Genomic DNA, 115,343 nt, shown 5'->3' with positions numbered 1-115,343 from the left:
GCGGATGGACAGCGGACTGAAATACTTTGTGAACGCTGTGATGCTCATCTTGGGCATGTATTTACTGGCGAACATTTCACGCATAAAAATCTTCGTCATTGCGTGAATTCGGCATCGATTGATTTTGTAGAAAGCGATGCGGTGCTTGATACAGAAGAAGCTGTTGTAGCAGGCGGGTGTTTCTGGGGGGTGGATCATTTTCTCAAGTTACTTCCCGGCGTGCTCAAGGTTGAGGTAGGCTATACCGGAGGTCATGTGGCAAATCCCGGCTATGAGCAGGTCTGTCACGGCAATACCGGGCATTATGAGGCGGCAAGAGTCATTTATGATCGGAATCAAATTGATTATTACTCGGTTATCAAGCGCTTTTTTGAAATTCACGATCCCACCCAGCGCAGCGGCCAAGGTCCGGATATTGGGCCGCAATATCAAAGTGCTGTTTTTTATTATGATGATGAACAGCTAGAAACCGTGCAAAAGCTGATTCAATTATTACAGGCTAGAGGCTACCAGATCGCTACAAAAGTATTGGAAGCGCAGGTTTTTTGGCCAGCAGAAGACTATCATCAGGATTATTATCAGAAGCACCATAAGGCGCCTTATTGTCATCGCCCGGTATCAAGGTTTGATTAATTCGCCAGCTTCAATTGACGTCGGCTTATTTCCAGCAGCAATAGGCAGATCATTCTTTCTCACGCTGATATACCGAATCGGCTTCTTTTGCCTTGCGTTCATTTTCTTTTAATTGCTGCTCGTTCATTTGCTGTTGCCAAAATTGAGACGCCTGATCCCGAAAGCGATTGAATTGGCGAAACAGCTTTCCAAGGTGTTCCGCTAACATAGGCAATTTTCCAGGGCCAAACACAATGACCGCGACAATGGCAATGACCAGTAGCTCCGCGCTGTTCATTAGTTCCTGCCGTCTTTGTCATCTGGTTTGTCGTCATCATTCATGGCTTTACGAAAGCTTTTGATAGCGCTGCCCAGGTCACTGCCTATATTTTTTAGTTTGTTGGTGCCAAACAAGGCAAGAATGATGAATAAAATGAGTAGTAATGACAAAGGACTGACGCCGCTTAAGCCCATATTAGCTCCTGTTTGTTCGATAAAATAAAGTAATTAAAGCTCCTCCGCAGGCAACCAGAAAGCTTGATAGCCCCAATTGTCGTGCATCCAGTAAACTAAAATAACTTAAAATGCCAATGGCTGCCAGACTTATAAAAATACCTGTTCCCAATCCCCTGAACCAGAAACTCCTTTTTTGTGGCTGGGATAAATGACTGATCTGATATAGGGAGCGCATTTTTTCTTCTTTACTAAGCATTAACACTTCGTGCATGAGACGAGGCAGCTGCGGAAGTTGTTCCGCATAGAAAGGAAGATTGTCTCTTAGTTGCTGCAGGAAGGCCCGAGGACCCATTTGCTGCTTGATCCACTTTTCCAGAAAAGGCTTGGCTGTTGCCCAAAGATCCAGTTCAGGATAGAGCTGGCGCCCTAATCCCTCAATGGCCAGTAATGTTTTTTGTAATAATACCAGTTGCGGCTGAACTTCCATTTGAAAACGACGGGCCACCTGAAACAAACGAAGAACGACCTGGGCAAAGGAGATATCCTTAAGCGGTTTTTCAAAAATAGGCTCGCAAACAGTACGCACGGCACTTTCAAACTCCTCGACCCGTGTATCTCTGGCCACCCATCCCGACTCCACATGCAACTGCGCAACCCGGCGATAGTCGCGATTAAAAAAGGCGACCAGATTTTCGGCCAGATAGCGTTTGTCATTTTCATTCAAAGTGCCGATAATGCCAAAATCAATGCAGATGTACTGTGGATCATGCGGATGCTCATAGGAAACAAAAATATTGCCTGGATGCATATCGGCATGGAAGAAGCAATCTCTGAATACCTGGGTAAAGAAAATTTCAACCCCGCGCTCGGCCAGTTTCTTTATATCCACCTCGTTGGCCTGCAGAGTGGCGATATCAGCTACCGGGATACCATGAATCCGCTCCATCACCATGATATTTTCACGGGTGTAATCCCAGAATACTTCCGGAATATAGAGCAAGGGCGAGTTATGAAAATTGCGCCGAAGCTGGCCGGCATTGGCGGCTTCGCGCTGCAGATCGAGCTCATCTATAAGATTGTGTTCAAATTCCTGAACAATTTCTCGCGGTTTCAAGCGCTTGCTATCTGCCCAGTAACGCTCGGCCAGATTGGCGATGGTGTACATGATGCTCAAATCCTGCTGAATAATTTTCAGCATGTTGGGTCTTAGGATTTTAACAACGACTTCTTCGCCGGTTTTTAAACGGGCGGCATGGACTTGCGCCATTGAGGCTGATGCCAACACATTGGTATCGAATTCGGCAAATATTTCAAAAGCGGAGCGTCCATAGGCGGCCTCAATGATCGATAATGCGGTTTTGCTGTCAAAAGGCGGCACATTGTCCTGCAGCTTGCAAAGCTCCAGCGCGATATCCGCGGGTAAAATATCCGGGCGAGTTGAAAGCGCCTGACCAAATTTAATAAATATTGGCCCTAACTCCTCAAGGGTTTTGCGAATAGCCTCTCCACGGCTCAGTTTTTCCCTGCGAAACCAGTTCCAGGGGTTTAAATATACAATAAAGCGGAATGGAGAAAAGAGACGAATGGAGACAATCACGCTGTCTAAACCATTGCGCGCCAGAATCGTATTGATATACAGAAGTCTAATCAGTTGCTTAACGGGTTTCATACGCTTTTTTTAATAAATTGAGTTTGGCTTGCAGCCGTTCGACATCCAGATTTAACTGATCAATATCGTGAAAAAAATCATCGATTTCTTCCCGAGGCGGAAACAGACGGGCTTCCTCATGGAGATAATCATTCAAGTTGCTGCGTAAAGAATCCTCTACCCGATTTTTCAGGTCCATTCCCTGACGAAGAAAAGATCCTAACTGGTAAGCAATCACATCCCCGGTAAAGCGGGCCAAATGCCCCTCCCAATCAATATCCAGCTCATCAAACAGTTTTTTTACCTTCTCGCCCAGTTCAATGTCGCCTGAAATGTGAATTTTGTCATTGAAAAGCGAGCGTGCTTTTGAGGCAGGAAGAAGGCTTAAACGAATCAGGCCCAGGGGTGAGCTATGGATTAAAGTATCCGGCTTTTCATCACAATGGTCCAATAGCTTGATGCCCCCCTCCTTAAATTCTATAAAAAATTTAATTCCCAGAGTATCGATGAAAATTTCAATGATCTTGCCATCGAGTTCAGCTATTTTACCCGGCATGGTATCATCAAGAGACAGAGCAAGGTTGATGGCTTTTTGTAACACTTTTAATGAATATTTCTTAATCATAAAATGCTCTCAATATTTATGGGCAATGTGCAAAGCAACAATACCTCCGCTCAAATTATGATAATGACAGTCTTCGAAGCCGGCTTTTTCAATCTGCGTTTTCAGTTCTTCCTGGTTGGGGTGCATGCGGATTGACTCCGCAAGATAGCGGTAACTGCTGCTATCTTTAGCAAATAACTGGCCCAATTGCGGTAGAACATTAAAAGAATACCAATCATAAATGGGTTTTAATCCGGGTAACACAGGAGTTGAAAATTCCAAAACCATTAACTTGCCTCCCGGTTTGCAAACTCGAAACATCGATCGCAATGCCTCATCTTTATCGGTTACGTTTCTCAAGCCAAAGCCAATACAAATACAGTGAAAACTGTTATCAACAAAGGGAAGCAACTGTGCATTGGCCTGTGCGTACTGTACGTTATGCAGCAATCCCTCATTAATTAAACGTTTACGGCCTACTTCAAGCATAGCTGAATTAATATCAGCCAGTATGACCAAACCTTTTTCACCTACCTTTTGGCTTAGTAATCGGGTCAAATCGCCGCTTCCGCCTGCCAGATCCAATACCATTTGTCCCGGCCGGACCTGACTGAGCTCAACAGTAAACCGTTTCCACAAGTGATGAATACCAAAAGACATAAGATTGTTCATAAGATCGTAATTTTCAGCGACTGACTGAAAAACTTCCCTGACTTTTTTTTCTTTGTCCTCCCAGGCAACGGATTCAAAGCCGAAATGCGTTTTTTGATGCTTGCTCATGGTTTGTTCGATAAAAAAGAATGCACTATGTTAACCGATTCCGTATATAAATGAGTAGCTTTTTCGCTTCCGCCAAAACTTTAAAAATACGCTCTGGAAATAAGAATTTAATTCAATGGAGGGTTAGCTGCACAAGGCCAATAGGGGAGATTATCTGGCGCGATAGAAGAAAAAGTTCGTTTTTTAGTGTAATCTTTTGACTGAAAATCTAAATCTCTTTTTGTATCTTTATTTATCTATGGAAAATTTTAATACGGTCAATGCGGTATATATTGGCAAGGCGGAGCGCTTGGCAGAGTTAAATAATGAGCTTGGCGGCGAAACCAGAATCATTGAAAATGTCATGCTATCACCTCGCACAATTAAGGCTTGTTTCGCTCTCGATACCTGGTTCAAACCGCAAATTCATCAGTTCACCTCCATCAGCGAGGCGGTCAAATTATTAAAAAAGGCAGGCAAATACTGGTACCTGCAACCTGCAAGCCATATCCGGCGCTCTCACTTGATTGCCGACCAATTGCGAAAGCTCCCTCCTTTGCTGCGCTCCTTCCCTCTACAGGAGGAGATTCCGCCAATCGGAGGTTTTTGCCTGCTCGATCAAAATACGCTTCTCTACAGCGTGGATCGTTTAAAACCCTGGCCTGGGGGTTACTGTTATTTCCTGGAAGATAAGGTCAATCCTCCAAATCGTGCCTATTTGAAACTATGGGAAGCGTTAAGCCTTTTAGACCGATATCCAAAATCAGGAGAGAGTGCTCTTGACCTGGGGGCATCACCTGGAGGCTGGACTTATGTCATGCAATCGCTGGGAACACAAGTGACGGCTGTAGATAAAGCCTCACTTGAACCGCGAATTGCTGCGCTGCCAGGTGTCAGCTGCCTGAAGCAGAGTGCGTTTGCGCTTGAGCCTTCAAAACTGGAGAAACCATACGACTGGGTATTGTCGGATATTGCCTGTTATCCAGACAGAGCATTGACGCTTATCAGAAAGTGGCTTGAGTCTGGTAAAGCGGGTCAAATGATTTTCACGATCAAATTACAGGGTGAAACGGACTGGGCCACGCTTAAAGAGTTACATCAGATTGAAGGCGCCTCGCTGATTAATTTATTTTACAACAAACATGAGGTGACTTTTTTCTATCCGGGGTTTAATGGATGAGGCTCTGGTGAAAAACCTAACCAGCTAAGTACCGCGGCATGTATCTGCGGTATCCACATTCTCTCAGATTATTGCAGGTTAGGCCAAGGCCCAACCGACAGGTAATAATACATGTAATGTAAGGCCAGCAAGCTACTTTTTTAGGCGTTTAAGCGCAAGCAAATAATGATCTTCAATATCCTGTGGGGGCATGCCGCGCTGGGCCTGCCACAATGTTTCTGCCAGGCATTCCATCATCAGGTGCTCTACCTGCAGCTCATCCTGATGGCTGGCCATCAGCTGCTGATATATAGCTAGAATTCCAGCTGGACGGTTAGTGGTAATTTGATCACGAATCGCCAGATGCAGACCTAAATGCAGAAAGGGATTGCTTTGCCCCATTTCCGGGGTGTATGTCTTGGCCAGATTGCCAAGAGAGTCATCAAGAATGGCATGATATTCAGGATGGGCAAGGATGACATTCACTACCTGCTGCTCTAGAGCAGTCAATGCCTCTTGCTGACGGTATTTTCTCCAGCACTCAAAAAAAACTTGTCGCGTATCCTGAACATTATCCCCATAGAACATGGCATGCCTGCTTTAAGTCAAAATCGCGAGTCTACTGCACAATAGCAATCGGGTCTACGAATAGTGTAAATTACTGTACAGAAATGTTGACAATAGCACATTTGCTGTGAGATATTTCGTTTGCGAGGTTGGACTTGCTATGTGTCATTCCACTGGGTCAATTGGCGACACACTGATTGGCCCTTTCTAATTCAAAATCTTCTCTTAAATAAACAAATTTTTGATTATCTGTTGTAATTTTCCGCAATTTGAAATAAAAAAGAAGCTCGACTTGTTTTTCAATGGATGGAGATTTATATGTCCGGCTATTCTTATATCAGCTCTTTTTTTTCTCAGCCAGCACCACAGGCAACCTCCGATAAAGGGAAGCCCGCTGCGAGCAACTCTGAAATGCTTCCTGGCCGCTTCATAAAGCCGGAACACGCGTTCTCAGCTTCTTCAGAAGCAGATCGCAAAATATTAACTGAGCTCACTGACAAATTTAAGAAGAGGCTCGAGGAATATCACTCAGCCAATGTCCTGGGAGTTACTTTGCTCTCGGCAACCGTTGGGCTTTACATTTTTTCGTATCTATTCATTCCTGTATTTCTTTCCCTGTTTGCGGGCATTGGTGCCACTTATGAGTTTAAATCAATAGGAGAAAGAGAGATACTGTATAAACAGGCTCGTGCCGACCTCATTGAGGCTTACGAATGGGCAATGGGTAAAGATACAGGTGATCATTGCAATAAGATGAATTGTGATGAAGTAAGAAATCTCATTTTTACGTTGGGTAATTATGTCCCATCAGCAACCATTATCACCTGGAAGAATGCGGAGCCTCGTGGAACAGGCTTAGGCGCAATAGCAGCGGCTGTTTCAGCAGTTACCTCGATATTTACCACTACGGCTGAGTCTGATGAACAGCAGAAAAAGCTACAGAACTTTTTGGTCTATCTTGCACAGGACTGCCATGTGAATACCTTGCCCTACCAGTTTTATGGCGTGAATCCGAAGGGGGTTGTCAAACACGCCTGGGAAGCGATACAACCGGAACTTCAACGAAGAAAGGATAGCGCTGTCAGTTATGCCACGTCGGTATTTACGCCTAGTTAATTATATGTTAAGGAATTATTGCAGGTTTGGCCCTTCTCGCGCAAAGGGGTTGAAACCACATCAGAAATCTCAATGTTGGGCCAAGGGCCCAACCTATATGTTGCAGTCTGCTTGGCCCAAATCTACGAAGTGACTAACTTCAAACCAATAACGATCATTAAAATCCCGCTGCCAAATTCAATCCGCCGCCATACTTTGGCGCGTGACAATACTTCAGAAAAATAAAAGGTTGTAAAGGTTAATGAGCTGAACCAGATAAAGCTGGCGCTAAGAACCCCGCAAAGGAATAGCAGCTTATGCTCAGGGAATTGGGCACTGCCGCCACCGATAATGACTAGACTGTCGATTATGGCATGCGGATTCAGCAGGCTGAAACCTAATGCGAGCAGTAAAATCTGCAGGCGGTTGCTGACCTGGCTAACCTCCTGCCTGGCCGCAGGAGTGGTCTTAAGCGCTTTTCTTACTGAAGTCAGTCCATAGTAAAACAGAAACAGAGCGCCAAACCAGGTCACCCATATTCTTAAAGTGGGGTGGAGTTCAAGCGCATGATTCAAGCCGGCAATACTGGCACAAATCAGAATAACGTCACAGAAGAAGCAGATGGTTGCCGACAGGACCGCGTGATGGCGCATGGCGCCCTGACGGATTAAAAAAATATTCTGCGGGCCAAGGGCGGTAATCAGTGATAAGCCTAATAATAATCCATTGAGATAAATGGGCATAATATTGGTTAGAAAGTAAGGAGGGTTAATTATCGCTAATTTTGCACTATTATTAAACTGTTTTTTTGTATTTTTATTCGCTGCATCGTTCGCGAAGTTTTCCTGAAAATTTCAGTTGGCCGAACCGGTTTCTACATAATTTAATCAACTTGATCAATCATTATTTAATGGACGGCAGGCTTTGCTCAGATATCGCATTTTAGTGGCATATTTGCTGCGAAACACGATTGCAAGTTATAGTAGGAGAAGTATAAAATGCAAAACTAATTTTCCTGCCTGAATGAACCCCGGTTAAGTGATTTAAGGAGGGAGCGTGCGCTCTTTGTTGAAGAATAATGCAAAAATAATAAGCTTTATAGTGACCGCTGCAGTTTACAGCCCATGGGTTAATGCCGCTGACATGCAAGCGGCAGCACAGGTGGCCATTCAGGCTGACAAACCCGCTGCTCAACAAACCAGTTCAGTACCGCAGGAATCTCAACACAAGCAGATTCCTGAGATTTTTATTGAAGGCTATTATCCGGAATATCCTCAAACCAAGGCAGCTGAAGGAATACAGGCTGAACTAATCAAGCGTGGCGAATATCTTGCCAAAATGGGCGATTGCATCGCCTGTCATACCGATGTTAAAGGCAAAACCCCTGCTTTTGCCGGTGGTTTGGAAATTGATACGCCCTTCGGTAAGTTTTACAGCCCTAATATTACGCCGGATAAAGAGACCGGAATTGGAAACTGGACTGAAGCCGATTTTATTCGAGCTCTAAAGGATGGCCGCGATCCACAAGGGCGCAATTACTTCCCGGTGTTTCCCTATATCTATTTCTCAAAGATTACCGATGACGATGCCAGGGCCCTTTATGCCTATTTCATGAGCATTCCGGCGGTCAATCAGAAAAATAAATCACTGCCATTCCCCTTTAACGTACCGGGTGCACGCTTCAGTCTCTGGGGCTGGAACCTGTTATTTTTCTTCCCTGAAGAAAATGAAATTCCCTACGATCCTGAAAAATCGCCTGCCTGGAATCGCGGACGTTATATTGTTGACGGTCTGGGGCATTGCAGCATGTGCCATACGCCGCTTAATGTCCTTGGCGCACCTAAAAACCGCTATTATCTTACCGGCGGATTTGTCGATGGTTATTGGGCGCCTAATATCACCCGGCTTGGCCTGCGTTCAGCAAGTCATTATGAAGTGGCCGATGTCTTTAAGTCTGGCGAACTGATTAACAAGGCTGGACCTGTGGCAGGTCCTATGGCTGAGGTTAACCATAATAGTCTTGGTTATCTGAGCGAAGACGATACTCTGGCTATTGCGACCTATCTGAAGACGGTTGAAAGTGCTGAAACGTTGGGAGTAGCCCCCTCTGATGCACAGCCGTCTCTGAAACGAGGCAAACAGGTGTATATAAACTCCTGTATCGTTTGCCATCAGGAAGGCAAGATGGGTGCGCCTCTTAATGGCGATGGTAATAACTGGTATCAGCGCCTCAAAAGCAGCGGACTAACCGGACTATATCGCCATGCTATTCATGGCTACAATAGCATGCCGGTGAAAGGCGCCTGCGTAACTTGCTCTGATAATGATATTATCTCAGCGACTGATTATATCCTCAATCAATCACTTTCCCGTTCACAATGGCAGGATTTAACCAACAGCGGCGGTGCCAAATATCCTTCCAACGGCAAAGATGTATACAATGAGAACTGCAGCGTATGCCATAAAGACGGTATTCAGGGCGCTCCAAAAATTGGGGACAAAGCCCTTTGGAAACCCATCATTCAAAAGAATATGGATGTGTTAATTGCGGAAGTCCTCCATGGGGATGCGCATCCGAAGAATGGCGGCTGCAAACAATGTACTACTGATGAGATTATTGAGGCGATTAAGTACATGGTTAGTCAATCCAAAACAGAGGGTAACTACTCGCTCTGGTAGAGATGAGAGAATTTCAGCGGTGAAGCCTATAATCTTCACCGATCCAATTTTATGAATCGTCCATGACCCGGTGTCATGGCTATTAGCTGATGTGAGGAAAGGGGATGCAAAACAGGTTTCTGAATGTGAAACAAATCATTGCTCTGGCTGCAGGTTTGGGAATTGGCAGTAATGCCCTGGCCGCTGCGGATACCTGGCAGCTGAATATGTATAAGGGGGTGACTCCATTAAGCAAGGACATGTACTACCTGCATACCATTGCGATGGTGGTCTGTGCAATTATCGGTGTGGTCGTGTTCGGAGCGATGATTTATTCGCTGGTGCATCACCGTAAATCAAAGGGATATACCCCGGCTTCGTTTCATGACAATACCCGTCTGGAAATTCTATGGTCGATCATTCCCTTTCTAATTCTTGTCGGCCTGGCTATTCCAGCGACAAAAATTCTGATTGATCTGGAAGACTCCAGTGATTCGGATGTCACCATTAAAGTCGTCGGCTATCAGTGGAAATGGCAATATCAGTATCTGGATCAGGGCATCAGCTATTTCAGCAACATTGCCACGCCCTACCAGCAAATCCAGAATCAGGAAAAGAAAGGACAATGGTATTTGCTGGAAGTAGACAAGCCGCTGGTTATTCCAGTCCACAAAAAAGTTCGCTTCCTGGTAACAGCCAATGACGTAATTCATTCCTGGTGGGTTCCTGAGTTGGGAATCAAGCGCGACGCCATCCCTGGTTTTATGCATGAAGCCTGGGCACGGGTCGAAAAGCCTGGTATCTATCGCGGTCAATGTACGGAGCTTTGTGGAATTAACCATGCCTACATGCCAATCGTAGTTAAGGCAGTCAGCGATGAAGAGTTTGCCAAATGGGTACAAGAGCAACCCAAGGTTGTTGATGAATATGCCGAAGGAGCAGGTGCTGCTGTCGAGCAAAAACCAATGACCCGCAAGGAATTAATGGATCTTGGAAAAACCAAATATGAACAAATTTGTGCGGCTTGCCACAAGTCTGACGGTAAAGGTATTCCACCCATGTTCCCACCCCTGAAGGGTAGTTCCGTTGCGGTTGGAAAACCTATTTCACGGCATATCGGAATAGTGTTGAACGGTGTACCTGGTACTGCAATGCAGGCTTATAAAGACCAGTTAAGCGATGCCGAAATCGCTGCTGTGGTTACTTATGAGCGTAATTCCTGGGAAAATAATACGGATGACGATGTTCAGCCTGCTGATGTAAACAAGGTTCGACATGGCGAAGATCAGGAACCGACCAAGGTCAATAAAGCTCAAGCTGGAGGTTTACAATGAGTGAAATAACAACACATCAGACTACACATGATGCTCATCTCCATGATCATGAGCATGATCATGGCCCCGAACAGGGTAAGGGCGTTATGGGGTTTATCAAGCGCTGGGTATTTACTACCAACCATAAAGACATTGGAACGCTTTACCTGTTTCTGGCATTGATTAGTTTCTTTGTTGCTGGCGGCATGGCTTTAGTGATTCGGGCGGAACTTTTTCAACCTGGTCATCGTTTTGTTGATCCCAATTTCTTCAACCAAATGACTACCCTGCATGGGTTAATCATGCTTTTTGGGGTGGTAATGCCTGCGTTTACCGGTATGGCCAACTGGCAAATTCCGATGATGATTGGGGCGCCGGATATGGCTTTACCCCGTTTGAACAACTGGAGTTTCTGGATATTGCCGTTCGCCTTCGCATTATTGGGTTCCACCATGTTTCATGCAGGCGGAGGTCCTAACTTTGGCTGGACAATGTATGCTCCATTATCTACGAAATTTGCTCCACCAAGCACGGATTTCATGATTTTCGCAATTCATATGATGGGGCTTTCCTCTATTATGGGCTCAATTAACATCATTGCGACCATCTTCAACATGCGTGCTCCTGGCATGACTCTGATGAAAATGCCTATGTTCGTATGGACCTGGTTGATTACCGCTTTTCTTCTGATTGCAATTATGCCGGTACTGGCAGGTGCAGTCACCATGATGCTGGCGGACCGCCATTTTGGTACCAGCTTTTTTGAAGCGGCTGGCGGCGGCGATCCGATTCTGTTCCAGCATGTTTTCTGGTTCTTTGGTCATCCGGAAGTGTATGTATTGATTCTTCCTGCCTTTGGGGTTATTTCGGAAATCATTCCCACATTTAGCCGCAAGCCATTGTTTGGTTATCATTTTATGGTTTATGCAACGGTGAGCATTGCACTCTTGTCATTCATCGTTTGGGTACATCACATGTTCACTACCGGAGTTCCTCTGGGTGCTGAGCTGTTTTTCATGTATACCACGATGCTTATTTCCGTTCCCACGGGAATTAAAGTGTTCAACTGGGTGAGTACTATGTTCAAAGGAGCCATGACCTTTGAAACGCCGATGCTTTTTGCCATTGCCTTCGTATTTTTATTCACGATTGGCGGCTTTACCGGGTTAATGTTGTCTCTGGTTCCTGCGGATTATCAATACCAGGATACTTATTTCGTGGTAGGCCACTTCCATTATGTTCTGGTTCCAGGCGCCATCTTCTCATTAATGGCGGCGACTTATTACTGGATTCCCAAGTGGACAGGCCACATGTACAACGAAACTTTGGGCAAATGGCATTTCTGGCTCTCGGCTATTTCAGTGAATATTGCCTTTTTCCCCATGCATTTCCTGGGCTTGGCTGGTATGCCGCGCCGAATTCCTGACTATGCCTTGCAGTTCACCAATTTTAATATGATTTCAACGATTGGGGCCTTTATTTTTGGCTTCTCGCAGTTGCTATTCTTATACAATGTGATCGCGACCGTCAGAGGCGGTAAAAAAGTGGATGCCAAAGTATGGGAGGGGGCTCATGGTCTGGAGTGGACCTTGCCTTCACCGCCGCCCTATCACAGCTTTTCTGTTCCGCCAACTATTAGCTAAGCGAATCAGCTGCAGAAGCAGCTGATAAGCCGAACGACAACCATGAGGTATTAAATTTGGTTAAAAGTCATTTCAGGCTGGTGATACTGTTAACAGCGGTTGTTTTGTCCATGTTTGCATTCGGTTTTGCCTTGGTACCAATCTATAACAGCTTATGTAAAACTTTGGGAATTAACGGAAAAATCACCGGGCCTTCGGCCCGTGTTGAACCTTCTGAGCTACAAGTTTCCAGGGAAAGAACAATAACTGTGGAATTTGTAGCCACGAATAACGGCAACTTGCGTTGGAAATTTTATCCGAAAACTACAAAAATCAAGATTCATCCGGGAGAAATTGCAAAGCTGGCGTTCTATGCTGAAAACCAGACTAATCATCGAATGACTGTACAGGCAATACCCAGTATAACACCAGGAATAGCAGCTAAATACCTTAAAAAAACGGAATGTTTTTGTTTTGCTCAACAAACCCTGAATGGACATGAGGCGATGGATATGCCCCTTTTATTCCATCTGGATCCGGAGCTGCCGGAGAACGTCAAAACAATCACCTTGGCTTATACATTGTTTGATGTATCAAACCGGGTTATAAATTAGAAAAAGAATTACGTAGAAATTACTAACAGGAGATAAAGAAATATGGGAGCGCACGGCACCTATTACGTCCCCCAACCAAGCCACTGGCCGCTTGTGGGTTCGATTGGCTTAACGACTACACTGGTGGGCGCTGCATCCTGGCTTCATCATGACTGGTATGGCCCTTATTTATTTACTCTCGGCCTGATTATCATGATCACCATGATGGTTGGCTGGTTTGGTCAGGTCATCTACGAAAACCAGAAAGGATTATACGATCTGCAAGTGGATCGTTCGTTTCGCTGGGGAATGTGCTGGTTTATTTTTTCTGAGGTTTGCTTTTTCGGGGCATTTTTCGGAGCGTTGTTTTTTACCCGCTTCTGGTCTGTTCCACTGCTTGGCGGTGAAATACATCCGATAACTCATTACACTTTGTGGGCAGATTTCAAAGCGACTTGGCCCTTGCTGCAAAACCCTAATAATCAGATCTTCGCGGGTGCTCATGAAGCTATGGGAGCCTGGGGTTTGGCTGCGCTCAATACCCTTATCCTCTTAACTTCCGGAGTAACCATTACCTGGGCGCATTGGGCTTTAAAACTAAATAAGCGTCGTCAGCTGGTTATCGGTATGGCATTGACTGTTGCCTTGGGCGTGCTCTTCCTCATGCTGCAGGGCTATGAGTATTATGAAGCATACACAGAAAAGGGTTTAACCCTTGATGCAGGTATCTACGGCACCACCTTTTTCATGCTAACCGGCTTCCACGGTCTGCATGTCACTATTGGAACCATCATGTTGATTATCATCATGATCCGTTGCATTTATGGACATTTCACTCCCGAACGTCATTTTGCTTTCGAAGCTGTGGCCTGGTATTGGCACTTTGTGGATGTCGTCTGGTTATTCCTGTTTATCTTTGTCTATTGGCTGTAAATGCATCTACCACCTCTCTCTCAGAGGGGTGGGCTTTCTTGGAGCAGTTTGATAGATAATTGCCCGCATGTTATAATGTAAACACCCTTCTTCCTGCTAATTCTCAATTATGGGTATCAAAGATCTGCTTAGTCCCAGACACTATCCTCGTATAACCCATAAAAGCTATGCTATGTACAGAGATCTGATAAGACGTGTACTCGCGCTCATACCCGATGATCAGACAGAACTTGATTGGAGTGGGGAAGATTTATCATCGCTTTCATTAAGCTCGTACGATTTACTGGTTGAATATCTACCCGCCCGTATTAACTCGCTTGATCTAAGAGACGTTAACTTAAATCGATTACACCTGTTTAACATCCAGGAACTGAGTAAAATTATAAGCCTTAAGCGAAAAACTGGCGGCCGCTTTGAAGAATTAAAATTTTCAATGGAGGATCTGCAGCGTTTTTTTGCAGATTACAGTTGGGAAGGCAGACAAAAAATTGGCAGTTTGAGTGCAGCAATGGCTGAGGTCAATACAATTCACGTGATATCGGCTTCTACTGCTAAGGTATTTCAATCTGCAGAGGAACTGATCGATTTTCTAAAAACTCAACCGCAACTACCCTCAGAAGAATTGCCTCGTCTAGAACATCCACATGAAAACTTGCTCAAATTTATTATTGAAGTCAGAGCAAAAATAGACAGACTCAAACAGGCCAGATATTCGCTTTTCAACAGCGGCAAATTGCATAAGGCAGAAATGATTGAGGCGGCCCTGGAGCGGGCAATAGAAAGCGAGATGGTTGATCTTGATCTGTTTGTCCGTGGAAAACATCAGGGTAGTGCTTATAGCCTCTTCGATGCGCTTAATTACAACCGGCTTTGGATTCAACGAGAGCATACCACCACTCTTCGGGAACTGCATACAAGCCATCCACTGTTTAACTTAATTCCATCAGTCGGATAGTTTCTGCAAAGATCACAATTGGGTGTTCACCAGCAAGCCCGGTTGAAAATTAATATTTCCGATCTCTAAAGCATAGGTAAACCGGTAGTGATCATAGGATATTGTTTTAATGGATGCTTCGCCGCGGAAATATCTGGATTTAAACAGAACGAGACTATCTTTATCCAGAAATTCGGTGCTGGTTACACTGAGGCTATGTTCTGTCAGTTCAAGAAGATAGCTAGTCACTTTCATTTGACCGCAGCTAAGCAGAACCACCAGCGGCTCTACAGGTTGGATCTGCATAGGCCCCCCCTACCATCATTTGCAGGTTGATGGCAATTTCAAACAGCATATAATGAGTATGGTTGAGGGGCATGCAAAAATAAAATTTACTTCTCAATTATTTGACGGATTACACAGTCGAGGTCATGCAAGGTGTCATAATGAATAACCAGGCTGCCTTTGCCATTTTTTCCGGGTTTTAATTTGATTCTTGACTTCAGATGCTGGGAAAGCGTTTGAATTTGCATTTGAGTATGAGCCGGGATTTCCCGATCTTCGGCTTGAGGCGCTTTACCTTCTTTGAGCCGGTTAACCAGTTTCTCAGTTTCGCGCACAGAAAGGGATTTCGCAATCACCAGTTTGGCAACCTGAATCTGTTGCTCAGCGTTTAGCATAAGCAGCGCTCGGGCATGGCCCATGTCCAGATCATCATGCTCTACCATACGCATTACTTCTTCAGCCAGACTTAGCAGGCGCAGGTAATTGCTGACTGCAGTCCGTGATTTTGATAATAACTCCGCAATCTGCTGATGCGTCAATTCAAACTCATGATGCAGCCTGCCCATTGCTCTGGCCTGATCCATTGGATTAAGGTCTTCACGCTGCAGATTCTCAACCAAGGCCATAGCCATCGCTGTTTCATCATCAACTTCTTTAATAATTACCGGCGCTTCACTTAAGCCGGCTAACTGACAAGCGCGCCAGCGGCGTTCTCCGGCGATAATTTCGTATTTTTGATTCTCTAATGGCCTTATGACAATTGGCTGCAGCAAACCTTGCTGCCTGATTGATCCTGCTAACTCCTCAAGTGAGGCCTCATCTATCGCTTTTCTGGGCTGATATTTACCTGGCTGTAGTAAATCCAGTTTTAATTTACTGGATTCAGACGGTTTGGCAACAGGAATTGCAGTAGCAGGGCTGGTTCCTAATAATGCGGACAGGTTTTTACCCAGGCTGCCTCGTTTAACTGACATATATTGACCTCTAACTGGTTACAGTTTGTTTGCTGATGACTTCGGCGGCCAGTACCATGTACGCAGCGGCTCCGGGTGATGTTCTGTCGTATTGTAATGCAGGCATACCATGGCTGGGCGCTTCGGCCAGTCTGACGTTACGCGGAACGACGGTGCGATAAACCTTGTTGCCGAAATGATCAAGCAATTGGCGCGACACTTCAGAGCAAAGTCGATTACGGGAGTCATACATGGTTCTTAAAACCCCCTCAAGCTGCAGGCGGGTGTTGACTGAACTTCTGATTTGTTCGACGGTGTTTAAAAGTGCCGCAAGCCCTTCCAGAGCATAATATTCACACTGCATGGGAATTAATACAGAGTCAGAAGCTACCAGAGCATTGATGGTGAGCGTATTTAATGCCGGCGGGCAATCAATTAATATAAAATCATAATTGTTCTGTATGGGTTGCAGGGCTTTGAAAAGAAAGGTTTCACGGTGATTTCTCTCCATAAGACTGACTTCTGCAACGGTTAAATCGCCATTGGAGGGAATGATATCGTAACCACAGGCGGTAACCAGGCAGGCTTGTTCAGCCAGGCAATCTCGTAAAATAACTTCATTGCAGGTATGTACCAGTGCGTTCTTATCCACACCAGAACCCATCGTGGCATTACCCTGAGGATCCAAATCAATTAAAAGTACATTCTGGCGGTGTGCAGCTATAGAGGCAGCCAGGTTTATTGCGGTGGTGGTTTTGCCAACGCCGCCTTTCTGATTGGTAATAGCAATAACTTTGGCCATCGTTATTCCTTACTAGTATTAGCAATAATGATACAGCAACGTTCACCATCGAGACCTGGTACGCTGTAAGGAATAACCTTATAACCTTGGTCGATAGTGCTTAATTCAATTTCAGGGTAGCGTCCTTTCATTGCCAGCCAGATGCCGCCGCTGGCAAGCAAGTGTTTCGTCCAGCTTATCATCTGCGACAGATCACTGAAAGCCCGACTTATCACTGTATCAAAACCTGTCGCCGGTTTATAGTTTTCAACGCGTGATTCGATAATTTCAATATTGCTCAGGTCAAGCTGGCGTTTAACTTCCTGCAGAAAGCGAATTTTCTTTCCATTACTGTCCAGTAAACTGACTTGCAAATGCGGGTGAGCAATAGCGAGCGGAATGCCTGGCAAGCCGGCGCCGGTGCCCACATCAATGAGCCGCGGGCCTTGCAGCCAAGGTGAAATGGCAAGGCTGTCCAAAAGGTGTTTGCTTAGCATTGCGGGCAAATCACGAATAGCGGTCAGATTGTAAGCCTTGTTCCATTTCTGCAAAAGCATTAAATAATTAAGTAAGGGCTCAGGCGATACGGATAATCCTAATTGCTGCAAGCCCTTTTCCAATTCTTTCTCAATAGTCTGCATTATGCGGGCATCCGATGTTTTTTCAAATGAACCAGCAATAAGGATAATGCGGCCGGAGTAACGCCGGAAATGCGGCCCGCCTGGGCCAGAGTGGTGGGCCTGATTTTAGCAAGCTTTTGCACCACTTCATTGGAAAGTCCTGTGACCTGAGCATAATCCAGAGAGTCTGGCAACTGTGTCGTTTCATGCTTTCGTAAGCGTTCAATTTCTAACTGCTGACGTTCAATATATCCTGCATATTTGCTTTGAATATCGAGTTGTTCCGCCACTTCATCACTTAATTCTGGCAGTTCCAGGCTATCTAAAGCCTGTAATTGCTGATAGCTGATTTCAGGGCGTTTCAACAGGTCAATGGCTTTGCAATCTTGCTGCAGAGGTTTCTCCAGCAACTTTTCGAACACTTCCTGATTATCAGCGCGAATGGCGGTGTTTTGCAGCAGGGTTCTACTGCTCTCAATGGCTTCGCGTTTTTCAGAGAAATGCTGCCAGCGCTTTTCTGTCACAACTCCAAGCTCACGTCCTTTTGCGGTCAAGCGTAAATCGGCATTGTCTTCACGCAAAAGCAGCCTGTATTCGGCGCGGGAGGTAAACATGCGGTAAGGTTCCTGAGTTCCCAGGGTTATCAAATCATCAATCAGTACGCCTATGTAGGCTTCATCCCGGCGCGGGCACCATAACGCCTGTTCTTTAACCAATAAGGCGGCGTTCATTCCGGCGATAATTCCTTGTGCTGCAGCCTCTTCGTAACCTGTTGTGCCATTGATTTGGCCAGCAAAAAACAGATTACTGATGGCTTTGGTCTGCAGAAAGGAGGTTAATCCGCGGGGATCAAAATAATCATATTCAATCGCATAGCCTGGACGGGTGATGTGGGCGTTTTCAAAGCCTTTAATGGAGCGGACAAATTGCACCTGAACCTCAAAGGGCAAGCTGGTTGAAATCCCATTCGGATAAATTTCATCACTGGTCAGCCCCTCCGGCTCCACAAAGATCTGATGCGAGGATTTATCAGCAAAGCGCACCACTTTATCTTCAATGGAAGGGCAATAGCGCGGGCCAACGCCTTCAATAACCCCGGCATACATTGGGGATTGATGAAGATTAGCCATTATAATTTCATGAGTCTGACTGGTGGTATGGGTAATGTAGCAGGGCAGCTGCTGCGGATGCATAGCAAGATTACCCAAATAGGAAAATACCGGAACCGGCGTGTCCCCGGGTTGAATCGTCATTTGCGAATAATCCAGCGAACGGCTGTCAATCCGTGGCGGGGTTCCCGTTTTTAGTCGGCCAACTGGCAGATTCAGTTCACGGAGTTTATTAGCCAGGGCAATGGCTGGCGGATCCCCCGCCCGACCGCCGGCGTATTGGGCCATGCCGACATGAATTTTGCCGCCGAGAAAAGTGCCGACGGTCAGTACCACGGCGCGAGCGCGCAGTTTTAATCCCATTTGCGTGATAACACCGGCAATCTGTCCATTTTCAATTATGAGATCATCAACAGACTGCTGAAACAGGCTTAAATAAGGTTGATTCTGCAGAAATTGTCTAATCGCCTGACGATAAAGAACCCGGTCCGCCTGAGCGCGGGTAGCGCGTACAGCCGGGCCTTTGGAGGCATTAAGAATGCGAAACTGAATTCCTGCCTGGTCAGCAGCAAGCGCCATCACCCCATCCAGTGCGTCAATTTCTTTAACCAGGTGCCCTTTACCAATACCCCCAATTGCCGGATTGCAGGACATTTGACCAAGGAAGTCCATGTTATGGGTTAACAGTAAAGTTTCAGCGCCAAGGCGGGCTGAGGCGAGAGCTGCTTCGGTACCGGCATGGCCGCCACCGACTACAATGACATCGTAATGCTTTTCCAGATTCATGATTGTAAGAAGTTGGACAACAAAAACAAAGGATTATACACATTTTTGCCTATTCACCCAAGTTCTATGCGCATTTGTATTCCCCTGTTTAACCAATATTCATTGATTAATTCCAGTAAATATCGTTTCAGGATTGTAAAAATGAAAAAACTAAGCTTGTGTGATAAATACCTGCTATGTTATAAAAAAGAACAGCTTGTGCCTTTTTAAAAAATCACCAGCCCCATATAAACAAATGAGGTGATATCATGTCAGACCGAACAATTCAGAATTCAGAGATGCTTAATCAAATGCTCGGATTTGAATTCGTTCGCCGCTTTGATGATGCAGAGGCGCCTTATGATATAAAAGAGCTGGCTGCTAACCGCGACTGGCTGTCGGTATTTTTAAATTATCATCGAAGTAAACTTAGTCTGACCAAGGGTGCAGAATATCAATTTCTAAATCCTGTGCAGCTTGAAAGCGAGAAAAAGAAGCTTAAATTCATCCAGGAACTATTAAGATATCAGACCTATCTGAATTTTCATGAGAACAGGTTCCATCCTTTAAATGATTTGAATGCTGATTATCTGAAATGTGAGCAGTTGCTGCTTAAAATCGAGCAGATTCAAGCCCCGGAAGATGAGCCGGCCAAAAAAGCGCAGCTTGATGAAGCGATTGAAGAGAGCCCTGACAAACCTGCCAAATATCTCGGCTTCACTGTTGGGAAATTCATTGCCGATAAAATGGCTGAAATTGCTGATGCCAAGACCGGTACTCTGATCGGCTGGATGAGTGATGTCAATGAGCGAAGGCTATACTGGGTATGGGGCGGCGGCATGCTCAGCTCGGTTATTGAAATGCTGCCTGATGATTTCTACCGCAAGGCGCAGGCGCAAAAAGGAATTGCTGCCCCTGCTCCGATTACCGGTTATATGAGCTGGGTGCTTTACTATACTCGTTTCGCCATCAATTTAAGCTTGCTGTTGAAACACACTATCGCCGGTCCCTGGATGAGCGCTGAAGAGCAGAAAATCCCGGCCTGGGAGCGGTTTAAAACCCAATGGAATCAGAGGAAATTCAGCCTGCTGAATGATTCCATCTGGGGCTTGGCCAATATGGCCTGTTTTTTCTGGCTCAAAGGACCTGGTGCGATGGGCATGGCCGGTAATTTCGCAACTATGGGCTTATTGTTAATGGATTTAAGCTTTTCTATCTGGCGTTTTTATGAGGAAAGTACTGCCTACAATAAAAAAATAACCGCTCTGTATGAAGCCTTTGCGCATTTGGAAGAGCAATTGCTTAATGCCAGGAAAGCCGCAACTCCTGATCCGGCTCACATCTCAGAACTAGAGAAGCAAGTGCGCGAAGCCAGGAATTTACTCATGCGCACTGAGCTTGACTGGAAATATAAAAAGCTCGGCATGATTAACGACATGGTCTATGCCGGTGGCCTACTGGCAGCCTTTTGTGTGGCCTGCTGCTTTTTCTTTCCGCCGGCGATGCTTGCTCCGGCTACCTTCATGATGATCGGCTTAATCGGCGCCAGCCTGTGTTTTGTATTGAATGCCGCCTACGCCGGTATTGCCGGGGCTTTGGATGTTTCCAAGTCCAAAGCGCTGAGTAAGCAGGATCATTTGGAAGCCCGGGAGTTACTGCAGTTGTTTAATGCTTCAACGGATGAAAACGAACGCAAGGCATTGTTTCTGGAGATGAAAGGTCTGATGATTGATTCCGATTATCAGGAAAAAATGGTGCGTTTCCAGAAGATCAAACTGGTTCGGGCGATTTTAATTGACGCTCTCATCCCGGCGGTAATCTTTGCGTCCTTAGTTTTTATGCCTTTGGGGGCTGGTATTGGCATAATGGCGGCAGGTTTTGCGATAGCCGCTTTATCGCATATCATTCTCAAGCAATTTGAGCCTGCAAGAGATGAACTCCCTGATTTTGATGAGCCGCTGTCTTTGGAATATGATGAATTTTCTGCTAACCCGGCTCGCAAGGTAGAGGATTTAAGCCCGCTGAAAATTAAGAAATCGCCTGTTTTATTTATATCGGGCAAAGGTTCTACGGTAGTGAAGGAAGCAGAGAAGTCTGAAGCCGAGCACTTGCTGTCGTCAAAAAATGATTTGAGCACTCTATAAACTGAACCCATTTTTATCGAAGGCTGGCTGGTACAGTCTTCGAGGCGAAAGTTTCACTTTTCCCAAGTTGCGCGCAAAGACGGTTTTTTGTGCACCTATCTGCATTTACGCTACAACGCCGCGTAGAAATGACAAAGCTGGTGTGGTTTGTGGGATCCGTTAAAACCGAAGATTCATCTTAAAATGAAAGCTCTCTGTTTGTATAATATGTATTTATAATATACAATCCCTCGCTCACGGGAATTTAAGGCATGGCCGCGTATACATTTTAACAGAGGCCTGGCATTCATGAGTAAGTCCATTCAGGAACTTGAAAGCAGCATTAAACAAATTGAAGATGAACAGCAGCAAATCCTCGGATCAAGAAAATTAAGCGAACTAATCGATAGAAAGCAGATAATTTATTATCAGAAGAATAGAGATCTGGCCGCTCTTTATTATCAGGCTTATCAATTACTTTCCAATGACGAAATGTATTTCCATAAAGCGGTCAGTTATCTGACGCGCTGCTCCCATATTCATTTACAACAAGCAGAAGATGATTTGCGTACGATGAGGGAAGCAGAGGGCATACAAAATATTGACATCGAGGCATATCGCCATCTCACAGCAGACGAATTATATGCTAACGCCATGTATTTTCTTCTGGGTCTTGGACAACAAAATACCGGGAATGCTTTTGCCCTGGCTGTTCTGGCTGCTGAAAAAGGATCTTCACTCGCCCAGAACTTTCTGGGATTGCTGTATAAAGACGGAGTGCATGTGGCCAAAGATGCCAAAGAAGCCCATCGATGGTTTCAGATGGCTGCAGCACAGGGAAATTTACAAGCCTGTAGTAATCTGGGCGCGCTGTATTTCAATGGTGAAGGAGTTGAGCAGGATAGTAGAGAGGCGTATCGCTGGTTTCATTTTGCGGCTGTTCAGGGCTTTGCGATTGCTCAATTCAATTTGGGAACCTTGTATTCTAAGGGTGCCGGTGTCGAGACACACCCTGCCGAAGCCTGTAAATGGTTTCGCTTTGCTGCTGAGCAGGGATTGCCGATAGCCCAATCGTTTCTGGCACTAAGATACCTTTATGGCAATGGAGTCACGCAAGACAACCAACAAGCGTTTATATGGTTTACACGTGCAGCTGAGCAGGGTGATGCAAGTGCTCAAAACAATCTTGGCGTTATGTACAAAGAGGGTAACTTTGTTATCCAGAGTCGTTCTAAGGCCTATGAATGGTTCCTTAAAGCCGTTGAAAAAGGCGATGTAAGTGCCCAGTACAATCTGGGAATGATGTATTATGAGGATGCTCTTTATGAGGAAGCCTACAGATGGATCAGCCTGGCGGCTCAGCAAAAACTACCCAGTGCTCAGCATAGCCTGGGCTGCCTTTATTCGCATGGGGAGGGCGTTGAGCGCAACGTCTCTGTGGCCTGTAAGTGGTTTCGTCGGGCAGCGGAACAAAAGGTTCAGGAGTCTATAGAGGCATTGAGAGGTCTTAAAACTGAATATTCTATAGCCGCCTATCATGTTGCGATGCTGGAAAGAAATTATAAGGAAGTTAAGCAATTACTTCACAAAACCCCTTCGCTCTTTGAAGAGTTCCAAATGGATGTTAATGATTGCAACAACCTGGATACTCTGCTTAAAATTTTTGAAGAAACAGGTAGCGTGTCTGCGCCTTTGCTGATAAAGCGTGTGAAATTATTGACCGAGAGCGAAGTTATTAATTTACAGACAGCTGAACTATTCCTAAAGGCACTGGATGTTTCAAGTCTGAGCAAGGAAGATTGTCAGGTTATGCTCACAACACTGGTCGATATCTGGTATAACAGCAAGGAAAACTATACAGAAGGTGAGCAGCTTAATTTTACCAGGAGCGCTGCGCGAATACTGGAGCTCAGTTTCTATCGTCTTGCTTCGATGAGCGCTCCCATAACCGATACCCATTATCTGCGTCAGTGTGCACTGATTTTAATCAGGACAATTTATGGTGCTCAGTATGAGGTAAGCATGACCTGCTGCCCGGATTTTAATCAAATACTATCGTTTCTATCCATTCACAAATTGCCAGGGATGACTTATCAAAAGCTAAATCAGGTGCTGGGTATTGATATGATCAAATTCCGCTCCAGGGCTACCGAAATTCTTGATCAATTAATGAATTATTTAAATATTGAAGTGCCCGCTGAGCAGCCAGAAGCGCTTCAAAGGCTAAAACAAGATTTAATTGAGCAGTGGCAGTCCCTTGTGCAACCGACAGAACAAAAGGCAAGAGAAGTTCTCAATAATCTCGGCGAGTCACTAAAAGAAAAATTAAAAGATAACGCGAATGCCTGTAAAATCGATAGGCGCTCCAGGGTTATTTTTACCTGGATAGCTGAGAAAAAAGAAGAAAAGCTGATCAATGCATTGCATTCGGTTATGCCGGGTACATTCAGCACGGCAATGGAGCTTTTGAATCAGCTGATGGCTTATCTGGATAATAAAGACCTGACAAAAGGATCTTTAATATTAAACCAATTGCAGCAGAAAATAGCTGTTTACTGGAAAACGGTCTCAGAGCCTTCGCAGGAAATAGCGAAGTTAGTGCTGGATAATCTGAGCGAGGACTCGAAAAAAGCCCTGGCTCAAAACAAAAGAGTTGCCAATAAACTGTTCACTCATCCAGATAAACAGACTCACAAGCTCTTGAGTTTGCTGGCTAATGAACAATATAAGGAATTACAGCATGAGCTGAGTGAACTGGGCTGCTTGAATATCGACACAATTAATGAGTACGAAGAAGATCGCATCGGCTTTCATCCAGTCGATTACATTATCCCATAACCAGGCTACAATCGGCCTGAATTTAGCGTTTGAGACTTACTATGAGAAAAGCAGTGGTATTATTATCGGGGGGGCTTGATTCAACCACTTGTCTGGCAGTTGCCAAGGCAGCAGGATATCAATGTTTCGCCTTAAGTTTTTCCTATGGCCAGCGTCATAATTCTGAAATTGAGGCGGCAAAGCGCGTAGCAACCTGGTTCGAGGTTGCTGAACATCGGATTGTGAATCTGGATATTAATCAATTCGGGGGCTCAGCCTTAACAGATGAGACGATAAACGTACCGGATTATCAGCCCACAGAGGGTATTCCGCTGACCTATGTGCCTGCAAGAAATACTATTTTTCTGGCCATCGCTTTAGGCTATGCGGAAGTGATCGGTGCAAATGATCTGTTTATTGGAATCAGTTCAGTTGATTATTCGAACTATCCAGACTGCCGGCCGGAATACATGGAGGCTTTTAAAAAAATGGCAGGCCTGGCAACCCGGGCGGGGGTTGAGGGAAATCCTCTGGAAATTCATACCCCGCTTATTAAGCTCAGTAAAGCCGAAACGGTTCGATTGGGCGCCGCTTTGGGGGTTGATTACGCCTTGACCGTATCCTGTTATCAGGCGGATGAGAAGGGAAGAGCCTGTGGGCGATGTGATAGCTGCACTTTTCGGCAAAAAGGGTTTGTTGAGGCTGGTATTGCTGATCCCACCCTGTATAAACATAATTAGCCAATCTACTCTGCTACGTACCCCCGGCGCGTCCGGGGCATCCATAAATCATCATGAATTGGTTGTATTTTAGTTCACTTGTGCAATTAATATTGCTATTATGATCTGCGTTTATGCTAGTCGACACTGCACAGGTTGGGGCTGGGTGAATATCATCCCTGAGTTTAAGTCAGGTTTAATTTAAGGGGCTAATAATGGGTAAATGGTTGCGCAGACATTGGAAATTGCTGACTGCTGTTTTATTGGCTCTGATAGCAGGAGCGGCCGTGGGATGCCTGGTGGTTTTTTTCCCGCCTGCCCTGCCTGCAATTGCAAGTTTCGCGCTGTTTAGCGGCTGGCAGCCTTTTCTGTTCCTTTTCTCTTTGAATATGGTGCCTGCCGCATTCGCCTGCGCAGCTATCGCCTCTGCCTCTGTGTTACTTTTCTCAGCTGCCGCCAATTTTTTACATTGGGTTATTCAGAGTCTGGATCAATTGATTAATCCGCCTGATCTGGATGAAGTGCCCGATCTGACTGAGAGCGATTACGAGGATTTTTACGGTAAAACGAAGCCTGATGCTTATCTTCAGATATTGAAAGACCTTGACTTTGAGCCGGGTTCCAATCCGGAAACGGCTCCTGGTAAAAGTTGCTTTAGCCGCGGTAAAGATAACCTTTGGCAAAGCCAGCCTGCCACCAGAGAGCAGGAGCTGCTGCGCAGGCCTTTAATTCCCTCATAAGGCAGAGTGCAAAACTGTTAATTAATTCATGTCATTTCTATAGCACAATAGATTATACTTGATAATTTTTTATGATGAGTAAAACGATGACAAAAGTGCGGAAACTTTTGGTAACCAGCGCGTTGCCCTATGCTAACGGGCATTTACATCTGGGGCATTTGGTAGAGCATATTCAAACGGATATCTGGGTGCGAGCTCAAAAAATGCTGGGACACCAGTGTATCAGCGTCTGCGGCGATGATGCGCATGGCACACCGATCATGCTAAAGGCAGAGCAACTGGGAATCACTCCGGTGGAATTAACAAGCATGATTCGTGAAAGCCATGAGCTGGACTTTAAAGCCTTTGCCATTGATTACGACTGTTATCACACCACACACTCGGATGAGAATCAGGCACTTGCCAACAGCATCTATGAACGTTTGCAGGCGAATGGCGATATCGTTAAAAAAACAATTCGTCAGTCCTATGATCCAGTGAAAGGAATGTTTCTGCCGGATCGCTACGTCAAGGGAACTTGTCCTAAATGCAAGACTCCCGATCAATACGGAGATAACTGCGAAGCCTGCGGTGCTACCTATTCGCCAACCGAATTGCTTGATGCGGTTTCAGCTATTTCTGGGGTTAAGCCAATTGAGAAGGATTCAGAGCATTATTTCTTTGATTTGCCTCGTTATGAGACTTTGCTAAAGGAATGGACTCGAAAAGGTCATCTGCAGGCGGAAGTGGCTAATAAGCTGGATGAATGGTTTGCTGCGGGTCTTAAGCAATGGGACATTTCCCGCGATGCGCCCTATTTCGGTTTCCCAATTCCTGGCGCACCGGACAAGTTTTTCTATGTCTGGCTGGATGCGCCAGTCGGTTATATGGCCAGCTTCAAAAAATACTGTAATGAAAGCGGGCTGTCCTTTGAAGAATTCTGGAATAAAGACTCGACAACCGAACTTTATCATTTTGTAGGTAAAGATATTGTCTATTTTCATGCCTTATTTTGGCCGGCGATGCTTGCAGGCAGCCAGCACCGCTTACCGACAGCGGTTTATACGCATGGATTCCTGACCGTAAACGGACAGAAAATGTCGAAATCACGGGGTACTTTTATTGAGGCGCGTAATTACCTCAAGCATTTGCACCCTGAGTATCTGCGCTATTATTTTGCAGCCAAGTTAAACGGCCGTGTAGATGATTTGGATTTGAATTTTGATGATTTCATTAATCGCGTCAATGCGGATCTGGTGGGCAAGATAGTGAATATTGCCAGCCGTTGCGCCGGCTTCATCAATAAACGCTTTGACAATCGTCTGGCAGATAATCTAAGCGATCCTGTTTTATACCAGGAATTATTAAGCATTAAACCAGCGATCATTGAAGCCTATGTTCAAAGGGATTATGCCAAAGCAATACGCCAGATTATGGAGTGTGCCGATAAAGTCAATCAATATATTGATAACAATAAACCCTGGGTGTTAGCCAAAGATCCCGAGCAAAATGCTGCGGTTCAGGCAATTTGTACAATGGGCTTGAATTTGTTCCGTGTGTTGATAACTTATCTGAAACCGGTGTTGCCGATGATGGCAAAAGAGGCCGAGCAGTTTTTAAATAGTTCTGCCAAGCACTGGGATGCAATTGATACTCCCTTGACTGGACACGATATCCAGCTGTTTAAACCCTTAATGACACGGGTAGAAAAAGAAAAAATCGATGCCTTGCTGGAAGAAGGCAAGCAGGAAACACCTGCAGCAGCCAAACCGGTAAAGGAAAATGAAGCAGCGCGAATTTCTATCGATGATTTCAGTAAAATTGACTTGCGGGTCGCACGTATTATTGCTGCGGAAGCAGTAGAAGGTGCTGATAAATTATTGAAACTGAAACTGGATTTGGGTACGGAAGAACGGCAGGTTTTTGCCGGAATTAAATCGGCTTATCAGCCAGATGATCTGATTGGCCGCCTGACGGTAATGGTCGCCAATCTGGAGCCTCGCACCATGCGTTTTGGGGTTTCTGAAGGGATGGTGCTGGCGGCCGGTGATGGAAAAGGGATTTATTTGCTTAACCCTGATGAAGGCGCGATGCCTGGTATGAAAGTAAAATGAAATCCCTTGTAGACGCTATTGATGGTATTTTGCCGCAGACTCAATGCGGGGAATGCGGCTTTGCGGGTTGTATGCCTTATGCAGAAGCGCTTGCGCAAGGCGGAGCTGCGATTAATTTATGCCCTCCGGGCGGTGTAGAAACGGTGAAGGCTCTTGGCAGTCTGCTGAATCAGGACGCCGCTCCCTACCTCGAAGGCGCGCTTAACAATACCCGGCGGCCGGCTATCGCTGCCATTCGCGAGCCGGAATGTATTGGCTGTACCAAATGCATTCAGGCATGCCCTGTGGATGCTATTGTTGGGGCGGCAAAATTGATGCACAGCGTCATTCAAGCGGAATGCACTGGCTGTGGATTGTGCGTGGAGCCCTGCCCGGTTGACTGTATTGAAATGACCCCCATACCGGCAGCGGACTTTGATCGGCAGTTATCAAAGCAGCGTTTTAATGCGCGCAAAGTCCGTTTGCTGCGTCAGGAACATGAGCAACAGCAAGCCTACCGCCAGAAAAAACAATTGGCCGCTGCGGCAAAGAATAACCAGGCTGATGTTATCGCCAAGCAGGATTACATTCTGCAGGCTTTGGCTCGGGTTAAAGAGAAGAAGAGCGAACAGAGGTAGCCGATTGATTAGTGTAGGTTGGCCCTTGGCCTAATGTCATATTCGCAGGAATTGTAAGAGACCAGGAATCACAAAAGAGATAAAGGTATTCTTGCTGCGGTTCTAGGTTCCAATGTGGTCGCCCTATTAGATGCTTCAGGCTTCTTAATTCGAGTTAAGCTTGCACACCGCATCTAGGTTCTGGCTCCATAAGTAGGCTGTTAGCCGAGCAAGAATACCTTTGTTATATTCAGAATATGCTTTGAAAGGGATTAATGCAAATTTGCTTTTGTTAATTATTTGCAAAGTTCACATTTAAACCAGTTCATTTCCAAAGGGGTCGATGCGCATAATTTTTCTGGCCATGCGAATCATGGCTGCATTGTAAACAATGTTAATGCCGATATAACAGATAATAGCGCCGTCGAGGCCCAGCCAATTAATTAATATCAGGCAGCAAAACAGCTGGAAAACCAATAAATCAATGGTCAGTTTTGCTCCCACTTCACTGCCTTCATGGGAATATTGAATCATCTTGGACAAGGGCATTGAAATCGCGTAAGTGACTACATTGATTAGACAAAAGTAGGTGTAGGGAAGCGCATCGATAAAATCAGATTTATACCATAAAAGAATTTGCCGGGCAGAAAGGCCTAAGATGGCCACAACGACCAAAGAAATAGCAAAACAAATCCACAGATATTTACGCATCACTTTTTTCAAATGCTCACGGCTTTGCGCAAAGGCCGCGGAAATATCAGGGCCAATGAGAATTCCAATCGGTGCAATGGCAATAAATCCCAGAGAGACAATGGAGCTTACCGCAGAAAATAATCCCACTGAGCGTTCATGCTGTCCCAGCCATTCAATGATCATCAAAGGAATTGCGGTAAAAATATATTTATTTAGATTCTGAACGGTATAACCGTAAATTTTTCCTTTCCATTCCTGCCGAAGCTCTGCTGATTTTTTGTAGCGTTTGAGTGCGCTGCGATTTTGAATAGCAATTGACAGCAGCACAATGACCAAGTAACTGGCAATAAAACCAATCAGCATGATATGCGGAAAATAGCGGCGTTCATGCTGGAAAAAATAAGGATAGATGTAAAAATAAATCAGCAGGCTGAAAATAAAATAACACAGGGTCTGCAATAAACTCATGATGACTGCTGTGCGCATATAATCGATGGCGCGGAAAAACTGCAGATAAATGTTGTATAAGGACAGCGCGACCGTTCCCCATATAAATAAAAACAGTGGATGACTAATATCAAAAAGCGTCAGGCTGCTGATCACCTGACTTAATACGGTCAAGGTCAGAGCCATCAAAAGACCAATCACCAGAACCGTTATATATATCGGTTTTAAAAACCCCTTCATAGAGAAAGTTAAGGTTTGAATTTCACTGTATTTTCGATGAATGAATAGTTTGGGTACGTAATAGGCAATGATGGAGTCTATACCCAAAGTAATTAAAGTGGCCAGTAGCAGCAAAGCATTGGTAGCGACTGTAAAATCGCCGAATAACTCTTCTCCGGCATGGCGGGCAACCAGCATGTTAACAACAAACAGCATGAACTGGTCAGCAATGATGATGAATAAATTTAAGCCAAATCCCATAAGCCGAGAGAATGATTTACCAGTACGTACTCTACTGGCCAAGGCCGGTAAATTCAAGTCATCTGCGTCGTCAAAAAATGATAAATCAATTGGGCCATACAATAATACGATAAAAGACGAGATCATATTAAAAATAAGGGAGTTACAAAGCTCCCTTATCTAAAGACGGCAATTATTTAAAAGGGTTCATATTAGTAAGTGATGACCACAAGTCTGAAACGTTGCCTACGGCACTCTCAATTAAACTGGTTGGCAATTTATATTCTCTACGATTAATGTAACCCTTAAGAATGTCAAATGAATCGTCAAATATTATAGATGCCGATTCAAATTCCACCGCTGTTTTAGCTACAATACCAACAGTACGTTTTTCCTCTTTAAAATCGATATTATGCAGCGTTTGTGTGCCTTTAAGTTTAACTTCAAAAACGACTTGTCTTAATACGGACGATGTAGGATCGTCATCTGAAGAATGAGCTGCTAACTCTGCTTCTTTCCGGGTACGAAATAGCTTAACCTGAGTGTTTGGTTTAGGTGTAGCCTTGATTATTTCATTCAGGGTTACCTCTCGTGGAGTCGAATAATAGATGCTGGTAAGCTTGCGCCTGGTAATCTCAACACATCCGCCAAGGACGAAATAGGTATTATCGGAAGAAATAGCTTTTAAATCACGATTCCCCTTTTCAATATCAACCAGGGCCTTGGTTCTCTTATCCAGAGTGGAGGCCTTCAGCAAATCTTTATTGCCAAGAAAAGATAGAATTCGCAATTGCGCATCGTTTGGTATATCCGCATAGCTTGTCTTGTTAACGCTGGCTTCTGTGGAGGTCTCTGAAGATTCTACTGTAGCCTCAGTCACTGGATTAAAATTTTTCATGTCATTATCCTCTGATTAAATTCAAAACCAATGATATCTGGGCAAAATTAACTCAAAGTTATTGTCTTATGAAAAATTGGAATCCTGGCTTTTTTAACATGGACTAGGCTATTGTTTGACAATATAAGGATTAGTTATTACGATGAAAAGCGTACTCCATTACCAATAGACTTGCTGGCTCATTTTTAAGAACTACCTTACGATAAGGCACTGGGATAAAGATGAATAGTAATGAATTGAAATCATTCCTGATGGTCTATGAGTACCGTTCCTATTCCTTAGCGGCCAAACGGCTATTTGTAACTCAATCGACCATCAGCAAACGAATTAATAATCTTGAAAATGAATTCAAGACAAAGCTTTTTGAAATAAAATCGAATATGGTGATGCCTACCATAGAAGGAAAATTATTAATTCCCTATGCGCGTCTCATTTTGCATACCATGCTGGATGCTGCTGCTAATCTAAATGAGCCTGATTTTAATTCCGTTCCTATTTATATTGGTGTTTCTATTTATCCTGCACTTCATTTCCTGCCTAATTTTATTGAGTTTTTAAAAACAAAAGAAAATCATTATCCCCAGTTTCATATTAAGCAGATGGCAAAACAAGAATTAATTCCAGCATTACAAAATGGAATTATTGATTTGGTGATAACAACCGAAGACTTGTCGATAGATCATTCGATTAAAAGTACCCGCCTTCAGGAGGAGCCTATTGTTATTGTTGCCGCGTCTGATCATCCATTGGCGAGAAAAAAGAAAATTAATCTTCAAACGCTGTCAAGGCATGGTTGCATACTCACAGAGTCTGGTTTTTCCATTCGAGATAAATTAGAACGTCTTTTTGCACAGCATGGGATATCCTTGTTAATCGACCACGAACTATTTTCAATTGATTCAATACAAAAACTGGTAAAAACAGGAATTGCATGGACTGCTCTTCCTGACTCTTATTGCGACCATGATTTAATCAAACTGGATCTTGACGATTTTTCGGAAAATATTACAACCTGTTGGTATTGCCCCAGAAGTCGCGGCGATTCAAAGATAATTCAATATATTGCGAAATTGTTCAGGGAATCACTTTCTTCTGACAAGATGAATCCAAGACCTGGATAAAATTTATTTAAAGCTGCTATGTCAAGACGATATGACTCGCTTCGCTATAGGAGAGCAATCGAGTCATTATCTGTTTCTTGACTCAGAATGTGTTTAAATTCAATCAATGAGCTACAATTTAAGTCAAGAATTAACAAAAATGAGTTTAATCATGAGTTATAAGGATACGAAATATCATCGTCTTGATAGTAAAATTCTAATTCTTGGGTTTGGCAGTGTCGGGCAGGCCATTGTGCCGCTCCTACTGCATCATTTGGAGATGTCGCCTTCACAAATTATTGTTTTAACACAGGATACCATCGGGGAGGCCATTGCCAAAGAGCAGGGGCTAAGCTTCGTAAGAGAACTGATTACCCGAAATAATTACCTTAATGTGCTCAATGAATTAATGAACCCTGGTGATTTTCTGATTAATCTGTCCACTGGGATTTCAAGTCATGATCTAATCAAATATTGCCAGCAAAAACATATTCTTTATCTCGATGCCTGCACCGAACCGTGGCTGGATGTTAAGCCTAAGCAACATTCTTTTCATACCCGTTATGATTTGCGTCAGGGCGTACTCAAGTTGAAAGAAGAGCAAGGGGCTACCGCAATCCTTACTCATGGAGCCAACCCTGGCCTGGTATCGCATTTCATAAGACAAGCTTTGTGGAATATGGCACAGGATAACGAGCTATCCTGTTCTCTACCCGCCACTCAGGCTGAATGGGCAAAACTGGCTCATACGCTGGGTATCAAGGTGATTCATATTGCGGAACGGGATACGCAAGTGAGTAATCGTTTCAGAGTGCCGGGGGAGTTTGTCAATACCTGGTCGGCTGAGGGTCTGATTGCGGAGGCCAGCCAGCCCGCCGAATTGAGTTGGGGAACACACGAGCGTCATTGGCCTGAGGATGCAATTCATCACACCTTTACCAATGATGGGGCAATTTATCTTAAACGTACGGGAGCAAGCACTAAAGTCCGAACCTGGACTCCGACGCATGGTCCTTTTTATGGTTTTTTAATTACGCATGCGGAATCCTTAACCATTGCAGATTTTCTAACCATTAAAAATGATAGGGAAGTCAGTTATCGGCCTACGGTTCATTACGCATATTATCCTTGTCCGGATGCGACCTTGTCGCTCCAGGAATACGAGGCAAGCAATTGGACGCTAGAGCATCGCAACCGCTTAATCATCCAGGATGTGGTGGAAGGTACTGATGAGCTGGGTGTATTGCTTATGGGGAATAAAAAAGGAGCTTACTGGTATGGTTCGCAATTATCGATCCATGAAGCCAGAAAACTGGTCCCCTATAACAATGCCACCAGTTTGCAAGTGGCAGCCGGCGTATTGGCAGGAGTTATCTGGGCGTTGAAAAATCCAAATCGAAGCATTGTAGAACCTGAAGACATCGATTTTCAGTTCGCCTTGCAGATTGCCTGGCCCTATCTGGGTAAAGTGGCAGGTTACTATACCCGATGGACTCCGCTTGAAAACCGGCAGCGCTTATTTTCCGAGAAATTGGATATGAGCGATCCCTGGCAATTTCTAAATATCCGGGTGGAATGAGATCTTTTTTGCCAGATACTTGCTTTTTTCTGCACTCAGTTTAAAGTTGCTGCATAACCAGTAGGGGAGCAGCAATGATTAAACTGAAACAGGCGCTAAGCCAGCTGATTTTTATGGGACGCTGGCTTCAGGCGCCCTTATATTTGGGTCTGTTATGTATTTTGGGGGCCTATGTTTATCGATATATTATCGAGTTATTTCATCTGATTTCACATATCAATGGACTTGATGACACCGAAATTATGTTAGGGGTGCTTGATCTGATTGATGTGGTGATGATTGCCAATTTATTAATCATGGTGATTATGGGAGGCTATGAGACCTTTGTGTCTCATTTACAGCTTCATGCCCATCCCGATCAACCGGAATGGCTGGGTGAGCTGGACGCGGGCGCAATGAAAATTAAACTGGCCTTGTCACTGGTGGGAATTTCATCCATCCATTTATTGCGCACATTTATTGATCCGACCAAACATGGAAACGATACCATCATGTGGCAGGTTGTTATTCATCTGACCTTGCTGGTGTCGGTTCTGGGAATTGCCTTTACCAATCGTCTGCTGTTTAAAAGCAGGTGACCCAAAATCCTCTCTCCCTCAGGGAGAGAGTTAGAGAGAGGGATTTAATGGGAGAGGGAATCTTCTCTTAAAAATGATTAGACAATCGCTACATCTTGACGGAAGGGATCGGCAATCACCGTGTTGGTGTCGACTTGTTCCAGGGCATGGCAATAATTCTGGCGTTTAACGGGATCCTGTTCTTTGGCACAACGTTCCTGGTAAACAGTGATCATGGCATCCTCTTTGGGTGTAGCAAAAGAAATTACAGGAAGTAAGCATAAGATTAATGCGATCTTTTTCATAAAGAATACCCTTTGGCTGGTTGCTAAAACCCGTCTATGATAACAGGTTAAATTCATTCCCGATAGATGTAATTTAATAAAGGCTGTAAGATATTCTTACAATCTATTGCGAATTCATATTGTTGTGAATGCAATGAAGCACTTCCTGAATGTCACTGTCCAAAGGAATGACATGTGCTGAATTTTTTAGCCAGTGAATCTGAATATGGGGTTGCCCGGCAAATCGAGCGGCCACTTTATGAGAGGAAATCACTTTATCATGGCAGCCAAGAAAAACATCCGTCGGGCAGCATGGCAGGCTAAAATTGAAGTTGCGGATGAGGCTTAGAATTTCAACAATCGTATTAAGCGGCAACTGGCGATAGGCAATTTCACAGCTCGAAGGGTTCAATATATTGCCAGCAGCGCTTCGCAGGCGAATAAACCCCATCTTGCGTAAGACTCTGGCAAGATGAAGGGTTTTCGACAAGGTATAGGGTAAATCAAGTGCTGGCGCCAATAAATAAAGATGGTGGAGTTTGAATTCAAACCCCAGATGACAAGCCAGCAATCCGCCGAGAGAAAGTCCTAACACATCAACCTGCTCGTATTCATCTATCAGTTTTGCACAAACGTCCTTGACGTACTCCAGCCAATCGGTTGCCTTTATGCCGCCAAATTCGGCAAGATTGCTGGCATGACCAGGGAGAATGGGGATTACTATGGCATCATAGCCTTCAAAACCGGCTAACAATTCCCTGAATACGGCCGGAGAAGAAGAAAAGCCATGTAGAACCAGCAAGGCTTTCCGTTTGTGCCCATTTCGTCGATCAACGGCCTTTAATAATGAGGCTTGCTCTGGTTTCAATACCGATAACTGCACCCCCTGCCGCATACAACGAAAATCATCGAGATTCATAATGGACCTTGCTCAAAAATTGAAAAGAAAATGTAAACACTGTTCTTTACTGATTTTTTTAATGAATAGTTTGGTATAGTGAATCATACAAGTTTTACCCGCTTTCTCAAAGCGGTGCAAGCTTGGGTAGCTGCTCCTTATGGCAGTTTATGCTATCTTTAAGAAACAAACGGTTTTTATTATAGGTGTTGATATGCCCGATATGACTCCTTCGGATAGTGCATCCTCTTCCATGAATCAGCTTGATGGAATGATGGATCAAATGTCACCCAGTGATGACAAAAATAAAGAAAAAAAAGAACCCTGGCAGCAAATGATGGATGACATGAATGATATGGTTCAACAGTTTAACGGTATGCTCACTGATACGGTGACAGGCGGGCTAAGCAGTCTGACAGGCGGCAATAGCTTTGACCAGGTTGCCTCTTTATTTAATCAAAGCCAGTCTAATGGCTCTTCATTCGGTAATACCGCGACAGCGGATGCCTCAATGGAATCCACCGCGGGTATGGCTGCAGGCATGCTTTGACAAGTAATTCTTCCTTCGCAGACGGGCTTTAGCGTCTGATGACACTGTCCTAAGATGTTATCTACGTCCCATGGCTTGTTCCATAGGTATCTTGGACATCTCTGAAAAGAGAGTTTGCTTCTCGCTTCCACGTCCCTCGGCTTGACCGAGGGAAGTAGGAATAAGGGTTAAAGCTTAAGTAAGTGCCATTGGGCTTAGCGCCCGTCTCGGAAAAACATTAATCCGTTTGTGGGTCTAATTCAGGATTGCCATTGACGACCTGATTAATTCGGGTTTCCAGCGAATTAATAAACTGCGTGACCTGATGACGCTGTTGCTCCTGCTGACGCTGGCAAGTGATCAGCTCATGGCTAATGTGAATGGCGGCGAGCAGCAGATTTTGAAATTCATCCAATTGTCTGAACTTTTTCTTGTTCGCAAGCAACTGCTCATTTAATTTCTGGCCGGCACGCTGTAAATTATCCACTTCGTGATCAGGACATTTTATTTCATAAGTCTTATTTAACAATCGAATTGAACAGGCTTTTGATGTAGTCATAGCAGATGCCTTGGCAATATTTCAGCGACATTCGGACAGTTTAACAATTTTGGTTTGTTCCAGCAAATCAGTTATTATAATCAGAATAAGAAGTAGAATAGAATTCAATCTTTTTTAATATTTATCTTCAGAGTTTAATTATGTCCAATGAATTTACCCACTTACGCCTCCCTGCCTACCAGACTTTTGACGAAAAAGTGTCCGTACTGAATTTACCGATTTCCAGCAGTGAGTTACATGGCGTTTTATGCGGTTATTTATGCGCTGGAGCAATTAGTGAAGGAGAAACCTACGTTCGGGCCTTAATGATCGATTACCGGAAAAACGAGGAAACCAAGCTTGCGGCGATGGCAATGTTTGATGTTTACTCAGTCAGTCATCATCAAATCAACAATATGGATTTTGATTTTCAGTTGCTGCTTCCCGATGAACATATTCCGCTAATCGATAGAGCGAAAGCGTTTAGCGAATGGTGTGAGGGATTTACCCAGGGTTTGACTATGGCGGGCATTGGATTAATGGAGCTAAAAGAAGAGGAGTCACAGGAAGCTTTGCAGCATCTTCAGGAATTTGCCGAACTGGATTATCAGTCGCTGGAAGTGGATGAAGATGATGAAAAGGCCTTAATGGAAGTCAGTGAATATGCCAGAATGGCTGTGCTTCGTCTTCATGGCGATTTAAATAAAAATCAATCGAATCGAGGAACCTCGACTAGTACGCATTAAGGATAGAGACGCATGATAAGCCAACAAGAATATCAGCAAAGACGATGTCGCCTCGCGCAGGCATTACCAGCCAATAGCCTGGCTATCATCCCGGCAGCCGATGAATTATTGCGCAATGGGGATAGCCACTACCGTTTTCGGCAGGACAGTCATTTTTATTATCTGACCGGCTTTCAGGAGCCACAAGCCCTTCTGGTCATTATGGCAGGCAATGAAGGCGATACGCTGTTATTCAACCGCCCGCGCAACGCCGCTATGGAGCAATGGACCGGCAAGCGCCTGGGGCAGGAAGAAGCTGGCAGGGTCTTAGGGGTGAAACAGGCATTTGCTATTGAGGATTTAGAGCAGCGTCTGCCGGAGTTACTGCTGGGCCGAACGGCGGTCTATTATACGCTTGGGCGAAAACGGCATTATGATGAAGTAATTCTGGGGGTGATTGATCGTCTGAAGAAACAGATAAGACGCGGGGTTGCTGCACCTGAGGCGATTGTTGATGTGGACTCGCTCATCAGTGAACTCCGCTTGTTCAAAAGCGAGGCTGAAATCGGTCTGATGCGGCGAGCGGCTGACATTTCGGTTGCGGCTCACAAAAAAGCCATGCAAAAATGCCGGCAGTTTGCATATGAGTATGAGCTGGAAGCGGAGTTGATGCATGAATTTATTAGCCAGGGATGCCGCAGTGTCGCCTACGATCCTATCGTAGGCTGCGGTGAAAATACTTGTATCCTTCATTATAACGATAACAATCAACCGCTTAAGCATGGTGAGCTGGTTTTAATTGATGCCGGCGGCGAATACCAGAATTATGCGGCTGATATCACAAGAACATTCCCTGTCAGCGGTCATTTTTCCCCTGAGCAGCGAGCGGTTTACGAGCTGGTGTTAAACGCACAGAAAGCTGGCGTGGCTTGCATTCGACCAGGATTGCCCTGGGTGGAAGTTCAGCAGATTATGATTAGAATTTTAACGGCCGGTCTGATTGAATTGGGATTGCTGGCCGGCGATGTCGATGTACTGATTAAAACTGAAGCCTACAAGCCTTTCTATATGCATAACTCCGGACATTGGCTAGGCCTTGACGTTCATGACTGCGGTGCATACAAAATCAATAATGATTGGCGTTTGCTGGAACCAGGCATGGTTTTAACGGTTGAGCCTGGAATTTACATAAGCGCAGGAATGCCCGGTGTGGATGAGAAATGGTGGAATATCGGCGTAAGGATTGAGGACGACATTCTAGTGACAGCCACAGGCCATGAAAATCTGACGGCCGCATTACCGGTTGAGGTAGACGATATTGAACGCCTCATGCAAAGCTGAACAAGAGACTGACATTCTAATCGTTGGCGGCGGCCTGGCCGGCGCCGCCCTATTGCTGGCTTTAGCCGATTCGGGATACCGTTGTCTTCTTATTGAAGCCCAGTGCTTTTCTGACAGAATTAGCCCCGAGTTTGATGCGCGAACGCTGGCCTTATCGCCAGCCAGCATCCGCATTCTGCAAATGCTGCAGGTCTGGCCGCGCTTGCAGGAGCATGCCACCGCGATAGAGGCTATTTATGTCTCCGAGCAGTCGCGTTTTGGCGGGACACGGCTTTTTAAAAACAATGAGGAGTCGCTTGGTTCTGTAATTGAAATGCAGCACATTAATCAGGCATTACACGCCATGCTCGACAAGCAAAGCATTCTTGCACCTGCCAGGCTCATTAACTGGGATAAGGAAAAGCAGATAGCTCGAATTCAGCAGGGCGAGCAAACTCGAGTGATTAAAACCAGCTTGCTGGTAGCAGCCGATGGAATTAATTCGTCTGTAAGGCGGCTTTTAAATCTGCCAGCCGAGGTCAAAGACTATCATCAGGTGGCCGTGGCCGCGAATATTGGTCTGGCGCGATCGCATGCCCATTGCGCCTATGAGCGGTTTACTGCAACCGGCCCCATGGCCATGCTGCCGATGAGCGGGCAGCGCTCCTCCCTGATCTGGGCTATGCCGCCAGCCGCAGGGCAAGAGCTAATGGCGCTCGATGACAAGGCATTTCTTCAGCGTCTGCAAAAAACATTTGGTTATAAGCTCGGCCGTTTCATCAAGGCGGGCAAACGTCATTTATTCCCGCTGCAGCAGGCCATTATGCCGGTACAAATTCAGTGGCCGGTAGTTTTTGTGGGCAATGCGGCGCATACCTTGCATCCTGTTGCAGGCCAGGGCTTTAATCTGGGATTGAGGGATGTGGCGGCTTTAGCACAGTTAATAATCGAAAAGGGGCTTAATCCTCCCATGCTTACCGCTTATCAATCGATGCGCCGTTACGATCAGAATGCGATAAGCTGGTTCACAGACGGCCTGGTTGAGTTGTTCACCAGCCGGTTGCCAGGAGTGGGTCTGGCCCGACGCATCGGTTTGCTGGCAATGGATAACTCCCCCATCCTGCAAAAATTACTCACCTATCATGCGCGAGGCTTTTCAGGTCAGGTTCCTGATTTGGCCTGTGGAATTGGTTTAAATCACGAGAAAAATAATGACAGAATCGGTTGATGTATTGGTTGCCGGAGGCGGCGTTGTCGGATTGACTGCCGCCTTGGCTATGGCCAGGCGCCAATATCGAGTTGCTTTGCTCGACGCCAGGGAGTTAAAGCCCTCTGAGGCGCCTGATCTGAGGGTCTACGCGGTTAATCAGGCATCTGAGCAGTTATTCAAGGCGCTGGGTGTCTGGAACAACATTCAGCAATCCCGGCACTCGCCTTACGAGGCAATGCTTGTCTGGGAAGCTAAAGGGGCGGCCATTGATTTCAACTCGCGGCTGGTGGGTGCCGATAAGTTAGGAACTATCATCGAAGAGGCGGTAATTAAAAATGCGCTGCTTAAGGCATTGCAACAATTACCCAACGTGCAATGCGACCCAGTTACAGAAATCATCGCCCTTGAGCCTTTACCAGATAAGATCTTAATTCAAAGTAAAGCGAAAAGCTGGGAAAGCCAATTGCTAATCGTCGCCGATGGCGCTGAATCACCCTGCCGCAAACTCTTAAAAGTCGACATTCACAATTGGCCCTATCATCAGCATGCATTGGTTGCCAGTGTACAAACCGAGCTGGCGCATCAGAAAACCGCCTATCAGATTTTTAATGGCGACGGCCCTCTGGCGTTTTTGCCGCTCAATACGCCACAGCAGTGTTCTATTGTCTGGTCAACGACTCCTGCAAGAGCCCGGCAGTTGAAAGAGTTGCCTGAAGCTGAATTTAATCAGCAGTTAACGGCTGCCTTTCAGAACAAACTCGGGCAAGTGGAAGTCATCAGTCCTCGATTTCAATTTCCCTTGCATATGCGCCACGTTAAACAATACGCAGGAGCGCATTGGATGCTGACCGGTGATGCGGCACACACGATTCATCCATTGGCAGGACTTGGTTTAAATGTGGGTTTGCAGGATATCGCTGAATGGATAGCCATTGTAGATCGAAGCGGGAAAAAGGCATTCAGTAAAACCATGCTTGCCGAATATCAGCGCGCCCGCAAAGCCAGCGTTTGGCAGACTATTTTGCTGATGCAGGCGCTAAAAAGCGGTTTTGCCAATCCGCTGCCGCCACTTCGTTTATTACGGGAATTTGGCCTGAAGTTTTGCAATCAGCTTACTCCATTAAAACGCTTGTTTATCGAACATGCCAACGGCAAGTAATTCAGCTCTTTTTGCTGTATTGCTAGTAAATCATTCGGGAATATGGTTTAATTTTAAACATGAATCAGCCCAAGAGGATCAATGTTGAAGGTTTGGCGAGTATTATCTGTCAGGTTATTACTGGCCCTTTTGCCCTGGAGCCCTTGCCACGCAGAAGCTACCCCGCCTCAACGCCCAAATGGTGACGTCTCATTATATCGCTGGACAGCCAATCCCAATCAGGAGGCCTTGCAGGTGGATGAGGCGAAAGCAAGGCTTGAGCAGGCGATTAATAATCCGGAATACATGCTCGATCACTGGATTGAGTTGCCCCTTTCTCCCGATGCCAAAAACAAAAAAGTACAGCATCTCAGTTTACGAGAGGCTATTTTGCTGGCTCTTCGCTACAATCCCAATATCCAGAGTGCGGAGCTGGATCGAATCATTCAGCGCTATCAATTACGTCTGGCGCATAATGAGTTTGAATTACAATATGCCCTTGCCGGCACCGCATCGATTGAAAAAAGCCGCTATGAAAGCGTGGGCACGGCAGTTAATAAAAACCTCATGGCATCGCCGGAGCTCGATTTAAAAACTAAACTGGGCACGCAATTATCCCTGGGCATTGATAATAATGTTTCCAATTACAATAGTTACAGCCCTGTTTTGAATTTTTCAGTCACCCAGCCTTTATTGCAGGGCTTTGGCAAGTCTGTGAATGAAGCGGGCTTGCTGGATGCCGTTGATGCCGAGCAGCTCAATAAAATAAACCTTCGACAATCCGTTATCGAGCAAATTACTCAGGTGATTACCGCATACCGCAGTCTGATTGTCAGCGGGAATAATCTTGAAAATCAGCGCTATCAATTGGAAGAAGCGCGCAAAACCTTTGAAATGAATGAAAAGAAAATTAAAGCCGGGCAATTGGAACCAACGGCCAATATTCAGCAGTCGTATCAGATAGAGTCTTTGAATTTAATGGTTGAGCAGGCTACTAATGAGTTTGAAAACGCCAGCCAGGATTTGCTACAGGCGATTGGTCTTGATCCGGCTATGCGTTTAGCAGTTCCCAATGATATTAAAGTGGATAAAATTATTGTGCCTGACTTACAGGAATCTATTCGTCTGGCTTTGGAAAACAACAGCAATTATATTGCCCAACAAATGCAGGTCAGGGCGGATGAGCGTGCTTACAAGGTGGCGCAAAATCAGCAGTTATGGCAGCTGGATGTGGGCGCCAATGTTCAGTCGGGCATGGTGACCGATGTGGATGGCAATAATGGTTTGCGCGGCATTTATAACGGGCGCAACATTAATCAATCAGCGCGGGTGAGTTTAACGGTTCCTTTAAACGACATCAGCCGCCGCAGCCAGCTGGTTAATGCCAAAGTGAAGCTGGAGAAAGACCGTTTGAACCTGGTAGCGAGCAGACGGGCTTTGATTACCACCATAACCAATACCATAACCACCATCCAAAGTCTGGCAAAACGCTATAAGCTGGCTGAAAAGCAAGTGAAGCTGGCCGCGCAATCCTATGCTTTGGAAAAAAAGAAATTGCAGGCGGGCATTGCCAGCGCTCTGGACGTTAGTAATACTCAAAATCAACTTATCCTGGCTCAATCCGGTTTAATTAGTGCTAAAATTGCCTACTTGAATCAATTGTCTACTTTGCAGCGTTTATTGGGTACGACATTAACGGAATGGAATATTCAACTCAGGTTTGGCGAATGAGATTTTTTAAATTAATAGTTTGTTGTTTTTTTCTGTCCTTGCTCAGTGGATGCAAAGAGGATTCCTCCACGCTCCAGCACGTGCAAAAGTTTGTAGTGAAATCCGAGCCATTAAACAAAACTCTGGCATTTACCGGTACTATTCAGCCTTTGAAAGAAAATACTCTGAGCAGTTCTATGGATGCCATTATCGAAACCATGAATTTTCATTACGGCCAATTGGTTCACAAAGGAGATGTCGTTATTGTTTTAAATTCCAGCGAGCTGCAAAAGCAATACAATGACATCCTGACCGACTATCTGAAAGCCAAAGATAGTTATAATGTCGCAAAAGCCAAATTCACCGGAACACAGGAGCTTTGGGATGCGGGATTGCTGTCAAAAAATAATTACCTTAGTGAAAAATCCAGTCTCGATACGGCACGTATCACATTAATGCAGTCAACACGAAAATTAAGTGAAATGCTCGAAAAAATGGATGACGGGGCGGATTTGTCCAGTTTAAGCCTCGCCGAATTTGACAAGGTCAGGCAGGCATTAAGCACCAATCATAATTTAATTCGCATAAAAGCGCCGGCCACCGGTATCCTGCTCTATCCTCCGAAAAGCGGTGATGATAAAAGCGGGCGTTTGTCGGTAGGATCTGCTGTCAAATCGGGTCAGGCTATCGGCTTGATTGGTGATATGAGCGGCATCAGCGTGGAAATTGATGTACCGGAAGTCGATATTGATAAAATACATCCCGGCATGAAAGCCAGTGTTTCAGGCGTGGCTTTAGGGCAGGAAGTGCTGCATGGCGAATTGGTTGCTGTCAATGCGCAGGCCACGGCAAATGGCGGCGCCCTTCCTTCCTTTTCTGCGATTGTGGAAGTAAAACATTTAAGCAAAAAACAACAGGCATTAATCAAGGTCGGAATGAGCGCTTCCATTGAGCTTGTTGTGGATGAAGAAAAACAATTGCTGATTCCGATTGCCGCGGTATCCAGGGAGAATGGCCGAAGCGTGGTTCAATTGCATAAACCGGATGGGGTAATCAGCAAGCAGCCGATAGCAACCGGGGCGACCCAAATGGATAAAGTGAGCGTGATTGCTGGTTTAAAGGAAGGGGATGTGATCGTCTATGACTAGCCCTGTTCTGATGCGTATGGACAATCTAAGTAAGCAATATACCATTGGCGGGATTAGCAGCCGCGTGCTGAAATCAATCTCGCTCACGGTAAAGCGAGGTGAGTTGCTGGCGGTGGTAGGTGCCTCAGGTTCTGGTAAATCCACGCTAATGAATATCATGGGCTTGCTGGATAAAGCCGACGAGGGAGACTATTATCTCAACCAGCAATCAGTCGCACAATTATCAGAAAACGATTTGGCCATTCATCGCAATCGTAATATAGGGTTTGTCTTCCAGCAGTTTAATTTATTGCCTCGTTTCACTGCCCGGCAGAATGTCGCGCTACCGCTAAGCTATCGTGCAGTTGCAGCGGCTGAATCAGAGAAACTGGTGACGGCGGCCTTAGCGCGCGTCAGTATGGAGAAGTTTGCCCATCATAAGCCAAGCCAGTTGTCCGGAGGACAACAGCAGCGCGTCGCCATTGCCAGGGCTTTGGTTACGGAACCAGAGGTTATTTTAGCGGATGAGCCGACCGGCGCACTGGATTCCAAAACAGGCACCGAAGTGATGAATTTGTTCCTAGCGCTTCATGCAGAAGGCAGAACGATTATCATGGTGACCCATGATGAGCAAATTGCCGCGCAATGCCAGCGGCGGATTGTACTTTCCGATGGTGAGATTGTCGGATGAACTGGCTTAATCATTTTCAACAAGCCCTGGTGAATCTGACTGCCTCCAAGATGCGATCCTTTTTGGCTGTATTGGGGGTTCTCGTGGGTACGGCCGCGATTGTCGCATTGATCAGCTGCGGGCAGCTGGCCACTGAGAAGGCATTGGAGCAGTTTAAGGCACTAGGCACTGATTTGCTCGCGGCTACTGTATTTCAGAAAGAGCGGGGTCAATCCACTATTCAGTCTGAGCTGCCCTTGTCATTCTGGCGCAGCTTGCCATCTACTGTGCCGTCCATTCTGAAAATTGCACCTTATGCCACGGCCTATCAACCGGTCAGTTTTAATGGACGACCCTTGCAGAGTGCGATAATTGGTGCCGATGACAGCCTGGCTGATATTATTCATATCAAACTGGAGCGCGGTTATTTCGTCTCGTTTCTCAGTACCTTCGAGCACTTCTGTGTCATCGGTGATGATCTGGCCCGCCAGATCCGTGAGATCACATTAGATGATCCTATTGGCAAAAAAATTCGTATTGGCAATTCGCTGTATACGATTATTGGAGTGGTGCAGCGATGGCAGGAAAATGGTTTTTTCAATGAAGATGTCAATCATTCGGTGATTGTACCCGTGGCAGGTATTTCCTTAATCAGCAAAGATAGTAAAGTGAATAACGCGGTGATGTTATTAAAGCCGGAGAGTGATATTGATCTGGTCATCAACCAGATCAAACAGCAGGTGGAATCGCAGGCACCACGTCTGACTTTATTCACGCGCAGCGCCAAACAGATTATTGCCAGCATGGAAAGTCAGGGGCAGATTTTTACCTTACTCTTGGCGGTCATTGGTGGTATTTCTCTATTGGTGGGCGGAATCGGCGTGATGAATGTAATGCTGGTTTCAGTCAGTGAGCGTAAAAAAGAAATCGGGATACGCAAGGCAGTCGGTGCGAAAAACAGTGAAATACAGAATTTATTTCTGGTTGAATCGGTTCTGCTTTCATTCCTTGGCGGCGGCTTGGGTGTAATACTGGGGCTCGTATTTACGCGTATTGTCGCCTATTTTAGCGACTGGACTTTTATTCTGCACAGCCTGCCGCCATTGGCGGGTTTTGCTGTCTCAGTCGCTACAGGCATCTTCTTTGGCTTCTATCCGGCAAGGCGCGCATCAAAACTTGAACCCATCATGTCCTTGCGCAGCGAATAACCATTAGCGTTCCAGTGCAAGCGCAATACCCTGACCTCCCCCAATACATAAGGTGACCAAGCCTTTTTTCAGATGATCCCTGGCCATTGAATAAAGCAAGCGCGTAGTCAGGATAGCGCCTGTTGCACCAATTGGATGTCCATGCGCAATGGCGCCGCCATCGACATTGACAATGGATTCGTCCAAACCCAACTCGCTCATCACCGCCACGCTGATAGCGGCAAAGGCTTCATTAATTTCTACCCGTTCCACGTCGGCTAATTTCCAGCGCGAACGTTCCAATGCCTGTTTGACAGCAGGTACAGGGCCAATGCCAAATTCACCTGGCTCAACGGCAGCAATGCCATAGGCAACGATTCTTGCCATAGGCTCTAACTGATAGCGTTCGACAGTTTTTGCATTAGCGATGATCATGGCCGCCGCACCTGAATTCAAACCGGGTGCGTTACCCGCTGTGATTGTGCCTTCAGGACGAAACGCCGGCTTTAATTTGGCAAGAATTTCCAAAGTGGTGTCTGCGCGGTTATGTTCATCCTGTTGAAATAATTCGATTCCCTTGCGAGAACCAATTTCAACCGGCACGATTTCCTTGCTGAAGTCACCCGCTTGCTGTGCCTTGGAAAAGCGTTGTTGGGAGCGCAGGGCCCAGGCATCCTGCTGTTCACGGGATATTTGATATTTGCTGGCTAAATCTTCAGTATGCCATCCTGAGTGCTGACCTGAGAAAATGTCGTGCAGGCCATCCAGCAGGACGCTGTCTCGAACTTTTCCATCACCGAGCCGGTAACCCCAGCGGGCTGACGGTAATAAGTAGGGGCCGAGATCCATATTTTCCATGCCGCCGGCCACCGCACAGTCAATATTACCGCTAATGATTTCAAGATAGGCGGAAACGATAGCCTGTGCGCCAGAGCCACAGACACGATTGACCGTAAAAGCCGGAACCTGAACAGGCAAGCCGCCTTTAATACTCGCCTGTCGCGCCGGATTCATGCCGGCACCGGCCTGCACCACCTGCCCCATAACCACGGTCTGGATTGTATCGGAATCTAATGCGGCACGCCGCAGGCTTTCCCGAATAACAACCGCTCCCAGATCGGGAGCGGGTGTATTCTTCAGGCTGCCATTAAATGTGCCAATTGCTGTGCGCACCGGGGCACAGATAAACACGTCGCTGGACATAATGTTCTCTCTTAGTGTACTTTGGTTTTCACCGGGCTTTTACCCAGCAGCCAATGTGGATTGACTTCCAATTCAGCAGCGACGATATCGACTAGTTTAATATCGAACAGGCTGCCGTTGAGTAGTTCTTGAGCGGTGAATGAGGGCAATTTAAAAATCTTCGCTACAGCTTTGACGCGTTCTTTGTACATACAGGGAACGCCAATAGCATCCAGCTCTCGATTCAATCGTTCCGAAAATTGTTTGTTAGACATGTTTCACCTCCATCATTTCAAGTTAAATCCTGTTAACAGGTAATACTTGGATATAAAGCACCATGACTACAAACTGCATTGCAGAATGGCCGGAGCGGCCTTTCTACACGACTAAACTTCTTTTCGTATTCTTCCTTGAGTATTAGTGAATCAATTTGTACTTAGTTATTATAGACTATAAATTTTTTTAATTGTCCAGATTAGTTTCAGACAAAAACTGCTGCAAGCTCTCGCGGGTGGTTCAAAAGAAAATGGGGCTGATGGCGCTTCAATGCTTCCTCGTTGTTAACTCCCCAGCTAACGGCACAGCTTCGTATGCCAGCGGCCAAGGCGGCCTCAATATCGCGAATTTCATCGCCGATATAAATAACATCTGAATGAGGCATGTTTTTATTTTTCACCAAAGCTTTCAAACCGGATGCTTTATTAAAGACTGTGTATAAGCTGGAAATGGATTCAAAATAGTGGCTAATTTGATGATGCTTTAAAAATTGCCGGATATTTCTAGCAGAATTGGAGGAGACAATATGTAAATGATGACCTTGTACGCATAAATCCTTTAATGCTTCTCCCATCTGATCCACGAGTCCTATGGAATGCAGATTTCGCTTGAAATCTCTGCGGATGGAATAGATCAAATACAGAAACTGCAGTTTACCGACGTCCATGCGGATGAGTATGTCTTTGAAGGACATCCCTCTGAGCGTTTCCAGTTCTATTGGATAAGGAACCGTCTGCCGAAGCTTTTCCAGCAGCATCGGGGCTGAATTGGCAATGGTGCCATCGAAATCTATGATCAGATGCATAAAGAGATTCTTTCAATCGGAATAATGAACTATTACACCCTTCTTAAAAATTTATAGCAAGCGCTATCCCACACTGGGCTTATAATTCGATTCAAACTCCTTAACACGCTCATCAGCTGATTCAAACATCGCCTTCATTTCTTTTTGCGAAGAGGTTTCAAGCTTTCTGATGCTGCTCATAAGACCCTGAGAACTCTCAATAATTTTTTTGTCGTCCGATTGATCATATGCCTTGCGCAAGTCCTCGAGCTCTTCTTTAGTACCACAGGCGGCGATTTTTTCCTTGTAAGCATCGAGAATGCCGCGTTTTAAAGCATCCCCGCGTAAACCTTGTAACTCGGCTTTAACCAGATTCATCCCTTCAGCAACGGCTGCCTTATTATATAAGTGAAGTCTGCCACTATTAGCCCCATGTGCATAACTATGGCTGATATTGGCTAATGCTTTCTGATCAACAAATGCAGCCTCCTTTACAATATTCGGGAGTGTATGAACGGCTTCTCCTGGATTGGTTTTGGCTCTGATGCTGTTTTCATTTGCCAGAATATACTGTGCTACAAAAGGCCAGTCCGCTTTAGCATAATGTTGGCTGAGAAAAGGCTTTCCCGGTGTGTGATGCTGAATATTCTTTAATAAGCCTTGTTCAAAATTACTGCTTACCTCATGACTTTTAACCAGCGCCTTACCATTGTATACATGGAGACGATCAGCAATCGATTGCTTGAGATTGTTCTCGGTAAACGCGGCATCCCAGGTTGCAAACCCTTCGGGTTGGAAAGCCTTCTCACGCTCATTACCAGGAACGGTTTTGTAGCGTCCTTCAATCCCTGATATAATGGCAAGAGCATCGGTAGCCGCGATACAGCCTTCATCGGTGAGACGAGATCCTTTCACCCAGTCATTGCCTTCATAGGAAAATGGATCCCAGGCAAATATTTTGCAGCGGCCATACTCTTTGAATTGTTCCTGCTCCGCTGCAGACTCGGCAAATTCTTCAGCCTTGGATAATTGCCCCAGATCGGAAAAAGGTTGCCCGCTATACAATGTCTTGTCGCCATTTTCTCCGCCAGAGTTACGAACACGAAGCAGTGTATTGCCGACATTCACATCGGCTACCACATCACTTTTCCACCCGTCCAGCCAGACACAGCCAATATGTTCCCATTCCGGATGGGCTTTTAAAGTGGCGGTAATTGCTTCCTGAAGATTGGGTATGGTTTTTCCTTGAAAAGCACCTGCAAATACCCCATTGCCGATGCCTGGGAGGGTCACTAACTGTTTGCGGCCTTCCTGTTTTCCTAATTCATTAGCCTGGGCAAACATGAGTTCCAAACGTTCCATGTAGACTTCATTGTACTTGTCCTGATTAATGACTTTGCTTCCATCTTCCTTGGTATCGACAATCCTTGGTGCATCGACTGGGTTGGTCCTCTCGTCCAGGATGGCGCCAGGCACACAGAGTAAATGCACTTTGTGCGGATTATCTGCGTATCGGGCATCCCCCTGGGTTTTTGGATTTGAATGGCGGCCATTATCGTAAACGGTGGCATTTTCAATGACCGATCCCACTGTGCTCAAAATTTTAAACTCAGCGGCATTCCAGGCCTGGTTGTCACCAATTTTTACCCGTTCGGCAAAAATCCAGTTTTTTCTGGTATTCATGATCACTTGGGCAAAGTCTTCAATTTTTAGTGCGCCAATTTTTTTCAAATCTTCGGGGGAAAACGCCTTGCCAGGATTGTACTCCTCTTGGCCTTCAGCTAAAAAATAGTTAATAGCCGCTCTCATATGAATACCAGGCTCTGCTTTGCCCTGGGCTAATTGCTGTTGATATTCCTGGATGGCATCGAATGATTTTTTGCTAATCAAATAGCGTTGCCGCCCGTTATTAGGCATAAATTTTTGTGGCTGTCGGGTTGGCATAGGTTGTTTTAAATGATTAATGGATAATTTTTATTGTAGTGCAAATATGAGCGAGAGGTTTGCTTTCGCTACGGAATGTTTAAATTGTGCTCAAGTGGACCTGGATAGTGCGGGAGGGTTGATTTTTGGTGGACTGAATTGACCTCGCTGCCCTGATTATTCACAATATGGCGGATACCAGTATTCTCATGACCCCCAAGCCAAAAAGTGAGCATATATTGCAGGTCGAGCGGCCGAGTAGGCGGTGCTTCAATGGCATTCTCGAGATAAATATTGTCAGACTCGGTAAAATGACTGTAAATTCCAATACCAAAGGCCTGATGCGATAAAACCAAGTTATCAATCTTGTAGGATGCAAAACCATCGCTTAATCCATTGCGCCATTCTTCCTGATTGGGGGGATCATTGGGAAGTTCGGATTGATAATGAATGACCTTACCGTTATCACCTTTCCAGATAGTTTGGTATTTCTGAAAATGTTCGACCTGTAAATTATACATGGTCACATTATTGCCATCGACAATAATGCCAGTATCGGCCTTATTAACAAACCAGCCGGCATTGGGGCCGTGATCGGCACGCCAAAGCCAGAGATTGTCGGCTATCACATCATCGCTATTGACCTCAATACAGGTTTCGCTCTGACCGGGCGTTGCAATACCGCCGATGCGGCAAAAGATGTCATAAAGAAAGATCGGGTTGTCAGCATGCGACAAACCGCTTGTTTCTGCGCCTATCTGTAATAAAGTGGTCGAGAATAATGGTCCTGCCTCCAGTAAGATTCCAGCCAGTTGCACACCGTCGACATCCGCGACCGCGAGGATAGGTTTACCGGTATCATTAACCAGAGAGGGAAATCCCAGACCAAAAATAATCGTATTAGCCTGAGTAACGTGTACCGTATCTTCCAGATGATAAATACCTGGTGTGAGTATAAGACATTCATGACTAAGTAATGCCGCATTTAATTGCACCGCGGTGGCGCCTGGAAATGCAATGAAGCATTGACGCACGGGAATTATTTTCCCCTCCGATTCCCAATCGGTTCCAGATGAATTTTTTTGCAGACTTCGTAAATTAATTGCAAATTCATTGCTGTCGGTCTTGTAAAACAAATACGGTTTTTCTTTAATCACCGGTGATTTTTCAACAACCACATATGCTGGATCAGGCCATTCCCCGCCGGGAATCAGCCCCGTGACGCCTGAAAAAACCATATTCAAAAGGCCGCCCTCCCAGTTGCTAAAACTGGAGTTTCGCGTCAGCCATTGTTTCTGAGTTCCGGCATAGACGGTCTTGTCAATCAGGGAGTCAGCGATAAATCCCCCACTGGAGTAACCCAAATCAAAAAGGCGCAGCGAGCCCTGGACTATATGAATTCGCCGTAGAAAAGTCGCTTGTGCTGCTGCCCAGACATTTTGGTCACGGGGAACGGTTTCAGGATAACTTAAGGAGCCTAAGGTAGGCAGGATTGCCATATTTTCAGCACCGCGCCAGAAATTAGTCAAGGCGCCAGGGCCTTGCTCTGGATGGTTCTCATCTACTGGGGATTTATCCTGACTGCGCACTGCGCCGATGAGAAGCACTTGATCTGGTGATTTGCCGAGCCCCAGTACATGAGTATAATAGCCCACGCGCACATCAATATGTTCATCGCCCCCATAAATCCCGGGCATAAACAAGAAAGCATAGCGCTCAATGCCAAACTCATTAAAGCGTTGTTCCTCATAAATTAATTGAATCAGGCTATTAATCTCACTGGACTTCATGGATGTATCAAATATATAGACATTGGGTCCGAAAGGGTTTGAAGGGGTGTTCGCGTTAGCGGGTCCCAAGGACATAGCAAAAACAAGAGGGATGAGTATCCGCCACATAATTTCTCCTCCTTGTTTTCGGGATCACTTGTTTAGTATAGACTGTTCCGGTGTTCTCTCAGTGATTAACAATCATTCCCGTAGCAATCTGTGTTCCTCTGTTGTGTAAATGGTAAGGAGAAAATGTGTTTAAGGATTACATGGTAGTTATTGGCTGCTCAGCGGGCGGCTTGACTGCGTTAAAAGGTGTTATTTCCCGCCTGCCGGCAGATTTTCCTGCAGCCGTTATTGTTGTAAAACATATTCAGCCTGGCAGTAATATGTTACCTGGATTAATCTCCCGTTTCAGCAAGCTGCCAGTGATTACCCCTCGTCCGAACCAGACACTTGAATCGGGTCATATTTTCGTTGCGCCTTCCGATTGCCATATAACGATTGTTGACGGCAAAATTCATCTGGACTCAGGTCCCAAAATTAACCACGCCCGTCCTGCGATTGACCCTTTATTTTGCTCAGCCGCTTTATATAACGGGCCCGCCACGATTGGAGTGGTGCTGAGTGGGATGCTCGATGACGGAAGTACTGGGCTTGCAGTTATTAAGGAAAAGAATGGCATTGCCATTGCTCAGGATCTTTCGGAGGCGGAGTACCCTGACATGCCTAAGAATGCAATACAAAATGTCGCTATGGATTATTGTTTGCCAGTGAATGAAATAGCCCTGGTTTTGGAAAAACTGGTACAAAAGCCCTTGGAAAAGTTACCTAATAATACAAACGACATCCTGATTACGAAAGAGTGCAGATTAAACAAGGTTAATCGCCGTGATAAGGCCGCGGATTTGAGAAAAATAGCACAACCATCTCCTTACGGCTGTCCTGATTGCGGAGGCGTATTGTGGAAAATTGATGATTCGCCTGAGCGATACCGTTGCCGGGTTGGCCATGCCTATGGAATTGATAGCCTATTAAATGGAATGGAGGAAAGCATTGAGGAGGCCTTGTGGGCGGCTCTTTGCGCCCTTGAGGAAAAGGAGCAGCTAGCGATGAATATTGCTGATAAGGCTGCACGCGAGAATTCAGGGAACACCAGCTATTTTAAAAATAAAGCTGAGCAAGTACAACGGCATGTAAAAGTCATAAAAACAATTCTGAATGAAAAAATTAACTAATTAGTGATTATGGTATTTATCAAGAAGTAAAATATGAGCCAGCATAATAACAAAAATGATATTCAGGAGAGCAATGGTTTAGTGCCCGCTGCAGAAAATCAAAGTATTTCAATAGAATCACCCCTTTTTATCGTTGCGATTGGTGCATCGGCTGGTGGTCTGGAGGCATTAAAATGCTTTTTTTCGACAGTTCTGCCTCGCAATGATGTGGCCTATGTTTTAATCACGCATCTTAGCCCTGATAGTTTAAGCATTCTTCCCGAGCTGCTACAGGTCAGCACTATACTCAAAGTGAAGAATATTAAAAAGTCTGAGCCAGTTAAAGCAAATCATGTTTATGTACTCCCGCCTGGATATTATGCAACTATCAAAGATAAAACTCTGGATCTGATTGAAGTAAAGGATCATGAAATCAGACTACCCATCGATTTTTTCCTTCGGGCTTTGGCGAACGATCAGGGTAGATATGCTATTTGCTTGATTTTATCGGGTACCGGAACGGATGGTACTATAGGAATTCGAGCGTTAAAAGAGCGTGAGGGATTGGTTATAGTACAGACAATCAAATCTGCTCTTTATGACGGAATGCCTAAAAGTGCAATAAATACCGGTCTGGTAAATTATGTTCTTAGCCCAGAGCTTATGTTTTCTTCTATTGCCCAATATATAGCTCATTTTCATGATAATGCCTTGCCTTTGGCGGATAGCGTATCAGATGAGCTCAGACAAATTCTGGTGTTATTAAATACGCATACAGGGCATGATTTTTCGCTTTACAAGCCTAATACCATTTTCAGACGAATACAAAAGCGCCTCACTTTATTACAAATTGATAATTTGTGTTTTTATATTCATTATCTTCAGCAGCATCCCGGCGAGCTGGAAATTCTCTTAAAAGAATTGCTAATCAATGTAACCCATTTTTTTCGTGATCCGGAAGCCTTTGAAGCCCTGCGCAAGGAAATCATACAGTTGCTAACAGAAAAGTCGGCTGATTACTGGATTCGGGTGTGGGTGCCGGGCTGTTCAACCGGTGAAGAGGTATACTCCATTGCTATTCTTCTCCAGGAATGCATGGGGCATTTAAAAAAACATTTTAATGTTCAGATTTTTGGTACTGATATTGATGAGGATGCAATTGAAATCGCCAGAGCCGGTATCTTTTCAGAACACTTGATGGCCGGATTAAGTGAGGAGCAAAAAGATCGTTTCTTTGTGAGAGAAGGCAATCAATATAAAATTAGTATCGACATTCGCAAAATGATCATTTTTGCCACCCAAAATCTGGTGAAGGATCCACCATTTACCAAGCTGGATTTGCTTAGTTGCAGAAATTTGCTGATCTATCTGAGTGCTCAACTGCAGAAAAAAATTCTGCCCTTGTTCCATTACAGTTTAAAGCCTCAAGGCTTATTATTTCTAGGTACTTCTGAAACGATAGGCAGTTCAGCTGATTTATTTACCATTGTGGACCGGCGATGGAAAATTTTTGCACGAAAAGGAGGTACTTCCTCTTTTTACTCGATGTTAAATTTACCCTCAGGTGCATCCGATCCTGAAATCCATGATACAAAGACAACGGAAAAAACTATGCAAGAGATTGAGCTAAATTTATCCAGCTTGGTGCAACAAACATTATTAAAAAATTGTACACCAGCTTGTGTTATTATCGATGACAGAGGGAACATTGTGTACACCTATGGGCGTGCCAGCAAATTCCTGGAGTTTGCATCAGGAGAGGCTCGGTTGCAGGTTTTAGAGATGGTACGCCCTGAGTTGAGGCAAAAGGTTTCCCTGGCAATTCGCAAGTCAAGCACCCATCACAAGGAAGTTGTTTTCAATGGATTGCAGTATAAAGACGGTGACGGTTTTAAATATATTAATCTAAAGGTACGTCCCCTGGTTGAAGCGGAAGTATTCAAGCGAAGCCTGTTCTTAATTATTTTTGACGAAATAGAAGTATTTGCTGATACGGAATTGAATGGTAAAGCACTCAAGAAAGCTGAGGTGGATAAAAAGATTACTCAGCTGGAAGAGGAGCTCAAGTACACCAAGGAAAGTTTGCAAACAACGATAGAGGAGCTTGAAACCTCCAACGAGGAGCTTAAATCAAGTAATGAGGAACTGCAGTCTACCAATGAAGAACTTCAAAGCACCAACGAAGAAATCGAAACTTCCAAGGAAGAGCTACAGTCGCTAAATGAGGAATTAACTACAGTCAATGCTGAACTGGAAAGCCGCATTGAGCAGTTATCCAGTGCAAATGATGATATTCGCAATTTGCTTGATAATACTGAAATTGCCACAGTATTTCTGGATAAGGATTTGTGTATTAAACGTTTCACACCCAAAGCAACAGAAATAATTAATTTAATTACTTCTGATGTAGGAAGACCATTAAGTCATATTGTTTCCAATTTGAATTATGAGAATTTAATCGATGACTCATGGCTGGTATTGAGAACTCTGGAGTCCAAAATAATAGAAGTAGTTGATAAAAATGATAATTGGTATGTGGTCAGAATTATACCTTATCGAACCGTTAATAACATTGTTGATGGAGTAGTAATAACGTTTCTGAATATTCATGCCCAAAAACAGGCTGAGGATAAGCTAAATGAGCTTAAGGAAGAATTTAACAATCTTTCCCAGGTGAATCGAGTGTTATTGCAGTCCCTGAATAAACCGGTCATGATAATAAATCAAATGGACAAGTTTGAATTTATTAATACAGCATTTGAGCAGGTGTTCCAGTTAAGCTCGGATGAGCTGACAGGTAATACTCTGCAAAATTTAAAGGGATTATGGGATCTGCAAAAACTTAGCGGTCTTTGTGAAAAAATCAGAGCCGAATACACATCTCAGCTTGAGCTGCCTCTCGAGAACTTCTGTAATCAAACGGGAACGCTATCGGCTTTTATTTATAGAGATAATGAGGTTTTATTGCTAATAAACATTCACAGCAAATCTGCCTGTTGAATGTATTCATTTGTGCCGTGGAATAACATTAGAAGTTTAACAGGGAGCGCATATGCTGGATGTTTCTCCAGTTAGAGATCTTGACAGCCGCCTGAAAGAATTGGAGCGTGAGTTGCAATTTAAAGAAAAAAGAATCATAGAGCAGGCGGAACATATTGCCGAACTTCATTTACTGCTAAGCTCGGTGCAAAACGACTATAAGGAGTTGTATAATTTTAATACATCGATCAATCTATTGGTCGATAACAATTTTTCAATTAAAAAATTCAATTTTAAAGCATCACACCTTCTTAATTGTGATCCGCTGATCTTGCAAAACCGCTCATTTCTTAGTTTTGTCAGTGAAGATACCAAGTGTTATTTACAAAGAAGTGTTGAACAATTGGATATCATGAAAACAAAACAAAGCTGTGAAATAGTGCTGTTAAACGCGAATGCTGATCGTAAATATGTGCAGGTAGAGCTTACTCTCGCAAAAGATAATTTAATCAATATTACACTGATTGATGTGACCCGTTTACGGGGACTGGAAACCGAGTTCTATGAGCTCAATCGCTCGTATAACCTGATCAATAGCCTGTTTCAAACGGCCAATGAGGCAATAGCCGCAGTGGATTGTGATTTCAACTTTATCGCCATTAATAAGTCATTTATAAACACCTTTTCTCAGGTTTTTGCGGCCAAAATTGCTATTGGAATGAGTCTGCCTCATCTCCTGGGGCGTCGCTCGTCCTTAAAAAGCAGAATTATGAGCGCTTGCAGCAAGGCTATCTCCGGAAATCCCAGCGTTATAGTTATCGAGAACTCCAATCTCGATGAAGCAGTGTTTCACTATGAGCTTTATATCGCCTTGATTGAACCTGTCTACTCACAAAGAAAAAAACTCTATCTGCATATTAAAAATCTGACTTCCTTCAAATTGCAGGAAAGAGAGGTACACAAACGGCAAACTGAGTTAGAGCGAGTGGCGCGCAGTAATATCATGGGTGAACTCATATCCGCATTGGCGCATGAAATTAATCAGCCGCTTACCGCTATCAAGGCCTATAGTCGAAGCTGTTTGCTCAAGATAAAACAGGATCAGGCATTTAGTAGCCTGAAATTTCCCCTGACTCAAATAGCCAATCAATCGGAGCACGCGGGCACGATACTACATCGTATGAAAGATTTCATGCGCGATGGCACAATGTATTTAGAGCTGACGGATATTAATGAGCTAATCAGGCAAACAATCCCATTTCTTTACTACGAAAGGGCGAACAAATTACGTGTGGAGCTGCAATTAGCAGAAAGTTTGCCTTTACTGGCACTTGATCGGATTAAAGTAATGCAGGTTATTCTTAATCTGGGGCGCAACAGTATTGAGGCATTTGAGCAAAGCGCTAACAGTAAGTTGCTGATCACCATCTCTACTGCAAAGGCAGACGGGCAGCTTCATATTCATTTTCGTGATAATGGCCCTGGTATTCCTGAGAATGTACGCAATAAAATCCTTTCTTCCTATTTCACTACCAAAGCCCAGGGAACTGGACTTGGCTTATCAATATGCCGAAGTCTGATCAAAGCGCATGGCGGATCCCTGCTGATTAATGATACTAAACAGGGTGCCTGGCTTACCGTTATCCTCCCAATCAAGGAAGCAAGATAATGACCGCTACCAAAACAATTTATATTATTGATGACAATGAGGCGGTGTGCTCTGCCTTGCATTTTCTATTGGACTCTTTTTTTAATGTTCCGGTGGAGATATACAGAAGTCCACTGGATTTTCTGGATAAATTTTCTTTAACCTGGCAGGGATGTCTGATTATTGATTTATTTTTACCTTATATGGATGGTAATGAATTATTGCAGGAGTTGAAAAAGCGTAATAACCGAATGTCTTCAATTGTCATCAGCGGGCATGGCGATCAACTCGCACGAAAGCAGGCTCTTGAAAACGGGGCAACTCATTATCTCACTAAACCGTTTAACATTAACGAATTACTGGATAAAATTGCCGAGCTGCTTGGACTCCCGGCAATGGTAGCTGAATAAAGCATATATGTGTAATTAACTTTATCCGCCCTCCTCGCATCCTCATTTTCCTTTTCAGACTCTGTTGTCTAAGATCTTTAATACAGAACCAACAATTGCTCTTTGTCTAGGCAGATATGAAAAAACGCTGGGCTGTATTATTGATTATCGCAATGGGTATTGCTGCCAGTTATTTTCTTTTGCCGGCCCGGCGTATTACGGTCACACATCCCTATTATGGTACTGCAGTCAAGGCCGCTTATGGAACTGGCACGGTAGAAGCATCAGTGATGATGCCCATCGCCTCGAGAATAACCGCGCGTCTTATCGAGTTGAATGTCGATGAGGGCAGTGTGGTTAAGAAAGGGCAGGTGTTAGCGCAGCTTGATAATGAAGAACTTGAACATAATCTTGATGAGCTAAAATCACGCGAAGAGTTTGCACGCAAAAAATTCGAACGCAGCGCCTCTTTGATAAAGAAAGGTAATGTATCCCTGAATGAGTATGAAAGCGATCGCACAAGCTGGCTTGCTGCTCAGGCTGCTGTTGATGCGGCTGAGGCAAAGCTTGCTTATCTGCAGCTGATTTCTCCGGCCGATGGCACCATCATTCGCCGCGATGGTGAAATTGGCGAACTGATACCCGCCAATCAAACCATCTTCTGGCTGATGTGTTGCGCCCCGCTCAGGGTTTCAACTGAAATTGATGAAGAAGACATCGCCGCAGTACAGCCTGGTCAGGCGGTGCTCATCCGCGCGGATGCGTTTCCCGGTGAAGTGTTTCATGGCATCGTGCAGCAAATCACGCCGAAAGGCGATCCCATCGCGCGCAGCTATCGTGTTCGCGTCAGCTTTACTAAAAAAAATCCACTTAAAATCGGTATGACCGCTGAAACCAATATTATTTATTATGAAAACAAGCATGCCCTTCTTGTTCCGGCAACCGCTGTAATCGACGATAAAGTATGGCTGGTTAAAAATGGCCGCCTTAAGATGCTGCCCGTTAAAACAGGAGCCAAGGGCGAACATGAAGTGGAAATTTTAAGCGGCCTTTCCGCGGATGATTTAATTGCGGTTTCTCCAGATAGCCATTTTAGGGAAAATCTCTCGGTTCGCATTCAATTGAGGCAGGAAAAATCATGAGCCTGCCGGTAAAGATTGCCATCAAATATTTACTGGCCAGAAAAAGACAGAGTTTGGTCTCTTTATCGGGTATTGTTCTGGGCGTCTCTTTTTTTCTGACTATTTCAGCGACTATGCAGGGTTCAGAACGAGACTTTATTAACCGGCTGATTAATAATACCGCTCACATCGCAATTACTGATGAATTTCGCAATCCGCGTATTCAGCCGGCACAGAGCTATTTTAAAGGGGCTGTTGAAATTAGCAATTTGCGTCCGCTTACCGAAATTCGCGGAATCAGGGGGTATAAGGGAGTTATTTCTTATCTTCGCCGTGATCCGAACATATTGGCGGCCGCCTCCTTGAAAGGCCAGGTACTTATTAATTTTGCCGGCAAGGATTACGGAGTCAATCTAAACGGCATGCTGCCGGAGGAGATTGGACAGGTGACTACACTGGCTTCCTATATGAAGCAAGGTTCTCTCGATAATCTGATAGCCAATCAGGACGGCATTATTATCGGCAGTGAACTGGCCAGAAAGTTATCACGCCGTCTGGGTGATAATCTAACCATTATCGCCAGTACCAATCAGGTGAGAGTATTTAAAATCGTGGGCATATTCCGCACTGGGCGTGCCGATTTCGACAATACTCAGGTTTATGCCGGACTCAAAAGAGTGCAGGCTTTGCTGAACAGACCAAACCGGGCCAATGCCATCACCATCAAACTGAAAGACCCTTATCAGGCGTTTAAGCTCGCCTCCGAGGTCGAACATCATATTGGTTATAAATCGGTTTCCTGGCAAGAGGCCTCAGAAGACTTACTCAATACCCTGATGATTAGAAATATCATTATGTATACCGTAGTTTCCGCGGTTCTGATTGTGGCGGCTTTTGGGATTTACAATGTGATTTCAACAGTGGTTATGGAAAAACATCGAGATATTGCTATCTTAAAATCTATGGGCTTTCATGCGAAAGACATCCAGCGCATTTTTCTGGCACAGGGAATTATTCTCGCAGTCTTAGGTTGCCTGATGGGTTTGCCTTTGGGCAGTGTTCTCATGTATGGAATGATGCAAATTGAATTTAAAACGCCGGGAAGCACCGAAATAATTCATATGCCGATGGATTGGGGCTGGCAGCAGTTTGCTATTGCCGGTGGCTTCGCCTTAATTGCTGCTTTGTTTGCCAGTTTATTGCCGGCTAGAAAAGCCGCGTTGGTTAGACCCATAGAAATTCTGCGAGGTGAAATATGAGTGCTTCAGTTATTAAAGTGGAACATTTAACAAGGAAACTGGCAGGAGAAGTACCCATTACTCTGGTAAACGATGTCAGCTTGCAGGTTGATACCGGAGAGTTTCTGGCGATTACCGGCCCCTCCGGCTCGGGTAAGTCATCCCTGCTCTACCTGCTGGGTTTACTGGATACTCCCACCATGGGCAGCATCTGGATTGAGAATGAGGACATCAGTCATTACACCGAGGAGCAGCTGGCAAGTATTCGTTTACGCAAATTAGGATTCATTTTTCAGTTTCATTTCTTATTACCCGAATTTACCGCCCTTGAAAATGTGATGTTGCCCATGCAGCGATTAGGGCATTTAACAGCAGAGGAAATTTTCAGGCGAGCCAGCGGCTTGCTGGAGGAGCTTGGGTTGGGTTCACAAATGAATAAGCTGCCTAAACAGCTTTCCGGTGGTCAAAGCCAGCGAGTGGCTATTGCCCGGGCCCTGGCCAATGAGCCGGTGGTTATTCTGGCTGATGAACCTACAGGGAATCTAGACAGTGCTGCAAGCCAGAATGTACAGAGCCTGCTGAAAGAAATAGCCCACCATTATCAGCGAACGGTTATTGTTGTCACCCATGATACGAATTTTGCCGCAACTACTGATCGGCAGGTGGTGTTGGTGGATGGGCATTTGCAATAGAACGATTTGAGAGTGAAAGCGAAGCAATTCCTTAAGGTTTTATCCTCAGGAATTCTTCAACATTAAAATCAAAAAACCAACAAAAGCGATTAGAATGATCGCCAAAACCCCCATGGTTCCAAAACTTTTGCTCATATTTTCACGGCTGAAAAGCTCGGGCCGGTTTTTTACTGTTCGATAGAGATACCAGACAATCAGGCCTGCGGCGGCAATCCCAAGGATTTGATAAAAGGTTTCCATTATTTCTTGTTTCCTTCCTTGAAGCTGAACGCGTCTGAATACAACTGGGATTCATCGAGGCCCTGAGCCAATAATTGGTCACGAACAATATAAGCCATATCGAAAGGACCGGCGACAATTATTTCAAATTGTTTAAGATCCTCAGGATGCTTTTTTATTGCCAGCGGAGCCAGAAAATCCGATTCGGGAGGTAATAAAGTAAAATATTTAAAATGGCTGGTGTGTGCTTGCCATTGCTTTACTTTATCATCCATGTACAGATCGCTGTGTGAGCGAGCCCCCCAGTAAAGTTCAAAAGGCCGTTGATCCCCGGTTGCCAATAACTGCTCAATCATTGCCTTTACCGGTGCAAATCCAGTGCCTCCGGCAATAAACAGAATGGGTTTTCCCGGTTGAAGTCTGGAGAGGGTGCAGTTTCCGAAGGGCAGGCGGAGGGTTACTTGTCCTTCATTTTTAATTTGTGTGAAAAGCGGTTGATTATAGGGGCTGCCTGTATGGCGAATGTGTAATTCGTATTTGTGTGAGCCTAGGGGCGCATTGGCAATAGAATAGCTATTATAGTTATTGGTTTTGATCTGCAAATACTGGCCCGCTTCATAATCCACATAATGAGAAGGAGATAGTATTAACTCGATAATACTGTCCGATAAAGGATTTATGTGCTCAACTTGAGCAGTAACTTCGGTATTGTCCATTATTTTAGTCCTAGCTTTTCCCAGTAATTGTTTACCTTGTCCAAAATTTCCGCATCCATGGAGATCGGTTTTCCCCATTCACGTTGCGTTTCTCCCTGCCATTTACTGGTTGCGTCAAATCCAACCTTGGAGCCTAAGCCCGAAACGGGCGAGGCGAAATCAAGATAATCAATGGGTGTATTCTCAATCATCACCGTATCGCGTGCAGGATCCATTCGTGTTGTCATCGCCCAAATAACATCCTGCCAATTGCGTGCATCCACATCGTCATCGCATACGATTACAAATTTAGTATACATAAATTGTCTTAAGAAAGTCCACACCGCCATCATTACCCGCTTGGCGTGGCCTGGATATTGTTTTTTAATTGTAACTACCGCCAGACGGTAGGAACAACCTTCCGGTGGAAGATAAAAATCGACAATTTCCGGGAATTGTTTTTGCAGCAAGGGAATAAATACTTCATTTAAGGCAACTCCAAGAATGGCAGGTTCATCTGGCGGACGTCCCGTATACGTGCTGTGATAGATGGGATTTTTCCGGTGAGTGATGCGTTCCACGGTGAAAACAGGAAACGACTGGACCTCATTATAATAGCCAGTATGATCGCCAAACGGACCTTCCGGCGCCAGAGAGCCTGGTTCAATATAACCTTCCAGAATGATTTCAGCGCTGGCTGGAACGTGCAAATCATTGCCGATGCATTGGGTCAGCTGAGTGCGTTGACCGCGTAAAAGCCCTGCAAAGGAATACTCGGAAAGCGTGTCCGGAATTGGGGTTACTGCAGCGAGAATGGTAGCGGGATCGGCCCCGAGAGTCACTGCAACTGGAAATGGCTCACCCGGTCGGGCTTTTTGCCAGTCCTGATAATCCAGTGCTCCTCCCCGATGAGAAAGCCAGCGCATAATCAGTTTGTTTCTGCCAATCACCTGCTGGCGGTAAATGCCCATATTTTCCCGAGGCTTATTCGGGCCCCTGGTGGTCACAAGCCCCCAGGTTATTAGTGGTGCCGCATCTTCGGGCCAGCAGGTTTGTATTGGAAGGGAATGCAAGTCCACTTGCTCTTTTTCGATAATGATTTCCTGGCAAGGGGCATTTTTTATCAGTTTGGGGGCCATCGTTAAAGCCTGCTTCAGTAAAGGAAGCTTGCCAAACGCATCTTTAAAACCCTTGGGGGGTTCCGGTTCTTTTAAACTGGTAAGTAGTTCACCAATTTGCCGCAACGCACTGATATGCTCTGTTCCCATACCCAGGGCAACGCGTTCCACAGTACCAAATAAATTGGTAAGAACAGGAATACGGTCATGAGATCGGGTAAACAGTAGGGCTGGACCTCCAGAGCGTAATACCCGATCGCTTACCACCGTCATCTCGAGGCAGGGTGAAACCGGATAATCTATTCGCTTTAATAATTCCCGCCTTTCCAATTGTTCAATAAAATCACGTAAATCGGAATAAATCATTTGTATTTGTCTTGTTTGTATTGGCTTTTAGCCGATTATTGCGGAAATTATGGCATAAGCCTGCTAGTAGTTACAGGATAAATACTGGTAAATCAGTTTTTTGCATTAAAAAAACAATCGCTGAGAGATTAATATCATCCGTTGCTTTAAAAAAGAGGCGGGAGTATGCTTAATCTAAGGTTCCATTTTATTTATTATTAATCATGGCGATACTGCAACTAGACGCGGCATTGCTTCACTCAGCCGTAATGAGTGCCTGCAAAACGCTAATAGCACAACGGCAAAATTTAAATGCGATTAATTTGTTCCCGGTTGCTGACGGTGATACCGGCGATAATATGGCGGCTACCGCACGCTCAATTGTGACTTACGCCAAGCAGCAGCCCGGGCTGGAACTAACCTGCAAGGCATTGGCGGATGCCGGTATTATGGGGGCCCGCGGTAATTCCGGAATGATTTTCTCGCAGTTTTTTAATGGCTTTATGGATGCATTCCCTTTGCCTGAGCTCCTCGATACCCGCTCGTTTGCGCGGCTGGTAAACACGGCGGTACAAAGTGTTCGTGCTGCAATTCTAAAACCAGTCGATGGAACCATACTAACCGTCATGGAAGTATGGGCGGCTTGTCTTGAACGGAACGCGGCTCATACTGACTGCGTGGTCGAATTGGTAAACCAGACATTGCCCGAGGTGCATGCGGCAGTTGAATCTACGAGAAACACGCTTGCAATCCTCAGAGAAGCGCAGGTGGAAGATGCGGGTGCTTTAGGCTTTGGATTTTTTGTCGAGGGCTTTGCCAGCTATCTGGCGGATCCCCTGCCTCTTGATGACGAGATTGAGGAGGTGCCGGTTAGTGAAAATCATCAGCATGAACAACCTGTCCTTGGCAATCCGCCTCAGAATCGTTATTGCACTGAAGCCATCATCGCCGGCAGGCAGCTTAATAAAAGCGAGATTGTCAGTTCTCTGCAGGAACATGGCGACAGCATTGTTCTCACCGCTAATCAACAGCTATGCCGTTTACATCTCCACTGCAACCAGCCGCCTGCGGTATTCAAAATTTTAAGGCAGCACGGCAGCATACAATCTCCGAAGGTGGAGGATATGCTGAGACAATATCAGGTGATGCATGAGAGCCGCTATCGCATTGCGCTGGTCACGGACTCCAGCGTTAACATTCCGCAGGCCATTCTTGATGATTTTCAGATTCATTTAATTAATCTGAATGTACATTACGATGGCCACGATTTATTGGATCGATATTGTATCGAAAGCAAGGATTTTTATAGCAGTTTATCGTCGCTGCCCTCTTATCCCACAACGTCGTTTCCTGCTCCAGCCCTAATCAGGGAGCGCATTGAATATTTGTCTGTGCATTACGATCAGGTACTGGTTTTGAGTGTCGCCAAAGTGCTAAGCGGTATGCACGATGCGCTTTGCAAAGTAGCTGACAATTTTAGCAATGTGCATGTAATGGATTCGCGTCTCGTTTCCGGCTCGCAGGGGCTGTTATTGTATTATGCGGCCGAGTTGATTGCGGAAGGTATGGACATTGAGGCGATCAAGGCTGCTTTGGCTGAGCGGGCTGGCAGGACGCATTTATTTGTCATGGTCGATCAATTCGATGCGCTAATCCGTTCAGGACGAGTCAGCAGACTAAAGGGAATGTTTGCACGTTATTCAGGTGTTAAACCCATTATTTCCTTTGATCCGGAAGGCAGAGCGGTGATTAAGGACAAGGCGTTTGGTGAGACCAAGGCTTTAATAAAACTGGTTAATATCGTCACTGAGCTCGCTAAAACCAGTGCACTGGATAATTACTGTATCGTGCATGCTGGCGTGCCGGAAAAAGCCGCTGAGTTTGCGGCGATGACCTATGAGGCTTTTGGCCAGGAACCCGTTTTCGTTGAGCCGGTTTCAACGGCCATCGGTTTACATGCCGGGCAAGGTTGTATCGCTTTGGGAGCGATGTTTCATTAGGCGCTCTTGCTTGCTGGACAAAATCAGTGAGAGCAGGAGTCCATAAAGAGGAACAAAGGACCCAATGCTAATGACCAGCTTAAATACCAGATCAACACTGGCTATCTCTAGCCAGTGGGCTTGAAGAAAAGGGTCGCTTGACTGGTAGAAAGCAATAAAGAAAAACGCATAGGTATCGAGAATATTACCAAAAATGCCTGCAACAGCCGGAGCTACCCACCAGGAAGGGCCTTGTTTTAAGCGCTGAAAAAAACTGATATCGGCTAATTGGCCCAATACATAGGCGCTGAAGCTGGCCAGTGCAATTCGCAGGGCAAAGGGATTATTGGCCCAGAAACTGCCGAAGCTAAACCAGTTGCTGATTAAATAAGAGCTGCACAAACCGGGCAACATCGCCATAAAAATAATCCGCCGGGAAGTGGCGGCGTTGGTCAGTCGAGTTGTTAAATCTGTTAGAATAAAGATGACCGGATAGGAGAACGCTCCCCAGGTAGTATGAAAACCGAGAACTATTATTGGATGCTGCACAAGCACATTGCTTAGACAGAGTAAGAAGATATGTAGCCCGGTAAGAGATAGGAGTTGTTTGGACATGGTGTAGATAGTGACTTAAATTCAGCCATTGTATCATAATTAGCTCGGGCAGAATGGATTTTGAGGGCTCTTTTTGTTCCTTAATTTGTCTTTCTGTGCTAAAATAAACTGGTTATGGTATTCGATTTTGTTGTTATGAAAGAAAAACAGTTATCAGTTTACGCACTCCTTGAAAACGATACAATTAATTTCCAGGAGATTGACGACCTCTCCACTATTCCGCTGGCAAACAGACCATTCCATGCCGAACATCAGCTCACTGAGCTATTTAAGAAAAACCCGGCTTTGGCCGGTCCCGGCAATTTTCAGAAATGTGGGGTCAAGCGCAATAAAGCGCAAAAAAAACTGATTAAATTTGATCAGGCTCCTCTCTGTGCTGAAGTGAAGGAAAAAAAAGATCATTATGCCGATCTGCATAAAATCAATCTGAAGTTTAATGGTCTTTGTGAGTTAATTTGTAATTTTGTAATTATGGAGGACAAGCTGGGAAAAGCGTATTCATCAACTAATCGCTTCAGCGCTGTTTTTGCAAAAACTTCCTTTGAGCTAAGAGAGGATGATGGCCAGTTACGTTTGATAGAAAAACAGCCGATGGCGTCCAGGCATCGGTTCAATATCTCAGATATTAATAAATCGAATGTGAAAAAAAGTCACATTCTTCATGTCAGCAGCTTGTTTCAGAAGGTGATTGCCTACTTTTTTAATATTTATCCTCATGACTTATTCAAACCATTTGAATCGAATCAAAAGGATGGCATGGTTCACGAAGAACGTCTGGCAGAAAAGCTTGACGCACTCCCTGATGGTCATTATGTAAAATTCTCAGTTTTCCGAAAAGAACGGTTTGAATTTGAAGGCCATTCAATGGTCATCAAAAAAACCAATGAGAGTTACTCCTTTTTTGATCCCAATGAGGGAGAGTACATTGACTTGTCTTTTGATGAGCTCTGCCAAAAGATTAATCATGCCATGCAAAAAAATAACGGCACCCATATGGCTTTCATTGACGGCAAAGCCTATGTGGAGAGTTTACAGGTAGAAGAGGATTTGTCGACTGTTCCCACACCGGCCTGAGTATGATTTCTCTTAAAATCCTCTCTCCCCTCTGGGGAGGGAGTTAGAGAGAGGGGTTAAAATCAACCCTGCCATTATATTAAATTGTCCTCCCCCGAAGGCATTGTTACATGGATAAAGATAGGTGTACAAAAAACGTCTTTGCGAGCATTAGCGAAGCAATCCACATTCTGACTTAGTTCAGGTTTAGATCTGGATTGCTTCACTTTGTTCGCAAAGACGACATATTTGTTGCTTGGTTCTATTCACACAACAATGCTTGCGGAATGTCAAAGCAGGTTCAAGACTCCATCGCCTCAGCCATCAATAAATTAGCTGTGATTTCCTGATGTTGTTTATCATCCACCAATACTTTCTGCGAGAAATGGAGAATAACCATGCTTAAGGGGAGTATCAGGAGAATATCCTGTGGGAAGTTAAGCCTGCCTATGCCGCCAAAAGTGCCCAGATAGGAAACCAGCAGCATCGAGCCCATGTAAAATGCAAACCAGTAAAGGCTTTTATCTGTAAAGGCGAGTTTTTTTCTTTGACAGATTCGATTAATAATAAAGCCAATCAAGAGCGCTAAATCAAGCTTCCATAGAATATCAAATCCACACCAGTACAACATCAGATTGCAGGCATAAAAAGCGGCATGACTGAAGAAGTGGCTGGCAGACAGGCGAAAGGGTCTTTCACGGTTCGGTTGCAATTTACGCATTGCCAATAAACAGACCGGGCCGATACCGTAAGATAAAATACTGCAGGAAGATAAAAAGGCTACCATCTTCTGCCATCCGGGAAAAGGTAAGAAGGATAAACATCCCACCAGCAGATTAGCGTAAAGGGTAATATAAGGAATGCGGTGGCGGTTTAAGCGGGTGAAAAATTTGGGCAGGTGATTGTTCAATGCCATGCCGTATACGATTCGCGAAGTAGCTGCGGTATACACCAGGGTGGTACCAAAAGGGGAAAACGCGGCGTCAAACATCAGCAGCATGGCGACAAGCCCAAGACCTAATAATAAGCTTAAACCTACCAGGGGCCCGCTATCGCCCGGAAAGCTCAGGTTATGCCAGCCATTGGCCAGATAGGAAGAAGGTATAGCAACCAGAAAGCTAAGTTGCAGCATGAAATACAATACAAACCCAATAAGAACCGCGCCAAGAATCGCTATCGGGATATTGCGTTGCGGATTCTGCACCTCGCCTGCCAGCATCAGACCATTTTGAAAGCCGGTAAAGGCAAAGGCTACACCGCCGGCGGATAATGCAGTGAATATTTGCACCCAGGCCGTTTTGTCATTGAGATGAATATCGATATTTCCCATCGAGGGAGCACTGGAGATCAGAGCGACGATGGCGATACTTGGAACCAGAAACTTAATGATACTGGCGAACTTGTTGCATTCCGCCAGCATTTTTATCCCATAGGAATTAAGAAATACCACAAATAGCATAATAACCACCGCAATAAAATACCCCAGCCCCGAGAGGGTGAAGCTGCTGGCGTTTTTAACGATTAATGCGGGAAAAAAATGACTTGAATATTGCAATATGGCCTGAATTTCAATTGGGGTCATAACCACATAGGATAACCAGGAAGTCCAGGCGAATAAAAACCCGACCTCATTGCCGTGAGTAAAGCTGGGGTAATTCGTCATGCCGCCGGAAATGGGGAACATGGCTCCGAGTTCGCAAAGAGGAAGTGCGATAAACAGCATAAACAAGGCAGCCAGCACCCAGCTAATCAATGCGTTGCTTCCCGCCATCTGCGCGCTGATAAAGGGGCTAAAGAGCCAGCCGGAACCGATCATGCCTCCTGCCGCAGCGATTAAAACATTGGTTCTTGATATGTCGCGCTTTAACAAGATGACTTCCTTCCTTTCTTGGGGGGATTAAAAACTATATACAACAAGTGATTGCTTTGGCAACAAGTCTTGTCAGATAGCAAAAATTATTTTATGGGCTAAAGTTAAAATATAAGTTTAAATCCGGGAGAGGTCATGCGTAATAGAAATGTTAAAGAAATCATTGATGAACAGGATAATGAGGATACTGTTGTTTTAGCGCCAGAAAATAACGCACAGGAAAGCCTGCATTTCTGTGATGAACTGGGGCAGGACGAAGAGTTTGATGTGATTAGGTCTATGAATTGAAAAATCTCTTCCACTGAAAGGGATTGTAAATGGTAGAAAATAATAAGCCGCATCCAGATAACAAGTCATTGCAACCGGTCGAGCCGCCGGCCAATGGGCATTATGAAGGGCAAATTTTCGATATTCTGTTACACTCCTGGCAAGGCCGCTTTACCGGATGGTTGTCGCCTGCGTCAGTGTCGCTTGCTTTTTTTGACTGGCTTTCTCATTTCAATATGGCGCCCGCCAGGCAAATTCATATCGCTCGAAAGAATTGGCAAAATCTAATCAGATTATTATTTTTCGCTATCCATTGCCAACAGAGTAATACTAGCCTGACTGAACATTGCATGCAGCTAAAACTGGAGGACAAGCGGTTTAAAGAAAAGTCCTGGCATAATTTCCCTTTCTCATTGTATGTTCAGCAATTTTTAATGATTGAACAGGCGATTAACGAAATGACCTGGAATATTCGCGGCGCCACACCTCACCATTTGCGGGTGGTTAATTTTGTTCAGCGTCAGTTTCTCGATATCTTCTCGCCCAGCAATTTTCCCTGGACAAATCCGGAAATACTGGAAAAGACCTTTGAGACGAAAGGGCAGAATTTTCTTGATGGTGCCGCCAACCTGATGGACGATCTGTTCAGGGAGTGGCTGCATCTGCCCTCAAAAGAAATGGAAAAATTTAAGGTGGGTGTGAATCTTGCGGTGACTCCCGGAAAAGTGGTGTTCAGAAATCGCCTGATGGAGTTGATTCAGTACTCTCCGACCACCGCAAAAGTGTATCCGGAACCCATATTTATTATTCCTGCCTGGATCATGAAATATTACATTCTTGATCTTTCAGCGCATAATTCGCTGGTTCGATATCTGGTCAGCAAAGGCCATACCGTTTTTATGATTTCCTGGACAAATCCTGGGCATGACGATCGCGACTTTGGTTTTGATACTTATGTTAATCATGGGATTCTGGAAGGTTTACAAGCTATTTTAAATATTGTTCCAGCCCAGCAAGTGCACGCTGTAGGATACTGCTTAGGCGGAACCCTGTTAAGCATGGTCGCGGCTTCTCTGGCAGGCCGATCCGATGATCGTTTTAAAAGCATGACTCTTTTTGCCGCGCAGGTTGATTTCAGAGAACCTGGCGAGTTGCAATTATTTATCGATCACAGCCAGGTGACTTATCTCGAGGATATTATGTGGGAGCAGGGGTATTTAAACGGCAAGCAAATGACTGGTGCATTTAGTATGATCCGCTCCAATGATCTGGTCTGGTCAAGAATCATTCATGATTATTTTTTGGGCGCACGCAGGCCCTTAAATGATTTAATGGCCTGGGACCATGATACCACTCGGCTACCCTATCGTTTTCACTCGGAATACCTGCATAATTTGTTTTTAAATAATGATCTGGTTCAGGGACGATTCCGTGTGAACCATCGGCGTATTGCTTTAAGTGATATTCGCGTGCCCATATTTCTTGTCGGCACGCAAACCGACCATATTGCTCCCTGGCGTTCAGTCTATAAGCTTCATTTGTTCACTGACACTGAAATTACCTTTGTGCTGACCAGCGGCGGGCATAATGCCGGGATTGTCAGTGAGCCAGGTCATCGAGGCCGCAGTTTTCAAATTCGTACGCGTAAACCGCATGACAAATACCTCACCTCCGATTGCTGGCTTGAAAAAGCTCCTTCCTATCAAGGCTCCTGGTGGCCGGTGTGGCAACAGTGGCTGGTTGAACAATCCGGAAATCAGATTCCTCCTCCTCCAATGGGCAATGCAGAAAAAGGGTATCCTCCTCTTTGCGATGCGCCTGGAACCTATGTGTTTCAAAAATAGTAACTGTCCTAAAAATAAACTAATTACAAGATAAAAGTCTGCGTGTATAATATCGGACCATTACTAATTAAGTTGTATTCAGAGTTTACATGCCGAAGAAGAAAGCCGAGGCGAGTGCGCCGTGGAAACGGGTCATTATTCAACGTTCAGTATTAGCCGGATATTCCAAGGGTCCGAAGCCGGTAAAGAAGCTAGCCAAGGCTTTAAAGGGGCAGCAAACGCAATCGGCATACTATGAGAAATTAAAAGATCGCGACGGCCTGGCGAGTGCACGCTTAAACGAAGCGGATCGCGCCTTGTTGGTTGAGTTCGAGGTGAATGGCGAAAAGAGCCTGGTTATAGCGGATATCGCGGAAAATCATGAATACAAGAAATCGCCGCTGTTCTCGGACAAGGCGGGTGTCGAAAAGTACCGTCAGAAGTATGGTCCATCGATAATCAGGCAGATTGAGGAGTTAATGGCAGAGGAAGCGCTGGAAGCGGCGCGCCCTGCGGCGGGTCCTGTGCAAAAAACGCGGCCGCTGGTGACTCTGGACTATTATAATCAGCGCGTAATTCGCTTAAGCAGTCAGCAGGAAGAGATTTTAAAAGTAAGACCGCCGGTGGTCATTCGAGGCGCTGCGGGCTCAGGGAAGTCCTGTCTGGCGGTGTCGCGCATTCTTGAGCTGATTGCGAGTCTTCCTCCTGATTCGGCGGGAAAAATCCTGTATGTAACACAGTCGCCGGAATTAGTGAAGGCGATGCAGGCGATATGGGATAGCTTATCGCTGCCTGAAACGCTTAAAAACCGGGTTGAATTTAAGGCCTATGAGACGGTAGCGCGAGAGCAGCAATCCGCTGATTTTGAAGGGAAAAGGCTTGCGGTTAAGGAGGATTTTGAGCAGTGGCTGAAAGATTATGTTGGGAAATGCCGAGATAGATTAAAGCCTGCGGCAGCAGCCGCCGGGAAAAAGGGGAAAGGCAAGAAAAAGAAGGCCCAAGTCCCAGATGATGCGAATGCGCAGCTGGACCGATTTTTAAAAGAAGGGCATGAGCTGTATCAGGAGTTTCGTCTTTTATCGGGTTATTTTCTCCCTGAGGGTTATCTTGGTCTTGGAACACAGAACAGTTTATATGCGCATCAGGACGACCGGCAGTGGATATTGGCCGCGTATGAGAATTATCAGAACTATCTTAAAGACCAGCGTCTGGTCGCACTCGATTTCTTAAAGTTTAAGCCGCGGGACCCGTATGATTTGGTATTGGGCGATGAAGCCCAGGATTTATCGGGTCTTGAGCTGGAGAATCTGCTGCTGTTAGCCAAAGATGGACAGTTATGCCTGTGCATGGATACCCACCAAAGCCTTTTTGACGAGCTGTCGAAAGGGCCGCTTATTGAAAACATGATGCAGCGCTATGGATTACCGCTTTCGTCGGTTGAGCTGCCGCATTCTTACCGCTGTCCAGAGAATGTGGTGCATTTTGCCAATGAGGTGATTAAGGTAAAGAATCAGGTGGTGGGCGGCCGCGCTGACAAACATGAGCTGTCCGAAATCAAGATGTCGCCTGAGCAGGCGAAGACACCGGGTATTGTGCACTGGTTAAAGCAGAGTCCGGAAGAATTAAAGACCTTAAGGGACATGGCAAAGCAAAGTAATTTTGCCATCATTACCCTGCCGGAATATAAAAAGGAGGCTCAGGAAAAATACCCGGGGGCGGTTCTGGTCTTCACGGCTGAGGAAATCAAGGGCCTGGAGTATGAGAATGTCATCCTGTACCGCATGCTGGATAACGACTTATGCCGTGAAGCGAGCCGTGAATGGACGGATGGCAAAGTACCGACCAATCGTGTCAAGCGCGGCTGCGGCGACAGCCGTTTTGGTCCGCCCTTAAATAAATTTTTTACCAGCAGTACGCGAGCCACCAAACGCCTGTTTATCGACCAGGGTGATGATTATCCGTTAGCCCCGCTGTGTAACGCCTTTAAAAAAGGGATCAAGACCCCCGAAACCGCCTTTTTAAGCGATCCGAATTTAGAGCAAACGGAAGCAGAGCGCCTGGCGCAATGGGAAGAAGAGATTTGCCGGCTGTATCAGAATGGCAAAAAAGACATGGCGAAAAATGCCTTTGATCGAAGTCTTAAAAACCAGCGCTCCTATGCGGATTATGATGATTTCCTGCTGACTAAAGGCCTGATTAAAAAAGAAGAGCCGCCTGTTGAAAAGCAGGAAGAGGTTGAGGACCAGAAAAGACCTGAGATCTTGCCGGCTGTGGCCAAAGCCGCAGGATGCTCTCAAAAAAGCGATGATTTGCAGAAAGAAAAAGCAGTTCCCAGGGCAGCGAATAAAAAGCAGGCGGCTAGTAGCCAACCGAAGCAGGAAGATAAAGGTAAACAAGCCGCTGCCCCCAAAGCAAAGCCTAAAGAAACCACGGCCAGCTTGTCGCGTAAGCCTGTTTCATTGGCAAATACAGATAAAAAATCGAATAGTACCCTGCCTTTTGGGCCGCTGGTTCGTTCGCCTGCATTTTTTAACCCGTCTTCCAGTTCAAGGATAACGGGAATAACGGACGGGAGGGGGGTATTACAGGCTGCGCCGTCCACGGTTCCAGCAAGAGTTCCGGAGACAGATCCGGTTTATCAAAAGATGAAAGGATTTCTGGACAGTGTATTTGGCAAGTCTGGGAATAGCGCTCTTGATCGGTATTTTTCCTGCAAGGACGAGAATTGCTTTTTGATTATGATGAGTAAAGATGAGAGCAAATGGAGGGCATTCCGAAGATATTTGGAAGAACATGAGTCCAGTTTGAGTCAATGGTTTCCCTTGCAAAAATTGTTTGAGATAGCACCGGACAGTACAAAAAGCCGTTTTGAAACAATAGCCCGCAATCCGGTGGGGCTGCAAATGCTGGAATTAATCTTTTCTCTTGTTCCCATCGATCGGGATGTGCGAAGCATATTCACCACCATGTGTCAGGTCTTCTTTACGGATCTAAAGGGGCTGAATTGGAGTGAGGTAACTGCAGAAAACCATTTTCTTATGCATCTGGCAGGAAGTGCAGATGGCATCAGCCTTTTTCAGACAATTGTAGACAGCAGTTTTTTCCCTGGGATGAAGCTGCAGGATAAATCAGGCAATACCTTTCTGCATTGGGCTATTGAAAATAACAGAGAAGATCTGGCGTCGATCATTATTAGCTCCAGACACGCGGCATTACCTGGAGGAGACCGTATAATACCTGGCGCCAATCCAAAGGTTATCTTTAGAGTGGCCAATAATCTTAATTTGACCCCCCTTGATTTGGCTAAAAATAAGAATGCCGTGAATTTACTTCCTTTATTGGAAGCCAGAGAGAAAAGGATATTGGAAGCTGAACAGCGAAGAGCGAGTCGATGGAGTCCCTACCCAAATCTTCAGGTTCAACCAGTCTCAAGAATCCTTTTTCCGGGAGATGATCTGGATCAAGTGTTAAGGGAGCTGGAAAACAAGGGGCCTTCCTAAAATGGAACTTGATATAAACCGCTGCCATTATTGAGATTACCAGACTTTCTTATCAATGTTCATTTCAGAGCCACATCCTCAAGGTTCGATGATTTTACTAATTGAGTAATGCTCCTATATTCTTTGTTTTCTTTTGAGAAAATTCTACAGATGCTTGGTTTGTCGTGAATTGTTTGATTGAAGGTGGTGCTTTATGTATAATATTGGGCCATTGTGATTTAAGTTGTATTCAGAGTTTACATGCCGAAGAAGAAAGCCGAGGCGAACGCGCCGTGGAAACGGGTCATTATCCAACGTTCAGTATTAGCCGGATATTCCAAGGGTCCGAAGCCGGTAAAGAAGCTAGCCAAGGCTTTAAAGGGGCAGCAAACGCAATCGGCATACTATGAGAAATTAAAAGATCGCGACGGCCTGGCGAGCGCACGCTTAAACGAAGCGGATCGCGCCTTGTTGGTTGAGTTCGAGGTGAATGGCGAAAAGAGCCTGGTTATAGCGGATATCGCGGAAAATCATGAATACAAGAAATCGCCGCTGTTCTCGGACAAGGCAGGTGTCGAAAAGTATCGTCAGAAGTATGGTCCATCGATAATCAGGCAGATTGAGGAGTTAATGGCAGAGGAAGCGCTGGAAGCGGCGCGCCCTGCGGCGGGTCCTGTGCAAAAAACGCGGCCGCTGGTGACTCTGGACTATTATAATCAGCGCGTAATTCGCTTAAGCAGTCAGCAGGAAGAGATTTTAAAAGTAAGACCGCCGGTGGTCATTCGAGGCGCTGCGGGCTCAGGGAAGTCCTGTCTGGCGGTGTCGCGCATTCTTGAGCTGATTGCGAGTCTTCCTCCTGATTCGGCGGGAAAAATCCTGTATGTAACACAGTCGCCGGAATTAGTGAAGGCGATGCAGGCGATATGGGATAGCTTATCGCTGCCTGAAACGCTTAAAAACCGGGTTGAATTTAAGGCCTATGAGACGGTAGCGCGAGAGCAGCAATCCGCTGATTTTGAAGGGAAAAGGCTTGCGGTTAAGGAGGATTTTGAGCAGTGGCTGAAAGATTATGTTGGGAAATGCCGAGATAGATTAAAGCCTGCGGCAGCAGCCGCCGGGAAAAAGGGGAAAGGCAAGAAAAAGAAGGCCCAAGTCCCAGATGATGCGAATGCGCAGCTGGACCGATTTTTAAAAGAAGGGCATGAGCTGTATCAGGAGTTTCGTCTTTTATCGGGTTATTTTCTCCCTGAGGGTTATCTTGGTCTTGGAACACAGAACAGTTTATATGCGCATCAGGACGACCGGCAGTGGATATTGGCCGCGTATGAGAATTATCAGAACTATCTTAAAGACCAGCGTCTGGTCGCACTCGATTTCTTAAAGTTTAAGCCGCGGGACCCGTATGATTTGGTATTGGGCGATGAAGCCCAGGATTTATCGGGTCTTGAGCTGGAGAATCTGCTGCTGTTAGCCAAAGAAGGGCAGTTATGCCTGTGCATGGATACCCACCAAAGCCTTTTTGACGAGCTGTCGAAAGGGCCGCTTATTGAAAACATGATGCAGCGCTATGGATTAGCGCTTGCGTCGGTTGAGCTGCCGCATTCTTACCGCTGTCCAGAGAATGTGGTGCATTTTGCCAATGAGGTGATTAAGGTAAAGAATCAGGTGGTGGGCGGCCGCGCTGACAAACATGAGCTGTCCGAAATCAAGATGTCGCCTGAGCAGGCGAAGACACCGGGTATTGTGCACTGGTTAAAGCAGAGTCCGGAAGAATTAAAGGCCTTAAGGGACATGGCAAAGCAAAGTAATTTTGCCATCATTACCCTGCCGGAATATAAAAAGGAGGCTCAGGAAAAATACCCGGGGGCGGTTCTGGTCTTCACGGCTGAGGAAATCAAGGGCCTGGAGTATGAGAATGTCATCCTGTACCGCATGCTGGATAACGACTTATGCCGTGAAGCGAGCCGTGAATGGACGGATGGCAAAGTACCGACCAATCGTGTCAAGCGCGGCTGCGGCGACAGCCGTTTTGGTCCGCCCTTAAATAAATTTTTTACCAGCAGTACGCGAGCCACCAAACGCCTGTTTATCGACCAGGGTGATGATTATCCGTTAGCCCCGCTGTGTAACGCCTTTAAAAAAGGGATCAAGACCCCCGAAACCGCCTTTTTAAGCGATCCGAATTTAGAGCAAACGGAAGCAGAGCGCCTGGCGCAATGGGAAGAAGAGATTTGCCGGCTGTATCAGAATGGCAAAAAAGACATGGCGAAAAATGCCTTTGATCGAAGTCTTAAAAACCAGCGCTCCTATGCGGATTATGATGATTTCCTGCTGACTAAAGGCCTGATTAAAAAAGAAGAGCCGCCTGTTGAAAAGCAGGAAGAGGTTGAGGCAGTCGAAACACAAGCTGAATGCCCGGTCGTTGCAGCAGAACCTTCGAAGCCGGCGGAGGCTGTGCAGGAAGAGCAGGCGCCTTTAAGTGTCGCTGACAAAAAGCAAAGCTCTAATCGCCGCTCGAATAGAAGGAATAGAGGCAATCAAGCCGCTACTCTTAAAACCGAGCCGAAAGAAACCACCGCTAGCTTATCGCGCAATTCTCAAAGTCTGTCGCAAAGAATTGATTCTCTACCCACGAGAAATACGCTGGGTCGTTCGCCTAAATTTTTCGACTCCGGACCAGGAGAAAAATTTGGCTTGCCGGGCTCTCTCGAAGAAATCAAAATGCAATTAATGAGCGTGGCAAATGAGCAGGCTGCCTATCAGGACGAATTGATGAACGCTTTGCAGAAGCGCAGCTCATTGGAGGAAAAAGGCGCTGCTTTAAAAGCGCAATGGGCGTCGCTGCAACAGGAAAAGCAGGAGCTAATAGCAGGAAAACCGCGGCTGTCCAAAATAGAAGAGAAGATTCAAACCGATTTAAATAATTTGTTTAATTCTTTCACCGAAAGCACTTTGGATAATACGTTTAAAAAGAAGCACCCGCAGGAAACTATTTTTAGATGGCTGCTTTTAACTGAAAATGGGGGTAATGATTGTTTTATTTCCAGATTAAAAGGAGATAATGATAAATGGATGGCGTTGAAGCGTTATTTTATAAATAATCCTCTGGAGCTGGAGCATTATTTTTCTTTAAAGGAACTGGCTAAAAGAGATCCCCGTTCAGGTAATACTTATTTTGAAATTTTATGCCTTAAACAACATGGCCTTGATTTCCTTAAAGAAATATGGGATTCAATGTCAGTCCCTGAGATGCTGGATTCAGCAACGCTGTTCGCATTTAAAGAGATTTTGTTTGCTGCTGCTCCGGGCAATACATGGGATGATTTGATTGGAAAAAATAATGTATTGATGTATTTGTTAAATCATCCAACAGGACGTCCCTTGCTCAAAATCCTGTTCAGCAGCCCGCTGTTTCCCACTTTATGCTGCAAGGACAAAGAAGAAAATACCCTATTGCATTGGGCGGTAAGCAATCAGCGCGTGAACATTATTATACCGATTATGGCCGCCAGAGCGAGCGCTCTAAAGGAGGGATTTGTCAAAGAAGAACAGGATGTATTTGGGATGAAAAATAAAGAAGGTTTAACCCCGCTTGAGCTGGCTAAAAAATTAAATCTGCATCTTTCATTAAACGCATTGGATTGCTCACGTTACGAAAACCCTGCGCCCAAAAAAGAGAATGCTCCAGTATACGATGAACAGTATTTACGAACCAAAATACAAGAGATCTCCACAACAAGAGGTCCGATTCTTATCCCTGCAGTTAAACAATTATCAGGCGAGATTAACGATCTTGAGTTTGCAAAAACAAAGTATACGCGAAAATTATTGTTAAATAAAAATTTAACCAAAAAAGGGGAGCGTGATAAAAACAAATTAAACCTGCGAATCCGGGTCATAGAAGGATTAATAAAAGAAAAGCAAAAACAACAAAACGAAGAAATAAGAGATGCGAGATTAATGGCAGTGTCTAATTTAACCAGACGCAGACTAAGTGTTAAGGAAATCTATGAAAATCTGGACATGCTGACCATTAACATCCCTCCTGATTTGCTATATACATTTTTAATGGCCGCCGCAAATCCCAATGATCTCCCTCTGCTCATGCATCTGTTTAAAAATAATTCCGATGGCATAAGTTCCTGGAAGTGCTTTCAAAATTATCTGGAAGAGAATCCTGTTCTGGTTAATTTCAATTTTTCTCTGGATGAGTTATTCAGGCAGTATCACGATCTGGGTAAAACCCGTTTTGAATTACTTGCGCGTAGAAGGGAAGGATTGGACTTTTTGTACCTGATTTTTACTATTCTCTCTATTCCGGAAAAAGTGACTATAGAGACACACAGGAATATTATGGCCAACCTGTTTGCCGATATTGCTATCAAGCAATGGGGTAGTCTGGAAGAGTCTCAGTCTTTACTGATGTATTTACTTAACCGTGTGCAGGGGCGCTTTGTACTATCAAAATTACCTGCGGATCTGCTCTTCAATCTAATTAGCCAGCAGGACTCCCAGTGGAACAGCTTACTGCATTGGGCAGCCGCTAATCAGCGTGCTGATTTGATTTCGATGGTTCTGGAGCTTAAGCAAAGAATGCAGGGAAAAGCCTCGATACAGCAATTTATAGATTTGAAAAACGAAGCAGGTGAGACAGCGCTTGATATCGCCAAAGCGCATAATTTTGCGCAAGGCATTACGCTATTGACTGGGCAAACGGCATTAAAACCAGGCCTTGCGTCTTATTCCTCGCTGTATCATTCTCCAGTGACCATTGCAGCAGGTTCTAGCTCATCCTCCGCTGCTTTAACCGAGACTGGTTCGGTTACCTTGAGTTAAAGTTGCCTGTTTTTTCAAATGCCCGCTAGACTTTAAATTCAAGGATACGAAAAGGGGCGGTCATGAAGCTTGAAGATGCGGAAAAAATGGATTTAATGAAGCAGTTACAGGCAATCAGAGTTCTGGCTGGTAACACAGCAGATGAACAGTTATCGGCTCAGCAGGCAGGCATTATGAATCAGGGTGGTCATTATACTGCCGCTGTGAATGATCTTGCCAAAGCGCAGGCGCGTGTTCAGGATTCCACAAAAAAAACAGGTCATTCGTTTCTGTCTTCCAACTCCTCTACCCTTTCTGATGTTTTTAATCTCATAAAAGATGGGATTAATGGAAAGATGAATGATTATCTGCAGGAATTACTTTCCAATGCCGAAATTATGGCGGCAGTTAAAAATAAGGATGCCAAAGACCCGAATAGCCGTAAGGTGCTTGAAATCAATGTAACCATCGCCTCGACCATGATTGATAAATATGCCGGCCTTTTGGAAATATTGCTGAATAAAAAAAGTTTGTCTTCTCCTCAACAGCAATTAATCAAGGATGCTAATCAATCGATAAGTCACGCTGCAGAACGCTTAAGACGAGTTAATTTCATGCGTGCCTTTAATAGTCTGGATGATTATGCGACGGTTTATATGGCCCAGCACCATAAAAGCAGCTGTCTTTCCAATTGGTTCTCCTCCTCTCCTTCCAGGGCATACAATAACCTGATTCACTGGTTTGAAGATTTAACCCGTGAGCCTTTATCCGCAAAAGAACTCATGGGAGCGATATATACCATTCGCAAACAAATAGGTCAGTTAAAAAATGAGGAAGAGCGGGCTGCTATCCGTGACGGACTGGATGAGATGCTAAAAGAAAATGCTTGCCCGGCATTCAGCATTGAGGCTTCGCAGGGAGAACTGAAAGAGTATATCGACTCCTTTGGCAGACGGATTGCAGAATTGGGACTTCAATGGCCGGCGCCCTTTGCCGCAGAAACGCTTCCTGTTCTGCAACAGGTAATGACTGCTTAAGTCTAAGTCACTTACTTAAGGCTTTAACCCTTCTCCTACGTCCCTCGGACACAAGCCGAGGGACGTAGGAATATCTTAAGTAGTTAATTAGGTCAAGGGCCCATTACATGCATGAGAGTTTCCTTAACTTAATGGCAAGGGGCTTCTTGCTACGTCCCGCGGCTATAACTTCTGTGAATAAAGTAACGCACGCAACTGCTCAATTTCAGCGAGCAGATCCAGAACCAGTCCTGCACCCGCCAGATTAACTCCCAAATCCTGGTTGAGCCGTATAACCGTGCGAATGCGTCTTAAGGCTTCATCATCAAATCGCCACTCATTGCTTTCGTTCCTGCTAACCGAGACAATTCCTTCCTGAACAATTTCGATAATTGTTTCACGAGTAACGCCAAAGGAATGGCTGATTTCCTGTAAAGAGAGTGAAAATAGCTGTTCGCACTCCATTGTGCCAGTTTTCTTATCGCTCATGAGCTGCTCCCATCTTTTCACGCGGATTAAAATGAACGCTTTTAGCCATTTGCTCAAATAGCTTGTTCATTTCGTTGTTTTCAGTTTCCGGGATCCTGATTTCCAGAGTTATGTATTGGTCGCCCGGCGGATTACCTGGCAGGCCGCGTCCTTTAAGACGCATTTTTTTACCCGTCTGAGAGTAAGGCGGAATTTTCATGTTTACTGTTCCGCCCAGTGTCGGTATCTCAATATTAGCACCGAGAACCGCTTCCCAAGGCGTAATGGGAACCTTCAAATGGATATTTTTCTTATCCACATGGAATAGAGAATGGGGAGCAATATGAATTTCTATATATAGATCGCCGCGTTTGCCTGCGACCCGTTCCCCGCCCTGGCCTTTCAGCCGAATTTGCTGTTGATTGCCAATTCCTTTGGGAATTTTTACCCGGATGGAGCGTTGCTGGTATTCCAGTTCCCCCTGCTTATTGATCGAAGGCATCTGAAGCTGAAGTATTTTTTCACTGCCCTGGTAACTGTCCTCAAGGCTGATGGTCAGCTGGGCATGGACATCCTGACCTTGATCGTAAAAGCCTGACTGCTCCCGCCTGGCTTGCCGTCCAAATATAGAGCCAAGAAAATCCTCAAAATCGGCAGGATCGAAATCACTATGACCCGCATACTGATACTGAGGCTCATAGTCCTGACCATATTGTTGCTGGGCTTCACTCTGTTGTTTCCAATACTGGCCGTATTTATCGTATTTCGCTCTTTTTTCCGGATCTTTTAAAACCTCATAAGCTTCCCCCAGTTCCTTGAATTTCTCTTCGGCGCCAGGTTCCTTGCTCACATCTGGATGGTATTTTCTTGCCAGTTTGCGATAGGTTTGTTTGATTTCGTCCTGGCTGGCCGTTCTATCCAGGCCCATGATTTGATAATAATCTTTAAAGTCCATTGTAATTTCTTGTCCGTCCCTATGCTGAAAATAGTTTAATTATAGCCTGCCTGGTGCAGGCCATAGGTTCAATCCAAACGGATAGTATAATGGAAGCTGCCCGTTCCTTCATAGGACATATCCACAAAACGCATGCCTGAGCAATTAGCATGAACTTTGGGATGCATCATAAATGGGCCATCCTGAAGATGAAGCACACACCAGCTTCTGCCATCATTCGTAGCCACGGTAATGTTGGCTCGCCCTTTTTTGCAAGCGGGAGTGTCGCGAATTTCAAAGCTTAAATGACTCAGAACCTGCATAAAAAGCTCTGGAGTCGTATTGGCATCCACGATGGCAATATCAGGGCGGCTGTCATCGCTTATACGGAAAAAGTCGCTATATCCGCAGAGGCTGGGATTCGCCTGAGCTTGAAATGCAGTGAAACCACAGAATAAAAATAAAGCCATTTTTTTCATCAATTGTTTCTCCCTTATTAAATCTGGAAGGATTATATACTGGTCTTAAGGGAATAAACAGCTTTGGCTCATCGACCTGTGTTTCTTTTAAAGTTGACGTTAAGGGATATCGAGCCTATTTTAAAGGATGATTTAAGCGGAATTTTCTTCAATGAAAAAGAATATTATTTTACTGATCGTCTCCTTCGCCTTATTCATGGAGGCCGTGGATACTACGGTACTGAATACAGCTATTCCAGTGATTGCAAAAAGTCTGAACGTCAATCCAATTAATTTAAAAATTGCTCTAATCAGTTATTTGGTCAGTCTGGCCATTTTTATTCCTGTCAGTGGTTGGATAGCCGATCGCTTTGGCGCAAAAAAAGTATTTATTTTAGCGGCTATGCTTTTCACTGCCAGCTCGGTCTGGTGCGGATTTACCGACAACCTGCCCGAGCTTATTATCGCAAGAATTGCCCAGGGAGTCGGCGGCTCGCTTACATTGCCGGTAGGCCGGCTCATTATCATGCGTACCTGTGAGCGTCATGAACTAGTGAGCAAGATGAGTGTAGTGGTTATGGTCGCTGCGATTGGAATGATGCTGGGGCCGGTGCTCGGAGGAGTAATTAGTAATCATTTTTCATGGCGCTGGATTTTTTGGGTCAATGCACCGGTTGGCATTCTGACAGCCTTTCTGGCAATTTTTCTGCTGCCCTCTATGCCTTCGCGACCGATGCCCCCTCTGGATAAATGGGGATTTATTCTTTTCGGCAGTGGTCTGGCCATGTTAACCATTGGTTTGTCAGTTCTTAGCGAATCGGATGCACGGCATCTTGTGGTGGTTTTAAGTCTGCCGCTTGCCTTCTGCTTATTATTTTTATACGCCTGGCATTCTTATAACAGGGCTCATCCCATAGTTAAAATCGAACTATTTCGCATACGAACCTTTCGGGTATCAATACTGGGGAATCTGTTTGCCAGGCTTGGATTCGGAGGCTTTCCTTTTTTATTGCCGCTGTTACTCCAAATCGGCCTTGGGTATAACTCGCAGACTTCCGGATTATTACTGGCCCCTACGGCTTTGGGAGTGCTGATCGTAAAACCCTTGTCGGTGCATATCCTGCGCTGGCTCGGTTATAAAAAACTGTTAATTGTAAATACAATACTGGTAGGTATCGCGCTTGGCATGTTTGCATTCATTAACGCACAGACCTCCTTCGTCGCGATAGGACTGCTCAGCTTTTTTTACGGATTATTAATATCCTTGCAATATACCGGAATGAATTCTCTGGCTTATGCGAATGTCGATGCAGAAGAAATGAGTGCGGCGACCAGTATTGTCAGTACCACTCAGCAGCTCGCACAAAGTTTCGGGGTCGCCGCCGCGGCATTGCTTATCAGAATTTCAGCGAGTCTGGGCCATGATCCGGCGTTGAGCATTCGAAGTTTTCATTTGACCTTTATTGCCATGTCCCTACTGACTTTTGCCTCAATCGTTATTTTTATTCAGCTTAAAAAAGAAGATGGTCATGAGTTAATCGATATTCCGGTGAGAACTGCAACGGTGTGAAAACCACGGACCTACAGATAATTGCGAAAACTCCCCCCCGCTCAATTAAATGAAACAGTTCCGAATCTCATCAGGAATAGGAATGGATTTATTCAGTTTATAGTCCACCCAGACCACTTTGCTGATGCCCTGGGCCATTAATTCCTCATTTTGAAACAAGTCATGGTCAATGACAAAGCTTGAGCGGCCAATACTGTGAATGCTGCTATCGAGCACCAGAGTAGCGGGATAAATAACCGGCTTTAAATAGGTACAAGCAGTATGAATAACCACAGGTCCTGTATTTTTTTTGAGATCAATGTTCAGCGTTGCCAGCCATTCAATCCGCGCTTCTTGAAAATAGTCAAAATAGCGTGCGTTATTGACATGCCCCAGGGCATCCATATCGCCCCAGACAATGGAAAAAATGCGCTGATGTACTTTATTTTTTTGTGTCATGATAAATCCAGAGGATCAATATCAACATTCCAGCGAACGCTGGAATGGGTTTTATCTATTGTTAACCATTCACGAAGTTGGGTCAACGCATTTTGCAGCGGCTTTCTCGTGGGCGACTTAAGCAATAACTGCATGCGATGCTGATGGCCTTTTCGCGCCATCGGAGCCGGTGCCGGGCCAAGGACAGTAATCCGGGAAGTAGACAAACGGTTTTTCATTTCCTGCAGGGCCGCCATCACTTTATCGGGTTGTCGTGCCTGTGCCCGGATTAAAGCCATATAGTGGAAGGGAGGCAAGGCGGCCTGCTGACGCGCTGTTAACAAGGCATCGGCAAAAGCGTTATAACCTTCTCTAATCAACAAATTAAGATAGGGATTTTGCGGAACATGCGTTTGAATAATCACTTTTCCAGCCAGGGAGGCTCTGCCGGCGCGTCCCGAAACCTGAGTCAATAATTGACCTAACTGTTCAATAGCTCGGAAATCGGGGTGAAAAAAGCCGGCGTCCGCATCGGCAATAACCACCAAAGTAAGTTTGGGAAAGTGATGTCCCTTGGCCATCATCTGGGTGCCGACAATGAGTTGTGCTTCCCCTTTGGTGATTAGCTCAAGCCGCTTGCTAAGCTCGTTTTTTCGACTCACTTCATCACGATCTACCCGCATAATCTGATAATCGGCAAATTCGTCCTGCAAAAACTCTTCCAGGCGCTGGGTACCTGTACCCAAAGGCAGAAGTCCCGGACTGTTGCATTTCCTGCAGCCCGAAGGCGCTGACTGATTAAAGCCGCAATGATGACAAATTAGCCGATTAATTTGCCGATGAAAGGTCAAATGGCTGTCGCAGCCAGGGCAATCCGCTATCCATCCACAGAGCTGGCAGAATAATACAGGAGAAAAACCGCGGCGGTTAATAAAGATGAGGACCTGATTGTTTTGCTGAAGCTGTTCTTTAATTGCCTGCAGGGTCGCCGGTGCCAATCCCTGATTAAGGAGGGTATTTCGCAGATCAATGACCTGAAATTGTAAAGCGGATTGATTCAGTGCTTTGTGATTTAAAGGCAGATTTGTATATTTTCCCAGTCTGGTATTGTGAAGTGTTTCGAGACTGGGGGTGGCAGAACCCAGAATAACCGGAATATTGGCGGTATGAGCACGCATTAAAGCGGTATCGCGGGCCGAGTAACGCACGCCTTCCATTTGTTTTAATGAACTATCGTGTTCCTCGTCGATGATGATTAGGCCTAGCCGGGGCATAGGTGTAAAGACAGCGGCTCTGGTTCCAATGACAAGCCCCACCTGATGCGCTGCGGCTAATTGCCATGCCTTGCTTCGTTCGGTTTCATTAAGCCCCGAGTGAATAACCGCCATTGGGTAGTCAAAACGTTCCTGGAATCGTCGCAGCAATTGCGGTGTTAAGCCAATTTCAGGTACCAGAATGAGAACCTGCCGTCCCTGGGCAAGCACTTTGCTGATGGTTTGCAAATACACTTCGGTTTTGCCGCTGCCGGTTACCCCATAAAGCAGAAAACAATGGTAATGGTGAAGATGTGCCTGAATTTCCTTAACGGCCAGTGCCTGTTGTTCATTGAGCAAAAGAGGGTTTTTAACCTGATTTTCCTCCAGGGGCAGTAATGGCTCGATAGTTAAGGGTTTTAAGTTTTTTCCATCACGCAGCTTTTTAGGCAAGGCCAGCGGCAACACCTCGGAAAGTGGGGATTGGTAATACTGACTGATCCAACGACAAAGTTTCAGTATCTCGTCACTGATGATCGGTTCTTCATCCAGCAACTCACTAATAGCTTTCAATTTGTCTGCCGGCAGGCTTGAGTCTGACTTGCCGGTTACGATACCCAGCCGGATTTTATTGCGAAATGACACATAGACTCTGCAGCCGGAAGCTGCCTGTATTCCATTGGCCAGGTAGTCAAAACTATCCCGCATGGTATGGGGTATGCACACATTAAGAACCTCAGTCATTTGCCTGCCTGTGGTTGCCGCTGCCACTCATGGCTTGCTGATTGGCCGGGAGCTGAAAACACTTTTACCAGGACTTTTTCAATACGGTGCCTGTCCAATTCTTCTTTTTCCTTAATTAATTCCTCAACAAACCAGCGCGATAATTCTTCTACGGTGATATTGGTCAAAGGCATTAAGGTGACGTCTTCTTTCAGGAAGGGTATTTTTTTCTTGTTAAACACAAAATAATAATATTCTTCATCTTCTGAAAATGTAAGAAACGGAGAATACTGGGGCATCAGAAATGTTTGATTCAAAAAACGACAAAGATTATGGATGCGCTGTTTGTAATAGCGATAGTCAAAGGTCATTCCATTTTCTTCTACCCAGGTAGTTAACGCCAGATACACGCCATACATATGGCCATGCAGGGGTTCTCTTTCGGTGGCCGAAAATATAGTGGTGTGTCCTGCGGAAAATTTCATGGATTCTTTCTGCAATTCGACGGTAGTTAAATATTTATTCATTTTATAAGCTCGCTCGTTTATCTTGTAATTGAAAGCCCGCCAAGTCTCCGTCATAGTGCTTTGACAGGGCAATTACTTTAAATAATTCACCCATTTCACCAGGCTGAATCAGTTGTTTGACCGCTTGTGCGGCTCTCAGGCGCTGCCCTTCGTCCTGAATCGCTTCCAGTAAGCTTAGCAAACCATTCCCCAGCAAAAAAGCAGCCTGATTGGTATAGCCGCTCACATCAAGGCCTGCTGTAATCGCCGCTTCGGCAATCTGCGTGAAATCAACATGAGCGGTAATATCCTGCTGGCCGATGTAAACAAGGGGATTGGTATGGGCCTGGTGCTGATAATGGCACATGAGTGTGCCCTGATTTCGATCGGGATGGTAGAATTCGGAACGAGGAAAACCATAATCAATTAAGAGCATGACCCCTTGTTCGAGACTGGCGGCACATTGCTTAATCCAGCCTTCCACATATAAATTGACCTCCGACAAATAGGGAGAAAATTCTTTCGGCAAGACTTCGCCAAGATAGGCAAGAAGACGGGAATTGGTGCAGGGTTTGAAGATTTCCTTCAATTGCTCCTGCTCGTCAAGGACGATATAGCTTTCACAAATGCCGTCGTCGGTTTGCAGAAAACGATGCACCGGCATGGCGTCGAGAACTTCATTGGCCAGAATAATTCCCGAAAAGGCCTTTGGCCATTCGCTAATCCATTCTACCCTGGAGGCCAGCTCAGGAATTTCCTGCTGCACAAGTTGTTTCTGCCGTTCGCGTAAATGACCGCTGACTTCAAGAATGTAATAAGTTTCTGGCAGTGTCTCTTTTCTGGCGAGCTGTTTCAGCAGCTCGACGCACAGCTTACCAGAGCCTGCTCCAAACTCGAGGATGATACCTGAACCCAAGTGCTTTAAAATTTCACGGCATTGTTCGCCCAGAGTTTGTGAAAAAAGCGGACTTAACTCCGGCGCTGTAATAAAATCACCTAAGGCACCGAACTTGGGATGAGCGGAGGTGTAATAGCCATATTCCGGTGAATACAAGGCAAGATGCATAAATTCTGCAAAGGAAATGGCCTCATTCTTTCTGAGATGCGCGATTAAGGGTGTTGGTACATTCATAATTAACGGGTAAAAGGGGGAACATACCTTGAATCGGAACAGGAAACAAGTCAGAAAAGTAGCATTGATTACTGGCGCGGCCCGGCGCATTGGCGCAGTCATTGCCGGACATTTGCATCAGGCAGGTTATCGGGTGGCTATTCATTACCATCAATCGGAGGCAGAGGCGAATAGTCTGGCATTACAATTTAATCAGCAGCAAGCCGACTCGGCCCGGATTTTTTGTCAGAACTTATCCAGCCTGGAGAAGGGGGAGCAGCTTATTGAACCGGTGATCAACTGGGCCGGCCGGCTTGATCTGCTAGTCAATAACGCGTCTCAGTTTACTAAAAACCATTTTGAGAACTTTGATGAAACCCTGTGGCATACGCTGTTCAAGCTGAATACACAAGTTCCCTATCAGCTCAGCCAGGCAGCCCTGCCTTATTTGAAAAAACAGCAGGGTGTAATTGTTAATATCACTGACATTCATGCAGAAATTCCCCTGAAGGAATATGCAATTTATTGTCAAACCAAGGCGGCTCTCCTGATGCAAACCCGTGCCTTGGCAAAGGAGTTCGCGCCACTGGTGCGGGTCAATGCAGTAGCCCCCGGCTCGATTGCCTGGCCAGAAAAAGAAAATCGCTTATCAGAACAAATGCAGCAGAAAATCATCGCTGAAACCCCTTTGAAACGCCATGGTCATCCTGATTTTATTGCCAAGGCAGTTCTGTCTATAGCGAACAATGAGTTTATAACCGGCCAGGTATTGAATGTGGATGGAGGACGTAGTCTGCGCTAGACGGTGTCAGATTTTTATTCATCCTGGTCATGTACTCTTTGATCGATTCCAATGAGTTCAGGGAATAATAGGTCTGCAATTGCACTGATCCAAGTTCGCGAAAATAATAGCGTATCAGGCTTTTGCTTTGCAGCACGGCCTGAAACTCATTTTCAAGCCAGGATAGCTCCTCAAGATGCTTCAGGAATAATTCAATGCGCTCATCCAGCAGAACCTCGAAGCCATTGGGGCTCAATAAATGCTGGTAAAGCCAGGGTTTCCCCGTGCCTGCTCGTGAAATCATGAATGCATCGCAGCCGGTTGCAGCCAGGGCAGCTGCTAAAGAATTTCTTCCGCAAATATCGCCATTGGCGATGACCGGAATCTTCACCGCTTCTTTAATCAGACGAATAGCCTGCCAGTTGCAGGCTACATCGTAATCATCCTGCCAGCGCCGCCCGTGTACAATCAGCGCATTGATGCCGGTTTTTTCCAATGCCTGAGCTAAGGCGAGATCAGAATCAGTATTCTGCAGGCGGATTTTTATTGTTAAAGGACATTGGAGCGCATCGCGTACTTTTTCCACGATTCGAACCAAATGATCGGGTGTCTCCAGAAGGGCGCTTCCGGCACCGCGTTTTCTGATTTTAGCTTTAGGACAACCGCAATTAATATCAATCAGATCAGCCCCGAGAATTTCCAGTTTTTTTGCAGCCTTTGCCATTAGCTCCCCATCATTTCCCGATAGCTGATAACACAATCTGTCTTCATCCAGTGCGCGATGCAGGTAGCGGTTTTCTGCGCTGTGCTTGTAAATAACATCATGCGCTGAAATCATTTCCGAGACGCAGTAGGCTGGAGGGGTGTAACGAGAAAACAAAGCCCGCATGGGCGAACAGCTAAAGCCCGCCAGCGGCCCCTGAATCAGGCGATGCGGCATATTTATTGCGCCAAGGAACCAGGGAAGGGAACTATTATCTGTGCTCGCAATTTCAGTAAACATCTGGCAGAATCCGCGTTCTGATTAATTGAGCATTGTATCAAATTGGGCATCTAATGGATAAACATTACTACTCACCACTGGAGTTGTTAAAAATAGCTACTCAGCATGCCTATGCCGCTGATCATTTGATGAGTAATTTACGCGATGATTTTATTGAAGGACATGTCAAAGACAATTTAAACCCAATCAGTTCTTTAATGTATATTGCCTTTCAATTGACCCTGCAGGCTTATTTGCTGCACGTTCATCGTCCGGTCAAACAAAATAAAACCTTGATTGAGCTTTTGGAGATGAACCAGGATCTCAGTTTTTCCAGTCAGGACTTACAGCTATTCAAAATGTTATCAAGGCAACTGGCTTTTCGTAAGGGAGTCAATTACGAACTGTGGCAGACTCGCCAGCAATTTCAGGTGTTTTGTGCAGATTTACTGGATTTGTATGAGCGCCTGCAGGCAATGATGCCTTTAGAACTGCAAAATGATTATCAGAAATAGCTTGTGTTATAGCATCTTAGATTCTACGTGCCACGGCTTGTCCGGGGCATCCAGGCAATGCCTGAAGTAGAGCCAGCCCTGGTAAAGTCTATCGTCTTGATATAGAAACTATAGATACCCCGAACAAGTCGGGGTACGTAGGCGGTAAGTCGGGGTACGTAGGCGGTGAGTCGGGGTACGTAGGAGGTAAGTCGGGGTACGTAGGAGGTAAGTCGGGGTACGTAGGAGGTAAGTCGGGGTACGTAGGAGGTAAGTCGGGTACGTAGGAGGTAAGTCGGGGTACGTGGGGGACAGGTCGCGACACCTGGAGGAAAGTCAAACCGCAGTTCTTACACTGAACGATGCTCGGGATAGGCAATTCTGGTATTGATTCATAACCTGGTTTTGTGCAAAAATAGCTCACTCACATACCCTTATCCCCACCTGCGGAGAAACTTAATGCGTTTATTCGGTGCAAAATCGGTTGAAGAATTACAAAACATGCTGGAAACTTTAGACGATAAATCAGAGTTAAGCCAAATCAATTCCGAAAACCAAACCCCCATTATGTTTTACGCAGCAAAAAGCGATTGGGATAAAGTGGCTGCGTTCACTTGCATCACCGAGGTAAGTGAGGGAGATGCTGAACAGTTTGGACGGGCAGCTCTTTTGGCTGCCAAAGCCGGCAAAATGGAGCTGGCAATCCGTTTATTAAAAATCAACAATGCATCCAGAGAGGAGCGGATTGGGCGATGGAATATCCTCCACTATGCAGCCTTACATGCTCCTTATCCCAATTCCTCAACTGAAAAAAAAGCGATAGCTCTTCGCTGGATTCAGAAGTTACTGGCTTTGCCGGGTATCCAGCCAAGTTGTAGTCATACCACTGATAATGGATATACGCCTATTCTTTTAGCGGCTTATTTTAAAAAATGGTATTTGGTTGAGGCATTCATTAATGGCTTCAATGATGTTGAAGATTCCCAGGCATATGCTGAAGTAATTTTTCGTGCTGAGGATGAAGGACTCACTGAACTCTCTGGGAAAATTCTTGCGGGCATTAGTCCAGAAACCTTATGGCTCTATGAGAATGAAGAGAGAAAGCGGGAGGTAAGCCCCCTTCATCTGGCGATTCTGAGGGGCAATAAAGAGGCCATTATTAACTTTGCGAAAGAGCCCTGTTTGTCCAGGTGCACAGCCAGGACTTTACAGAATCGCGCAGGCTTTTCCCCAGTGCGATTGGCCGCACAGCTTCGCGATTGGAACACTGTTGAGTTTCTGACAAAAGAACAGACAGATGAGACCGACAGGCTGCAATATGGTTCAGCGATGGTATCGGCTGCCCATCATAAGCAGTTTGAACTGGCTAGCGCTTTAGCAGCAAAGGGGGCAAATCTTGACTGGAAATTTAATAATACTGAGAACGGGGCTATCAACGCATTTCATATTGCTGTACAGGAAAATCAGGAAAAATTTTTAGTTGCTTTGGCAGTCCGGTATAACCAATCCACCAGTAAGGACTCGTTGCTGGTAAAATATGAAAATAGAACGCCGATAGAATGGGCTGTTGATTTAAAGCATTGGCATCTGCTGCCTCATTTCGCAAAAATGACACCGTCTGATCCTCAGGCAGCGGGATACACAGCAGCTTATGAAGCGGCCCGGGCGGCCAATGCATTAAAAACAGAGGAGTTGGAATTACTATGGGAGGCGGCTTACCCTGAACTGGTGCCGGCAGAGAATGAGCGTTTTGTCGCGGCGTTTAAGAAAATTTATCAGGCCTTGTATATGGGGCAATCCTCTTGGTTCAAGTCCAGCAACTTCATAGACCAGCATCTAACGCTGACAAGAGCGGATATTCGACAGCATATTGCTGAGAGACCTTTCTCACGCTCGAAATTTGCCGCGGAACTCACTTTAAAATACAAGGACCGGATGGATGATATCAATCTAGTCAGGGAGATTCATCAGTATGCTTATCAGCATAGCGGCTTTTTTAAACGCAGCCTGAATGGACATGAATTGCTTACAGATAATGCGAAAACCGTGATCGAAAACGCCGATGCCGACTCTCGAACCGGTTTAATTCGTACTGGATTAGGCCTGTAAGAAAGTTCGAGAACGATAGATATTTCAGAATAGCCCTTAGATTTTGTCTAAGGGCAGGTTTTGTTTAATTGTCCAGAATTCTTTCCAGGGATCGTCTTTCAATTGCTCAAGCCGCTTGAAGATAGTTCGTATGGTATAGAATGAATCATTCTGATTATCGGTCAGTTCCTCCCAATGCACAGGCGTTGCTACCGGTGCATGTAGTCTTGCGCGGGGCGAATAGGGCGCAATGGCGGTTGCCTGGCGCTGATTTCGGAGGTAATCGACAAAAATTTTTCCCTTGCGTTTGGCCTTCGCCATATTGCTGGTGTATTTTTTGGGATATTTTTTTTCCAGATATTCTACAAAGACATGAGTGAATTCTTTGACTGACTCCCAGTTATATTTGACCTGAATCGGAATGACCACATGCAGGCCTTTACCGCCTGTCGTTTTAATAAATGCAGATAGTTTTAATTGCTCAAGCTCCTCGCGGATTTCATAAGCGGCATCCACCAGCATTTTCCAACTGACTTCAGGATCCGGATCGAGGTCAAACACCAGAATATCAGGCTGCTCAAGATGCTCGACGGTGCTGCCCCAGGGATGAATTTCCAGCACTCCCATTTGCGCCAGAGCAAGCAATCCTTCCTCCTCTTTGAGATAGATGCAGTGTTCAATGTTCTCAGTGCGTTTGCTTTCCACTTCAATCGTATAAAGGCCGCCAGGATTTTGCTGATTGAGGTGTTTCTGATAAAAGCAGTCTTTATAATCAGAGGGACAGCGAACCAGGGTTAATGCCCGATTGCGAATATAGGGTAGAATATAGGAACTAATGGCTTGATAATAATCAAACAGCTCCTTTTTACAAATGCCGTCTTCAGCATAAATCATTTTATCGGGATTGCTCAATTTGATTGCGGGCATGTTCTTCCCCTTGCCGGGCGTTATTTTTTTTAGCGGTATTTCCTGTTCGTTCCGGATCTCTTGCGCCATTTTATCCAATCTTAAACCTTTGAAACTGGGGTGTCTTAAATGGCCGTCGTCTGTCCATTCACTAAATTCCACTTCGGCGATTAGTTCGGGCTTCACCCAGGTGCTGCTTCTGACTCCCGGCGGATTAATATTAAAAGGATTCTTTGCCATTTGCAGGGGTTCTAATTGTCTGGCAATAGATTTTAAGGAGGCTTCAGTGAAGCCTGTACCCACTTTGCCGCAATAATTAAGCTGCCCTTTATCATCATAAACACCCAAAAGCAGGGAACGAAACCCAGTGCGATTTTTCTCTGATTTGGTAAAACCGCCAATGACAAACTCCTGACGCTTACTGCATTTTATTTTAAGCCATTTCCTGCTTCGCTTACCTTGATAAGTGCTATGAATGTCCTTGGAGATAATCCCTTCCAGATTAAAATCGCAGCTCTGTTTGAAAACGCTTTCCCCATCGCCCAGTATATGGTCACTGTAACGAAGGCTTTCCTCTGCATCCTCGAGCAAATCAGCGAGCAGTTTTTTTCTTTCGAGGAGCGGGAGAGAGCGGGTATCGTATTGCTCAAGGTAGAGCAAATCAAAAAGATAATAGGTAAAATGGGTTTGCGCCCCATTACTCATGGCATTTTGCAGCAACTGAAAACTTGAGCGCGAGTTTTCATCCAGAACGGTAATTTCACCATCCACAATGATATTGTCCACGGGCAGGCTTTTCAGAGCATTGATGACATTCGGAAATTTTCTTGTCCAGTCCAGTTGATTACGGGAGAGCAACTGGATTTGCGCATGCCGTTTGTAGGCTATGATGCGGTAGCCATCAAATTTCAGTTCATGCAACCAGTCGTCACCAATGGGGGCTTTATTGGTCAGGGTTGCTAATTCGACTGGGCAATTCTGCAAAAATGGGCTGGCAGGCAGAGCCAGCGTATACTTTTTCTGTTTTTTTTTAGGAGATTTAACAGAGCTATTATTTTGGGAACTTTCTTTACTGTGCCAGACGGATTGATAGTTCCGGCTTATTTCGTCTAAGCTTTGATGGCTGACCACGCTATTCGGCTCTTCATTTGTAATATCATATTCGTCAAGGGGTCTTGCTTCCGCGTCTCGATGTTTAATGAGGAACCACTGCTTTTCCTTAAAGCGAATCAAATCCCACTGACCATTAAGTTTTTCAGCCTGCAATTCAAAATGTAAATGCCCTTTTTCATAGGCTTTGGCCGGATCATCATCCAGGGGCTTCCACTTGCCTTTGTCCCATAACATGACCGTACCGCCGCCATACTCGCCTTTGGGAATAATTCCCTCAAAACTGCCGTATTCAACCGGATGATCTTCTACTTGTACTGCCAGCCGCTTCACAGCCGGGTCAAGGCAAGGGCCTTTAGGAACTGCCCAGCTCTTTAAAACGCCATCCAGTTCCAGGCGAAAATCATAATGTAAATGGCTGGCAGCATGTTTCTGAATGATATAGAGAAAGCGGTGTTTTCGGTGAACACGGCCCTTAGGCTCGGGGGTTTTATGAAAATCCCTTTTTTTCTGATAACGGTCAAGACTCATCGATTCCCCTCCACTGTGGAGCTATTCAAAAAGCCGGATCATTGCTTCATTGAATTGGGGAATATCATCCGGTTTTCGACTGGTTAAAATGTCCTGATCGCAAACAACCGGTTTATCAACCCATTCAGCCCCTGCATTGATTAAATCGGTTTTGATCGATAACCAGGAAGTCATTTTCCTGCCTTTGGCCAGTTCTGCATTGATTAATAACCAGGGGCCGTGGCAGATTGCTGCAATGGGCTTATTTTGTATATTTATTGATTTGACAAATTCTGCAGCCTCTGGCAGCAGACGCAGCTGGTCTGGATTGATCACGCCGCCAGGAAGTAAGAGCGCATCAAAATGTTCAGCCTTGGCTTCTTTAAGCGGAATATCTACCGGGAATTTGTCCCCTTTTTCAAAATGATGCCAGCCTTGTACTTCCTCTTTTTCAGGTGAGATCAGGAAAGTTTCTGCGCCCTCATTTTCCAGTGCTTTGCGAGGTGCTTCCATTTCAACCTGCTCAAAGCCATTGGCGGCAAGTATGGCGATTTTTTTTCCTTTTAATTTATTCATTAGAGTCCTCCTCCCTGAGGTGAATTGATGTGCTGCGATCTTGCGATCTATTGCTCAATGGCAGCCTCGTATTCCTATAATTGTAGTCTAAAAACTGCGCTGAAGACCGTTAACTGCCTTTTGACAACAACCAGATCTTGGCACGAACAGGGATTCACGCTAGGATTATGTTTTTTTGCACGAGGTTGAATAAATGGAGCAACTGCAGGAAACGACAATACAATCTGTGCAGCAGGAAATTTTGCGTATTAGTCATTTTTTAAATGATCGCATCCTTGGCCAGCGCGCTTTGGTATCTCGCCTGCTGATTGCCTTGCTCGCAGATGGACATCTCTTGGTGGAAGGAGCGCCAGGGCTTGCCAAGACACGGGCGGTTAAGGAACTGTCCGCTCTGATTGAAGGCAATTTTCATCGCATTCAGTTTACACCCGATCTTTTGCCCGGCGATTTAACTGGAACCGATGTGTTTCACCCTGAAACCAGTACTTTTGTATTCCAGCCAGGGCCTGTATTTCATCATTTATTACTGGCAGACGAAATCAATCGTGCGCCGGCTAAAGTGCAGTCTGCGCTTCTGGAAGCAATGGCGGAACGTCAGGTAACCATCGGGGGTAAGACCTATCCTCTGCCTGAATTATTCCTGGTTATGGCGACTCAGAATCCAATCGAACAGGAAGGAACCTACCCCCTGCCGGAGGCGCAGCTCGACCGTTTCCTGATGTATGTTAAGATCGGTTACCCGGATGCGGCTATAGAACAGGATATTCTGGCCTTGGCCAGACGGGAAGCAATGGATCCTGTACAGGCTGCGCCTGCGAAAATTAAGCCGTTGCCCCAACGCGTATTATTTGATGCACGCAATCAGGTTTTGAAGGTCCATACCAGCCCGGCATTGGAACATTATCTGGTTCAATTGGTTGTTGCTACCCGAAATCCGGGAATGTATAGCAAAGAGCTGGCGAGATGGTTGCGTTTTGGTGCCAGTCCGCGGGCGACTATTGCTCTGGATCGCTGCTCCAAGGCTCATGCCTGGCTGGCTGGCCGGGATTATGTAACGCCGGAAGATATTCATGTCATTGCCCATGATGTGCTACGGCATCGCGTATTACTAAGCTTTGAAGCAGAGGCCGAAGGGATTAGCAGCGATGATTTTATTGATCATTTATTGCGTCTGGTGGCAGTTCCCTGAGACTCGGGATAAAAATAGATGAACAAAAACCGTCTTTGCGAGCATTAGCGAAGCAATCCAGATCCTCGCTTGTGCAGGTTTCGATCTGGATTGCTTCACTTCGTTCGCAAAGACGAGGTTAGTTGATTGGTTCTATAAATGAGCGGTGAATTGGAAAAAGAAATATGGTAAACGGCGTGTCAATTGATCTCGCGGAACTGATTGCATTTAAACGTTTCGCTCGCAAAATGGCATACAAACCAGAGAAGGGAGTTCCTGGCAGCGGCAATCATTTATCAAAATTTCGTGGCCGGGGAATGGATTTTTCGGAGGTCAGAAATTACCAGGCCGGCGATGAAATCCGCCATATGGAATGGCGTGTCACCGCACGCACGGGGCGGCCTCACATCAAGCTTTACCAGGAAGAGCGCGAACGGCCAGTGGTTATTGTCGTTGATTTTAATCCCTCCATGTATTTCGGTACCCGCAAGGCATTTAAATCGGTGATCGCTGCCAGATTGGCGGCGATGATTGCCTGGACTACGGTCAAGCAGGGTGACAAAATTGGTGCCCTGCTTTACTCCTCTGAACGGCATAATGAATATATTCCTAGGTCGCGTGAGGGAGGTGTCCTGCCTATCCTGGCAGGGCTGATGGAATACACTAATCAAGCAAGCGGCATGATGACAGAGCGCCCTCCAAAACCTCTGGGCGAAGCATTGAGCAGATTAAGAAGGGTGGTAAAACCAGGCAGTATCATTGTTGTGCTCAGTGATTTCTATCATATGAATGGTGAAGCTGAAAAACATTTAAGCCGCTTACATGAACATAATGACATTCTGGCCTATCAGATTATTGATCCTTTAGAGTTAAACTCGCCATTACCCGCACTTTATGCCATCACCGATGGCCATCAGGAGTTACTGCTTGATACAGCTAATCCGAAGGTTAAAGCAGATTATCAGCAATGGTGCGATCAGCGTCAGCAGAGTCTACAGCACTTATTTAAAAGGCTGCGTATTCAATATGTGCAGGTTAATGGTGAAAACGATATCCCTCAGGTGATTTACCAGACATTTCCCCGGAGGAAACGTGACTAAGACGAATGCTCTGGATAATCTGCGTGATATTCACCTGCCGGAGGCTATTGGCTGGTGGCCTTTGGCGCCAGGCTGGTATATTTTGCTAATCCTTGTTCTCTTGTTCTTTGCCGGGGGACTGTACTATTTCATTGAGTATCAAAAGAACGGCAAGCCCAAACGGCATGCACTTAAATTACTTGCTCAATATCAGGAAGAGTATCAGCGCAACGGAAACAGTCAGTTGGCTTGTTCCCGGGTTTCTGAATTGTTAAAACGGGTTGCGCTGGTGTATTTTTCACGTGAAACAGTGGCCAGTTTGCAGGGAGAGGAATGGATTAATTTCCTGAACCGAACGGGAAGCAAACTAAATTTTAATGCGGTGCGTCAATTGCTGCTAGAGCTCCCCTATCAACCTTCAAACAGCCAGGTTAGCCTGGCGCCTTTATTTGCGCGAGCAAAAACCTGGATAAAACAACGGGGTAAACGATGTTTGAAATAGCTTCCCCTTGGGTTTTTCTTTTACTCGGTCTACCGCTAATCCTCTGGTTTTTAATACCGCGAGCCAGTTCAAGCCTGCCTGCGGCATTACAGGTTCCGTTTTATCAATCCATGCGCGCCATCGCTGAACAGGACCAACCTGTTCTGAGTAAAAAATCCGGTCTTGGTTTTTGGTTTCTGGTGTGGGCGTTACTGGTTCTGGCTGCTGCTGGCCCGCGCTGGGTGGGAGAGCCTTTACCTTTGGAAAGAGAGGGCCGCAATATTATGATGGTTCTCGATTTATCAGGCAGTATGGAATTAAATGATATGTTAATGAATGGCAGACCGGTGTCACGCCTCGCTGTTGTTAAACATGCTGCTGAGCAATTTGTCAAAGAGAGGGCTGGTGATCGAATTGGCCTTATTTTGTTTGGCAGTCAGGCCTATCTGCAAACGCCCCTAACCTATGATCGCCACAGTGTGTTATTGCGTATTGAAGATGCCACTGTGGGCCTGGCCGGGAAAACTACCTCAATTGGGGATGCGCTGGGTCTTGCGGTCAAGCGTCTGCAAGATGTTCCCAAAAGTAGCCGCGTGGTAATTTTATTAACCGATGGAGCCAATAATTCGGGTGTCTTGCTACCCCTAAAAGCGGCGGAATTGGCAAAATCCGAACAAATCAAGGTATATACGATTGGCTTAGGCTCTGAAGCGGATCCTCAAATGATGTCGGGCCCATTTATTAACATGGGCGCCGGGGCTGATTTGGATGAAGATACACTAAAAGAGATTGCCTCAATCACAGGCGGCCAATATTTCCGGGCAACCGATTCAAGTTCACTGGAGTCGATTTATCAAAAAATTAATCAGCTTGAAACTGTGCAGCAGGAACACACAACACTCAGACCGCAGCACGAATATTATCCCTGGCCATTGGCTTTTGCCCTGGCTCTGATCATGATGTGGCTTTTAAACAGCCTGGGCCTGTTTAATTATGTATTGCAGCGAAACACTGAGTACCGGGAGAAAGGATTGTGATTGACTTTCATTTTCTTCGTCCACTATGGCTACTGGCTTTTCTACCGCTTTGCTGGTTATTTTGGCGCCTTTGGAAGCAGAAAGCTCCTTTGCAAGCCTGGGCTGCCATCTGTGATCCGCATTTATTATCGCAGTTAATCAAAAATCAGCACTCTGGAAAAAGGCAGCATTCCTTATTGCTGTTAGTAGCCAGTTTTGGGTTAATTATTATTGCTCTCGCCGGACCGGTATGGAAAAAGTTGCCTGTGCCGGCCTTTAAATTATTGCAGCCCAGAATCATCGTGCTGGATTTATCCGATGCCATGCTTGAGGAGGATTTAAAACCCAATCGCTTATTACGGGCCAGGTTCATTTTGCATGATTTATTCAACCGTAAAGACACAGGACAAACAGGCCTCATAGTTTATACAGGTGAATCCTTTGTAGTGTCGCCATTGACGGAGGATGCTAAAACCATTGATAGCTTGCTGGACTCCTTGAATCCACAAATTATGCCAGTAAATGGCCAGGATTTATCGATTGCGCTGCAGCAGGCTGCCCAATTGATTGAACAGGCTGGGTTTTCGGGCGGACAAATCCTGGTGCTGACGGCCACTCCCCCCGATGCATCGGCTTTGAAAGCAGCGTCAAGGCTGGCCAATCAGGGAATCGAAACCTCTATTATGCCCGTTTTGGCAGATTCCGCTGTATATCCTATTTTCAAACCCTTAGCTAATGCCGGCAAGGGAATGTTGCTTGATTTAAATAATGAAAATGCTTCGTTAAACCGCTGGTTGAGCCGGGCAATAACCAGCAAACAATATACCTTGAGTGAGCAAAACGAAATTCCAGTATGGCAGGATGAAGGGCGCTGGTTTTTGATTCCCGCATTGCTGTTTCTTATGCCAGTGTTTAGAAGAGGTTGGCTGCAGAGGGTGCAGTTATGAGAGTTTTGTTATCAGTAATAATGATTTTCGCCAGTACATCGACCTGGTCCTTCAGCTGGAAGGATTTATGGTACACACCTGATCAGCAGGCGGCTGAGATGATGCAAAAGGGGCAATATAATAAAGCGGGTGAATTATTTAAGCAGGAGGATTGGCAGGCTGCCGCCTCGTATCGTGCAGGAAATTATCAGCAGGCCGCTCAGGCTTACCAATCACTCCATAATGAAACAGGGTTTTATAATGCGGGAAATGCATTGGCTCATCAGGGTAAATATGAAGAGGCTTTAAAGGCCTACGATCAGGCCCTGAAATTAAACCCTCATAATCAGGACGCCCGATTTAACCGAGCGCTCGTTGCTGATTTACTAAAAAAAGACAAAGAGAAACAGCAAAATAAAGAGCAGAATGGCGGACAAACTCAGGATCAGAAAAATAAGCAGGATCAGCAGAAGCAGGGTCAGAAGTCCAGCGCCAATCAACCAAATGATCAGCAGCAACAACAAAATCAGCCGCAATCAGACAATTCTGGTGCTGAACAACAGATGAATAAAGAGAAAAGCCAGCAGGAGCAGCAGGCTGAAAAAGAGGCTTCTGCGAAGAAAAATAAAGAAAAGCAGGAACAGCAAAACAATGCGTCAAAGACCAATGAAGATGAAACAAAACAAGCTGCAGCACAAGCACAATCGTCTCTGTCAGATAAAGAACAACAACAGGCCAAAGAACAATGGCTTAAATTAATTCCTGACGATCCAGGCGGTTTACTTCGTGAAAAGTTTCTACGTGATCATATACGCCGGCAACGAGGGTGGTACCAATGAAAAAAATAATCCGCATTTTCATTCTCTTTTATTCCGGAATGCTGTTTGCAGGGCTCAGCATGCAAATAGAGAGCAGTAAAGTACAGATAGGTCAATCGTTCCGCCTGGTATTGACTATGGATGGCCAGACGAATGCAGTACCGGATTTAACTCCTTTGCAGGAAAATTTTCAGATCGTTGGAACCGAACGCAGTACAAATTACAGCATTATTAATGGGCAGGCTCGCACCGTCAATCAATGGACGGTTTTTCTGGTTCCTCTCAAAATGGGCACTATTTCCATACCCTCTCTTCAGGTCGGGCAGGAAAGTACGACGCCTTCCACAATAGAGGTCACTGCTTCTGCAGTACAAAGCGGCAAACCTCTGACGAAACAGGACGATCTGCAGCTGCTGGTTGAGGTGGATAACAAGACGCCCTATGTTAATCAGCAAGTGATTTACACGGTCAAACTGTATAACAGTTTACAGTTATTAGACACTGATTTTCAGGCGCCTCAGGTTGATAATGCGCTTTTGGTGCCTCTGGGCGATGGTAAACAATATCAAGCCACGGAAAATGGCCGACTTTTTTCAGTCGTGGAACAGCAATATGCTATTTTTCCACAGAAAAGCGGTGAACTAACTGTGACTCCTCCGGTATTCAGCGCCCTGGTTTATGATCAAATGCCCCATAAAACCAAAATCAGTGCAGATCCGCTCACTCTCAAGGTAAAATCGGTGCCCGCCAGTTTCACTGGCAAAGAGTGGCTGCCCGCCAATGAAGTCATACTGAGTGACCAGTATGATCGAGAGCCCGTTAATATCAAGCAGGGAGATACATTAACCCGAACAGTTAACCTGGAAGTGGTCGGCATGCCTGCTCAATTATTGCCCTCGCTGGATTTTAGCAGCAAGGACAGCTTTTCAGTTTATCCAGAAAAAGCAGCGGAGAAAAACAGTTATCGTCAACCTTATTTGGTAGGCACGAAAACGCTGAAAGTGACTTATCTGTTTAATAAAGCCGGAAAAATTACCATCCCCGAATTGCGTTTACCCTGGTTTAATACGGTGACTCAAAAGAATGAAGTAGCCGTTTTAGCTCCCCGGGTTATTCAGGTTCAGGCTACAGCGAATAGCGCCGATAGTTCAGTGAAAGCGCAGTCTGAACCGCAGGACGTGGCGGCAGAAGTTCCTGCAGAAACACCCTCAACTGACAAGGAAGCGCCGGCCAGTACCTGGTTAGCCTGGGGAGTTGCCGCATTGTTCGCACTGGCCTGGCTGTTAACTCTTAAATTGGGCCGATTTAATCTTCCTTATTTTAAGCTGCACAAAGGAGCAGGTAACAAGGCAGTATTAAAGCGCCTGCAGAGCGCCTGCCTGAATAATCAGCCGGTCGAAGCGCAACAGGCATTAATTGAATGGGCTTCACTTCATTGGCCAGAAAAGCGAATTTTAAGCTTGGCTGATATCTGTGAGCAAATCTATGATATGAATCTCAAAAAACAGATTAATGCTTTGTCGGAAGCGCTTTATCATCAGCAAAAGAAATCATGGCAGGGAAGCGGATTGTGGCAGGCTTTACAGCCCCATTTGTCGCAAACAACAAGTAAGCGAAAGCCTGTCTCTGAATTGCCGCCTATTCACCCGCAATAGCTCAAATAACGGCCTACGTTGAATGAATTGTAAAGTTATAAATAATTTAGCTGCAATTCTCGCTATTTAAACTTCAGTAAGTTATAATGTAATCACTTGTATCAAGTGTTCAAGATTGAATGAGCGTTATTCGTGAAAAATCCCTCCTTTTGTGTTTCCAAAGTAGTGAAAATATCGCGTTCTGTCAACGGCAATTCAGGCTCGTTTGCTTGTACAGGTTTATGTTTAATTTTTTTTGGAAAGTATAATGTCTGCTATAGTAGAAACTGGTTCCGTTAAATGGTTTAACGATGACAAGGGTTATGGTTTTATCAGCCGTGACAATGGCCAAGATGATGTGTTCGTACATTTTCGTTCAATCGTAGGAACATCTGGTCGTAAAACACTGCATGAAGGCCAACGTGTAAAATTCCTGGTAACTAAAGGTCCGAAAGGCTTGCAAGCTGAGGAAGTTACTGCGGTCTAATATTTAGGCCTTAAGTATTCTGAGTTTTTTCTGAAATCGTCCCCTCTTATTCTTTACTCAAAAATAAGAGGGGAATGATAGTTCCTTGTTTATTTAATTTTAAGCTTCAACATATTGAGCCTGCGAATGCTAGCAGGTATGATAGAGTGCTTTTATCGCTCTTAAGCTCCGGGCTGTAGTCAAAATCTAATCCCATCTGGAATTCTATTGAAATGGAAGTCATTCTTAAAATTCTATGGCTTGTAATTATTTGTCTTCTATCTGGTTGCCAGAGCGGGTTTTACAAAGGGCCTCCCTCTGACCATTTTGATGGTAAAACATTCTATAATCCGGACGAGGCAGGTAAAAAACGGGACGGCAATTATGATCTGGTCAATCTATGGATTTCCGTGCTGCAAAATCAATGGCCAGCAAGTTTACCCGAAATTTCTTATCCGCTATTACCGGCTAATTATCCTGATGGCGCAATGGTTACTTTCATTAATCATTCTACAGTGCTTATTCAAAGCAAAAAAATTAATATACTCATTGATCCGATTTATTCTTATCGTGCGAGCCCGTTTCAATGGATTGGGCCGGCACGGCATCGCGAGCCAGGCCTTTTGTTTGATGCGCTGCCAACCATTGATCTGGTGCTCATAAGCCACAATCACTACGATCATATGGATTTGGAAACTATTAAGAAATTGCAACAAAAATACCATCCTCAATTTATTGTACCTTTGGGTAATAAGGTATTCTTGGAGCGAAGTGGAGTTAAACAGGTCACTGAATTGGATTGGTGGCAATCTATGAATGTAAAAGAGACGAAAATCAGCCTGTTACCTGCTCATCATGATTCGCAGCGTTGGCTTTATGATCTTAATAAAACACTTTGGGGATCTTTTGGTGTAGAGATTAGCGGTAGAAAAATATATTTTGCCGGAGATACAGGCTATTCCGGACATTTCAGAGAAATCAGAAAGCGATGGGGAACACCCCGGCTCGCATTTTTACCTATTGGAGCCTATGAGCCACGCTCACTAGCCAAACCCTATCATTTGAATCCTGCTGATGCTGTTCGAGCGCATCTGGACTTGGGCAGTAATAGATCAATTGGCATTCATTGGGGAACCTTTCAATTGGGTGCAGAAGATTTTAATCAGCCCGTAAATGATTTGGCTCTAGCCCGCAAAAAATACGGGTTGGCAGAGAAACAGTTTTTTGTCATTCGTGAAGGCCTCCCTTTTTATATTGATAAATAAGAGTTTTTGCCAAATCGGCAAATCAGTTTATACTCAAACACCAATAGAAAATGGATGGATTTATGCGTACATGGATTTTTGTAGTTTTTTTTGGTCTTTTCCCTTCAATTGCTCTGGCTGCGCCGGCATCCGGCAGTTTTAGCATAGAGAAATCCTGCCCCGCCTATATTTCAAAAAACAAAAAAACCAATCCTGACAACGTGTATGTACAGCCTGGACAGGTTTATGAAATTCGGGAAATTAACCGCGAACATAATCCGGACTGGTTTCGCGTGTATCTGCCTGATAGCTCAACGTCGCTTCGCTGGGTAAGTAGTGAATGTGGCGATGCATCCTATCATCCCAGTCCTGCTCCGCGTTGTCAGCAAAGCCCCGGACTTGCGGATTCCTATGTGCTTGCCTTTAGCTGGCAGCCTGCATTCTGTCAGACCTATGGGTATGAAGCTGGAAAACCTGAATGCCTTCATTTGCCGTCTCGCTCCTACCAGGCCAGTCATCTGGTTTTACATGGCTTATGGCCAAATCAGGAACAATGCGGGGAGCATTATGGTTTCTGCGGCACAAGTCCTCGCACTAATCATTGCGATTACCCGCCCCTGAGCTTGAAAGAACCAGTATCTGCTTCGCTTAAATATTTTATGCCCAGTTACTCTCATGGCAGCTGTCTGGAGCGCCACGAATGGAATAAGCATGGAAGCTGTCAATTGCTATCCGCTGACGACTATTTCGCTTTGGCGATCCGTTTGACTGAAGACATGGAAGAAACAGCTTTAGGGAAATTTTTACACGAGCATGTCGGCGAAACGGTGGATCGCCTGCAATTGCAGGAGCTGGTACGACAGTCTTTTGGAAACGCCAGCACCAGAAAGGTATATCTGGGCTGTAAAAATGGGATGCTAGTTGATATTTTTGTACAATTACCCGCTTTAATTCCCGAACAGGACTCTTTGGCAGAACTGGTTGAACAAGCCCCTGACGCCAAGCGTTATGAAGGATGTCCGGCTAAAGTAGGTATTTCTGATTTTAATAGCGAGTCCTGGTATTAGATATAGAATGCCTGCTCAGCACAACTGGCCTGTGTCTTTGCGAGCGTTAGCGAAGCAATCCAAATCGAAACTTGAACAAAGTAAGAAGCTGGATTGCTTCGCTAACGCTCGCAAAGACAGTTTTTTGTGCACCCATCTTCATTTATGCAACCAACACCTTCTCTGAAATGACGAAATTACCTTAAAAGGACAATTCCACGCGAGACAAGCGGTGATATCAAAGTAAACGATAATTGCTTGCGCAATTTTCCAAGTTATTCTAATGTAGGAGCTTAACCTGGTTTGGAATGTCGGCTTATGTTAACCCGTGTTATCTCCTTGATTTGTATTTTATTTCTCCTGTCAGCCTGCAGACACTCTGCTGTGAGCTCTACAGAACAGCCCCCTGTGCCGGTGAGTAAAACGCAGCAGACTCGTTCTATGCCTTCGTTTAATAAGGTATCAGCTAGCGGCCGCCTGAATGTGGTACTGCATACCGGCTATTCAAAGCCGCAGGTTATTTTACATGGCGATCCCCGCGATTTGGCGCAGGTGAGTACCCAAGTCCAGAACTATACGCTGGTGGTGAATTTGGGCAGTGGATACCCACGCTATGGCAGTGTGACGGTGGATATTCGCGGGCGCTTTCTAAATACCTTCCGCTATGAAGGCGCAGGAATTGTGACCGGGCCGCGATTAAACTCAGGGCTTCTTGATCTTTATCTTGAGAATGAAGGCAGGACTGTGCTCGGTGGCCACATTAATATCGGCGTGCTGGAGGTGAGGGGTGGGGGATATACCGAAATTAACGGGGTGCACTCGCGCAATCTGCACCTGCGCATGTCGGGAAAGCCGCGCGTTAAGCTAGCCGGCATTGAGCGGATTAATACGCTTGACTTGGAGGGGGATGGCGCATTAAGTATGTACTGGATAAAAAGTGATACGCTGACCATCAGAGCAGGTGGCCAAACCTTTATTCAGCTTGGCGGTGTGGCTAACAAAATTGATGTCTGCCTGAAAGATTCCGCCCGTTTTAATGGCCGCTACTTACGTGCTAAAAGAGCATTCGTGAAGACCTATGGGAATTCTGTCGCCGAATTAAGTTCGATTAAACGCCAGCATACCCTTGCCAGCGATTCGAGTAATATTTACTTCTATAATATTCCTGACATGAAGACTGATTTTATGGCCTATAACGGTTCAGTTTTGGATATGCGTGATCTTAATGATTTCTTTGTTCAGGAATATGATCGTTATAACAAACAAATACAGTAAATGAAACCGGTTGCAGACAACCGGTTTCATTCAGATTCAGATCACCGGAGATTTAATGCAGGCTTTAGGAGCCGCGCAGATCGGCGAAGGGGCAGGCATCAGGCGATGATTGCTGCTTGCCTGCGTTTCCTGAGCTCGCATAAAGGCAGCAAATTTTGAATCCCAGACATTGCGAATGCTCTTTTGACTGGCTCTTTCCCAGCAGTTAGCAAGCAATTTCATTTCAGTGGTGGTGCAGCCTGTTAAATAGTCGATATCAAAAAAATTCTTTTTATAAGCCTTCACAAATTGCGGGCTAGAGAATAGTCCCCGCTCTTTCTCATCGGAGGGGCGTTTTACATTTAATAAGTACTGTTGATAAAAAGATAAAATTTCGGGACAGACTTGAAGCTGAGTTAAAAAATCACAATAAGCCTGGCGATGGCACTCAACTCCTTGCGCGCTGAGAATAATCGGTATCCTAACAGCGGCCTCTTCTTTGGGTAGCCAAAAAACAGGCTTTAGCTGATCCGTAGTTAATTCCCTATTCAAAAGGATTTCCAATTCAGGCGAAGTGCAAAATGATTGTTTGCTGAGTAAGTAATGGCTGTTAAACAGGATCTCGAGGCGCTCTTTATCAATCGAGCGTAATTGAGCAACGGACTGTATCGAATGAAATAAATCCTCATTGGCTGCCTGAGAAAAGAGGATTGTTTTTGCCGAATGAGAAAGCCTGCACAAAAGATTTAAAGTTCTTAAGTTTACAGTGTTACTCTCTAATACCAGAGGATAGAAGGAGTAGGGAAGTGAGTGCAGAAATGCAAGTTGGGGAGGACGCAAGGATTTAACCATTGTCAGAGCCTCAGCAAATGCCAGTTGCATACTGCCTTGCCTATGCGGTGATTGAAGGACAAAATTTAATAGAAATCCTAGCCCGTCTTTTGATAAGGAAGCGAGGTCACTAAAATTGCGAAAGCCTGACCAGGGGGTCCTTAATTGCTGAATCTTTCTGAAATGGTATAGCATTGTGAGATTGAAGTGACGCAGAATTTCTTTATTAGTGAATATATCCTGTAAAAAATTCTCCAGAGCCGCGAGCTCCTCGCCTGGCAGAGACAGAATTTCATCCAGTTTGAAGTGATGATACTTGCTCAGCTGTTGATTGATTGCCAGACAAGTCTGTTCTCTCTTTTTTGCGTCCAGTGCTTTGTTTACTTCGGGTTTGAAAGTTTTCACAACGGTGTCCTTTTCGTTAAAGAAAAATAGTAATATGGGACCCACCTGGAAAATTATATAGAATGTTCAAAAAATACCAAGCTCGCTGCCAGCAATGTGGAACTGCAATTAGCTTGGAAATTGCAAGACAGGTTATTGTGAAACTGCCAACTCCTCTGCTTTCGCAAAAGGAGTGGCCGTTAAGGTTAGTGTTATGCTCAGTTTCCTTTATTTGGCACTTAACGGTAATTGGTCTAAAATTTAAGTGTTAAGCTTTTTTTATCAAAAGACAAGGAAGGTCCGGAAACTGCAATCGTATGGATGGTAATAAAACATTTGGTTCCTTCGCTTTTGCTCACCTCATTATGTAACATTTAGTAAATCCTCCAGTAAGCAAAAGCAACGGTTGATTGATCCGGGATTTAATTTGCCAAAGGGAGAGTAGTTATGAGCAGACAAATTGTAAATGCCGACAATGTGATCGGTGTGGATGTAAAGAATCGTGAAGGAGACAGTCTGGGAAAAATCGAGGCTTTAATGCTCGATAAATATCAGGGACAAGTGGCCTATGTAGTATTGTCTTTTGGTGGTTTCCTGGGAATGGGGGATAAGCTTTTTGCGATGCCCTGGAGTATTTTCTCCTATGATCCCGCTCAGGATTGCTTTGTTATCAGTGTCGATAAAGAAACCTTGAAGAAGTCTCCGGGATTCGATAAAGATCACTGGCCAGATATGTCTAATCCAAGCTGGATGACTGCGATTCATAAACACTATGGTACTATGCCGAGCAGATCTCAGCACTAGAAGCCTGCTGAATGATCTGCCTGGTTAACAGTCATTGTGGGCTGGCTTGGTACATAAACAGGATCAAACCACTAATATCGTCTTTGCGAACGAAGTGAATCAATCCAGATCGAAACCTGAATAGAGTAGGATCTGGATTGCTTCGCTAATGCTCGCAAAGACTATCACTAAATTGTCATCTGCTCTTGAGCAGACAGGCTAGTGGATTTTATGTCAGCTAAAACAGACTGATATTTTTCATACAAATAGGGAGCATTGCTTGCGTCTCTGGCACGTAATAGTAGCGTAAAAGCTTTGTTAAGTTTCAATTCCATCGAGTCTCTAACTTCCTTAACGACTTCGCCTTTAGCCAGCCGCTCCTGCAGATGCCTTGCAAGTTGCCTGCAAACCAGGGTTTGAATTGTTTCTGCATCAAAAAAATCGAGCGGTTGGCCCCGCAACTGCCTTTTTACGTCAATGATAGAAACTTTACTCTCATCATCGATTAATCTCATAAACATTAGCATGTAAAATGTTTTAGCGAGGCTTGGCATTTCCATACTGTTTAAATCCTCAATTTCTGCCGAAAGCCCTTGTTCCTGAATTTTTAAAGTGGATTTGGAAGTATTGCTAAGCAACTGTTTGTAAGAAGGGCAGCACAAATAAAGTAAATATTTGGCGAAGGCATGATGACCTGCATAGTCCAGACTTAAGCCCAGGGGAGCCAGAATATCACTTCCTTCCTGACAATGCCTGGAATGGCCATGCTCAGGGTCACTTATAGAGGGACGCGCTATGTCATGAAACAGCAGGCCCAGGACATACTCTAATCGGTTCAGTAATATCAAACTCAGCTTCCCCGCTTCAAGCGCATGTTCCTGCTCGGTGACATTTTCCTGGGCCCCGGGGTTTTCATAAGGATTTTGGGCCAGTTTATTTTGCAGAACATCGGTAATGACTTCTGCATAACAATTTAAGCTCGGATGAAGATCGCTCAATTCGGCAGGGAAAGAATATTCTTTTGCTTCATCAAGAATAGGTGAAGGAGAAGTCAGCAACTCGACCGGTGTGGCCTGCAATTGCTGCTCACTTAAATTTAATGATTTGATAAAGTCAGCGGCTGTATAAGGAATAGCTTCCTTCTCCTTAAAAAACCCTTTTTTCTTTAGCAAATCAAGAAGCTCAGGAAAATCAGGAAACTCGTTTAAATATACTGCAAGATTAGTCTTTAACAAATTACGATAGTTTTTGGAAATTTGTACAAAGAGATCATCAAACACTCTGTCTTCTGTAGCGGCCATAATTTTCCTTATTAATCCGACAATTACCCAGCTGATCCAACTCGCCATGACGCAGCCTGGCGATTCTGCCAGAGAAGCATCATGATAAGTTCCCGTTTATTAAAACAATCAGCAAAGTATTAACAAACTTATCCACAGGATGGGCATTTTGCCTGCACAATAAAAATTAATTTAAAATCAATAGCTTGTTCATTAGTTAATACATAATTCGTATGCTTTACTAATTTTATGAACAAACTTATCCACAGAATGCAGTTTTAATGCATTGGCTGTTTATTCTCCTTCAGGATAAATTACCGAATTTTTATAAGCGCTGCCACTCCAAATTTCTTCTTCGGACAAGGTGGTTTCAATAAATTCGATAGGCCAGCCGTTTTCTTCAATCGCCGCTACTCTAAACCCCTCGAAAGGAAAGTAAGGTCCCAGGATGACATTTTTCCCGCGTATTGCCTCATCAATGCTATCGACTTTGAATGCAACATGAGGTTTGCTCTGCAGCAGTGGATGCAAAGGACAACCTTCTTCAAAGCGATGGTACTGAATACGTGTTGGAGCCTCTCCGCCCGATGTGTACATTTTAAATGGGGCACTGTATCGCTCGCCGGGCCGAACCTCAGTAGTTGGAATACCCACATGATGAAATTGATAGCTCATTTTTTTAACTCCTGTGTTATCTATGTACATTATAAATTGATGGTATACTCTTTATAAAACGATTTGTTTTCCATAATTTATGAACCTGAAGTTCATAATATCGAGGGCCCATCATGAGGATTAATCAGTCGCTGCAGTGCTTTATTAAAGCGGCGGAAACACTGCATTTCGCCAGTGCAGCAGCTCTGCTGCACGTTACTCCTACCGCACTAAGCAAGCAAATTAAATCCTTGGAGGAGCAAATCGGGGTCCAGCTTTTCAAGCGCAGTACTCGCCGAGTTATGTTAACTGAAATGGGGGAAAGGCTATACCAGAGATGCCGGGTCATTGAAAATGAAATGAACAAGCTGGATCAGTTTATTGAAAACAGACGAGCGGAGCCTCAGGGCGTTTTGCGGGTTTTAGTTTCAACAATTCTGGCCAGAAAATGGCTGTTTGCTCATTTGAAGGATTTCAGAGAGCGTTTTCCAAAAATTGAACTGGAACTCATTTTGACCGAAGAAGATGGCGATTTGGCAGATGCCAAAGCAGATATAATGATGGGTTTTCCTGAAATTCCTCCTTATACCAATAACTTAAAAGCACGTTACGTATCCACCGTTAAGAACATTCTCTGCGCCGCACCCAGTTATGTACAGCGCTATGGTTTGCCTGCCAGCAAAGGAGATCTTGCCAATGCTCATTTTATTTCTCATACGCTCAGACAGCCAAATCATCAGCTCCCTTTGGCTGATGGGAGTTTTATTTCAATTAATCGTCCGGTCTTATTGATGAATGAATTCGATGCGCTTAATCAAGCTTGTAAAGATGGGCATGGCCTGTTTCTGACGGGTGATTTGTTAGTAATAAATGAACTGGACAGTGGCGAGTTAATTCAAATATTGCCCAAGCTAGAGTTCAGAACTTATAAAATTTATCTGTTTTACCAACCCTATGATTATGAATTGCCAAAAGTACGTGCTTTTCTGGAGTTTTATGGAAAGAAACCCCTTATTTAAGCAGAGGATGTTATACTGAAGACTATGAGAGAAATAACTGCAAGCCTTCACTTGAGGCTGCAATTCTCTTTAATAAAACGAGGTATAAACATGGCTCTTTTAAAAAAGCTCAGAAAATTCTATCGGGCAAGTGCCGAAAACCGTATACAAACCCATGTATTTCTTGCCTTCCTGATAATTCCCGTTATTGGCATGATTGCTTTGTATGTCTGGGTTAATCTTTTCTGGTTACATTAATATTCTTGCTCAGACAGAGATGCGGCAAAAGAGCTCTCTATTTCGCACTGCCTTACTCATCATTCCCGCCTAATGCAGGAATGATGTAAGTCCGGGATTATCGCATAATTAACCCAGTCTGTTCTGAGGCCTGATGCGTTTCAGTTACCAGCGCTGCCTTGGAACGGCAATCAAACAAGGTTTTTACCAGAGGGAGCCGGGATAATTTGCTTGTTTGTACATAATCGTGCTGTAACAATGCCATTAACATTTTAACTACTGCAGGCTTCTTGCCTTCGGAAACAGGCTTTTCCAGTAGTTTGATGCAAGCTTCGGCGCTTTCGCCGCTCGCGACACCATCATCCAGAAAAATAACCGTTTTACCTGCCAGAGACTTAATCTTATCAGTGGGAAGCTCTAGTACATCCGGATCGCCATAGCCTTTTTGTATATTTTCGCGTTGCACTGCCTCATCAGGCATCTTATATCCCCCTTTTTTGCGAATAGTGTAAAGAGGCAGTTGCAATTGACCTGCGATCTGAGAGGCAATGGGAATCCCGCGCACCTCAGCGGTAGCAATGACTACATCTTTCCATGGCAGATTGTTCTTCTCTATATAGCGCTGAATTTTCAATGTCATCTGTTTAACCATATGGTTATTTAAACCAGCATTTTCATGTAACTTTAATACATCAAAAAAGCGGTTTCCCTTGTAGGCGTGATGAGACATATTGCGCATGGCTTCATCGCGTCTTAACTTCCAGCTCACCAGATACCGCTCTGGTGAAACAGGTACATTTTCGTTTCCGATTTGCCTGTCCGCAGGTTCTGTGACTTCCTTTACTTTAAAGTCAACGGCCTCAATTCGGTTGAAAAAATGTTCTTTAAAATAATGCGTATAAGCCTGACCCACACAACGTCTTGGGCCTGCCGAATGATAAATGCCTGCTTGCTTGAGGTTCAGACAGACCATTGTGCCGGCGGAGAGGCTGGTACCGTCAGCCAATTGAATATCTTCATCCAGAATCCGGGAGCGGATGGGAAAGAGGTAGCCTTTATCGAGTCCCTGTTCATAAATTCGGGCGCGCGCTGATGGAACGCGAAGATCAGTATGTTCTTTTACAGCTATAGCAAGCCCCTCATACATGACATTCTCAAGAAAATCAGGCTCAAAAATCAGATCAAAAACACAATATGAAACAATTGCCGCGATTGTTTTCGCATCCAGACCCAGCTGCTCTTTCTCATTGAAATAATTCAAGTCCGTCTCAAAGCGTTTGACCATCGACTGACTTGTTGCTTTGCCGATGTATTCCTGAATCGCTTTTTTAGCGTCTTGCAGTTCTTTATTAACGGGGAGCTCATAGAGCCAGGACGTTAAGCCGCTTGGATCGAGGCTCTTGTAATAATTGCTATAAAAGCATTGTTTCATTGCCGACAGTATCTGATGGCGTGTGTGCTGATAAGCATCTAAAGATACATGATTTCCAAATAGATATTCTGACCAGAAGCTGCTGAAAAATGTATCGAATGCCGTATCCAGTTCAAAGGTTTTTGTGGCGAAAAAGTTGCGATCCAGATGCTCATCGATTAAACGTTCAATGCGTTGGCGATCGCTCTTAATCGTTTGTCCGAAAGCACTATGGATTAATTTCCATACATTCACCTGCTGTTGTTGATCGACAAAATGACGGTTATCGCCAGAATCAGTGGCGACAAACTAGTATTTCAAGCCGGCAGCCTGTGAGAAATGCCGGTACACATGACCTAAATGGCTCTTAGACTCCAGTACTTTTCTTACTTCTGCTGCGGTTTCAAGATATACCATTTTTTTATTAAACAGGGAAAAGGATAGATTCTGTGCCTTATAATTTTCCTGCAAGGACTTGATTGATTTGTACTCAATGCCGGTTTTCCACAGTTGCGATATAACAGAACTTAAGCCGACAGGCGTAATTTCGCTGTCAATAACGGGTTGTTGTACTGGAACTTCATTGGCCTTTTGCAAGACCTCATGAACTTCATCGATTCGCTGCAAGTTCGCATAAATAAAAAGGCTGGTGGGTCGGATGGCTTCTGCACGGTGGACACTGATTGCTTTTTTTCCTAGATTTTCCTTGATCTGATTGATCAAGGGCAGAGTCGCTTGCTGGTAAAAATTCAAACGTCTTTGAATTGCATCCTGATTATCATCACAGCGAGAATCCTCACGAACAGCCAGACGTCCTTCAAGTGACTCCTGGTCGATATCCAGATGAATTAAAGCTGCAGGCTGCCCCCATCCTTCAATGAAGTCCTGGTATTGTGCTTCGGTGCGTGGATAGCCATCGAGTAAAATCACGCTGTCCTGGTTACTAATTGCGCCTAATTCTTCAGCCAGGATCTGTTTAATAACTTGATCTGGCAATAAATTTCCCTCACTTATCAAAGATTTGTATTTTTTTGTGATCGGATGTTCAGGATTATCCAGAGAACGACGAACCACTTCGCCCAGAGACAAATGCTTAAACTGGCTGTTCAATGCCATTAAGGCTTTGCCCTGAGTACTTTTACCGCTGCCGGGTGCGCCAGTTAATAAAACGATTTTCATGATTGACCTCATCGCAAATAAATGATGAGTTCATGATATTCACTTTCAATTATTTTTTGTTCCCGTATTGACTACGCCCCGTAATGTTTACGGGGAGAAGCTTATATTGCTATATGTCATTTCCGCGCTAATATGTAGTCTTTGCGAACAAAGTGAAGCAATCCAGATCAAACTTTGAGCAGGGTTATGAGTTGGTTGCTTCGCTTACGCTCGCAAAGACAGCCTCTTGCATACCCTTTTCATTTACAAAACAATGACGCAATTTGTATTTCTTTTGCCGGATAGTAGAAAATTGGTCAAATGAGTATTATTCCTGGTTCAGATGCGTGCGGCGTTCGTTCATTGTTTCGATACTGTTATAGATTGTCTGGCGGACAATTTCCTGCATTACCGGAATATCTTTGAGCGGAGTGCCATTGAAGATGGCGTGTGCAATGAAAAAACTGTCTTGCCACAGTTTTTCATTGGTTCGGCTGGAGGCTTTTAACCACAGTGCAATCCATAAAAAATGAAAGAGCCATTTCTCTCGACGGGCTTCAAACTCCTCTGAAAACACTTCTTCGGTTGCTTCATCGATAGAACACACTTTAATCCCTTCGACAAAACTGCTGCATCGGTTGACCAGCTTATCCACATGAGCGTTCTCGATATACCAGGACTCGGTGAATGATTTATTTTTCAACCAGCTTTTTGAACGCTTGAAAGACATATCCACAATTTCAGGAGTAAATGGATGAATTTGAACCGAGAGATCCTCTATTAAGGCTGCAATATCGATTGCCTGTGGCGTGAAATGCACTCCAAGCAGTTCCTGCATTTCAAGAAAATGCAAGTCAGGAACCTCGTTTTTGGCTAGCGTCATCGCCAGAAAATGCTCACAAATCACACGGTAGAAATCAAGGTCGACCACACGCAAGGTCACACTATCGTCAAAGGCCTCTTCATAATAACGATTAATTTCTGCAGTGGTCATTATTGGGGTGACCCAGACATCCTTTATTCCTATTTCATCTTTGAATAGCAAGCCGCAAAGTCGGTTGTTTCGCCCCAGCTTTACATGAATAAATACCCCCTGAGCGCCGCTTCCATCGACTTCACTGGCCTTGATTCGCTTGATCTCTCCGTGAGGGGGAGGCTGCAGAATGACTCCTTTTTTCCGCTGGATTTTAATCCAGCGATTAAACTGCTCATGATATTCTGCAGGATACCAATTCTTGATAGCCTGCAAACGGGTCAGCGATGCAGAGCTGAAAGTCACGCCGCTAACAATTTCCTCATGGGCTGCGATTACTATTTCCCGAACAAAGTGTTTGGGGTGAAGCAACATGAGTAGGGCAATATCCTGACCTTCAGGAATGCTGTAGAGATCAAAAACTAAATCGGCAAAGAACTCCACCGGCATGGCATAACTTTGGGCAAAAAAGTTTTCGGC

At 45.1% G+C, this 115,343-nt stretch carries 102 protein-coding genes and 1 other RNA gene (2 of these 103 only partly in view); 59 read left to right on the top strand and 44 right to left on the bottom strand.

From position 1 onward, the window contains the following. Positions 1 to 633, top strand: partial view of a bifunctional methionine sulfoxide reductase B/A protein gene (locus DYH61_RS14715; RefSeq protein WP_058506966.1) — the 3' portion only. It extends 237 nt beyond the left edge of the window; the window shows 633 of its 870 coding nt (coding positions 238–870); its start codon lies beyond the left edge, outside the window; its stop codon occupies positions 631 to 633. 49 nt (positions 634 to 682) lie between these two features. Here DYH61_RS14715 and DYH61_RS14710 read toward each other — a convergent pair whose 3' ends face one another. From DYH61_RS14710 to ubiE, 5 genes are read right to left on the bottom strand one after another with little or no spacing between them, the layout of a single operon-like run. Next, positions 683 to 910: a Sec-independent protein translocase subunit TatA/TatB gene (locus DYH61_RS14710; protein WP_058506967.1), complete on the bottom strand. Its 228-nt coding sequence runs from the start codon at positions 908 to 910 to the stop codon at positions 683 to 685. After that, positions 910 to 1,086, bottom strand: coding sequence for a twin-arginine translocase TatA/TatE family subunit (gene tatA / locus DYH61_RS14705; RefSeq protein WP_058506968.1), 177 nt, complete (start codon positions 1,084 to 1,086; stop codon positions 910 to 912). The genes DYH61_RS14710 and tatA overlap by 1 nt, the downstream gene beginning before the upstream one ends. A 1-nt stretch (position 1,087) precedes the next feature. Continuing rightward, complete coding sequence (gene ubiB / locus DYH61_RS14700; RefSeq protein WP_058506969.1) at positions 1,088 to 2,737, bottom strand: ubiquinone biosynthesis regulatory protein kinase UbiB; 1,650 nt, start codon at positions 2,735 to 2,737, stop codon at positions 1,088 to 1,090. Further along, on the bottom strand, positions 2,724 to 3,341 hold the full coding sequence (locus tag DYH61_RS14695; protein ID WP_058506970.1) for a ubiquinone biosynthesis accessory factor UbiJ: 618 nt from the start codon (positions 3,339 to 3,341) through the stop codon (positions 2,724 to 2,726). The genes ubiB and DYH61_RS14695 overlap by 14 nt, the downstream gene beginning before the upstream one ends. Before the next feature lie 9 nt (positions 3,342 to 3,350). After that, entirely contained in the window at positions 3,351 to 4,100 is a 750-nt protein-coding gene (gene ubiE / locus DYH61_RS14690) for a bifunctional demethylmenaquinone methyltransferase/2-methoxy-6-polyprenyl-1,4-benzoquinol methylase UbiE (RefSeq protein WP_058506971.1), read from the bottom strand. A 238-nt stretch (positions 4,101 to 4,338) separates the two neighbouring features. On the opposite strand from ubiE, the gene DYH61_RS14685 reads away from it, so the two are divergent. Beyond that, positions 4,339 to 5,259, top strand: a complete 921-nt coding sequence (locus DYH61_RS14685; protein ID WP_058506972.1) for an SAM-dependent methyltransferase — start codon at positions 4,339 to 4,341, stop codon at positions 5,257 to 5,259. 132 nt (positions 5,260 to 5,391) lie between these two features. Here DYH61_RS14685 and DYH61_RS14680 read toward each other — a convergent pair whose 3' ends face one another. Further along, positions 5,392 to 5,826, bottom strand: a complete 435-nt coding sequence (locus DYH61_RS14680) for a DUF1841 family protein (RefSeq protein WP_058506973.1) — start codon at positions 5,824 to 5,826, stop codon at positions 5,392 to 5,394. 297 nt (positions 5,827 to 6,123) lie between these two features. Here DYH61_RS14680 and DYH61_RS14675 point away from each other — a divergent pair, with 297 nt between their 5' ends. After that, complete coding sequence (locus DYH61_RS14675; RefSeq protein ID WP_058506974.1) at positions 6,124 to 6,921, top strand: hypothetical protein; 798 nt, start codon at positions 6,124 to 6,126, stop codon at positions 6,919 to 6,921. Between the two features lie 122 nt (positions 6,922 to 7,043). Here DYH61_RS14675 and DYH61_RS14670 read toward each other — a convergent pair whose 3' ends face one another. Further along, positions 7,044 to 7,643, bottom strand: a complete 600-nt coding sequence (locus DYH61_RS14670; protein ID WP_058506975.1) for a LysE/ArgO family amino acid transporter — start codon at positions 7,641 to 7,643, stop codon at positions 7,044 to 7,046. A 313-nt stretch (positions 7,644 to 7,956) separates the two neighbouring features. Between DYH61_RS14670 and DYH61_RS14665 the strand changes: the two genes are divergently transcribed. The 6 genes from DYH61_RS14665 to DYH61_RS14640 all read left to right on the top strand — a co-directional run bounded on the left by DYH61_RS14665 (position 7,957) and on the right by DYH61_RS14640 (position 14,974). After that, positions 7,957 to 9,579: a c-type cytochrome gene (locus DYH61_RS14665; protein ID WP_234999822.1), complete on the top strand. Its 1,623-nt coding sequence runs from the start codon at positions 7,957 to 7,959 to the stop codon at positions 9,577 to 9,579. A gap of 104 nt (positions 9,580 to 9,683) precedes the next feature. Beyond that, a complete protein-coding gene (gene coxB / locus DYH61_RS14660; protein WP_058506976.1) occupies positions 9,684 to 10,892 on the top strand; it encodes a cytochrome c oxidase subunit II in 1,209 nt (402 codons plus the stop codon). Then, positions 10,889 to 12,514, top strand: coding sequence for a cytochrome c oxidase subunit I (gene ctaD, locus DYH61_RS14655; protein ID WP_058506977.1), 1,626 nt, complete (start codon positions 10,889 to 10,891; stop codon positions 12,512 to 12,514). Before coxB ends, ctaD begins: the two co-directional genes overlap by 4 nt. 56 nt (positions 12,515 to 12,570) lie before the next feature. After that, on the top strand, positions 12,571 to 13,107 hold the full coding sequence (locus DYH61_RS14650) for a cytochrome c oxidase assembly protein (RefSeq protein ID WP_083499177.1): 537 nt from the start codon (positions 12,571 to 12,573) through the stop codon (positions 13,105 to 13,107). Positions 13,108 to 13,149: 42 nt separating this feature from the next. Then, a complete protein-coding gene (locus DYH61_RS14645) occupies positions 13,150 to 14,019 on the top strand; it encodes a cytochrome c oxidase subunit 3 (RefSeq protein WP_058506979.1) in 870 nt (289 codons plus the stop codon). 172 nt (positions 14,020 to 14,191) lie between these two features. Then, positions 14,192 to 14,974, top strand: a complete 783-nt coding sequence (locus DYH61_RS14640; protein ID WP_058506980.1) for a hypothetical protein — start codon at positions 14,192 to 14,194, stop codon at positions 14,972 to 14,974. A 12-nt stretch (positions 14,975 to 14,986) separates the two neighbouring features. Here DYH61_RS14640 and DYH61_RS14635 read toward each other — a convergent pair whose 3' ends face one another. The 5 genes from DYH61_RS14635 to mnmG all read right to left on the bottom strand — a co-directional run bounded on the left by DYH61_RS14635 (position 14,987) and on the right by mnmG (position 19,487). Further along, entirely contained in the window at positions 14,987 to 15,259 is a 273-nt protein-coding gene (locus tag DYH61_RS14635) for a hypothetical protein (protein ID WP_058506981.1), read from the bottom strand. A gap of 86 nt (positions 15,260 to 15,345) precedes the next feature. Then, positions 15,346 to 16,212 carry a ParB/RepB/Spo0J family partition protein gene (locus DYH61_RS14630; protein WP_058506982.1) on the bottom strand — a complete coding sequence of 289 codons (867 nt, stop codon included), beginning with the start codon at positions 16,210 to 16,212 and terminating at the stop codon, positions 15,346 to 15,348. A gap of 10 nt (positions 16,213 to 16,222) precedes the next feature. Further along, on the bottom strand, positions 16,223 to 16,993 hold the full coding sequence (locus tag DYH61_RS14625; RefSeq protein WP_058506983.1) for a ParA family protein: 771 nt from the start codon (positions 16,991 to 16,993) through the stop codon (positions 16,223 to 16,225). A 2-nt stretch (positions 16,994 to 16,995) separates the two neighbouring features. Further along, positions 16,996 to 17,613 carry a 16S rRNA (guanine(527)-N(7))-methyltransferase RsmG gene (gene rsmG / locus DYH61_RS14620; RefSeq protein ID WP_058506984.1) on the bottom strand — a complete coding sequence of 206 codons (618 nt, stop codon included), beginning with the start codon at positions 17,611 to 17,613 and terminating at the stop codon, positions 16,996 to 16,998. Next, a complete protein-coding gene (gene mnmG, locus DYH61_RS14615) occupies positions 17,613 to 19,487 on the bottom strand; it encodes a tRNA uridine-5-carboxymethylaminomethyl(34) synthesis enzyme MnmG (protein WP_058506985.1) in 1,875 nt (624 codons plus the stop codon). Before mnmG ends, rsmG begins: the two co-directional genes overlap by 1 nt. Positions 19,488 to 19,735: 248 nt before the next feature. Here mnmG and DYH61_RS14610 point away from each other — a divergent pair, with 248 nt between their 5' ends. The 6 genes from DYH61_RS14610 (at position 19,736) to DYH61_RS14585 (ending at position 28,575) form a co-directional block, all read left to right on the top strand. Further along, positions 19,736 to 21,610 carry a hypothetical protein gene (locus tag DYH61_RS14610; RefSeq protein WP_058506986.1) on the top strand — a complete coding sequence of 625 codons (1,875 nt, stop codon included), beginning with the start codon at positions 19,736 to 19,738 and terminating at the stop codon, positions 21,608 to 21,610. A 288-nt stretch (positions 21,611 to 21,898) separates the two neighbouring features. Beyond that, positions 21,899 to 24,427, top strand: a complete 2,529-nt coding sequence (locus DYH61_RS14605) for an SEL1-like repeat protein (protein WP_058506987.1) — start codon at positions 21,899 to 21,901, stop codon at positions 24,425 to 24,427. A 41-nt stretch (positions 24,428 to 24,468) separates the two neighbouring features. Beyond that, on the top strand, positions 24,469 to 25,146 hold the full coding sequence (gene queC, locus DYH61_RS14600) for a 7-cyano-7-deazaguanine synthase QueC (RefSeq protein WP_058506988.1): 678 nt from the start codon (positions 24,469 to 24,471) through the stop codon (positions 25,144 to 25,146). A gap of 194 nt (positions 25,147 to 25,340) precedes the next feature. Continuing rightward, entirely contained in the window at positions 25,341 to 25,865 is a 525-nt protein-coding gene (locus DYH61_RS14595; protein WP_058506989.1) for a hypothetical protein, read from the top strand. Positions 25,866 to 25,951: 86 nt separating this feature from the next. Beyond that, on the top strand, positions 25,952 to 27,958 hold the full coding sequence (gene metG / locus DYH61_RS14590; protein ID WP_058506990.1) for a methionine--tRNA ligase: 2,007 nt from the start codon (positions 25,952 to 25,954) through the stop codon (positions 27,956 to 27,958). Then, positions 27,955 to 28,575 carry an RnfABCDGE type electron transport complex subunit B gene (locus tag DYH61_RS14585; protein WP_058506991.1) on the top strand — a complete coding sequence of 207 codons (621 nt, stop codon included), beginning with the start codon at positions 27,955 to 27,957 and terminating at the stop codon, positions 28,573 to 28,575. Before metG ends, DYH61_RS14585 begins: the two co-directional genes overlap by 4 nt. Positions 28,576 to 28,639: 64 nt before the next feature. Here the strand turns inward: DYH61_RS14585 and ssrS are convergent. The 3 genes from ssrS to DYH61_RS14575 form a co-directional block, all read right to left on the bottom strand. Continuing rightward, positions 28,640 to 28,804: non-coding RNA, 6S RNA (gene ssrS / locus DYH61_RS16025), on the bottom strand. A gap of 65 nt (positions 28,805 to 28,869) precedes the next feature. Beyond that, positions 28,870 to 30,231: an MATE family efflux transporter gene (locus tag DYH61_RS14580; protein ID WP_133129093.1), complete on the bottom strand. Its 1,362-nt coding sequence runs from the start codon at positions 30,229 to 30,231 to the stop codon at positions 28,870 to 28,872. A 115-nt stretch (positions 30,232 to 30,346) separates the two neighbouring features. Then, positions 30,347 to 31,051: a hypothetical protein gene (locus DYH61_RS14575; RefSeq protein WP_058506993.1), complete on the bottom strand. Its 705-nt coding sequence runs from the start codon at positions 31,049 to 31,051 to the stop codon at positions 30,347 to 30,349. Between the two features lie 221 nt (positions 31,052 to 31,272). Between DYH61_RS14575 and DYH61_RS14570 the strand changes: the two genes are divergently transcribed. The 3 genes from DYH61_RS14570 (at position 31,273) to DYH61_RS14560 (ending at position 34,308) form a co-directional block, all read left to right on the top strand. Further along, positions 31,273 to 32,172 (top strand): LysR family transcriptional regulator, encoded by a 900-nt coding sequence (locus tag DYH61_RS14570; protein WP_058506994.1) that lies wholly within the window; start codon positions 31,273 to 31,275, stop codon positions 32,170 to 32,172. 151 nt (positions 32,173 to 32,323) lie between these two features. Further along, the gene (locus tag DYH61_RS14565; RefSeq protein WP_058506995.1) at positions 32,324 to 33,730 is read left to right on the top strand and encodes a saccharopine dehydrogenase C-terminal domain-containing protein; all 1,407 of its coding nucleotides are present in this window, start codon (positions 32,324 to 32,326) and stop codon (positions 33,728 to 33,730) included. Between the two features lie 74 nt (positions 33,731 to 33,804). Further along, positions 33,805 to 34,308 carry a TIGR00645 family protein gene (locus DYH61_RS14560; RefSeq protein ID WP_058506996.1) on the top strand — a complete coding sequence of 168 codons (504 nt, stop codon included), beginning with the start codon at positions 33,805 to 33,807 and terminating at the stop codon, positions 34,306 to 34,308. Positions 34,309 to 34,385: 77 nt separating this feature from the next. Here the strand turns inward: DYH61_RS14560 and DYH61_RS14555 are convergent, their stop codons facing one another. Continuing rightward, positions 34,386 to 34,592, bottom strand: a complete 207-nt coding sequence (locus tag DYH61_RS14555) for a hypothetical protein (RefSeq protein WP_058506997.1) — start codon at positions 34,590 to 34,592, stop codon at positions 34,386 to 34,388. Positions 34,593 to 34,695: 103 nt separating this feature from the next. Next, entirely contained in the window at positions 34,696 to 35,490 is a 795-nt protein-coding gene (locus tag DYH61_RS14550; RefSeq protein WP_058506998.1) for an alpha/beta hydrolase, read from the bottom strand. A gap of 139 nt (positions 35,491 to 35,629) precedes the next feature. On the opposite strand from DYH61_RS14550, the gene DYH61_RS14545 reads away from it, so the two are divergent. Then, positions 35,630 to 36,019 carry a hypothetical protein gene (locus DYH61_RS14545; protein ID WP_058506999.1) on the top strand — a complete coding sequence of 130 codons (390 nt, stop codon included), beginning with the start codon at positions 35,630 to 35,632 and terminating at the stop codon, positions 36,017 to 36,019. Positions 36,020 to 36,236: 217 nt separating this feature from the next. Here DYH61_RS14545 and DYH61_RS14540 read toward each other — a convergent pair whose 3' ends face one another. After that, a complete protein-coding gene (locus DYH61_RS14540) occupies positions 36,237 to 36,557 on the bottom strand; it encodes a cell division protein ZapA (RefSeq protein WP_058507000.1) in 321 nt (106 codons plus the stop codon). Between the two features lie 140 nt (positions 36,558 to 36,697). Between DYH61_RS14540 and DYH61_RS14535 the strand changes: the two genes are divergently transcribed. The 8 genes from DYH61_RS14535 to DYH61_RS14500 all read left to right on the top strand — a co-directional run bounded on the left by DYH61_RS14535 (position 36,698) and on the right by DYH61_RS14500 (position 45,644). Beyond that, on the top strand, positions 36,698 to 37,282 hold the full coding sequence (locus tag DYH61_RS14535) for a UPF0149 family protein (protein ID WP_058507001.1): 585 nt from the start codon (positions 36,698 to 36,700) through the stop codon (positions 37,280 to 37,282). Positions 37,283 to 37,294: 12 nt separating this feature from the next. Continuing rightward, the gene (pepP, locus tag DYH61_RS14530) at positions 37,295 to 38,602 is read left to right on the top strand and encodes a Xaa-Pro aminopeptidase (RefSeq protein WP_058507002.1); all 1,308 of its coding nucleotides are present in this window, start codon (positions 37,295 to 37,297) and stop codon (positions 38,600 to 38,602) included. Next, positions 38,580 to 39,809 (top strand): FAD-dependent monooxygenase, encoded by a 1,230-nt coding sequence (locus tag DYH61_RS14525; protein WP_058507003.1) that lies wholly within the window; start codon positions 38,580 to 38,582, stop codon positions 39,807 to 39,809. Before pepP ends, DYH61_RS14525 begins: the two co-directional genes overlap by 23 nt. Continuing rightward, positions 39,793 to 40,950: an FAD-dependent oxidoreductase gene (locus DYH61_RS14520; RefSeq protein WP_058507004.1), complete on the top strand. Its 1,158-nt coding sequence runs from the start codon at positions 39,793 to 39,795 to the stop codon at positions 40,948 to 40,950. Before DYH61_RS14525 ends, DYH61_RS14520 begins: the two co-directional genes overlap by 17 nt. An 81-nt stretch (positions 40,951 to 41,031) precedes the next feature. Then, complete coding sequence (locus DYH61_RS14515) at positions 41,032 to 42,660, top strand: TolC family protein (RefSeq protein WP_058507005.1); 1,629 nt, start codon at positions 41,032 to 41,034, stop codon at positions 42,658 to 42,660. After that, entirely contained in the window at positions 42,657 to 43,787 is a 1,131-nt protein-coding gene (locus DYH61_RS14510; protein ID WP_058507006.1) for an efflux RND transporter periplasmic adaptor subunit, read from the top strand. Before DYH61_RS14515 ends, DYH61_RS14510 begins: the two co-directional genes overlap by 4 nt. After that, on the top strand, positions 43,780 to 44,457 hold the full coding sequence (locus DYH61_RS14505) for an ABC transporter ATP-binding protein (RefSeq protein WP_103989287.1): 678 nt from the start codon (positions 43,780 to 43,782) through the stop codon (positions 44,455 to 44,457). The genes DYH61_RS14510 and DYH61_RS14505 overlap by 8 nt, the downstream gene beginning before the upstream one ends. Then, a complete protein-coding gene (locus DYH61_RS14500; protein ID WP_058507007.1) occupies positions 44,454 to 45,644 on the top strand; it encodes an ABC transporter permease in 1,191 nt (396 codons plus the stop codon). Before DYH61_RS14505 ends, DYH61_RS14500 begins: the two co-directional genes overlap by 4 nt. A gap of 3 nt (positions 45,645 to 45,647) precedes the next feature. Here the strand turns inward: DYH61_RS14500 and DYH61_RS14495 are convergent, their stop codons facing one another. From DYH61_RS14495 to DYH61_RS14475, 5 genes are all read right to left on the bottom strand, one after another. Continuing rightward, positions 45,648 to 46,826 (bottom strand): thiolase family protein, encoded by a 1,179-nt coding sequence (locus DYH61_RS14495; protein ID WP_058507008.1) that lies wholly within the window; start codon positions 46,824 to 46,826, stop codon positions 45,648 to 45,650. Positions 46,827 to 46,837: 11 nt separating this feature from the next. Beyond that, on the bottom strand, positions 46,838 to 47,080 hold the full coding sequence (locus tag DYH61_RS14490) for a hypothetical protein (protein ID WP_058507009.1): 243 nt from the start codon (positions 47,078 to 47,080) through the stop codon (positions 46,838 to 46,840). A 206-nt stretch (positions 47,081 to 47,286) separates the two neighbouring features. Then, positions 47,287 to 47,886, bottom strand: a complete 600-nt coding sequence (locus tag DYH61_RS14485) for an HAD family hydrolase (protein WP_058507010.1) — start codon at positions 47,884 to 47,886, stop codon at positions 47,287 to 47,289. Positions 47,887 to 47,949: 63 nt separating this feature from the next. After that, a complete protein-coding gene (locus DYH61_RS14480) occupies positions 47,950 to 49,782 on the bottom strand; it encodes a hypothetical protein (RefSeq protein ID WP_058507011.1) in 1,833 nt (610 codons plus the stop codon). Between the two features lie 95 nt (positions 49,783 to 49,877). After that, complete coding sequence (locus DYH61_RS14475) at positions 49,878 to 51,686, bottom strand: hypothetical protein (protein WP_058507012.1); 1,809 nt, start codon at positions 51,684 to 51,686, stop codon at positions 49,878 to 49,880. Between the two features lie 125 nt (positions 51,687 to 51,811). On the opposite strand from DYH61_RS14475, the gene DYH61_RS14470 reads away from it, so the two are divergent. The 7 genes from DYH61_RS14470 to DYH61_RS14440 all read left to right on the top strand — a co-directional run bounded on the left by DYH61_RS14470 (position 51,812) and on the right by DYH61_RS14440 (position 60,841). After that, positions 51,812 to 52,795 (top strand): chemotaxis protein CheB, encoded by a 984-nt coding sequence (locus tag DYH61_RS14470; protein WP_058507013.1) that lies wholly within the window; start codon positions 51,812 to 51,814, stop codon positions 52,793 to 52,795. A gap of 33 nt (positions 52,796 to 52,828) precedes the next feature. Next, a complete protein-coding gene (locus DYH61_RS14465) occupies positions 52,829 to 55,774 on the top strand; it encodes a CheR family methyltransferase (protein WP_058507014.1) in 2,946 nt (981 codons plus the stop codon). A gap of 52 nt (positions 55,775 to 55,826) precedes the next feature. Further along, positions 55,827 to 57,422, top strand: a complete 1,596-nt coding sequence (locus DYH61_RS14460) for a sensor histidine kinase (protein WP_058507015.1) — start codon at positions 55,827 to 55,829, stop codon at positions 57,420 to 57,422. After that, the gene (locus DYH61_RS14455; protein ID WP_058507016.1) at positions 57,422 to 57,811 is read left to right on the top strand and encodes a response regulator transcription factor; all 390 of its coding nucleotides are present in this window, start codon (positions 57,422 to 57,424) and stop codon (positions 57,809 to 57,811) included. The genes DYH61_RS14460 and DYH61_RS14455 overlap by 1 nt, the downstream gene beginning before the upstream one ends. A 116-nt stretch (positions 57,812 to 57,927) precedes the next feature. Next, complete coding sequence (locus DYH61_RS14450; protein WP_058507017.1) at positions 57,928 to 58,932, top strand: efflux RND transporter periplasmic adaptor subunit; 1,005 nt, start codon at positions 57,928 to 57,930, stop codon at positions 58,930 to 58,932. Further along, positions 58,929 to 60,170, top strand: a complete 1,242-nt coding sequence (locus tag DYH61_RS14445) for an ABC transporter permease (protein ID WP_058507018.1) — start codon at positions 58,929 to 58,931, stop codon at positions 60,168 to 60,170. The genes DYH61_RS14450 and DYH61_RS14445 overlap by 4 nt, the downstream gene beginning before the upstream one ends. Then, a complete protein-coding gene (locus tag DYH61_RS14440) occupies positions 60,167 to 60,841 on the top strand; it encodes an ABC transporter ATP-binding protein (RefSeq protein ID WP_058507019.1) in 675 nt (224 codons plus the stop codon). The genes DYH61_RS14445 and DYH61_RS14440 overlap by 4 nt, the downstream gene beginning before the upstream one ends. Before the next feature lie 45 nt (positions 60,842 to 60,886). On the opposite strand, the gene DYH61_RS14435 is transcribed toward DYH61_RS14440, so the two are convergent. Genes DYH61_RS14435 through ubiD form a run of 3 tightly spaced genes read right to left on the bottom strand, consistent with a single transcriptional unit; the run spans position 60,887 to position 63,239 of the window. Then, the gene (locus tag DYH61_RS14435; protein ID WP_058507020.1) at positions 60,887 to 61,081 is read right to left on the bottom strand and encodes a hypothetical protein; all 195 of its coding nucleotides are present in this window, start codon (positions 61,079 to 61,081) and stop codon (positions 60,887 to 60,889) included. Further along, entirely contained in the window at positions 61,081 to 61,776 is a 696-nt protein-coding gene (locus DYH61_RS14430) for a ferredoxin reductase domain-containing protein (protein ID WP_058507021.1), read from the bottom strand. The genes DYH61_RS14435 and DYH61_RS14430 overlap by 1 nt, the downstream gene beginning before the upstream one ends. After that, positions 61,776 to 63,239 (bottom strand): 4-hydroxy-3-polyprenylbenzoate decarboxylase, encoded by a 1,464-nt coding sequence (gene ubiD, locus DYH61_RS14425; protein WP_058507022.1) that lies wholly within the window; start codon positions 63,237 to 63,239, stop codon positions 61,776 to 61,778. The genes DYH61_RS14430 and ubiD overlap by 1 nt, the downstream gene beginning before the upstream one ends. Before the next feature lie 203 nt (positions 63,240 to 63,442). On the opposite strand from ubiD, the gene DYH61_RS14420 reads away from it, so the two are divergent. After that, positions 63,443 to 65,218: a DegV family protein gene (locus DYH61_RS14420; protein WP_058507023.1), complete on the top strand. Its 1,776-nt coding sequence runs from the start codon at positions 63,443 to 63,445 to the stop codon at positions 65,216 to 65,218. Here the strand turns inward: DYH61_RS14420 and DYH61_RS14415 are convergent. Further along, complete coding sequence (locus DYH61_RS14415) at positions 65,171 to 65,812, bottom strand: 7-cyano-7-deazaguanine/7-aminomethyl-7-deazaguanine transporter (protein ID WP_058507024.1); 642 nt, start codon at positions 65,810 to 65,812, stop codon at positions 65,171 to 65,173. The genes DYH61_RS14420 and DYH61_RS14415 overlap by 48 nt on opposite strands. Positions 65,813 to 65,926: 114 nt before the next feature. Between DYH61_RS14415 and DYH61_RS14410 the strand changes: the two genes are divergently transcribed. Continuing rightward, positions 65,927 to 66,886, top strand: a complete 960-nt coding sequence (locus tag DYH61_RS14410) for a hypothetical protein (RefSeq protein WP_115343316.1) — start codon at positions 65,927 to 65,929, stop codon at positions 66,884 to 66,886. A 280-nt stretch (positions 66,887 to 67,166) separates the two neighbouring features. Here the strand turns inward: DYH61_RS14410 and DYH61_RS14405 are convergent, their stop codons facing one another. Beyond that, the gene (locus tag DYH61_RS14405) at positions 67,167 to 68,735 is read right to left on the bottom strand and encodes an APC family permease (protein ID WP_058507026.1); all 1,569 of its coding nucleotides are present in this window, start codon (positions 68,733 to 68,735) and stop codon (positions 67,167 to 67,169) included. 135 nt (positions 68,736 to 68,870) lie between these two features. Here DYH61_RS14405 and DYH61_RS15720 point away from each other — a divergent pair, with 135 nt between their 5' ends. From DYH61_RS15720 to DYH61_RS14385, 5 genes are all read left to right on the top strand, one after another. Then, positions 68,871 to 69,023, top strand: coding sequence for a hypothetical protein (locus tag DYH61_RS15720; protein ID WP_157072289.1), 153 nt, complete (start codon positions 68,871 to 68,873; stop codon positions 69,021 to 69,023). A 29-nt stretch (positions 69,024 to 69,052) separates the two neighbouring features. Continuing rightward, positions 69,053 to 70,846 carry a PHA/PHB synthase family protein gene (locus tag DYH61_RS14400; RefSeq protein WP_058507027.1) on the top strand — a complete coding sequence of 598 codons (1,794 nt, stop codon included), beginning with the start codon at positions 69,053 to 69,055 and terminating at the stop codon, positions 70,844 to 70,846. 89 nt (positions 70,847 to 70,935) lie between these two features. Next, positions 70,936 to 74,325, top strand: coding sequence for a UvrD-helicase domain-containing protein (locus tag DYH61_RS14395; RefSeq protein WP_115343315.1), 3,390 nt, complete (start codon positions 70,936 to 70,938; stop codon positions 74,323 to 74,325). A gap of 240 nt (positions 74,326 to 74,565) precedes the next feature. Further along, positions 74,566 to 79,140, top strand: a complete 4,575-nt coding sequence (locus DYH61_RS14390; protein ID WP_115343314.1) for a UvrD-helicase domain-containing protein — start codon at positions 74,566 to 74,568, stop codon at positions 79,138 to 79,140. Positions 79,141 to 79,202: 62 nt separating this feature from the next. Continuing rightward, the gene (locus DYH61_RS14385; RefSeq protein WP_058507029.1) at positions 79,203 to 80,156 is read left to right on the top strand and encodes a hypothetical protein; all 954 of its coding nucleotides are present in this window, start codon (positions 79,203 to 79,205) and stop codon (positions 80,154 to 80,156) included. 162 nt (positions 80,157 to 80,318) lie between these two features. Here the strand turns inward: DYH61_RS14385 and DYH61_RS14380 are convergent, their stop codons facing one another. The 3 genes from DYH61_RS14380 to DYH61_RS14370 form a co-directional block, all read right to left on the bottom strand. Continuing rightward, positions 80,319 to 80,624: a chaperone modulator CbpM gene (locus DYH61_RS14380; protein ID WP_058507030.1), complete on the bottom strand. Its 306-nt coding sequence runs from the start codon at positions 80,622 to 80,624 to the stop codon at positions 80,319 to 80,321. Beyond that, positions 80,614 to 81,558, bottom strand: a complete 945-nt coding sequence (locus DYH61_RS14375; RefSeq protein WP_058507031.1) for a DnaJ C-terminal domain-containing protein — start codon at positions 81,556 to 81,558, stop codon at positions 80,614 to 80,616. Before DYH61_RS14375 ends, DYH61_RS14380 begins: the two co-directional genes overlap by 11 nt. Before the next feature lie 68 nt (positions 81,559 to 81,626). Beyond that, positions 81,627 to 82,019 carry a hypothetical protein gene (locus DYH61_RS14370; protein ID WP_133129091.1) on the bottom strand — a complete coding sequence of 131 codons (393 nt, stop codon included), beginning with the start codon at positions 82,017 to 82,019 and terminating at the stop codon, positions 81,627 to 81,629. A gap of 148 nt (positions 82,020 to 82,167) precedes the next feature. On the opposite strand from DYH61_RS14370, the gene DYH61_RS14365 reads away from it, so the two are divergent. Continuing rightward, complete coding sequence (locus DYH61_RS14365; protein WP_058507033.1) at positions 82,168 to 83,565, top strand: DHA2 family efflux MFS transporter permease subunit; 1,398 nt, start codon at positions 82,168 to 82,170, stop codon at positions 83,563 to 83,565. Between the two features lie 45 nt (positions 83,566 to 83,610). Here DYH61_RS14365 and DYH61_RS14360 read toward each other — a convergent pair whose 3' ends face one another. Genes DYH61_RS14360 through DYH61_RS14345 form a run of 4 tightly spaced genes read right to left on the bottom strand, consistent with a single transcriptional unit; the run spans position 83,611 to position 87,596 of the window. Continuing rightward, on the bottom strand, positions 83,611 to 84,003 hold the full coding sequence (locus DYH61_RS14360) for an acyl-CoA thioesterase (RefSeq protein WP_058507034.1): 393 nt from the start codon (positions 84,001 to 84,003) through the stop codon (positions 83,611 to 83,613). Then, positions 84,000 to 85,979, bottom strand: a complete 1,980-nt coding sequence (gene priA / locus DYH61_RS14355) for a replication restart helicase PriA (protein WP_058507035.1) — start codon at positions 85,977 to 85,979, stop codon at positions 84,000 to 84,002. Before priA ends, DYH61_RS14360 begins: the two co-directional genes overlap by 4 nt. Beyond that, positions 85,976 to 86,485, bottom strand: a complete 510-nt coding sequence (locus DYH61_RS14350; RefSeq protein ID WP_058507036.1) for a 6-pyruvoyl trahydropterin synthase family protein — start codon at positions 86,483 to 86,485, stop codon at positions 85,976 to 85,978. Before DYH61_RS14350 ends, priA begins: the two co-directional genes overlap by 4 nt. Before the next feature lies 1 nt (position 86,486). Continuing rightward, complete coding sequence (locus DYH61_RS14345) at positions 86,487 to 87,596, bottom strand: class I SAM-dependent methyltransferase (RefSeq protein ID WP_058507037.1); 1,110 nt, start codon at positions 87,594 to 87,596, stop codon at positions 86,487 to 86,489. A gap of 28 nt (positions 87,597 to 87,624) precedes the next feature. On the opposite strand from DYH61_RS14345, the gene DYH61_RS14340 reads away from it, so the two are divergent. After that, positions 87,625 to 88,377, top strand: a complete 753-nt coding sequence (locus DYH61_RS14340) for a pteridine reductase (RefSeq protein WP_058507038.1) — start codon at positions 87,625 to 87,627, stop codon at positions 88,375 to 88,377. Here DYH61_RS14340 and DYH61_RS14335 read toward each other — a convergent pair. Then, positions 88,328 to 89,359: a tRNA dihydrouridine synthase gene (locus DYH61_RS14335; RefSeq protein WP_058507039.1), complete on the bottom strand. Its 1,032-nt coding sequence runs from the start codon at positions 89,357 to 89,359 to the stop codon at positions 88,328 to 88,330. The genes DYH61_RS14340 and DYH61_RS14335 overlap by 50 nt on opposite strands. A gap of 53 nt (positions 89,360 to 89,412) precedes the next feature. Here DYH61_RS14335 and DYH61_RS14330 point away from each other — a divergent pair, with 53 nt between their 5' ends. Further along, positions 89,413 to 89,853: a hypothetical protein gene (locus DYH61_RS14330; RefSeq protein ID WP_058507040.1), complete on the top strand. Its 441-nt coding sequence runs from the start codon at positions 89,413 to 89,415 to the stop codon at positions 89,851 to 89,853. A gap of 438 nt (positions 89,854 to 90,291) precedes the next feature. Then, positions 90,292 to 91,941 carry an ankyrin repeat domain-containing protein gene (locus DYH61_RS14325; RefSeq protein ID WP_058507041.1) on the top strand — a complete coding sequence of 550 codons (1,650 nt, stop codon included), beginning with the start codon at positions 90,292 to 90,294 and terminating at the stop codon, positions 91,939 to 91,941. A gap of 36 nt (positions 91,942 to 91,977) precedes the next feature. On the opposite strand, the gene ligD is transcribed toward DYH61_RS14325, so the two are convergent. Continuing rightward, positions 91,978 to 94,467 carry a DNA ligase D gene (gene ligD, locus DYH61_RS14320; RefSeq protein WP_058507042.1) on the bottom strand — a complete coding sequence of 830 codons (2,490 nt, stop codon included), beginning with the start codon at positions 94,465 to 94,467 and terminating at the stop codon, positions 91,978 to 91,980. Between the two features lie 21 nt (positions 94,468 to 94,488). Beyond that, positions 94,489 to 95,022 (bottom strand): type 1 glutamine amidotransferase domain-containing protein, encoded by a 534-nt coding sequence (locus DYH61_RS14315; protein WP_058507043.1) that lies wholly within the window; start codon positions 95,020 to 95,022, stop codon positions 94,489 to 94,491. A 193-nt stretch (positions 95,023 to 95,215) separates the two neighbouring features. Between DYH61_RS14315 and DYH61_RS14310 the strand changes: the two genes are divergently transcribed. From DYH61_RS14310 to DYH61_RS14260, 11 genes are all read left to right on the top strand, one after another. Beyond that, positions 95,216 to 96,211, top strand: a complete 996-nt coding sequence (locus tag DYH61_RS14310; RefSeq protein WP_058507044.1) for an AAA family ATPase — start codon at positions 95,216 to 95,218, stop codon at positions 96,209 to 96,211. 164 nt (positions 96,212 to 96,375) lie between these two features. Beyond that, entirely contained in the window at positions 96,376 to 97,290 is a 915-nt protein-coding gene (locus DYH61_RS14305; protein WP_058507045.1) for a DUF58 domain-containing protein, read from the top strand. Continuing rightward, positions 97,283 to 97,771 (top strand): DUF4381 domain-containing protein, encoded by a 489-nt coding sequence (locus DYH61_RS14300; protein ID WP_058507046.1) that lies wholly within the window; start codon positions 97,283 to 97,285, stop codon positions 97,769 to 97,771. The genes DYH61_RS14305 and DYH61_RS14300 overlap by 8 nt, the downstream gene beginning before the upstream one ends. After that, entirely contained in the window at positions 97,759 to 98,787 is a 1,029-nt protein-coding gene (locus DYH61_RS14295) for a vWA domain-containing protein (RefSeq protein ID WP_058507047.1), read from the top strand. Before DYH61_RS14300 ends, DYH61_RS14295 begins: the two co-directional genes overlap by 13 nt. Next, positions 98,781 to 99,713, top strand: a complete 933-nt coding sequence (locus tag DYH61_RS14290) for a vWA domain-containing protein (protein ID WP_058507048.1) — start codon at positions 98,781 to 98,783, stop codon at positions 99,711 to 99,713. The genes DYH61_RS14295 and DYH61_RS14290 overlap by 7 nt, the downstream gene beginning before the upstream one ends. After that, positions 99,710 to 100,531, top strand: a complete 822-nt coding sequence (locus DYH61_RS14285; RefSeq protein ID WP_058507049.1) for a tetratricopeptide repeat protein — start codon at positions 99,710 to 99,712, stop codon at positions 100,529 to 100,531. Before DYH61_RS14290 ends, DYH61_RS14285 begins: the two co-directional genes overlap by 4 nt. Beyond that, positions 100,528 to 102,165 carry a BatD family protein gene (locus tag DYH61_RS14280; protein WP_058507050.1) on the top strand — a complete coding sequence of 546 codons (1,638 nt, stop codon included), beginning with the start codon at positions 100,528 to 100,530 and terminating at the stop codon, positions 102,163 to 102,165. Before DYH61_RS14285 ends, DYH61_RS14280 begins: the two co-directional genes overlap by 4 nt. Before the next feature lie 247 nt (positions 102,166 to 102,412). Beyond that, positions 102,413 to 102,631, top strand: coding sequence for a cold-shock protein (locus DYH61_RS14275; protein WP_058507051.1), 219 nt, complete (start codon positions 102,413 to 102,415; stop codon positions 102,629 to 102,631). A gap of 212 nt (positions 102,632 to 102,843) precedes the next feature. Further along, on the top strand, positions 102,844 to 103,875 hold the full coding sequence (locus DYH61_RS14270) for an MBL fold metallo-hydrolase (RefSeq protein WP_058507052.1): 1,032 nt from the start codon (positions 102,844 to 102,846) through the stop codon (positions 103,873 to 103,875). 62 nt (positions 103,876 to 103,937) lie between these two features. Further along, on the top strand, positions 103,938 to 104,921 hold the full coding sequence (locus tag DYH61_RS14265; protein ID WP_058507053.1) for a ribonuclease T2 family protein: 984 nt from the start codon (positions 103,938 to 103,940) through the stop codon (positions 104,919 to 104,921). Between the two features lie 363 nt (positions 104,922 to 105,284). After that, the gene (locus tag DYH61_RS14260) at positions 105,285 to 106,175 is read left to right on the top strand and encodes a GIN domain-containing protein (RefSeq protein WP_234999815.1); all 891 of its coding nucleotides are present in this window, start codon (positions 105,285 to 105,287) and stop codon (positions 106,173 to 106,175) included. A gap of 36 nt (positions 106,176 to 106,211) precedes the next feature. Here the strand turns inward: DYH61_RS14260 and DYH61_RS14255 are convergent, their stop codons facing one another. Then, positions 106,212 to 107,390, bottom strand: a complete 1,179-nt coding sequence (locus DYH61_RS14255; RefSeq protein ID WP_058507055.1) for a hypothetical protein — start codon at positions 107,388 to 107,390, stop codon at positions 106,212 to 106,214. Between the two features lie 426 nt (positions 107,391 to 107,816). On the opposite strand from DYH61_RS14255, the gene DYH61_RS14250 reads away from it, so the two are divergent. Continuing rightward, entirely contained in the window at positions 107,817 to 108,173 is a 357-nt protein-coding gene (locus DYH61_RS14250; protein WP_058507056.1) for a PRC-barrel domain-containing protein, read from the top strand. A 167-nt stretch (positions 108,174 to 108,340) separates the two neighbouring features. On the opposite strand, the gene DYH61_RS14245 is transcribed toward DYH61_RS14250, so the two are convergent. Next, the gene (locus DYH61_RS14245; RefSeq protein WP_133129089.1) at positions 108,341 to 109,453 is read right to left on the bottom strand and encodes a hypothetical protein; all 1,113 of its coding nucleotides are present in this window, start codon (positions 109,451 to 109,453) and stop codon (positions 108,341 to 108,343) included. A 273-nt stretch (positions 109,454 to 109,726) separates the two neighbouring features. Then, positions 109,727 to 110,107 (bottom strand): helicase, encoded by a 381-nt coding sequence (locus DYH61_RS14240; RefSeq protein WP_083499179.1) that lies wholly within the window; start codon positions 110,105 to 110,107, stop codon positions 109,727 to 109,729. A 113-nt stretch (positions 110,108 to 110,220) separates the two neighbouring features. Here DYH61_RS14240 and DYH61_RS14235 point away from each other — a divergent pair, with 113 nt between their 5' ends. Then, a complete protein-coding gene (locus DYH61_RS14235) occupies positions 110,221 to 111,105 on the top strand; it encodes a LysR family transcriptional regulator (RefSeq protein ID WP_058507059.1) in 885 nt (294 codons plus the stop codon). A gap of 90 nt (positions 111,106 to 111,195) precedes the next feature. Further along, positions 111,196 to 111,342 (top strand): hypothetical protein, encoded by a 147-nt coding sequence (locus tag DYH61_RS15715; RefSeq protein ID WP_164480534.1) that lies wholly within the window; start codon positions 111,196 to 111,198, stop codon positions 111,340 to 111,342. Between the two features lie 97 nt (positions 111,343 to 111,439). On the opposite strand, the gene DYH61_RS14230 is transcribed toward DYH61_RS15715, so the two are convergent. From DYH61_RS14230 to DYH61_RS14220, 3 genes are all read right to left on the bottom strand, one after another. After that, positions 111,440 to 112,987: a phosphoribosyltransferase family protein gene (locus DYH61_RS14230; RefSeq protein WP_058507060.1), complete on the bottom strand. Its 1,548-nt coding sequence runs from the start codon at positions 112,985 to 112,987 to the stop codon at positions 111,440 to 111,442. Between the two features lie 54 nt (positions 112,988 to 113,041). Further along, on the bottom strand, positions 113,042 to 113,911 hold the full coding sequence (locus DYH61_RS14225; protein ID WP_058507061.1) for an adenylate kinase family protein: 870 nt from the start codon (positions 113,909 to 113,911) through the stop codon (positions 113,042 to 113,044). Between the two features lie 307 nt (positions 113,912 to 114,218). Next, positions 114,219 to 115,343: the 3' portion of a hypothetical protein gene (locus DYH61_RS14220; protein WP_058507062.1), read on the bottom strand. Its footprint extends 513 nt past the window's final position; the window shows 1,125 of its 1,638 coding nt (coding positions 514–1,638); its start codon lies off the right edge, out of view; it ends in the stop codon at positions 114,219 to 114,221.

This window comes from Legionella quinlivanii, from assembly GCF_900461555.1.
Classification (GTDB): Bacteria; Pseudomonadota; Gammaproteobacteria; order Legionellales; family Legionellaceae; genus Legionella_C; species Legionella_C quinlivanii.
Note: the sequence above shows the minus strand (reverse complement) of the source record. Positions and strands in the feature narration are given on the sequence as shown.

Excerpts from the sequence above, each read along its gene's own strand:
- DYH61_RS14710 (WP_058506967.1), bottom strand. The coding sequence starts at position 910 with ATGAACAGCGCGGAGCTACTGGTCATTGCCATTGTCGCGGTCATTGTG.
- tatA (WP_058506968.1), bottom strand. The coding sequence starts at position 1,086 with ATGGGCTTAAGCGGCGTCAGTCCTTTGTCATTACTACTCATTTTATTC.
- ubiB (WP_058506969.1), bottom strand. The coding sequence starts at position 2,737 with ATGAAACCCGTTAAGCAACTGATTAGACTTCTGTATATCAATACGATT.
- DYH61_RS14695 (WP_058506970.1), bottom strand. The coding sequence starts at position 3,341 with ATGATTAAGAAATATTCATTAAAAGTGTTACAAAAAGCCATCAACCTT.
- ubiE (WP_058506971.1), bottom strand. The coding sequence starts at position 4,100 with ATGAGCAAGCATCAAAAAACGCATTTCGGCTTTGAATCCGTTGCCTGG.
- DYH61_RS14685 (WP_058506972.1), top strand. The coding sequence starts at position 4,339 with ATGGAAAATTTTAATACGGTCAATGCGGTATATATTGGCAAGGCGGAG.
- DYH61_RS14680 (WP_058506973.1), bottom strand. The coding sequence starts at position 5,826 with ATGTTCTATGGGGATAATGTTCAGGATACGCGACAAGTTTTTTTTGAG.
- DYH61_RS14675 (WP_058506974.1), top strand. The coding sequence starts at position 6,124 with ATGTCCGGCTATTCTTATATCAGCTCTTTTTTTTCTCAGCCAGCACCA.
- DYH61_RS14670 (WP_058506975.1), bottom strand. The coding sequence starts at position 7,643 with ATGCCCATTTATCTCAATGGATTATTATTAGGCTTATCACTGATTACC.
- coxB (WP_058506976.1), top strand. The coding sequence starts at position 9,684 with ATGCAAAACAGGTTTCTGAATGTGAAACAAATCATTGCTCTGGCTGCA.
- ctaD (WP_058506977.1), top strand. The coding sequence starts at position 10,889 with ATGAGTGAAATAACAACACATCAGACTACACATGATGCTCATCTCCAT.
- DYH61_RS14645 (WP_058506979.1), top strand. The coding sequence starts at position 13,150 with ATGGGAGCGCACGGCACCTATTACGTCCCCCAACCAAGCCACTGGCCG.
- DYH61_RS14640 (WP_058506980.1), top strand. The coding sequence starts at position 14,192 with ATGTACAGAGATCTGATAAGACGTGTACTCGCGCTCATACCCGATGAT.
- DYH61_RS14635 (WP_058506981.1), bottom strand. The coding sequence starts at position 15,259 with ATGCAGATCCAACCTGTAGAGCCGCTGGTGGTTCTGCTTAGCTGCGGT.
- DYH61_RS14630 (WP_058506982.1), bottom strand. The coding sequence starts at position 16,212 with ATGTCAGTTAAACGAGGCAGCCTGGGTAAAAACCTGTCCGCATTATTA.
- DYH61_RS14625 (WP_058506983.1), bottom strand. The coding sequence starts at position 16,993 with ATGGCCAAAGTTATTGCTATTACCAATCAGAAAGGCGGCGTTGGCAAA.
- rsmG (WP_058506984.1), bottom strand. The coding sequence starts at position 17,613 with ATGCAGACTATTGAGAAAGAATTGGAAAAGGGCTTGCAGCAATTAGGA.
- mnmG (WP_058506985.1), bottom strand. The coding sequence starts at position 19,487 with ATGAATCTGGAAAAGCATTACGATGTCATTGTAGTCGGTGGCGGCCAT.
- DYH61_RS14610 (WP_058506986.1), top strand. The coding sequence starts at position 19,736 with ATGTCAGACCGAACAATTCAGAATTCAGAGATGCTTAATCAAATGCTC.
- DYH61_RS14605 (WP_058506987.1), top strand. The coding sequence starts at position 21,899 with ATGAGTAAGTCCATTCAGGAACTTGAAAGCAGCATTAAACAAATTGAA.
- queC (WP_058506988.1), top strand. The coding sequence starts at position 24,469 with ATGAGAAAAGCAGTGGTATTATTATCGGGGGGGCTTGATTCAACCACT.
- DYH61_RS14595 (WP_058506989.1), top strand. The coding sequence starts at position 25,341 with ATGGGTAAATGGTTGCGCAGACATTGGAAATTGCTGACTGCTGTTTTA.
- metG (WP_058506990.1), top strand. The coding sequence starts at position 25,952 with ATGACAAAAGTGCGGAAACTTTTGGTAACCAGCGCGTTGCCCTATGCT.
- DYH61_RS14585 (WP_058506991.1), top strand. The coding sequence starts at position 27,955 with ATGAAATCCCTTGTAGACGCTATTGATGGTATTTTGCCGCAGACTCAA.
- DYH61_RS14575 (WP_058506993.1), bottom strand. The coding sequence starts at position 31,051 with ATGAAAAATTTTAATCCAGTGACTGAGGCTACAGTAGAATCTTCAGAG.
- DYH61_RS14570 (WP_058506994.1), top strand. The coding sequence starts at position 31,273 with ATGAATAGTAATGAATTGAAATCATTCCTGATGGTCTATGAGTACCGT.
- DYH61_RS14565 (WP_058506995.1), top strand. The coding sequence starts at position 32,324 with ATGAGTTATAAGGATACGAAATATCATCGTCTTGATAGTAAAATTCTA.
- DYH61_RS14560 (WP_058506996.1), top strand. The coding sequence starts at position 33,805 with ATGATTAAACTGAAACAGGCGCTAAGCCAGCTGATTTTTATGGGACGC.
- DYH61_RS14555 (WP_058506997.1), bottom strand. The coding sequence starts at position 34,592 with ATGAAAAAGATCGCATTAATCTTATGCTTACTTCCTGTAATTTCTTTT.
- DYH61_RS14550 (WP_058506998.1), bottom strand. The coding sequence starts at position 35,490 with ATGAATCTCGATGATTTTCGTTGTATGCGGCAGGGGGTGCAGTTATCG.
- DYH61_RS14545 (WP_058506999.1), top strand. The coding sequence starts at position 35,630 with ATGGCAGTTTATGCTATCTTTAAGAAACAAACGGTTTTTATTATAGGT.
- DYH61_RS14540 (WP_058507000.1), bottom strand. The coding sequence starts at position 36,557 with ATGACTACATCAAAAGCCTGTTCAATTCGATTGTTAAATAAGACTTAT.
- DYH61_RS14535 (WP_058507001.1), top strand. The coding sequence starts at position 36,698 with ATGTCCAATGAATTTACCCACTTACGCCTCCCTGCCTACCAGACTTTT.
- pepP (WP_058507002.1), top strand. The coding sequence starts at position 37,295 with ATGATAAGCCAACAAGAATATCAGCAAAGACGATGTCGCCTCGCGCAG.
- DYH61_RS14520 (WP_058507004.1), top strand. The coding sequence starts at position 39,793 with ATGACAGAATCGGTTGATGTATTGGTTGCCGGAGGCGGCGTTGTCGGA.
- DYH61_RS14515 (WP_058507005.1), top strand. The coding sequence starts at position 41,032 with ATGTTGAAGGTTTGGCGAGTATTATCTGTCAGGTTATTACTGGCCCTT.
- DYH61_RS14510 (WP_058507006.1), top strand. The coding sequence starts at position 42,657 with ATGAGATTTTTTAAATTAATAGTTTGTTGTTTTTTTCTGTCCTTGCTC.
- DYH61_RS14505 (WP_103989287.1), top strand. The coding sequence starts at position 43,780 with ATGACTAGCCCTGTTCTGATGCGTATGGACAATCTAAGTAAGCAATAT.
- DYH61_RS14500 (WP_058507007.1), top strand. The coding sequence starts at position 44,454 with ATGAACTGGCTTAATCATTTTCAACAAGCCCTGGTGAATCTGACTGCC.
- DYH61_RS14495 (WP_058507008.1), bottom strand. The coding sequence starts at position 46,826 with ATGTCCAGCGACGTGTTTATCTGTGCCCCGGTGCGCACAGCAATTGGC.
- DYH61_RS14490 (WP_058507009.1), bottom strand. The coding sequence starts at position 47,080 with ATGTCTAACAAACAATTTTCGGAACGATTGAATCGAGAGCTGGATGCT.
- DYH61_RS14485 (WP_058507010.1), bottom strand. The coding sequence starts at position 47,886 with ATGCATCTGATCATAGATTTCGATGGCACCATTGCCAATTCAGCCCCG.
- DYH61_RS14480 (WP_058507011.1), bottom strand. The coding sequence starts at position 49,782 with ATGCCTAATAACGGGCGGCAACGCTATTTGATTAGCAAAAAATCATTC.
- DYH61_RS14475 (WP_058507012.1), bottom strand. The coding sequence starts at position 51,686 with ATGTGGCGGATACTCATCCCTCTTGTTTTTGCTATGTCCTTGGGACCC.
- DYH61_RS14465 (WP_058507014.1), top strand. The coding sequence starts at position 52,829 with ATGAGCCAGCATAATAACAAAAATGATATTCAGGAGAGCAATGGTTTA.
- DYH61_RS14460 (WP_058507015.1), top strand. The coding sequence starts at position 55,827 with ATGCTGGATGTTTCTCCAGTTAGAGATCTTGACAGCCGCCTGAAAGAA.
- DYH61_RS14455 (WP_058507016.1), top strand. The coding sequence starts at position 57,422 with ATGACCGCTACCAAAACAATTTATATTATTGATGACAATGAGGCGGTG.
- DYH61_RS14450 (WP_058507017.1), top strand. The coding sequence starts at position 57,928 with ATGAAAAAACGCTGGGCTGTATTATTGATTATCGCAATGGGTATTGCT.
- DYH61_RS14445 (WP_058507018.1), top strand. The coding sequence starts at position 58,929 with ATGAGCCTGCCGGTAAAGATTGCCATCAAATATTTACTGGCCAGAAAA.
- DYH61_RS14440 (WP_058507019.1), top strand. The coding sequence starts at position 60,167 with ATGAGTGCTTCAGTTATTAAAGTGGAACATTTAACAAGGAAACTGGCA.
- DYH61_RS14435 (WP_058507020.1), bottom strand. The coding sequence starts at position 61,081 with ATGGAAACCTTTTATCAAATCCTTGGGATTGCCGCCGCAGGCCTGATT.
- DYH61_RS14430 (WP_058507021.1), bottom strand. The coding sequence starts at position 61,776 with ATGGACAATACCGAAGTTACTGCTCAAGTTGAGCACATAAATCCTTTA.
- ubiD (WP_058507022.1), bottom strand. The coding sequence starts at position 63,239 with ATGATTTATTCCGATTTACGTGATTTTATTGAACAATTGGAAAGGCGG.
- DYH61_RS14420 (WP_058507023.1), top strand. The coding sequence starts at position 63,443 with ATGGCGATACTGCAACTAGACGCGGCATTGCTTCACTCAGCCGTAATG.
- DYH61_RS14415 (WP_058507024.1), bottom strand. The coding sequence starts at position 65,812 with ATGTCCAAACAACTCCTATCTCTTACCGGGCTACATATCTTCTTACTC.
- DYH61_RS14410 (WP_115343316.1), top strand. The coding sequence starts at position 65,927 with ATGGTATTCGATTTTGTTGTTATGAAAGAAAAACAGTTATCAGTTTAC.
- DYH61_RS15720 (WP_157072289.1), top strand. The coding sequence starts at position 68,871 with ATGCGTAATAGAAATGTTAAAGAAATCATTGATGAACAGGATAATGAG.
- DYH61_RS14400 (WP_058507027.1), top strand. The coding sequence starts at position 69,053 with ATGGTAGAAAATAATAAGCCGCATCCAGATAACAAGTCATTGCAACCG.
- DYH61_RS14395 (WP_115343315.1), top strand. The coding sequence starts at position 70,936 with ATGCCGAAGAAGAAAGCCGAGGCGAGTGCGCCGTGGAAACGGGTCATT.
- DYH61_RS14390 (WP_115343314.1), top strand. The coding sequence starts at position 74,566 with ATGCCGAAGAAGAAAGCCGAGGCGAACGCGCCGTGGAAACGGGTCATT.
- DYH61_RS14385 (WP_058507029.1), top strand. The coding sequence starts at position 79,203 with ATGAAGCTTGAAGATGCGGAAAAAATGGATTTAATGAAGCAGTTACAG.
- DYH61_RS14380 (WP_058507030.1), bottom strand. The coding sequence starts at position 80,624 with ATGAGCGATAAGAAAACTGGCACAATGGAGTGCGAACAGCTATTTTCA.
- DYH61_RS14375 (WP_058507031.1), bottom strand. The coding sequence starts at position 81,558 with ATGGACTTTAAAGATTATTATCAAATCATGGGCCTGGATAGAACGGCC.
- DYH61_RS14365 (WP_058507033.1), top strand. The coding sequence starts at position 82,168 with ATGAAAAAGAATATTATTTTACTGATCGTCTCCTTCGCCTTATTCATG.
- DYH61_RS14360 (WP_058507034.1), bottom strand. The coding sequence starts at position 84,003 with ATGACACAAAAAAATAAAGTACATCAGCGCATTTTTTCCATTGTCTGG.
- priA (WP_058507035.1), bottom strand. The coding sequence starts at position 85,979 with ATGACTGAGGTTCTTAATGTGTGCATACCCCATACCATGCGGGATAGT.
- DYH61_RS14350 (WP_058507036.1), bottom strand. The coding sequence starts at position 86,485 with ATGAATAAATATTTAACTACCGTCGAATTGCAGAAAGAATCCATGAAA.
- DYH61_RS14345 (WP_058507037.1), bottom strand. The coding sequence starts at position 87,596 with ATGAATGTACCAACACCCTTAATCGCGCATCTCAGAAAGAATGAGGCC.
- DYH61_RS14335 (WP_058507039.1), bottom strand. The coding sequence starts at position 89,359 with ATGTTTACTGAAATTGCGAGCACAGATAATAGTTCCCTTCCCTGGTTC.
- DYH61_RS14330 (WP_058507040.1), top strand. The coding sequence starts at position 89,413 with ATGGATAAACATTACTACTCACCACTGGAGTTGTTAAAAATAGCTACT.
- DYH61_RS14325 (WP_058507041.1), top strand. The coding sequence starts at position 90,292 with ATGCGTTTATTCGGTGCAAAATCGGTTGAAGAATTACAAAACATGCTG.
- ligD (WP_058507042.1), bottom strand. The coding sequence starts at position 94,467 with ATGAGTCTTGACCGTTATCAGAAAAAAAGGGATTTTCATAAAACCCCC.
- DYH61_RS14315 (WP_058507043.1), bottom strand. The coding sequence starts at position 95,022 with ATGAATAAATTAAAAGGAAAAAAAATCGCCATACTTGCCGCCAATGGC.
- DYH61_RS14310 (WP_058507044.1), top strand. The coding sequence starts at position 95,216 with ATGGAGCAACTGCAGGAAACGACAATACAATCTGTGCAGCAGGAAATT.
- DYH61_RS14305 (WP_058507045.1), top strand. The coding sequence starts at position 96,376 with ATGGTAAACGGCGTGTCAATTGATCTCGCGGAACTGATTGCATTTAAA.
- DYH61_RS14295 (WP_058507047.1), top strand. The coding sequence starts at position 97,759 with ATGTTTGAAATAGCTTCCCCTTGGGTTTTTCTTTTACTCGGTCTACCG.
- DYH61_RS14285 (WP_058507049.1), top strand. The coding sequence starts at position 99,710 with ATGAGAGTTTTGTTATCAGTAATAATGATTTTCGCCAGTACATCGACC.
- DYH61_RS14280 (WP_058507050.1), top strand. The coding sequence starts at position 100,528 with ATGAAAAAAATAATCCGCATTTTCATTCTCTTTTATTCCGGAATGCTG.
- DYH61_RS14275 (WP_058507051.1), top strand. The coding sequence starts at position 102,413 with ATGTCTGCTATAGTAGAAACTGGTTCCGTTAAATGGTTTAACGATGAC.
- DYH61_RS14270 (WP_058507052.1), top strand. The coding sequence starts at position 102,844 with ATGGAAGTCATTCTTAAAATTCTATGGCTTGTAATTATTTGTCTTCTA.
- DYH61_RS14265 (WP_058507053.1), top strand. The coding sequence starts at position 103,938 with ATGCGTACATGGATTTTTGTAGTTTTTTTTGGTCTTTTCCCTTCAATT.
- DYH61_RS14250 (WP_058507056.1), top strand. The coding sequence starts at position 107,817 with ATGAGCAGACAAATTGTAAATGCCGACAATGTGATCGGTGTGGATGTA.
- DYH61_RS14245 (WP_133129089.1), bottom strand. The coding sequence starts at position 109,453 with ATGGCCGCTACAGAAGACAGAGTGTTTGATGATCTCTTTGTACAAATT.
- DYH61_RS14240 (WP_083499179.1), bottom strand. The coding sequence starts at position 110,107 with ATGAGCTATCAATTTCATCATGTGGGTATTCCAACTACTGAGGTTCGG.
- DYH61_RS14235 (WP_058507059.1), top strand. The coding sequence starts at position 110,221 with ATGAGGATTAATCAGTCGCTGCAGTGCTTTATTAAAGCGGCGGAAACA.
- DYH61_RS15715 (WP_164480534.1), top strand. The coding sequence starts at position 111,196 with ATGGCTCTTTTAAAAAAGCTCAGAAAATTCTATCGGGCAAGTGCCGAA.
- DYH61_RS14225 (WP_058507061.1), bottom strand. The coding sequence starts at position 113,911 with ATGAAAATCGTTTTATTAACTGGCGCACCCGGCAGCGGTAAAAGTACT.